This is a genomic window from Bacteriovorax sp. PP10 (genome assembly GCF_035013165.1).
GTDB classification, from domain to species: Bacteria; Bdellovibrionota; Bacteriovoracia; order Bacteriovoracales; family Bacteriovoracaceae; genus Bacteriovorax; species Bacteriovorax antarcticus.
This window is the reverse complement of the sequence record NZ_JAYGJQ010000003.1, coordinates 230,687-346,029: the sequence shown is the minus strand read 5'-3', so window position 1 is coordinate 346,029 and position 115,343 is coordinate 230,687. Positions and strand designations below refer to the sequence as shown.

General features: G+C 38.4%; 114 protein-coding genes and 1 tRNA gene (2 of these 115 running past the window's edge). 65 read left to right on the top strand and 50 right to left on the bottom strand.

From position 1 onward, the window contains the following. Positions 1-164: the end of an acyltransferase domain-containing protein gene (locus SHI21_RS19420; RefSeq protein ID WP_323578806.1), read on the top strand. 760 nt of this gene lie to the left of the window's left edge; only the last 164 of its 924 coding nucleotides appear in the window; its start codon lies beyond the left edge, outside the window; it ends in the stop codon at positions 162-164. On the opposite strand, the gene SHI21_RS19415 is transcribed toward SHI21_RS19420, so the two are convergent. The 4 genes from SHI21_RS19415 to SHI21_RS19400 form a co-directional block, all read right to left on the bottom strand. After that, complete coding sequence (locus SHI21_RS19415) at positions 154-792, bottom strand: methyltransferase family protein (RefSeq protein WP_323578804.1); 639 nt, start codon at positions 790-792, stop codon at positions 154-156. The genes SHI21_RS19420 and SHI21_RS19415 overlap by 11 nt on opposite strands. Beyond that, positions 789-1,868: an enolase C-terminal domain-like protein gene (locus SHI21_RS19410; RefSeq protein WP_323578802.1), complete on the bottom strand. Its 1,080-nt coding sequence runs from the start codon at positions 1,866-1,868 to the stop codon at positions 789-791. Before SHI21_RS19410 ends, SHI21_RS19415 begins: the two co-directional genes overlap by 4 nt. Next, positions 1,865-4,333 carry a GH3 family domain-containing protein gene (locus SHI21_RS19405; RefSeq protein ID WP_323578801.1) on the bottom strand — a complete coding sequence of 823 codons (2,469 nt, stop codon included), beginning with the start codon at positions 4,331-4,333 and terminating at the stop codon, positions 1,865-1,867. Before SHI21_RS19405 ends, SHI21_RS19410 begins: the two co-directional genes overlap by 4 nt. A 98-nt stretch (positions 4,334-4,431) precedes the next feature. Then, positions 4,432-5,337, bottom strand: coding sequence for a LysR family transcriptional regulator (locus SHI21_RS19400; protein ID WP_323578800.1), 906 nt, complete (start codon positions 5,335-5,337; stop codon positions 4,432-4,434). A gap of 151 nt (positions 5,338-5,488) precedes the next feature. Between SHI21_RS19400 and SHI21_RS19395 the strand changes: the two genes are divergently transcribed. The 6 genes from SHI21_RS19395 (at position 5,489) to SHI21_RS19370 (ending at position 10,903) form a co-directional block, all read left to right on the top strand. Further along, positions 5,489-6,499: an alpha/beta hydrolase gene (locus tag SHI21_RS19395; protein ID WP_410198837.1), complete on the top strand. Its 1,011-nt coding sequence runs from the start codon at positions 5,489-5,491 to the stop codon at positions 6,497-6,499. An 11-nt stretch (positions 6,500-6,510) separates the two neighbouring features. Continuing rightward, positions 6,511-7,719, top strand: coding sequence for an MFS transporter (locus SHI21_RS19390; RefSeq protein ID WP_323578797.1), 1,209 nt, complete (start codon positions 6,511-6,513; stop codon positions 7,717-7,719). 71 nt (positions 7,720-7,790) lie between these two features. Beyond that, positions 7,791-8,141, top strand: a complete 351-nt coding sequence (locus SHI21_RS19385) for a cyclophilin-like fold protein (protein ID WP_323578796.1) — start codon at positions 7,791-7,793, stop codon at positions 8,139-8,141. A 30-nt stretch (positions 8,142-8,171) separates the two neighbouring features. Then, positions 8,172-9,029: an MBL fold metallo-hydrolase gene (locus SHI21_RS19380; RefSeq protein ID WP_323578795.1), complete on the top strand. Its 858-nt coding sequence runs from the start codon at positions 8,172-8,174 to the stop codon at positions 9,027-9,029. A gap of 180 nt (positions 9,030-9,209) precedes the next feature. Continuing rightward, a complete protein-coding gene (locus SHI21_RS19375) occupies positions 9,210-10,550 on the top strand; it encodes a hypothetical protein (RefSeq protein WP_323578794.1) in 1,341 nt (446 codons plus the stop codon). Positions 10,551-10,558: 8 nt separating this feature from the next. After that, positions 10,559-10,903, top strand: a complete 345-nt coding sequence (locus SHI21_RS19370) for a hypothetical protein (RefSeq protein WP_323578792.1) — start codon at positions 10,559-10,561, stop codon at positions 10,901-10,903. 102 nt (positions 10,904-11,005) lie between these two features. Here the strand turns inward: SHI21_RS19370 and SHI21_RS19365 are convergent, their stop codons facing one another. After that, on the bottom strand, positions 11,006-11,266 hold the full coding sequence (locus SHI21_RS19365; RefSeq protein ID WP_323578790.1) for a hypothetical protein: 261 nt from the start codon (positions 11,264-11,266) through the stop codon (positions 11,006-11,008). A gap of 105 nt (positions 11,267-11,371) precedes the next feature. Beyond that, positions 11,372-12,214 carry a helix-turn-helix domain-containing protein gene (locus tag SHI21_RS19360; protein ID WP_323578789.1) on the bottom strand — a complete coding sequence of 281 codons (843 nt, stop codon included), beginning with the start codon at positions 12,212-12,214 and terminating at the stop codon, positions 11,372-11,374. A 104-nt stretch (positions 12,215-12,318) separates the two neighbouring features. On the opposite strand from SHI21_RS19360, the gene SHI21_RS19355 reads away from it, so the two are divergent. Together SHI21_RS19355 and SHI21_RS19350 are read left to right on the top strand one after the other, a co-directional pair. Next, positions 12,319-12,708 (top strand): hypothetical protein, encoded by a 390-nt coding sequence (locus SHI21_RS19355; protein ID WP_323578788.1) that lies wholly within the window; start codon positions 12,319-12,321, stop codon positions 12,706-12,708. Positions 12,709-12,894: 186 nt separating this feature from the next. Then, complete coding sequence (locus tag SHI21_RS19350; protein WP_323578786.1) at positions 12,895-13,416, top strand: hypothetical protein; 522 nt, start codon at positions 12,895-12,897, stop codon at positions 13,414-13,416. Positions 13,417-13,466: 50 nt separating this feature from the next. Here SHI21_RS19350 and SHI21_RS19345 read toward each other — a convergent pair whose 3' ends face one another. After that, the gene (locus tag SHI21_RS19345; RefSeq protein WP_323578784.1) at positions 13,467-14,078 is read right to left on the bottom strand and encodes a pirin-like C-terminal cupin domain-containing protein; all 612 of its coding nucleotides are present in this window, start codon (positions 14,076-14,078) and stop codon (positions 13,467-13,469) included. A gap of 354 nt (positions 14,079-14,432) precedes the next feature. Here SHI21_RS19345 and SHI21_RS19340 point away from each other — a divergent pair, with 354 nt between their 5' ends. Beyond that, a complete protein-coding gene (locus tag SHI21_RS19340) occupies positions 14,433-14,687 on the top strand; it encodes a helix-turn-helix transcriptional regulator (RefSeq protein WP_323578783.1) in 255 nt (84 codons plus the stop codon). On the opposite strand, the gene SHI21_RS19335 is transcribed toward SHI21_RS19340, so the two are convergent. Then, entirely contained in the window at positions 14,661-15,467 is an 807-nt protein-coding gene (locus tag SHI21_RS19335) for a pirin family protein (RefSeq protein WP_323578781.1), read from the bottom strand. The genes SHI21_RS19340 and SHI21_RS19335 overlap by 27 nt on opposite strands. Before the next feature lie 187 nt (positions 15,468-15,654). Between SHI21_RS19335 and SHI21_RS19330 the strand changes: the two genes are divergently transcribed. Continuing rightward, on the top strand, positions 15,655-15,897 hold the full coding sequence (locus SHI21_RS19330) for a helix-turn-helix domain-containing protein (protein ID WP_323578780.1): 243 nt from the start codon (positions 15,655-15,657) through the stop codon (positions 15,895-15,897). A gap of 95 nt (positions 15,898-15,992) precedes the next feature. Here the strand turns inward: SHI21_RS19330 and SHI21_RS19325 are convergent, their stop codons facing one another. From SHI21_RS19325 to SHI21_RS19315, 3 genes are all read right to left on the bottom strand, one after another. Next, a complete protein-coding gene (locus SHI21_RS19325) occupies positions 15,993-16,271 on the bottom strand; it encodes a hypothetical protein (protein ID WP_323578779.1) in 279 nt (92 codons plus the stop codon). A gap of 193 nt (positions 16,272-16,464) precedes the next feature. Further along, positions 16,465-16,941, bottom strand: coding sequence for a hypothetical protein (locus SHI21_RS19320; protein WP_323578777.1), 477 nt, complete (start codon positions 16,939-16,941; stop codon positions 16,465-16,467). A gap of 84 nt (positions 16,942-17,025) precedes the next feature. Then, complete coding sequence (locus SHI21_RS19315) at positions 17,026-17,256, bottom strand: hypothetical protein (RefSeq protein WP_323578775.1); 231 nt, start codon at positions 17,254-17,256, stop codon at positions 17,026-17,028. Between the two features lie 285 nt (positions 17,257-17,541). Here SHI21_RS19315 and SHI21_RS19310 point away from each other — a divergent pair, with 285 nt between their 5' ends. Next, positions 17,542-18,390: a substrate-binding periplasmic protein gene (locus tag SHI21_RS19310; RefSeq protein WP_323578773.1), complete on the top strand. Its 849-nt coding sequence runs from the start codon at positions 17,542-17,544 to the stop codon at positions 18,388-18,390. On the opposite strand, the gene SHI21_RS19305 is transcribed toward SHI21_RS19310, so the two are convergent. After that, positions 18,384-19,265: a hypothetical protein gene (locus SHI21_RS19305; protein ID WP_323578772.1), complete on the bottom strand. Its 882-nt coding sequence runs from the start codon at positions 19,263-19,265 to the stop codon at positions 18,384-18,386. The two genes, SHI21_RS19310 and SHI21_RS19305, sit on opposite strands and share 7 nt — an antisense overlap. 243 nt (positions 19,266-19,508) lie before the next feature. On the opposite strand from SHI21_RS19305, the gene SHI21_RS19300 reads away from it, so the two are divergent. After that, positions 19,509-19,802, top strand: a complete 294-nt coding sequence (locus SHI21_RS19300) for a DUF6172 family protein (RefSeq protein ID WP_323578770.1) — start codon at positions 19,509-19,511, stop codon at positions 19,800-19,802. 56 nt (positions 19,803-19,858) lie between these two features. Here the strand turns inward: SHI21_RS19300 and SHI21_RS19295 are convergent, their stop codons facing one another. Together SHI21_RS19295 and SHI21_RS19290 are read right to left on the bottom strand one after the other, a co-directional pair. Then, the gene (locus tag SHI21_RS19295; protein WP_323578768.1) at positions 19,859-20,203 is read right to left on the bottom strand and encodes a hypothetical protein; all 345 of its coding nucleotides are present in this window, start codon (positions 20,201-20,203) and stop codon (positions 19,859-19,861) included. An 8-nt stretch (positions 20,204-20,211) separates the two neighbouring features. Beyond that, complete coding sequence (locus SHI21_RS19290; protein ID WP_323578766.1) at positions 20,212-21,522, bottom strand: hypothetical protein; 1,311 nt, start codon at positions 21,520-21,522, stop codon at positions 20,212-20,214. Between the two features lie 365 nt (positions 21,523-21,887). On the opposite strand from SHI21_RS19290, the gene SHI21_RS19285 reads away from it, so the two are divergent. From SHI21_RS19285 to SHI21_RS19275, 3 genes are all read left to right on the top strand, one after another. Then, positions 21,888-23,183, top strand: a complete 1,296-nt coding sequence (locus tag SHI21_RS19285; protein ID WP_323578764.1) for a sensor histidine kinase — start codon at positions 21,888-21,890, stop codon at positions 23,181-23,183. Positions 23,184-23,385: 202 nt separating this feature from the next. Continuing rightward, positions 23,386-23,787 (top strand): response regulator, encoded by a 402-nt coding sequence (locus SHI21_RS19280; RefSeq protein ID WP_323578762.1) that lies wholly within the window; start codon positions 23,386-23,388, stop codon positions 23,785-23,787. A gap of 367 nt (positions 23,788-24,154) precedes the next feature. Then, positions 24,155-24,811, top strand: a complete 657-nt coding sequence (locus tag SHI21_RS19275; RefSeq protein ID WP_323578761.1) for a hypothetical protein — start codon at positions 24,155-24,157, stop codon at positions 24,809-24,811. 67 nt (positions 24,812-24,878) lie between these two features. Here the strand turns inward: SHI21_RS19275 and SHI21_RS19270 are convergent, their stop codons facing one another. Continuing rightward, the gene (locus SHI21_RS19270; RefSeq protein WP_323578759.1) at positions 24,879-27,461 is read right to left on the bottom strand and encodes an ATP-binding protein; all 2,583 of its coding nucleotides are present in this window, start codon (positions 27,459-27,461) and stop codon (positions 24,879-24,881) included. Positions 27,462-27,525: 64 nt separating this feature from the next. Between SHI21_RS19270 and SHI21_RS19265 the strand changes: the two genes are divergently transcribed. From SHI21_RS19265 to SHI21_RS19225, 9 genes are all read left to right on the top strand, one after another. Next, positions 27,526-29,559, top strand: a complete 2,034-nt coding sequence (locus tag SHI21_RS19265; RefSeq protein WP_323578757.1) for a FecR family protein — start codon at positions 27,526-27,528, stop codon at positions 29,557-29,559. Next, a complete protein-coding gene (locus tag SHI21_RS19260) occupies positions 29,556-30,572 on the top strand; it encodes a hypothetical protein (RefSeq protein WP_323578756.1) in 1,017 nt (338 codons plus the stop codon). The genes SHI21_RS19265 and SHI21_RS19260 overlap by 4 nt, the downstream gene beginning before the upstream one ends. Continuing rightward, a complete protein-coding gene (locus SHI21_RS19255) occupies positions 30,553-31,026 on the top strand; it encodes a hypothetical protein (RefSeq protein ID WP_323578755.1) in 474 nt (157 codons plus the stop codon). The genes SHI21_RS19260 and SHI21_RS19255 overlap by 20 nt, the downstream gene beginning before the upstream one ends. Before the next feature lie 55 nt (positions 31,027-31,081). Further along, positions 31,082-31,495 carry a response regulator gene (locus SHI21_RS19250; protein ID WP_323578753.1) on the top strand — a complete coding sequence of 138 codons (414 nt, stop codon included), beginning with the start codon at positions 31,082-31,084 and terminating at the stop codon, positions 31,493-31,495. A 111-nt stretch (positions 31,496-31,606) separates the two neighbouring features. Beyond that, the gene (locus tag SHI21_RS19245; protein WP_323578751.1) at positions 31,607-31,963 is read left to right on the top strand and encodes a hypothetical protein; all 357 of its coding nucleotides are present in this window, start codon (positions 31,607-31,609) and stop codon (positions 31,961-31,963) included. A gap of 46 nt (positions 31,964-32,009) precedes the next feature. After that, positions 32,010-33,221, top strand: coding sequence for a hypothetical protein (locus SHI21_RS19240; protein WP_323578749.1), 1,212 nt, complete (start codon positions 32,010-32,012; stop codon positions 33,219-33,221). Next, positions 33,199-33,714: a hypothetical protein gene (locus SHI21_RS19235; RefSeq protein ID WP_323578747.1), complete on the top strand. Its 516-nt coding sequence runs from the start codon at positions 33,199-33,201 to the stop codon at positions 33,712-33,714. The genes SHI21_RS19240 and SHI21_RS19235 overlap by 23 nt, the downstream gene beginning before the upstream one ends. 12 nt (positions 33,715-33,726) lie before the next feature. Further along, positions 33,727-36,861, top strand: coding sequence for an efflux RND transporter permease subunit (locus SHI21_RS19230; RefSeq protein ID WP_323578746.1), 3,135 nt, complete (start codon positions 33,727-33,729; stop codon positions 36,859-36,861). 9 nt (positions 36,862-36,870) lie between these two features. After that, positions 36,871-37,368, top strand: coding sequence for a hypothetical protein (locus SHI21_RS19225; protein ID WP_323578745.1), 498 nt, complete (start codon positions 36,871-36,873; stop codon positions 37,366-37,368). Between the two features lie 56 nt (positions 37,369-37,424). Here SHI21_RS19225 and SHI21_RS19220 read toward each other — a convergent pair whose 3' ends face one another. Then, positions 37,425-39,371: a methyl-accepting chemotaxis protein gene (locus SHI21_RS19220; RefSeq protein WP_323578744.1), complete on the bottom strand. Its 1,947-nt coding sequence runs from the start codon at positions 39,369-39,371 to the stop codon at positions 37,425-37,427. A gap of 190 nt (positions 39,372-39,561) precedes the next feature. On the opposite strand from SHI21_RS19220, the gene SHI21_RS19215 reads away from it, so the two are divergent. After that, complete coding sequence (locus tag SHI21_RS19215; protein ID WP_323578743.1) at positions 39,562-40,074, top strand: tRNA (adenine(22)-N(1))-methyltransferase TrmK; 513 nt, start codon at positions 39,562-39,564, stop codon at positions 40,072-40,074. A 46-nt stretch (positions 40,075-40,120) separates the two neighbouring features. Here SHI21_RS19215 and SHI21_RS19210 read toward each other — a convergent pair whose 3' ends face one another. Next, positions 40,121-40,567, bottom strand: a complete 447-nt coding sequence (locus tag SHI21_RS19210) for a DUF4383 domain-containing protein (RefSeq protein ID WP_323578742.1) — start codon at positions 40,565-40,567, stop codon at positions 40,121-40,123. Between the two features lie 224 nt (positions 40,568-40,791). On the opposite strand from SHI21_RS19210, the gene SHI21_RS19205 reads away from it, so the two are divergent. Further along, on the top strand, positions 40,792-42,177 hold the full coding sequence (locus SHI21_RS19205; protein WP_323578740.1) for a sensor histidine kinase: 1,386 nt from the start codon (positions 40,792-40,794) through the stop codon (positions 42,175-42,177). Here SHI21_RS19205 and SHI21_RS19200 read toward each other — a convergent pair. Both SHI21_RS19200 and SHI21_RS19195 read right to left on the bottom strand, forming a co-directional pair. Beyond that, positions 42,156-42,869 (bottom strand): hypothetical protein, encoded by a 714-nt coding sequence (locus SHI21_RS19200; RefSeq protein ID WP_323578739.1) that lies wholly within the window; start codon positions 42,867-42,869, stop codon positions 42,156-42,158. The two genes, SHI21_RS19205 and SHI21_RS19200, sit on opposite strands and share 22 nt — an antisense overlap. A 27-nt stretch (positions 42,870-42,896) precedes the next feature. Beyond that, the gene (locus tag SHI21_RS19195) at positions 42,897-43,565 is read right to left on the bottom strand and encodes an iron-containing redox enzyme family protein (protein WP_323578738.1); all 669 of its coding nucleotides are present in this window, start codon (positions 43,563-43,565) and stop codon (positions 42,897-42,899) included. 182 nt (positions 43,566-43,747) lie between these two features. Between SHI21_RS19195 and SHI21_RS19190 the strand changes: the two genes are divergently transcribed. Continuing rightward, a complete protein-coding gene (locus tag SHI21_RS19190; protein ID WP_323578737.1) occupies positions 43,748-44,179 on the top strand; it encodes an MAPEG family protein in 432 nt (143 codons plus the stop codon). On the opposite strand, the gene SHI21_RS19185 is transcribed toward SHI21_RS19190, so the two are convergent. Both SHI21_RS19185 and SHI21_RS19180 read right to left on the bottom strand, forming a co-directional pair. Beyond that, positions 44,149-45,018, bottom strand: coding sequence for an alpha/beta hydrolase (locus SHI21_RS19185; protein WP_323578736.1), 870 nt, complete (start codon positions 45,016-45,018; stop codon positions 44,149-44,151). The genes SHI21_RS19190 and SHI21_RS19185 overlap by 31 nt on opposite strands. Positions 45,019-45,102: 84 nt before the next feature. After that, complete coding sequence (locus tag SHI21_RS19180) at positions 45,103-46,314, bottom strand: TCR/Tet family MFS transporter (RefSeq protein WP_323578734.1); 1,212 nt, start codon at positions 46,312-46,314, stop codon at positions 45,103-45,105. Between the two features lie 121 nt (positions 46,315-46,435). Here SHI21_RS19180 and SHI21_RS19175 point away from each other — a divergent pair, with 121 nt between their 5' ends. From SHI21_RS19175 to SHI21_RS19140, 8 genes are all read left to right on the top strand, one after another. After that, the gene (locus tag SHI21_RS19175; protein WP_323578732.1) at positions 46,436-47,167 is read left to right on the top strand and encodes an alpha/beta hydrolase; all 732 of its coding nucleotides are present in this window, start codon (positions 46,436-46,438) and stop codon (positions 47,165-47,167) included. A gap of 19 nt (positions 47,168-47,186) precedes the next feature. Continuing rightward, positions 47,187-47,681 carry a lactoylglutathione lyase gene (gene gloA / locus SHI21_RS19170; protein WP_323578729.1) on the top strand — a complete coding sequence of 165 codons (495 nt, stop codon included), beginning with the start codon at positions 47,187-47,189 and terminating at the stop codon, positions 47,679-47,681. Next, positions 47,671-48,132, top strand: a complete 462-nt coding sequence (locus SHI21_RS19165; RefSeq protein ID WP_323578727.1) for a YaiI/YqxD family protein — start codon at positions 47,671-47,673, stop codon at positions 48,130-48,132. Before gloA ends, SHI21_RS19165 begins: the two co-directional genes overlap by 11 nt. Before the next feature lie 154 nt (positions 48,133-48,286). Further along, on the top strand, positions 48,287-49,042 hold the full coding sequence (locus SHI21_RS19160; RefSeq protein WP_323578726.1) for a hypothetical protein: 756 nt from the start codon (positions 48,287-48,289) through the stop codon (positions 49,040-49,042). 93 nt (positions 49,043-49,135) lie between these two features. After that, positions 49,136-49,627 (top strand): HNH endonuclease signature motif containing protein, encoded by a 492-nt coding sequence (locus SHI21_RS19155; RefSeq protein ID WP_323578724.1) that lies wholly within the window; start codon positions 49,136-49,138, stop codon positions 49,625-49,627. A gap of 74 nt (positions 49,628-49,701) precedes the next feature. Further along, positions 49,702-52,230: a PAS domain-containing protein gene (locus tag SHI21_RS19150; RefSeq protein ID WP_323578723.1), complete on the top strand. Its 2,529-nt coding sequence runs from the start codon at positions 49,702-49,704 to the stop codon at positions 52,228-52,230. 44 nt (positions 52,231-52,274) lie between these two features. After that, complete coding sequence (locus SHI21_RS19145) at positions 52,275-53,012, top strand: substrate-binding periplasmic protein (protein WP_323578721.1); 738 nt, start codon at positions 52,275-52,277, stop codon at positions 53,010-53,012. A gap of 111 nt (positions 53,013-53,123) precedes the next feature. Continuing rightward, positions 53,124-53,849, top strand: coding sequence for a substrate-binding periplasmic protein (locus SHI21_RS19140; RefSeq protein WP_323578719.1), 726 nt, complete (start codon positions 53,124-53,126; stop codon positions 53,847-53,849). A 19-nt stretch (positions 53,850-53,868) separates the two neighbouring features. Here SHI21_RS19140 and SHI21_RS19135 read toward each other — a convergent pair whose 3' ends face one another. The 3 genes from SHI21_RS19135 to SHI21_RS19125 all read right to left on the bottom strand — a co-directional run bounded on the left by SHI21_RS19135 (position 53,869) and on the right by SHI21_RS19125 (position 57,208). Next, positions 53,869-55,035, bottom strand: coding sequence for a pyridoxal phosphate-dependent aminotransferase (locus SHI21_RS19135; RefSeq protein WP_323578717.1), 1,167 nt, complete (start codon positions 55,033-55,035; stop codon positions 53,869-53,871). A gap of 158 nt (positions 55,036-55,193) precedes the next feature. Beyond that, positions 55,194-56,000 carry a hypothetical protein gene (locus SHI21_RS19130; RefSeq protein ID WP_323578716.1) on the bottom strand — a complete coding sequence of 269 codons (807 nt, stop codon included), beginning with the start codon at positions 55,998-56,000 and terminating at the stop codon, positions 55,194-55,196. 92 nt (positions 56,001-56,092) lie between these two features. Next, positions 56,093-57,208 (bottom strand): hypothetical protein, encoded by a 1,116-nt coding sequence (locus tag SHI21_RS19125; RefSeq protein WP_323578715.1) that lies wholly within the window; start codon positions 57,206-57,208, stop codon positions 56,093-56,095. A 179-nt stretch (positions 57,209-57,387) separates the two neighbouring features. On the opposite strand from SHI21_RS19125, the gene SHI21_RS19120 reads away from it, so the two are divergent. The 4 genes from SHI21_RS19120 to SHI21_RS19105 are packed head-to-tail and all read left to right on the top strand — an operon-like array spanning position 57,388 to position 60,077. Continuing rightward, on the top strand, positions 57,388-57,999 hold the full coding sequence (locus SHI21_RS19120; protein ID WP_323578714.1) for a MotA/TolQ/ExbB proton channel family protein: 612 nt from the start codon (positions 57,388-57,390) through the stop codon (positions 57,997-57,999). A 33-nt stretch (positions 58,000-58,032) separates the two neighbouring features. Continuing rightward, on the top strand, positions 58,033-58,473 hold the full coding sequence (locus SHI21_RS19115) for an ExbD/TolR family protein (RefSeq protein ID WP_323578713.1): 441 nt from the start codon (positions 58,033-58,035) through the stop codon (positions 58,471-58,473). 13 nt (positions 58,474-58,486) lie between these two features. Then, positions 58,487-59,638 carry an AgmX/PglI C-terminal domain-containing protein gene (locus tag SHI21_RS19110; RefSeq protein WP_323578710.1) on the top strand — a complete coding sequence of 384 codons (1,152 nt, stop codon included), beginning with the start codon at positions 58,487-58,489 and terminating at the stop codon, positions 59,636-59,638. A gap of 43 nt (positions 59,639-59,681) precedes the next feature. Continuing rightward, entirely contained in the window at positions 59,682-60,077 is a 396-nt protein-coding gene (locus tag SHI21_RS19105; protein ID WP_323578709.1) for an AgmX/PglI C-terminal domain-containing protein, read from the top strand. Between the two features lie 5 nt (positions 60,078-60,082). Here the strand turns inward: SHI21_RS19105 and SHI21_RS19100 are convergent, their stop codons facing one another. From SHI21_RS19100 to SHI21_RS19070, 7 genes are all read right to left on the bottom strand, one after another. Next, positions 60,083-60,508, bottom strand: coding sequence for a hypothetical protein (locus SHI21_RS19100; protein ID WP_323578708.1), 426 nt, complete (start codon positions 60,506-60,508; stop codon positions 60,083-60,085). A gap of 80 nt (positions 60,509-60,588) precedes the next feature. Then, entirely contained in the window at positions 60,589-61,041 is a 453-nt protein-coding gene (locus tag SHI21_RS19095) for an EVE domain-containing protein (RefSeq protein WP_323578706.1), read from the bottom strand. A gap of 2 nt (positions 61,042-61,043) precedes the next feature. After that, positions 61,044-61,805, bottom strand: coding sequence for a substrate-binding periplasmic protein (locus SHI21_RS19090; protein ID WP_323578705.1), 762 nt, complete (start codon positions 61,803-61,805; stop codon positions 61,044-61,046). A gap of 2 nt (positions 61,806-61,807) precedes the next feature. Continuing rightward, the gene (locus SHI21_RS19085) at positions 61,808-62,098 is read right to left on the bottom strand and encodes a hypothetical protein (RefSeq protein WP_323578704.1); all 291 of its coding nucleotides are present in this window, start codon (positions 62,096-62,098) and stop codon (positions 61,808-61,810) included. A 119-nt stretch (positions 62,099-62,217) separates the two neighbouring features. Further along, positions 62,218-62,610 carry a hypothetical protein gene (locus tag SHI21_RS19080; protein WP_323578703.1) on the bottom strand — a complete coding sequence of 131 codons (393 nt, stop codon included), beginning with the start codon at positions 62,608-62,610 and terminating at the stop codon, positions 62,218-62,220. Beyond that, a complete protein-coding gene (locus SHI21_RS19075; protein WP_323578701.1) occupies positions 62,607-64,271 on the bottom strand; it encodes a protein-arginine deiminase family protein in 1,665 nt (554 codons plus the stop codon). Before SHI21_RS19075 ends, SHI21_RS19080 begins: the two co-directional genes overlap by 4 nt. 236 nt (positions 64,272-64,507) lie before the next feature. Beyond that, positions 64,508-64,810 carry an HNH endonuclease gene (locus SHI21_RS19070; protein ID WP_323578699.1) on the bottom strand — a complete coding sequence of 101 codons (303 nt, stop codon included), beginning with the start codon at positions 64,808-64,810 and terminating at the stop codon, positions 64,508-64,510. Positions 64,811-65,196: 386 nt separating this feature from the next. Here SHI21_RS19070 and SHI21_RS19065 point away from each other — a divergent pair, with 386 nt between their 5' ends. Further along, a complete protein-coding gene (locus tag SHI21_RS19065) occupies positions 65,197-65,580 on the top strand; it encodes a hypothetical protein (protein ID WP_323578697.1) in 384 nt (127 codons plus the stop codon). A gap of 2 nt (positions 65,581-65,582) precedes the next feature. Further along, positions 65,583-65,885: an XRE family transcriptional regulator gene (locus SHI21_RS19060; protein WP_323578696.1), complete on the top strand. Its 303-nt coding sequence runs from the start codon at positions 65,583-65,585 to the stop codon at positions 65,883-65,885. 48 nt (positions 65,886-65,933) lie between these two features. On the opposite strand, the gene SHI21_RS19055 is transcribed toward SHI21_RS19060, so the two are convergent. From SHI21_RS19055 to SHI21_RS19045, 3 genes are read right to left on the bottom strand one after another with little or no spacing between them, the layout of a single operon-like run. After that, on the bottom strand, positions 65,934-67,133 hold the full coding sequence (locus tag SHI21_RS19055) for a DEAD/DEAH box helicase (RefSeq protein WP_323578695.1): 1,200 nt from the start codon (positions 67,131-67,133) through the stop codon (positions 65,934-65,936). After that, positions 67,130-68,077 (bottom strand): class I SAM-dependent methyltransferase, encoded by a 948-nt coding sequence (locus tag SHI21_RS19050; RefSeq protein WP_323578694.1) that lies wholly within the window; start codon positions 68,075-68,077, stop codon positions 67,130-67,132. The genes SHI21_RS19055 and SHI21_RS19050 overlap by 4 nt, the downstream gene beginning before the upstream one ends. Before the next feature lie 20 nt (positions 68,078-68,097). Beyond that, positions 68,098-69,708 (bottom strand): peptide chain release factor 3, encoded by a 1,611-nt coding sequence (locus SHI21_RS19045; protein ID WP_323578693.1) that lies wholly within the window; start codon positions 69,706-69,708, stop codon positions 68,098-68,100. 177 nt (positions 69,709-69,885) lie between these two features. On the opposite strand from SHI21_RS19045, the gene SHI21_RS19040 reads away from it, so the two are divergent. From SHI21_RS19040 to SHI21_RS19030, 3 genes are all read left to right on the top strand, one after another. Continuing rightward, the gene (locus SHI21_RS19040; protein ID WP_323578692.1) at positions 69,886-71,463 is read left to right on the top strand and encodes a bifunctional metallophosphatase/5'-nucleotidase; all 1,578 of its coding nucleotides are present in this window, start codon (positions 69,886-69,888) and stop codon (positions 71,461-71,463) included. 203 nt (positions 71,464-71,666) lie between these two features. Beyond that, positions 71,667-73,112: a substrate-binding periplasmic protein gene (locus SHI21_RS19035; RefSeq protein WP_323578690.1), complete on the top strand. Its 1,446-nt coding sequence runs from the start codon at positions 71,667-71,669 to the stop codon at positions 73,110-73,112. 87 nt (positions 73,113-73,199) lie between these two features. Further along, on the top strand, positions 73,200-73,973 hold the full coding sequence (locus SHI21_RS19030; RefSeq protein WP_323578689.1) for a nucleoside-specific channel-forming Tsx family protein: 774 nt from the start codon (positions 73,200-73,202) through the stop codon (positions 73,971-73,973). Positions 73,974-74,010: 37 nt separating this feature from the next. Here the strand turns inward: SHI21_RS19030 and gcvPB are convergent, their stop codons facing one another. Further along, entirely contained in the window at positions 74,011-77,061 is a 3,051-nt protein-coding gene (gcvPB, locus tag SHI21_RS19025) for an aminomethyl-transferring glycine dehydrogenase subunit GcvPB (RefSeq protein WP_323578688.1), read from the bottom strand. A 66-nt stretch (positions 77,062-77,127) separates the two neighbouring features. Between gcvPB and SHI21_RS19020 the strand changes: the two genes are divergently transcribed. After that, positions 77,128-77,871: a class I SAM-dependent methyltransferase gene (locus SHI21_RS19020; protein WP_323578687.1), complete on the top strand. Its 744-nt coding sequence runs from the start codon at positions 77,128-77,130 to the stop codon at positions 77,869-77,871. Here SHI21_RS19020 and SHI21_RS19015 read toward each other — a convergent pair. After that, on the bottom strand, positions 77,868-78,272 hold the full coding sequence (locus SHI21_RS19015; protein WP_323578685.1) for a translation initiation factor: 405 nt from the start codon (positions 78,270-78,272) through the stop codon (positions 77,868-77,870). The genes SHI21_RS19020 and SHI21_RS19015 overlap by 4 nt on opposite strands. 69 nt (positions 78,273-78,341) lie before the next feature. Here SHI21_RS19015 and SHI21_RS19010 point away from each other — a divergent pair, with 69 nt between their 5' ends. Together SHI21_RS19010 and asnS are read left to right on the top strand one after the other, a co-directional pair. Further along, positions 78,342-79,337: an adenosine kinase gene (locus SHI21_RS19010; RefSeq protein WP_323578684.1), complete on the top strand. Its 996-nt coding sequence runs from the start codon at positions 78,342-78,344 to the stop codon at positions 79,335-79,337. Between the two features lie 17 nt (positions 79,338-79,354). Beyond that, positions 79,355-80,767, top strand: coding sequence for an asparagine--tRNA ligase (gene asnS, locus SHI21_RS19005; RefSeq protein ID WP_323578682.1), 1,413 nt, complete (start codon positions 79,355-79,357; stop codon positions 80,765-80,767). Between the two features lie 72 nt (positions 80,768-80,839). On the opposite strand, the gene SHI21_RS19000 is transcribed toward asnS, so the two are convergent. From SHI21_RS19000 to SHI21_RS18975, 6 genes are all read right to left on the bottom strand, one after another. After that, positions 80,840-81,241, bottom strand: coding sequence for a hypothetical protein (locus tag SHI21_RS19000; RefSeq protein WP_323578680.1), 402 nt, complete (start codon positions 81,239-81,241; stop codon positions 80,840-80,842). 21 nt (positions 81,242-81,262) lie between these two features. Then, entirely contained in the window at positions 81,263-82,828 is a 1,566-nt protein-coding gene (locus tag SHI21_RS18995) for a PSP1 domain-containing protein (RefSeq protein ID WP_323578679.1), read from the bottom strand. Between the two features lie 92 nt (positions 82,829-82,920). After that, a complete protein-coding gene (locus SHI21_RS18990; RefSeq protein ID WP_323578678.1) occupies positions 82,921-83,598 on the bottom strand; it encodes a hypothetical protein in 678 nt (225 codons plus the stop codon). A gap of 2 nt (positions 83,599-83,600) precedes the next feature. Beyond that, positions 83,601-84,311, bottom strand: a complete 711-nt coding sequence (gene tmk / locus SHI21_RS18985; protein WP_323578677.1) for a dTMP kinase — start codon at positions 84,309-84,311, stop codon at positions 83,601-83,603. Positions 84,312-84,396: 85 nt separating this feature from the next. Next, the gene (locus SHI21_RS18980; RefSeq protein ID WP_323578675.1) at positions 84,397-85,563 is read right to left on the bottom strand and encodes a hypothetical protein; all 1,167 of its coding nucleotides are present in this window, start codon (positions 85,561-85,563) and stop codon (positions 84,397-84,399) included. Between the two features lie 147 nt (positions 85,564-85,710). Beyond that, positions 85,711-86,850, bottom strand: coding sequence for a hypothetical protein (locus tag SHI21_RS18975; protein WP_323578674.1), 1,140 nt, complete (start codon positions 86,848-86,850; stop codon positions 85,711-85,713). 254 nt (positions 86,851-87,104) lie between these two features. Between SHI21_RS18975 and SHI21_RS18970 the strand changes: the two genes are divergently transcribed. From SHI21_RS18970 to SHI21_RS18940, 7 genes are all read left to right on the top strand, one after another. After that, positions 87,105-88,364: a hypothetical protein gene (locus tag SHI21_RS18970; protein ID WP_323578673.1), complete on the top strand. Its 1,260-nt coding sequence runs from the start codon at positions 87,105-87,107 to the stop codon at positions 88,362-88,364. A gap of 15 nt (positions 88,365-88,379) precedes the next feature. Beyond that, the gene (locus tag SHI21_RS18965) at positions 88,380-89,780 is read left to right on the top strand and encodes a hypothetical protein (RefSeq protein ID WP_323578671.1); all 1,401 of its coding nucleotides are present in this window, start codon (positions 88,380-88,382) and stop codon (positions 89,778-89,780) included. After that, positions 89,762-90,022, top strand: coding sequence for a Flp family type IVb pilin (locus SHI21_RS18960; RefSeq protein WP_323578670.1), 261 nt, complete (start codon positions 89,762-89,764; stop codon positions 90,020-90,022). Before SHI21_RS18965 ends, SHI21_RS18960 begins: the two co-directional genes overlap by 19 nt. Positions 90,023-90,169: 147 nt before the next feature. Next, positions 90,170-91,285 carry an outer membrane beta-barrel protein gene (locus SHI21_RS18955; protein ID WP_323578668.1) on the top strand — a complete coding sequence of 372 codons (1,116 nt, stop codon included), beginning with the start codon at positions 90,170-90,172 and terminating at the stop codon, positions 91,283-91,285. A 169-nt stretch (positions 91,286-91,454) separates the two neighbouring features. Further along, a complete protein-coding gene (locus SHI21_RS18950) occupies positions 91,455-92,750 on the top strand; it encodes a thiolase family protein (protein WP_323578667.1) in 1,296 nt (431 codons plus the stop codon). A 27-nt stretch (positions 92,751-92,777) separates the two neighbouring features. Beyond that, positions 92,778-94,910: a 3-hydroxyacyl-CoA dehydrogenase NAD-binding domain-containing protein gene (locus tag SHI21_RS18945; protein ID WP_323578665.1), complete on the top strand. Its 2,133-nt coding sequence runs from the start codon at positions 92,778-92,780 to the stop codon at positions 94,908-94,910. Positions 94,911-94,916: 6 nt separating this feature from the next. Next, entirely contained in the window at positions 94,917-96,092 is a 1,176-nt protein-coding gene (locus SHI21_RS18940; protein WP_323578664.1) for an ABC transporter permease family protein, read from the top strand. Here the strand turns inward: SHI21_RS18940 and SHI21_RS18935 are convergent, their stop codons facing one another. From SHI21_RS18935 to SHI21_RS18925, 3 genes are all read right to left on the bottom strand, one after another. Next, entirely contained in the window at positions 96,093-96,935 is an 843-nt protein-coding gene (locus SHI21_RS18935) for a hypothetical protein (protein ID WP_323578662.1), read from the bottom strand. Between the two features lie 214 nt (positions 96,936-97,149). Beyond that, complete coding sequence (locus SHI21_RS18930) at positions 97,150-98,859, bottom strand: methyl-accepting chemotaxis protein (protein ID WP_323578661.1); 1,710 nt, start codon at positions 98,857-98,859, stop codon at positions 97,150-97,152. A gap of 153 nt (positions 98,860-99,012) precedes the next feature. Next, a complete protein-coding gene (locus SHI21_RS18925; protein ID WP_323578659.1) occupies positions 99,013-101,328 on the bottom strand; it encodes a Tex family protein in 2,316 nt (771 codons plus the stop codon). A 116-nt stretch (positions 101,329-101,444) separates the two neighbouring features. Between SHI21_RS18925 and SHI21_RS18920 the strand changes: the two genes are divergently transcribed. Beyond that, positions 101,445-102,503 (top strand): hypothetical protein, encoded by a 1,059-nt coding sequence (locus tag SHI21_RS18920; RefSeq protein ID WP_323578657.1) that lies wholly within the window; start codon positions 101,445-101,447, stop codon positions 102,501-102,503. Between the two features lie 4 nt (positions 102,504-102,507). Here SHI21_RS18920 and SHI21_RS18915 read toward each other — a convergent pair whose 3' ends face one another. Beyond that, on the bottom strand, positions 102,508-102,792 hold the full coding sequence (locus SHI21_RS18915) for a Kazal-type serine protease inhibitor family protein (protein WP_323578656.1): 285 nt from the start codon (positions 102,790-102,792) through the stop codon (positions 102,508-102,510). 47 nt (positions 102,793-102,839) lie between these two features. Continuing rightward, positions 102,840-102,916 (bottom strand) — tRNA-Met (locus SHI21_RS18910). 88 nt (positions 102,917-103,004) lie between these two features. On the opposite strand from SHI21_RS18910, the gene tilS reads away from it, so the two are divergent. From tilS to SHI21_RS18875, 7 genes are all read left to right on the top strand, one after another. Next, a complete protein-coding gene (tilS, locus tag SHI21_RS18905) occupies positions 103,005-104,294 on the top strand; it encodes a tRNA lysidine(34) synthetase TilS (RefSeq protein WP_323578655.1) in 1,290 nt (429 codons plus the stop codon). A gap of 60 nt (positions 104,295-104,354) precedes the next feature. Further along, entirely contained in the window at positions 104,355-106,241 is a 1,887-nt protein-coding gene (gene ftsH / locus SHI21_RS18900) for an ATP-dependent zinc metalloprotease FtsH (RefSeq protein ID WP_323578653.1), read from the top strand. After that, the gene (locus SHI21_RS18895; protein ID WP_323578652.1) at positions 106,241-107,080 is read left to right on the top strand and encodes a dihydropteroate synthase; all 840 of its coding nucleotides are present in this window, start codon (positions 106,241-106,243) and stop codon (positions 107,078-107,080) included. The genes ftsH and SHI21_RS18895 overlap by 1 nt, the downstream gene beginning before the upstream one ends. A 61-nt stretch (positions 107,081-107,141) precedes the next feature. Continuing rightward, entirely contained in the window at positions 107,142-108,023 is an 882-nt protein-coding gene (locus tag SHI21_RS18890) for a trypsin-like serine peptidase (protein WP_323578651.1), read from the top strand. Between the two features lie 74 nt (positions 108,024-108,097). Then, positions 108,098-108,421 (top strand): hypothetical protein, encoded by a 324-nt coding sequence (locus SHI21_RS18885; protein WP_323578649.1) that lies wholly within the window; start codon positions 108,098-108,100, stop codon positions 108,419-108,421. Next, positions 108,418-109,698, top strand: a complete 1,281-nt coding sequence (locus tag SHI21_RS18880; RefSeq protein WP_323578647.1) for an amidohydrolase family protein — start codon at positions 108,418-108,420, stop codon at positions 109,696-109,698. Before SHI21_RS18885 ends, SHI21_RS18880 begins: the two co-directional genes overlap by 4 nt. Before the next feature lie 110 nt (positions 109,699-109,808). Beyond that, on the top strand, positions 109,809-110,678 hold the full coding sequence (locus tag SHI21_RS18875) for a trypsin-like serine peptidase (protein WP_323578646.1): 870 nt from the start codon (positions 109,809-109,811) through the stop codon (positions 110,676-110,678). Between the two features lie 89 nt (positions 110,679-110,767). Here SHI21_RS18875 and SHI21_RS18870 read toward each other — a convergent pair whose 3' ends face one another. Genes SHI21_RS18870 through SHI21_RS18860 form a run of 3 tightly spaced genes read right to left on the bottom strand, consistent with a single transcriptional unit; the run spans position 110,768 to position 113,124 of the window. Then, positions 110,768-111,823, bottom strand: a complete 1,056-nt coding sequence (locus SHI21_RS18870; protein ID WP_323578644.1) for a hypothetical protein — start codon at positions 111,821-111,823, stop codon at positions 110,768-110,770. Beyond that, complete coding sequence (locus tag SHI21_RS18865) at positions 111,820-112,191, bottom strand: DUF333 domain-containing protein (RefSeq protein ID WP_323578643.1); 372 nt, start codon at positions 112,189-112,191, stop codon at positions 111,820-111,822. Before SHI21_RS18865 ends, SHI21_RS18870 begins: the two co-directional genes overlap by 4 nt. 36 nt (positions 112,192-112,227) lie before the next feature. Then, positions 112,228-113,124, bottom strand: a complete 897-nt coding sequence (locus SHI21_RS18860; protein ID WP_323578642.1) for a 2-hydroxyacid dehydrogenase — start codon at positions 113,122-113,124, stop codon at positions 112,228-112,230. Between the two features lie 160 nt (positions 113,125-113,284). Between SHI21_RS18860 and SHI21_RS18855 the strand changes: the two genes are divergently transcribed. Both SHI21_RS18855 and SHI21_RS18850 read left to right on the top strand, forming a co-directional pair. Further along, positions 113,285-114,703, top strand: coding sequence for a S8 family serine peptidase (locus SHI21_RS18855; RefSeq protein ID WP_323578641.1), 1,419 nt, complete (start codon positions 113,285-113,287; stop codon positions 114,701-114,703). A gap of 178 nt (positions 114,704-114,881) precedes the next feature. After that, positions 114,882-115,343, top strand: partial view of a S8 family serine peptidase gene (locus tag SHI21_RS18850; protein WP_323578639.1) — the start only. The gene runs 936 nt beyond the window's last position; 462 of the gene's 1,398 nt are visible here — the first part of the coding sequence; it begins with the start codon at positions 114,882-114,884; the stop codon falls past the right edge of the window.

Sequence of the window (115,343 nt, the reverse complement as noted above, 5' to 3'; positions counted from 1 at the left end):
GAACGATCCATTTCGAAAAAGCGATTACCACTCTTTATAAAGAGCATGGAGTGACTCGTTTTATCAATATCGGGCCGTGCAAAAGTTTATATACACTACTTAGAGATATTCCTCTCGAGTTTCAAGTAACTGATGCTGAAGACCTATTATCTTCTACCAAATAAATGGAATAAGACGCGCTCTCTTTGAACAGAACGTGCGGTATTTTTCTCCGAGATGTGCCTCTAGCATTTTCTCTTCAAGAGTAATTCGTCTGTAGAAAGCAAACAAAAGTAAAATGACAGCGATGACAGCAGATTTATAAGATCCTAAGAAAAGTGGAATAGCTGTGTATGTTAGAAACGCGCCGGTATAACTAGGGTGGCGCAAAAAGCGGTAAGGTCCATTTTCAATAAGAGTTTGATCGTCCTTTGTCTGAAGATGCATGGTGAAAAATTTGCCTAAGGTGATATAGGCCCAGCTTCTAAACACGACTCCAAAAACAGCAATACTCAAAAAAACGATTGAAGCGGCATCATAATGAAATGCATTTTCTCGGTTTAAGAAAAAAGCTTCGAGTAAGGCCAGCGCTTCAGTGAGATAAACTGTCCAGATAATCTGTAAGACTGTTCCTTTATCCAGGTCGTTATTATTTCCTTTTAGCGGATTATAATCGGCCTGATAATAAGAGGCCACAATCCCAATAAGGAAAATGATAATCACTTTTGATTCTAGCAAAAGATTAATATCGTATAGACTCATGGCCACAATAAAAGGGATACAGGCGATTAGTCCGACTAAAATTTTTTTCATTGTTTCCTCATGCCCCAGCCATATTTATTCAAAAAAGATTCTCTTTTAATAGTAGCGCCCCTTCCTAATTTTAAATTTGGGAAAAACGGATCATAACTTAAAAGGTGAGTGCTAAATCCTCCCTCAAGTGCTTTTAGATTTTTTGGTGCACTTCCTGAGATTAAGAGTGAAGCGCGAGTGAGTAAACTCATCTCTCCGACGTGAGAGCCTAGAATCCATTGGAAGTTATGTTCTTCTAAAGCGGCGATTAGGTTTAGTGTTCGTAAGACTCCGCCTAATTTTGAAATTCTCAAGTTGGGTATAAAGATATCAGGTCTTTCTTTTATTTTTTCTAAAGACGAATAATTTAAAAAACTCTCATCCAGAATGATTTTGATTTTTAGTGTGTCAGCAATGTCTTTCATTTCAGTGAAAGCGTTTGGACTCACAGGTTCTTCAATGGCCCAGATGTAGGGGCGTAATGGTTGTAAGTAATCAATGGCCTCTTTTCCTGTCTTAAAGAGATTATTAGCATCCACACGTATGGCCTTAGAGAAAAGTGTAATAAGCTTCAAAACCTTTAAATCGTCTGTGATCTTTCCACTGAGTTTAATTTTGAAATCAGAAAATCCTAGGAGTTTATAGATTAACAATTTTATCAAAACGCCGAAGTATGAACTTATGCCAACGACTGCGGTGTAGGAAATATCTACTGGAGCGGATTTCACGCCCAATAATACTTCAACTGACTGATCCCTTTCTTGGGCCAGCAAATCAAGCATTGCCATTTCTAATGCACACCAGGCGCTTGGATTTTTATCAATTTCTAAGTTGATTTTTTCTTGTAACGATTTTAATTCGGGGAGTGTGTGAGTATTTTCTATCAGTGGAGTCATTTGTTTAATAAAAGTCTGAGCACTTTCTATTGTTTCTCCGGTGACATAAGAGCGCGGACAAGACTCACCATATCCAATGAGTCCTTCTTGATTTTTTATTTCAACTACGATTGTCTCAGTCGATTCTCTTGTCGCAGAATGATGAGCAAACTTAGCTTTAAAAGGTATCTGAATAGATTGGTGAGTGATTATTCTTTTCATTTTTTACTATGACTCTTAAAAGGGAAATCGACATTAGATAAGTACTGTAAGTACAAAAATTTAAATTGCACTTCACTTTGTCCCTTTTTTATACAATGAGTTCGGTAGAGTTCTGATGTTCCTGGTTCTAGTAGATGAATTTTGATTGGTTGAAGTCTTTGAGTCGAAACTTTACTTGCGTACTCAATATTCACATTCTTTAAATGCTGATCCAGATCCTTTTCTAGTTTTTCGATTGAAAGATTGGAATCGGATTCAAGATAAAGAGTATAGCTTTGATTAACTTGATCAGCTAGGCAGATGAAGAACTTAATCCTCTGTTCCTGAGAGTTTAATTCCTCAAAAAAAGAAACAAGTTGTTTCTCTGAGATTTTCTCTCCGGTAATGTTGGTAATCCCTTTTCCTTTTTGAGAAAAAACGATTGTGGGAGTTTGGTTATAGAATCCCGTCACTTTAATGATGTCATTGATGAAGTAGCGATAGAAACAGCCAATTGTTGTGACAACGATATAATACTCATACCCTAATTTTAATTCATTAAGTCCCAAGGTCTCGCGATTTCCAGATTCGTAATCATTTTTTTCAATAAATTCAAAATAATTATCCAGTAATGTTGGTACTTGTTTATTGGTATCGGAATCGACGGGAAGTGTCCCGTAAAACTCACTACATAAAAATCCTAATTCTGCCAATTGAGTCTTGGGCCCAATAAGGTTTTTTACTCGTGGGATGAGATAAGAACAACTTCCTTGCATCCAAAGAGCAAGGATGTGGAGGTTAGGCCAGACATCAGTGACTTTAAGATCTTTTTGTAAGTTGAGCAATTCAATTGCATGGTCAAACTTGCGTGAGTGCTTTTTTACGATCGGATCATTTCCATCTTGAATCAGTTTTAAAAGCTCTGGGCGTTTAGAGTTGATCACTTCAAATATTTTGAGCAAAGTCGATGGATTCGGAGAAACGTAAAATGTCGTATTGGGAGATAGGAGCGCCAGGGCCGCAAGATAGAAGTACATTTTTTCTGAGTCGTTAAGTGTCGCAATGTCTTTTTGAAAGACATGCTTAGCTTTAATCGATTTATGGGCCAGGGAATAAAGTTTTCCTGACATAGAACCACATGGCCATTTATCGTATAGGATTTCTTCGCACTCATTTCCTACGACTGAAAAAATCTCACCACTAAGATATTTAGAGTCTTTTTTGAATAAAGAATGAGATAAGATCTGTTGTGAGGCGATATACGCTTTCTGGATTTCCATATTGATAGGAATGTATTTGGGTTTTCCCGTAGTACCGCTGGTTTTAGTAAAATAATGAGGGGAAAGAGCGCTTAGGGCCTTCGTCTCACCTTTAAAGATCATTTCAATATAGTGACGGTGTTCTTCGTAATCTCTAATAGGCACATTCTTTTTAAAGTGTTCAACGGTTTTAATATTTTTAAAATCGTGTTCAATCCCAAAGATTGTCTCTTGATTCTTTTGTAAAATTTCAAAGAGGCGGGCGTTTTGAAATGTCTTGGGATCGCTCGTTGCCCTTTGCAGTTCTTTTACTTTTTCTCCGGCCACAGATTCCATAATGTTTTTCAAAATAAGTTGAAAAAACTCGTCTTTGAAATGTGAGATAGGATATTGAGTTTCTTCAATAACACCTATTGGTGTGTTTTTTGAGTTCATGCCGACAATTGGATTTTTTTCGCCAGGAATTCTTTTAAAAGTCTTGAAGAGTAAATCGAATAATACAAAATTATTGGCGTAATTACACTTGCTGGCACTTAAATTTGAGTCGTGATGAAAGCGGTGTGTTTCACCTGAAGCAATTATATAATCCATCCATCCAAGCTTGATGTCCAAATTTGAGTGTTGAACGTAACCAGTGATTGCATAGAAAAGATAATAGTAAGAAAGAATTTCGACACTTAAACCAAGCGACAGAAAAATAAAGATAGTGAAAAAGAACTCTACAAATTTATCAAAAAAATGAAAACGTGAGGTGTTCCACGAATAAAGTTTTTTCTGGAAATGATGAGGAGCATGGATGGGCCATAAAAATTTATATGTATGGCAGAGACGATGCCACCAGTATTGAAAAAATTCACCAGAGATGGCGAGAATAAAAAATTGTGTAATTTTAGAAAAGTGATGGGGCCACAGATCAAGGATGATTCCTTCTTTGAAGCCTAAAAAGTTAAGTATATTAATACCAGCAAAATAAAGAGCAAAAGGAAAGGCAACCTGAACGATGACTGAGTAAAAAAAGACGTCGGTTATCAGGTCTTCTTTCGTTGGAATCCATTCATGGTGGAGTGGAAAGAATTTTTCAGCAGTAAAAATAATAATGGCCGAAAGAGAGACACCAGAATAGAGGGCGAGAAGATGCAAATGTGTAAGTTGGAAGGTCAGCAGATAGGCGAGAGCTGCAGCTATCAGGGTAAGCGGATAAAGTGTGTAGGGAAGAATTCGATTCATTCAGAAGTATCGGTTAATTAAAGAGAAAAGTGTAATTGATGTAGATGCATCACTCTAATATCCGACAAAAAAGCTTCTTACTCCTAAGTGTTCTATTTTTATGATTGATTCTTCATTCCTTTGAAGTGATTAATAAAGGCCCTCAGTTTTGGAGAAACCTGAGATAACTTTGGATAATAAAGATAATAACCTTCACTTGTGACCTGGAAAGAGTTTAATACAATTTCTAATTTACCATCTTGAATATGCTCTTTTACCAAATCAAATGTTGTATACATTAAACCGGCCCCCTCTAAGGCAGCTTTTACAATTAGTAACGAATCATTAAATATTAATGATCCATTTACTCGTACTTCAAACTCTTTTCCCTTATTTTGGAATTCCCATTTATCATAAATGTTTGCTCCATTCCCAAACCTGTGTCGTATACAGTTATGGGTTAATAAATCTTTCGGATGTTTCGGGCGACCAACTTTATCTAAATATTTTGGTGAAGCGACTGTAACAAATCGTATTGGTCCGAAGAGTTTTAAAGCAACCATATCTTTTGCTAAGATATCAGAGTGCCTGACCCCAGCATCAAATCCAGCTTCAAAAATATCTGAGACCTGATCCGCAGAATAAATGTCAATTGTTATATCAGGATATTTTTCTGCAAAACTATTAATGTATGGGAAGAGATATCCTGAGTAAAAAGTTCCAGGCATATTAAGCCTTAAAACCCCCGAAGGTTTTTTTGCAAAACTTTGTGCATCTTCTTGAGCAATTATAATTTGTTCGATTGCAGGCCCGGCCTGATCTAAAAATCTTTTTCCAGCTTCGGTTAAGCTTACTGCTCTGGTTGTTCGAGTGAGAAGAGTAATTCTCATTTTTTTTTCAAGTTGAGTAATCATCTTACTTATTGCAGGAGAAGAAACTCTTAATTCTTCAGCAGCAGCAGTAAAACTTCTTTTTTCTGCAACTAACTTTAAAGCTAATAATCCATCTAATTGATCTTTATCCATTAGTAACCTCAGGTTAATAGTTCATTAACCATAGTGCCATTTATGGAAACAATTATCCAGCGTATTATTGATAAAGATTAGGACGTAGTAATTTTCACAATTTAAGGAGTTCAATATGAGTAAATTAAAAAAGCTTGGCTTAATTGCCGCAATGATAGGAGTTACAACAATGACTAATTCAATAGCTATGGCCCAAGATTTGTCTAATGGAGCTAATAATTTTTATAAGAGTAATGAAGTGACTGTAAAAAAGGTTACATTTAAAAATCAATATAACATGAAAGTTGCAGGTAATCTTTTTATACCAAAAAATTTAAAAGAAAGTTCTAAAAATGCCGCAATTGTTGTTGGGCATCCTATGGGTGCCGTAAAGGAACAAAGTGCAAATCTTTATGCTACTAAAATGGCAGAACAAGGATTTGTTACTCTGTCGATAGATTTATCATTTTGGGGAGAAAGTGAGGGGAAAACTCGCAATGCTGTTTCACCGGATATGTACTCAGAGAGCTTTAATGCAGCTGTAGATTTTTTAGGAACTCAAAAAGTTGTTGATAGTAATCGCATAGGTGTGCTTGGAATTTGCGGCAGCGGAAGTTTTGCTATCAGTGCGGCCAAGATTGATCCACGCATGAAAGCAATTGCTACTGTCAGCATGTATGATATGGGAGCAGCGAACCGAAATGGTCTTAAGCATGGTCTGTCTCTAGAAAAAAGAAAAGAAATCATTAAAGAAGCAGCAGAACAACGCTCAGTTGAATTTAGAGGTGGAGAAACGAAATACACTAGCGGAACAGTACATGAGATTACTGAAAACTCACACCCTATTGAACGTGAGTTTTATGACTTCTATAGAACGAAGAGAGGTGAGTTCACTCCTAAGGGATCATCACCTAAACTAACAACACATCCTACACTTTCAAGTAATACTAAGTTCATGAATTTTTATCCATTCAACGATATTGAAACAATTTCTCCTCGTCCGATGCTGTTCGTAGCAGGTGAGGTTGCTCACTCCAGAGAGTTTAGCGATGAAGCCTACAAATTAGCAGGGGAGCCGAAAGAATTAGTCATTGTTCCTGGTGCAGGTCACGTAGACCTTTATGACAGAGTGAACCTGATTCCATTTGATAAATTAACAAGTTTCTTCAAGAAAAATTTATAATTGAGAATAATATGAAAACTTCATTTGAAAAAAGCGATAAAGCTCATTGGAGTGGTATTTGGGCCCTGACACTTGGAGTGTCTGGGCTTATGATTGCAGAATTTCTTCCTGCAGGAGTCTTGACTCCAATGGCATCCGATCTAGGAATCACGGAAGGGATGGCCGGACAATCTGTAACTGCAACTTCTGTTTTTGCGGTTCTTTCGAGTCTTTCAATTGCCTATCTTACTAGGAAATATAATCGCAAAGATGTTCTTTTATTATTATCGGCACTGCTGATAATTTCAAGCGGTATAGCAGCGCTAACTCCCAACTTACCTTTTTTACTTTTTGGAAGAGTCTTGCTCGGGATTGCGCTTGGTGGATTTTGGTCAATGGCCACGGCCATTGCAATTAGATTAGTCCCTACTGAAAGTGTTCCTAAGGCACTCTCAATTATTTTTGGTGGAGCTTCCTTTTCTGCAGTCTTAGCAGCACCTCTTGGAAGTTACTTGGGAAATATAATCGGATGGAGAAATGTGTTTCTTTTTGCAGCTGCAGTTGGAGTGATAGGATTCATTTGGCTGTTTATAAGTTTGCCTTCTTTAAAACCTAAAGGAGAAGTTAAGCTGAGAACAATTTTAGATGTTTTAAAAATACCAAGTTTCACTCCTGGACTTTTTGCCATAACATTAGCATTTTGTGGTCGATTTGCCTCTATCACATATCTGCGTCCTTTTCTTGAACAGAAAACGGGATTAGAGGGAAATAGTATCTCTGTGGTATTTCTAGCATTTGATTTGTCTTATTTTATAGGAACCCTCTTTGCGACAGGGATGGTGAAAAAAAATCTTCGTTTAACTCTTTTTTTACCATCTATCGTGTTGGCCATTTGTTCTATTGGATTGTTTTTTTCTGGAAAAATTCTTGTTCCAACAGTATTGCTAATTGTAGTGTTAGGAGCGGTATTTGCACCAATACCAGTTTCTTGGTCTACGTGGATTGCGAAGACAGCTCCAGAAAATACTGAGACAGCTGGCGGCCTATATGTAGCTGCAGTTCAGTTTTCTGCTGGGATAGGCGCAATGTTGGGGGGAGCTATTTTTGACGTATCAGGGCCAGCGGGTGTTTTTTCGCTAAGTTCAATAACCTGGATTTTTTCAGCGATCGTCGTTCTTTTATTTATTAAGACACCGAAGTATCAAAATAGAGGTAATGAACAGTTAAGTATTCACGTATGAAAATGATATACTTGTTAGTTTTTGTTTTTATTTTTAGTACAAATTTATTTGCTAGGGAAAAAGGAAGAAATATGAAAATAAGAATTATTATCGGCAACAAAATGACTACAGCTACGATGTATGACAATCCAACAAGTAGAGATTTTATGTCATTAATGCCTTTAACTTTAGAGTTAAGGGATTATGCATCGACTGAGAAAATTAGTGATCTTCCCCAAAAACTTTCGGTAAAAGATGCGCCATCTGGCAGCGAACCGTTAGTCGGAGATATTACTTATTATGCACCTTGGGGAAACCTCGCTTTATTTTATAAAGATTTTAGTTTTTCAAACGGATTAATTAAGCTTGGGAAAATTGATACTGATATGAATATATTTATGAGTAATGGTCCCGTAACTGCAAAATTTGAGCTTCTGGACTAGTAGATGTAGTATTTTGATAAGGAGTTAGAGATGGCCCGCTATGATTTACACAATAAGAACAACTCTCCCGGCCCACTTTTTGTGGATACAACCTGCATTGATTGCGGGACCTGTTTCCATATCGCTCCCGACCTTTTCCATGAACAAAATAACCTCTCTGTGGTCAACCGCCAGCCTGAAGGATTAAGCGAGTGGACTCAAGCAAAAGAGGCCATATTATCTTGCCCAACAACTTCAATTGGTGTGCAACATCCGCCACATGAATTTAAAACTGCTCCTCTTACCCTGCCAAGACACATCACGGACGCAATTTACTTTTGCGGCCACACCTCAGCGGACTCATATGGGGCAACAGCTTATTTGATAAAAACACCAGAGGGAAATATTTTAATAGATTCTCCTCGCTTTAATTCTCATCTCGCTAATGAAATTGAAAAACTTGGAGGTGTGAAATGGATGTTTCTTTCACATCAAGATGATGTGGCCGATCATAAGAAATTTCATGAACATTTCAACTGCATCAGGATCATTCATAAGAAGGATTTACAGGAAGACACGAAAGCATGTGAACTGATTTTGGATGGAGAAGAGAGTTTTGAACTTGGCCCTGAAATTAAAATTATTCCGACTCCCGGCCACACTCGTGGACATATGGTTCTCTATTATAAAAACCAGTTTCTTTTTACTGGAGATCATTTGTTTTATGACTACGAAGCTTCAAAGATCTATGCTTCAAAAAGTGTAAACTGGTATTCATGGTCAGAGCAGGTTCAGTCCATTCACAAGTTGATTAATTTGAATGTCGATTGGATTTTTCCAGGTCATGGTGGATGGTTTCAAGTTGGTAATGATAAATTTAAAAATGATCTTGAACAAATTATTAAATAATACCTAACGTAAACGAGTGCCTTTCTAAATCAAATTCTATAATCCCAATTTAAATTGCCGAGAGTAATATTTTTCTCAAGTGAAAATAATCCATCTGAATATTATATAAATTCTTTTACATGTTAATATTAGGCCAATAGAGAAAAATTTAATCTTAAAGAAAATTTAAGAAGGAATGAAATGAAAAAACTATTTCTAGTGTTGAGTCTCGTTGTTTCCTCAAATGTAATGGCCCAAAATAATCTTTCCGCTGATGTAACTATTGATGATTTGCAATTCCAAAAACCAGATCAAGGCGTGGGAGCAGCGGGAACTCTCATTTTTAAAAGTGCCAAAGTTAATGGCGGTGGGATGGTAGTTAATCTAAGCAATGTAAATAAAATATTTGATTCACAAATATTTTTGCGCCCTACATTCTTAGGATTCACAACTCAGTTTGGAGACTTTGGATTAACTCTTGAAGAAAATAATATTCTGACTTCTGTCCAGACGATGCAAATCCATAATTCAAATCTTATTCTTGATGACAATCAAATGAACCTTTCGGGAGAACTTTTTAGATTTGTGAATACTGATGCAGATATGCAGTTGAAGAATTTTAGACTGTATTGTCAGAATACAGCACTGGAAGCGTTGGAGGATGGAAGTGTGCCACCTTCAAGTATGATCAATAATTGTCTCAATTATCTAACTCTCAATGGAACCAGTACACCTGGAAATATCTATTCTGATCTTGAATATAAAGGTGTCGATTTAAAGACTGGCGATAAAATGAATGTCCAGGCAAAGGTGAAGTCTTTTGATATAAGAAAAATGTCACTGGCAATGAATTTAACAACGCCTAAGTCAGTGAGCAATGATTCTTATACAATCAATGCAGACAATCTTATAATGACTTGTGCGAAAGATTCGGAGCTAACAAGTTTTGATCTTAACAAGATGGCAAAAGACTGTTCGAACCAGTTGAAAGTTTCTCCGCTTAAAGCAAGCATTGCTGATAAAGTAGCTAAGTCAAATTTCAACCTGGATATTAAAGATATCAATGTTAAAGACAAAATAGCTAACTTTACTTTAAACAGTGGGACCTTATCAGATCCAGCATCAACAACATATCTCACTAATATGGCCCTTAGCTGCCGTAAAGAAGTAGATACTAATTTCTTAGAACTTAATCAGGTCCTTAAAGACTGCCTTTCGTATTCACGTATTTCTCTTGCAGAAGTAAAGAGTACAAAACCAGATGGCGGACAGGCGAGTTCAGTAAAAAAAATCGTAGTGAGCTCTAATAGCAATAAAATGGTGATTCAGGCCGACGTCAATATTCTTGGATTTATGAATAGAGTTTCTCTTACTGCTAATGCGACTTTGAATGAAGCTAAAAAACAATTGGTTTTAAATGTAACAGAGACAAAGCTTCCTTTAGGAATGACTTCAGTGAAAATGCTAATGTATTTTCTGAAACAAAATATCATTTCCAAAGGTGTGACTTACGAAAATAACAACATTATTATTTCTTTATAGAGGTCCTTATGAAAAAACTTATTCTCGTTTTGTCTCTTGTTCCCACATTGTCATTTGCCAGCATTTATAGCTGCAGTGGCGCAGGTTATTCAGTTGAGTTAACAGGAAATCCTGTCGAAATGAAAGTGACTGGGAATGGTGTGAATGCGATGGCAAAAGATGTTAGCGTTTCACAAACATTTAATACAGTTGTGGCCGGTAATATTATAAGTCCGGCAGCGACAGTTAAATTAACCATTAGAGATGCCAGCTTTGGTAATCCAGGAGACCGCTTCAACGCCGCTTTTCAGGTTTCATCAGCTGCTGGTGTGAAAAATTATGCAGGGACTGTTTGTATTCGAGGAAATGAATAAGATCATTTTTATAGAAGGTGAGTAGCAGACCAGGATATAACTGACGTTGCTGATGAAAAATAATTAAAATAAAAAAAAAGGCCGCGTAGTGAGCGGCCTTTTTTATTTCTTAACTGCCGCTTTTTTTGCTGGCTTAACATTTTTTGAAGTTTGCTGTTTCTTTTCCATCGTCGGTGCTCCTGGAAGATTATAATAGTTATAACCATTCATAGGTGCTGACTTCGCATTCAAATCCACAGGGCTTTCTGATTTTACTTTGGCCTTTATTTTGGCATTTTTTGCTTGAGCATCTGTGTTGAACTGCGAGCAAGAAGATAAAAGTGATAAAATGAGAAATGAAAATAATAGGTGAGTTGATTTCATAGTGCCTCCCGGGTATGGGAGTATCCTAAAATAAGATGTTTGAGGCGTCTATTTAAGCATAAAACAATTTTTAATTGAGACGCTGCGATAAAGTCTAAACAGTCGTTATCCTATAACTTTCCCACGGTAATAAGTGAGATCTAAAGAGAGCACTTCCGTATTATATGAAACATCCATGTCGTCTGCCGTTCTTATGGTTTGAAACAGCAAATCTAGATGCATAAGAATAATTTCAGCTTGCCTAGGTGAGATACGTTTAAAGAAAGATGAGCGCTTCACTTTTGTTAATCCAAATTGCTCATTTTTTTTCAGGTCATAAGAATTAATCTTTTCATAAAGATTCTTAAGCGCTGTCGTTTCAGCTTTAGGGAATAGAAATTCTGGAAATGATGGAAAGTATAAATCATCTTCTTGATATATGAGTTTACCTTCGACCAGAGCTTCAAGGGCCTTCTCTACTTTATCAAATTTATAATTGGTTAGTTCTTTTTTTGCAATCCCACGTCTTGATAAAGTCAGGATGAGAAATAAGAAGTAATGAGTCTTGGCCGATGCGACGATGGACACTTGTTTTTCAGTAAGCTCCATCTGGTAAGAGCGGATGTGAGTCGTCGGGTTATTGTCTTTTTTGCTGACTTTCTTTTTTGGGACTGGAACTTCTTTGACTTCTTCTTTTGTAGCGCTCAGTAAACGCTTCATTTGCTGAGGAAACAAGGCCTTGCAGTAAGTGGCAACTACAAGATCGCCATCGGCCCCAGGAAGGAGGCTAGCTAGCTGAGAGATCACTTTCTCAGAAGGCATCAATTGATCAGACTCAATTTTCATGTAATAAGAGTAATTAAAACCTAGTTCTAATCTTTTTGAGAGGTCGATATAAAACGAGCGGGCACTTAAAAATCCCAGTTTCTTTCTAACTTGCTGAAGACATTCACCCAAGGTCTCATTCATGTATCTCCTATCGGTAGAATGTGTAAAAACTTGAGAGATGCGTACTGAGGCATTTTTTTATAGAAAGGGGTTATTAAAAAACTGAGTATTTTAGGGGAATAACCATGAAGACAATTTTAATGCTTGTAACTTTTCTCGTAACGACATCTGTATTCGCTAACAGCAACAACCTTACTGATGAATCAGGAGAAGGATGCGTAGAGAAGGCATCAAGAATCTCAAAGCAGTACTTTGATGTGGCCGATACTAAGGAGCAAGTAGGGTTTACTGTTCTAAAAGATGATACAGTTTCAGCTGTCTCTTTTAAGAATACAACTCCAGGCTCATACGACCAGACGTTCATTTCAGTGGTTAAGATTAAAATCGATCGCGATGGAAATGCTTACCGTCCTAAGGACCAAAAGGTTAAAGTCGTATTCAGTGGTGACTTTGATTGCGATAACTTAAAAGTTAAAGAAGTAAGCAGACTTGGTGGCGTAGAAAGAAACGATTAATAAGAATTAAGGCCACCTTCGGGTGGCCTTTTAATGCCCAAAATGTCTGATCTTTTGACATATATTTTTTATATGTCGAATAGTTAGACGGCCATCTTTTTCAATCCCATGAATTTAAACAAAAAAATCTTGGCATCACACCTGCAATTACCCTCTCATATTCAATAAACGAATGATGAGGTATTTATGAAAAAACTTTTATTAGTTCTTCTTGCTCTTCCAACTCTTGCTTCTGCAGAATTCAATGCAATGGCACAAAAACCAAACATCCTTGAATTAAGAAAATATATGCCAGTCTCTGGAAAAATGGAGATGAGATTCGTTCACGATAGTCCACGAGTTGTTATTAAACTTGCTCCTGGATCAAAAGAAGTGAAAGAGCTTTTTGACAAAGTTCTTGAATCAGACTTAAGCAGACTAAATTGTGATGGTGATTACTTCCTTACATATGATGGATTCGGTACTCAGTACATTAATATCCAATCAATTAAAACATGTCTGGATGATGAAGGATCTGTTGTGGTTCACTCAGTAGGGATTGCTCAATTAAATGATAAGCAAATCGCAGATAGTAAGCGAGTTATTGATGAGAACCTTAAACCTGTAGCTATAACAAACCCTGCGGTTAACAATAGCACTCTTCCAAAGCCTGATACTTCTAAGTCGGGAGTGTTCTCACCTAAATTAGGTAAAGCAGTCGCAAAATAAGCATTATAAAAATATGATCTATAAGAGGCCCGGAGAATTCCGGGCCTTTTTTAATTATAACGAATTTTTTCGACAGATTCTAATTCAAATTTACCATATCCAATAATGGGTTCATTGATATTGGGGCCGCTAAGAAATACAACTTTAGTATGTGTGATAGCAGTAATAGAGAGAAAACTGCCTTCGTAGTCTAAGATGCCAAGTTCTGCAGGCCCAAGTTGATTTCCGTCGCTTAAAACGATCTCACCACTAATTACAAATAGCGCGGCATTTTGATTTTTTATAACTTTAAGCTCAACAGTGCGCTTGGGATTTAAGCGCATGTCCCAACACTCTAATGACTCGGCCTCGATGGGCCCTTTTTCTTTGCCGTAGGCCCCAGCGATAATTCTGGCCTTTCCTGCATTTTTTGGAAGCTGAATGAGAGGTACTGGCATTTTTGTCAGATTATTATATTTTAGCGGATCGATGTTATCAGGTAGACATAACCACAATTGAAAAGTTTTAGAGATTTCTTTTGAAACATACTCTCCGTCTTGTAGTACACCACAATCACTCCTCATCCATTCAATATCTTTTTTCGTAAGACCATTTTTATCACGCTTAGAATTGACATCTTCTAAATCTAAGTCGCTGGAATAGACGACAGTTATTATATCCAACTTTTTTATATTGAGTTTTTTAGTATCACTCGTAATACTTATTGGCCCTTTATAATCCATAAGAAGAAAAGGTGAATGTATATCTGAATCACTATGGAATTCGTTTGTTTGAGTAAATAATAATTTCTTTATAAGCGCCTCTGGTTATTGACTGATTTTCATAAACAATAATAACGTTGAGTCCAGTTGATCTTTTTTATTTTGATACTTCGTTAAGCTAATCAATTTAAACCTAGAGCTTTAACTAAACTCATCAGGAATTAAAGATTATTTATATCGTTTTAAACTGTCACTACGCACCCGAACTAAAGCGTACGGGGAGTAATTTCAACGAAGATGCTTTATAATAAATATATGCATGAAACCGATTCAAAATACAGCAGTTTACTTATATGTCTGGCAGAAAATATTAAAGCTGCGAGATTAAGAAACAGATTGAGACAATCTGACATGATTGATTTTGGATTTTCAGAAAGATTTATTCAAAAATTAGAAAGCGGGAACTATTCACCCAATCTCTATACCATGCATAGAATTGCATGTGCCTTGAAAACACCTATTGATGAGTTATTTAAAAAACCTTTACACCTTAACGATGACATCAATTGAAGAGTATTTTTTTAACTTTGATAATATCTCTTCAGGAGACTGCATTTCAAAGGGAGCAAAACCAATCACCGGTTCATTAACAGGCTCTCCACCTAGAAAAAGAATTTTTGTGTGCTCTTTTGTGGTTAAGGAAAATGTATCGCCCTGACGTTCCAGAATGCCTAACTCCGCTTCATTGACTTCATTTCCATCACTCAGAATAATTCCTCCACTAAGAACAAATAAGGCCGCCGTATGCCCTTCAGGCACTTTAAACTCGATGGTATGGCCGGCATTCAAACGCATATCCCATAAGTTCATAGGAGACAGGGTTTCAGTTGGCCCGAGAAGGCCTTGATACTCTCCGGCCAGCACTCGAATCTTTCCTGCATTATCTTGAAGTTGAATTAAAGGGATTTGATCTGCTTTTATTTCTTGTGACCTGGGATGAATCGGGCCTTTGTTAGGAAGGTTAATCCAAAGTTGCACAATTTCCTGTGCATCGAGAGTTAAGGAATTATTGTCTTTATGAATAAGTCCTGAATCTCCAGACATCCATTTAATATCACCTTTTGTTAGCACTTTCATATCGTCTTCAAGGTTACGTTTTTCAATATCGGAAGAATAAACGATGGTGACTAGTTCTAATCCACTTAAAACATGTTCTTCTTTCTGCAGATTCTTTTTTTTCTGCTTCAGATCCATGGGGCCCATATAGTCCATAAGTAAAAAAGGAGAGAAATCTTTAGAGACTTTAGTTGATAGGGTATCGTCAGATTGTATGAATAATAATTTTTTCATGTGTACCTCTTCTATTAAATTGTACAACTGCAGACACGGAATGATCCAATTTTCATAAGGAAAATTGTGTATTAGAGAGAGAAAACTATTGAATAAAATAGCGAATGACTTCGCTTTTTGAAGGTTCTCTCGTGACACGACTTATTTGTATCGGGTTAAAAAGGTTGTAGTAACTCTACAATTATGTATGCGAAACACCGAAAAAAATTATAATAAGCTTCTTGCTCATATGGCAGAGAATATAAAAGAAGCGAGAATGAAGAAAAAGTTAAGACAGTCAGATATGATTGAGTTTGGCTTTTCAGAAAGGTTTGTTCAAAAATTAGAAAGTGGAATCTATTCGCCTAATCTTTACACTATTCATAGAATTGCTGAAGCGTTTGACACTACTGTGGATAAACTCTTTAAGGCAAACGCAGCACTGAAATAAATAATCATTTAGTATGTATCCCTTTCATGTTTGTACGAACTACTTAATTCGCGTCAACGTGTTTTTTTGATTACTCTGATATCTGAAATTTTATTCTAGTTCAATGATTGATAAGAATCTAGAGCTGGCAGGGCAAGGTCTAGGAAAGTAGGTTGCTTTTTTAAAGTCTTCACAAAGTCATGTATAATTCTCTCTTCATCTTTATTCAAAATCATTATTGAGTCGATGCAAATGGCCTTTAAAATCTCAATAGTGTCTGCCGCTGTAGATGTCTTGATAACTTTGAAACCTCTTTCTGAAAGTTTCTCCTCAGCAATTTCTAAAAATTTTTTGTCCTTATCCATTACTAAAACTTTTAAGCGAGTCTTTATCATATACATATTCCTTGTTTAATAAATTCTAGGCGAATTAAATGTGGCGGGTCAACATTTATGAACAATTAAAATTAATTTTGCATTGTTTTCAAGACACTAAGAGCAAAAATAGTTGAGTGTTAATAGGTAGAAAAGCAAAAGAAAAGGCCTGAGAAATCAGACCTTAATGTTTTATGTGAAAATATAATTGAATCTAAAATTGAAAATAATAATTTTGTGAATATCCTCTCGTATCCCATTGTCCATCAAACAAAGGGGCCACTTCAACGTTCATCTTGTCTTGATAACCAGTTCCAATCATGGCCTTGGCCATACATTTAAAACGAGTGTAGTTTTTCTGAAAGTAAGGTCCGCTATTAAACTCATTGCATGAAACATAAGCAAAAACTGTAAGATCGCTTGTAACACCTTTGTTATTAACTCGAGTCCAGAAGTCCACATGAGGAGTGTCACTCGAGTTCTGAAACCATGAATACGTAATAGTGATGCGTGAGTCTTTTGCGTATGAGCAATCCGGGCCAGCTGCGTTGAGTGCTTGGATCGCAAGGTTGTTACCAAAGGCCGTTGTGACTTCCTTAGATGTTGTATGCATCGTCGGGCAACCAGTCGAGTCTGAAGCAAAAGTTGTGAATGATAAGAGAACAGCTAGAGAAGTCATTAGTGTTTTCATAGGCAGGAACATATCTAATTAAGCAAAGAAGTGAAAGTGAAATTATTTGATTGTTAGGTAGACAAACGACGTAATACAAACATGTTATGAGTTAGATTTTATAGTTTTTTCTTTTTGAGCACGCATTATGCGTTCATGATAGTCGAGAATCAATTCTATGATTTCAGTTTTTGATAATTGTGGGTCTTGTTCTTTTAAATTTTTAATTTGGGCCATCAACTCATTAGAAACTAATTTTCCATTCAGATAATCCATGCACTCGGTGACGAGTGATTTAGGTAATTCAATATTTTTATCTGTGCTGGAAATACTCATATTGATCTCCATATCGAAAGTATTCTTATAATTATTATAGCTGATTTCTAAGGATAGGAGGAGCGGGCAAAGTATAACAGATTAAAATGCTCAGAATGTAAGGCGATTGATATGTATGACTTCAAAAAAAGCGCATAGAAATGTGGCAATTTTTTAGCAATTTTCATTGGTAAACTTAAACATTTCGTTTTGCTTGTTTATATCCCCCAGAAATTCCTAAAATTGCAAAAGCTTGAGGTAAGCTTATGGTTCTTTTTTGTAAATAAAGATTGATCATTAAATAACATGAAACAGAAAATCCTAAAAATCGCAAAACCGATGAGGACTTTCAAATTAGCAATGCTTGCGGCGCTCATTTGTTTAACTCTAAGTTTTAACATTTCGGCCAAAGAAAAAATTCGTCTGACGACAGGTGAGTGGGTTCCTTATGTTTCAGAGAATCTGGATAACAAAGGTCTCTTTGCTCAAATTACGGTTGAAGCTTTTGCGACACAGGACATAGAGGTTGAGCTTGGATTTTTCCCATGGCAACGAGTATTCCAGTTGTCTCGAACTGGAGAATGGGATGGAACAATTGCTTATGCAAAAACCAGTGAGAGAGAGCAGTACTATATTTATAGCGAGCCGGTCTATACAGGACAGTATGCTTTATTTCATTTAAAGAATCATCCAATCAAATGGCAAAAATACACTGACCTCCACGACATCAGGATCGCGGCCACTCGTGGATTTGGCGGAATGGGACAAGAATTTCTTGAAGCTGAGGCCAATAAAGTTATTAACGTTGATCGTCTGGCATCAGACGATCAAAGTTTTAACATGCTTTTACTCAACCGTGTTCAGGCCGTAGCAAGTGACGTCGAAGTTGGTTATGTTCTACTTAATAAACTCTTTGGTTCAGAGAAAGCAAGCTTGTTCACTCACAGTACTAGACTTATTCAGCAAGCAAAATACCATTTGGTACTGGCGAAGAATTTAAAAAAGAGTGAAGAGCTGATGAAAAAATTTAATACTGGATTAAATATTCTCAAACAATCGGGAAGATATAATCAAATCATAAGTGAGTTTTATCAGCGAAAAGCTTATAGAGATTCAATTCCCGCCAAAGCGCTGGTGCGCCTTGTTCATCAGTAGCACATCGGACTTATTAGATATTCTTTTTCTGACTGATATTTTTTAACGATCGCTGCACATTTTTCTCTTTCGGCCGGACAAGCTAATTTTTGTCCTGATGATTTTTCAAGTTCAGCAATAACTTTCATGACTCTGTCTTCAACAGATTTGTTAGAGTACTTGCTACAGTTGATAGCTTCATCCCAACCATCATCAACATACTTGCTGAATTTGAATTGTTTTCTTAAATAAAATTTAGAATCTTCACAACCAATATAATTATCACCGTCTTTTTCATTTAATAAATTGTTCCAGAACTCATACCCATTACGGTTGGCCACTAAGTCGCCATATGAGAAGACAGCAGATCTCTCATACCCATAAATACCTTCTTCAAGGGAAATCCCTTTATTAAGCGCATCCTGCATTGGAAGACCTTGTCTGTTAACCATATCGTAATAAGTATGGCCTTCATCAAAGAAGTGACCAAATTTATCCGAGGCCACCAGTGTTCCATTAACATTAAAAAATGTCGCCATTCCAAATTTTCCAAGTTGGACCGGCCAGTTCTCAGAGATTTTTAAATCTTTATAAATTGAATTACTAATTTTTATATAATGGCCTTGAAGGACACTATTGTGTGATGACCAGAATTCGAAAACACCAACCACTGGACGGAGGAATTCGCCTTCCATTGCTTTGATGGCCACTTCAGGGGCACAAGCGTGTTTCTTTTTATTGGCCTTAACAAGGGCCTCGGACATTCGTCTGTTGACTTCATCATTAAGTAGCGGCTCCATGTCTTTATAGTCGGTAAAAAGACGGGCGCTAAAGGCATCTCCTTCTGAGGCATGTGCCAGTACGGGTAAAAGAAGAAGCATCATTAGGTATTTCATAAAGACTCACTCGTTTAAAGTATAATGAGCTATCTATCGCAAATAAGAGGCCAGATCTTATGAATGTGAATCTTATGGGTTAGTTATCCGCCCCTCCCTCTAAAACACTAGAAAAAAGACACCTGTCCAACATTTAGGCAGGGCCTTTAGAGGCCAAATCACTTCTATTTGAAAGCGAGTTCCTTGTGATGAGGTCTTTTTTATGCTAATCATCAAGAAAGCAATACCTAAGGATTATAGACAATGAAAAAAGAGTTCAAACTTACAGACACTAAATTAGCTCCAGCTCGTCAGGTAGACGCTGTAAAGCACGAGATCAATAAATACATCGCCAGAGAAAGAAGAAAGACAGTAGCAGAAGGTTCAGACTTCTGGGACTTCGATTGTAAATTCGGAAAAGATAAAGAAAGCGCTGCCACTATTCACGTTTCTGAGATCAATAAATTGATTGATAAAGAAGTAAGCGAAGAAGCTGCGAGTTTTTATATCGAGATTTTAGCGAAATCAGCTAAGAGAATGCAGAAAGCAAAAGCGTAGTATTCATTTCGAAGTGCCAGACTTGCGTCTGGCATATCTAAATTTTCTTTGAATAATTACTCATTACCTCTAATACAAACAACACCAGAATAATCCTGTACACCAGCTGCTGATGAGACCTGAAGACCAGCATTGAATCTGTCGCCAGGGTTTCCAAAGCTTGCGTCTTTGATTGTTAATTTAACAGTTGCAGCAGGTGCCGCAATATTTCCAGTAACAACTGTATCAAACGTTTGAGAAACGCGAACGTTTTGTGCCATAGAATTGAAGCCGTTACCAGCAACTTTCATTTCAACTGGAGCTCCAGTTAATTCAATAGAAAACCCAGCACCAGAGCAGCTGTAGATGCTTGCAAAAGAAAGTGTAGGGACAAGAGACAGAGCAATTAATAAACTTTTCATAAATACCTCTATAGGGAAATAATAATATTGTTATTTTGGTAAGTCACATCTTTAGAAATTAAATTCTTTTTAAGGAAGTACATTAGTAATTTCACTGATGTAAATCCCAGTGGGAGTTTAGTGTCAGTTACTGTAAGAGTTAACTTCCCCGTCGTATCGTTAAAAGCACCCATAGCGTAGATTGAAACTCTAGAAGTAAATCCGATAATTTTAACGTCGGCCTGGATAAGCATCTTCCCGCCGTCTGAGTTCACAGCGATCTTTTTTATCGAGCTTCCTTTATTGTCATCTGGCTTAGTACTTTTCACTTCACCGATATTGATACGAGTGTAAGTGATACAGTCTTTAATAACCTGGTTTAACTCCAGAAGGTCTGTATCTGTTTCTTTTCTGCAGTTAAGTAACATGTCGCTGATAAAAGTTGTTGAGACAGCATCAGAAAGAGTTCCGCTGTTTAAAGCAAGGTAGACAATTTTCTTTTCTACCGCGATATCTTTTACATCCAGATTGAAGGTCGATTTGGCCACGTTATCAACCAAGCTCGCTTTTAGTGGGGCAATTTTTAAATTGTTTAAACAGTCTTTTGTTAATTTATCAGTATCAAAAGTTGTAAGACTCGGGTCTTTGGCACATTTTAAATTAACTGTATCAGCGCTGATGATGTAAGAGTCATTGCTTACTGATTTTAGATTGGCCATGGTCATTGAAAGATTCGTTTTTCTGATGTCGACAGTTTTAACTTTCGCCAGAAGTGCGGTCTTGTCACCGGTTTTAAGGTTTACACCTTTGTAGTCTAGTGTCGCATAAACGTTTTCAGCAGTGTTGGTACCATTCAACGTTAGATAGTTCAGGCAGCTTGTAACCAGATCTGCATTGACTGAACTTTGACAATAAAGTCTGAACTTTTTCAGCATTACATCTGTATCAGCATTAACGAATTTTAAGTGTTCGCCAGAAAGGTTTAACTGGTTGTCGTCAAGGATGAAGTTTGAGTTTTGAAGTTGCATTGTCTGGATAGACGTCAGCATATTATTTTCTTCAAGTGTAAAACCGTAATTTCCAAACTGAGTTGTAAATCCAAGGAAAGTTGGACGTAAGAAAATTTGTGAATCAAAGAATTTATTAACGTTTGTTAAATTAAGAATAATTCCATTGTTGTTAACATTGGCGCTTTTAAAAATTAGAGTTCCGGCACGTCCCACACCTTTAACTGGTCTTTGGAATTGCAAGTCATCAATCACCATTTCGGCAGAAAGTTTTGTTTCGGCCTTCAACTGAGTTGATAGAATTAAAGTGAGGAATAAAAACAAGTTTTTCATAAGTGATCCATGTGATTTTTGGGGAGAGTAGCAAAAGTTCTATAGAGTGAATTCTGGTGTGTAAAAAATTCACTATCTTTAGCGGGTTTTAAGTGAAAAGTTTGACCAGGTGGGGGGGATAACAACCTTAATCAGTCGGTAAATCTATCATTACCCACTGAGTTTACTTTGTTAATGTTCAAGAGACTTGTGCAGAAATCTTCATAAATAAATTATACGCCGAGCGCAGTGATCTTCATTATCAAGAGGCCTATTCTTAGTAAATAAAATGTCAGGGATTATGCAGAATGGATGGATTCTACCGCAAATTATATATCAACATATTTCTTACGCTTTTCTTTCTGTTAGGATTTATTGTTTTTGCAATGATCTCCTTAAATAAAATTGTAGAAGAACAAAATCAACTCGTTTCCGGACATGCAGAAGAATTGATTCTTGCTCAAAAACTTCACTATGAAATTTCTATGCAATTTGCGGCGATGCCTATTTATGTTTTATCTGGTGATGATGAAATTCTTAATTCATTTGAAAACAATCGCAAAGACTTCACAGCTATTCTGGCAAAATTAAAAAGCATGCTCAATGATCCGCAGGAAGTTAAATTGCTGGATGATATTTTTCTTGCTGAGAAAAATATGCATGAAGAAGGATTAAAAGGAATTGCTATGAGTCGATCTGGCGTCTCTCCTCAGAAAGTTAATCAATACTTTAAAAATCTTAAAACTCTTCATACGGATGTAAGCTTACCTGAGCTCCTGCAAACTCTTGTCAGTACAAAAATGCGTGATTTTGAAGATGCCAAGAAGGAAGATGCTGTACTTTCTCGAAAAATTATCTTCTTTCTCGCCATCGCTTCAATCATCTGTATTGCTTTTGCCGGCATGATCACTGCTCTTTTTGTTAAAGTTGTGAGAGAAAAAAAGAAAGCAGAAGAAAAAGACGCCTTTATTTCAAATGCGAGGAAAGAGATAGTCGATACCGTTTCTCACGACTTAAAAAATCCTCTTTCTTCTATCCGTCTGGGGCTGCAGTATGTAGAAAAAAAGATTGCTAAAAGTCCTTGCCCGGAAGACTATGAAGTTTCTAAAGGGCTGACGATTATTTTTAGGTCAGTCGATAAAATGGAAAAGCTTATCTCTGATTTACTTGATCATACAAAATTAGAGGCCGGAAAATTAGTGCTTGAACCTGTTGAATGTGACCTGGCGAAATTTACGAAAGAAGTTATCGAACAATTCCGACCTATTGCTCAATCAAAAGATATTCAAATTACATCCGATCTTGATGACTGTGGTAAGACAATTGTTTGTGATCAGGGACGAGTCGAGCAGGTGATCTCGAATATTGTAGGGAATGCATTGAAATTCACGCCAAATGGTGGGCAAATTCATATTATGATGAAGTATGAAAGTGAGAACGCCGTTATCTCCATTCATGACACTGGATATGGAATGAGCCATGATCAGCTTGAGCATGTATTTGATCGTTACTGGCAGGTCAAGGATACTGCTAGTCAGGGCACCGGGCTTGGGCTCGCTATCGCGAAAATTGTAGTGGAGACTCATCATGGAAAAATATGGGCAGAAAGTGAACCGGGGAAGGGCTCAACATTTCATTTTTCATTGCCGGCCGAAACGAATAAAACGTCCTATCTGCACTAGTGCCAACTTATAAAGTAACTACTGGGATGCCTGATTTGTTGATGTTTAGTTTGCCTTAATAATCGCCTCTTTTTCTCCTTCTTAAGATGATGAAATCAATATGCTTATCAACGATAAAGTTTTTTCCTTTATAATTTTTAAAACTCCGCTTAGAATGATTTTATAATATAGAACCTTATCAAATTTCTCAGAGGCAACTTATATGGCACTTGGACTCGATAGCAAAATTCTTATTGTTGATGATTTACCTTCAATGCGCTCTGATCTGGTTCGTATTTTGACTGAGCTGGGTTTTCAAAATATGAAACAGTGTGAAGATGGTAAGCAGGCCTGGGATCATCTAAGGGCCGAAGCATTGAACGGCAATTATTATGAAATTATTTTTTCAGATATTAATATGCCAGAAATGGATGGGCTGACTTTGCTTAAACACCTAAGAGGTGTTGAAGGTTATAAAAAAATTCCGATTTTTATTGTGAGCACTGAAAACGAAAAATCGACAATTATTAAAGCGATTATGGGAGGGGCCACTGATTATATTATTAAACCGTATGACCCCTTTATCGTGAAAGAAAAAGTAATGGGAAAACTTAAAAAAGGTTAAAAACTGCCCCACTAGAGTGGGGCTTTGCACATCTATTATTTTCATTAATAATCTTCATTTCTTGAATTTGTTCTTTAATTTTTCCAATTATTTTAGGCATCTGTAATTTTAGAACTTCATTCTTTCTTGCATCCTCATTGGCATGACTAGCGGCTGCCCTAATTTAGAATGCTCATACTATCAAACCATGACCTTTTGTAAAAAGGATGGGCACTATTTTCGAAAAGATGACTCTCGAAGAATTCAAAGATTTAAATGTCAGTGTTGCCAAAGAAAATTCTCGGCATCAACTCACACGCTTGAGTGGAAACAAAAGAAAAGAAGAGTAAATATTGAACTGTTTAATATCCTTGCTTCAGGAGTCTCGATGCGAAGGTCAGCGCTAATTTTGCGCGTCCATCGAACGACGGTCGATAGAAAATTGCGCTATCTTGCTCAAAAATCCAGAGTTATGCATGAAGATCTCTTAAGAAAGATTGGTACAGATAAAACTGTCCACCTCCAGTTTGACGATCTTATAACGACCGAGCATACGAAACTAAAGCCACTATCAATCACAATCGCAGTAGATGCAAAAAGAAGATTCATTCTGGGAACTGCCGTCTCTCAAATTCCAGCATTCGGACATCTTGCGACTCTTTCCAGACGTAAATATGGAAAGAGAAAAAGCACTCATAAAGAACATTTATATAACTTGCTGAATAAAGTTTCACCATTTGTAGATCAAGCTGCAAAGATTGAAAGTGATGAACACAATTTGTATGCTCCAGCTGTTGAGAGATTTTTTCCACACGCAACTTATTTTCAGTACAAAGGTGGTCGAGGTTCAGTCGTCGGACAAGGGGAGCTAAAAAAACTTCGGCGTGATCCTCTTTTTATACTCAATCACACTTGTGCGATGCTTCGAGCAAACATCAATCGACTTATCAGGAAAACGTGGTGCACGACTAAAGACCCAAGACGCCTTGAGGATCATCTCGCAATTTACATTGCTTTTCACAATCATGTTCTATTGAATAAATAATTTTTTTATGAATTGAATACAAGAATGGAAAGAAAAAGCCCCACGGTAGTAGGGCAGTTTAAAAAGGTTAAGCGTCTTGTAAGGGGATAAAAAATAGGAAGCTTGATCCACGCCCTACAGCAGTTTCAATTTCAATTCTTCCACCTAATTTTTCTACAACTTCTTTAATTGCTGACATACCTACACCACGTCCTGAGAGGGCGCTGACTTCATCCCTTGTCGAGAAGAACGGGTCAAAGATGATGTTGATAATTTCATCTTCCGTGTAGTTTGAAATATCGATGTCCGGGTTTTTTTCGCTGTATTTTCTTTTAATGATGTCGCTGTTGATACCCGATCCGTCATCCTGAATATTTAAGCAGAATAAGTTTTCTTTTTCATTTTTTAACATATCAAAGGCCACAATAATTTTTCCGGCAGCGCTTTTGCCAAGCTCTCTTCTGACTGCAGGAGTTTCGATCCCGTGGTCAATACAGTTTCTGAAAAGGTGAATAAGAACGTTGAAGAATTCAAGCAGATGAGTCGGCTCGATTTTTAACTCTGCATTGTGAAATTCAATTCCAGTAAATTCCTTACCTGTTTTTTCTGCAGCTTTAAAGCATACATCTTCATAGGCCTTAAAGTAGTCGATGACCGGCTCTTTTACGACAACTTCATAGAACATATCGCGAAGCTCTTTCGATGAATTTTGATTGATAAGATCTTTTAGACTGTTGATAGCTGAAAGTGGAATTTCTTTGAAGTTCTCTCCACCGTAAAAAGATGTTCCAAGTAATGAATCCAGCTCTTTTTTTACAGTATTAAAGTTTGTTCTGATGGACTCAACTTGTGTCATTAATGATTCATTGTATTCATCAGGGTCCATGCCTGCTTCCTTCGAAGCTGTTACAAGACTTTCGTAACCGCGGGCCTCGACTTGAAGTTTTGAAAGCGAGTACATACCAAAACCACCGTTTAACGTGTGGAAGAGCATCATCGCGAGGTCGAAGTGGATAACGTTTAGATTTCTGTCGTAAACAGTAGAGAACTGATTCAGGATGCTGTCAGCTTCATCGCAGAACGACTTAAAGTGAGTCTTGTTATTTAAAATCTTAATAATCATGGCAACGTATAAGTCGTTTTCTTTCTTCTTTTCTACGGCCTGTATTTCAAGAGTTTTATCAGTACCAACCGTTACGATACTTTTGATTTTTTCTTCTTCATCTTTCATCGGGTAATAGTCGATCTGAACGTATTTAAAATCCGGGTCAGTGTGATCAGTTCCAGAGATTTTTGTTCTTGGCCCTAGGTTAACGGCACTATCGAAAGGGATCATTTCGCTGAAGAGAATTTTTGACCACTGATTGATGTTACTTATTTCATGTTCATCGTGGATGCCCAGGACCTCAGTCAATTGTTTTCTCGGAGGGGCCATACCGAAAATACCCTCACAAGCATTTGTGTAAATGTCATGGCATTCAAGCTCTTCATCAAAGACAAAAAGACCCTGATCTAAGCTGTTGATCATGGCACCAACGAAGTCGTTGGCCGTCTTTAATTCGATGGTCCTTTCTTCTACCTTCACTTCGAGGTTCTTACTGTAATCTTCTAACTGGAAGATCATATCCTGCTTTTGATTCAGGAGGCTTTTGATTTCTTTGTTCATCCAGTTAAAACTGGTTGCTAGTACACTTAGTTCGTCTGACGTCTTAACGATAACTTCCTGATCGAAATCTCCTTCGGCCATTTGTTGAGATTTCGCAGTCAGGACTTCGATCGGGTGGGTGATACTTGATGAAAAGTAAATCCCGCAGGCAATCGCAATACCTAAAAGAACGCAGGCGAATAATACCGTTTTGATAATAAGAAATTTTGTAATCCCGAAGGCCCTATCGCGGTCAATGAAAGAGGCGACAATAAAGCGCGAGTTCCCAGAGACAGCATATGAAAGAAGTTTCGTTTTACCTTCGAAGTTAACTTCTTTTGTCCCTTTAAAAATATTTTTATAATCAATCAGCTTTAGCCATTCAAAAGATTGTTTGGCGTCACTTGAATCAAGAAAAGCAATTTGATTGGAGAAAATATTATCGCTGTCTGCTAGGCGGTTCAGCCCGCGCATGTCTATCAGGGAGAAAAAAACCTTTGGTGAGCTGGCCGTTTTATGTAGGGCCACGATAAGGTCGGTCCCTTTAAAATCGTGAACAAATTTTACTTCGTTGAAGCTTTCACTTTTTATCGATTGCAGACTTTTTGAAAGCAAGATTCTGATTGAATCCAGGTTGGAGCTATCTTTGGTCCATGTTTGCCCACGATAAGCTTCATTTTCAGTGTAATTGTTGATAGGCAATTCAGTAGTGTTTTCGTTGGGTACCTCTGTTGATCCAACTGCGATATAGTCTTTTTCTTCGTTGAGAAAATTTTTGAAGTCAAAGTTTTCAAGGGTTGAGAGGAATGCATACGTTTGAGATTTACTTTTTATCGAATCAATATGCGTTTGTATTTGCTCTACGATATTCTCCGACTTTTTTAGTCCTGATTCGTAGATATAGCTGGTTTTGTCCTCAATGAAGAGATTGTAAGAGTAAAGAAGGTTGAAGGCGGTACACAGGATAAGCAGAATGCTAATCCCCCCTAAAATTTTAAAATTTAGCCCAAACATAATTTTTTTCATTTTTTGATCACAGGTAAAATAGTTTTGTTTGTAAATTGTATAATATTATTTACAATAACTATAGATGCAATTTTTAGAATCATTATTACCTCCTCACTTTACGAGTCGTAACAGAATTATCTTTTTTCTGGCGATTCTCTTTTCTTTTATTTCTTTAATCGCTTTACTAAAAGTCGCGCCCAAAGATGAAACCCAGTCACGAAAAATGCTGGCCACGCTGGTAGAGCAGAATCAGTACGTAACCCGTAAGTTTAGTAATTCTCTGTCATTTATTGAAGTTGATAAAGGTGACAAACTCTTCAATGGAGACCAGATTTTCACTGGAGAAAACTCGACTGCAAAAGTTGTTTTTACTAAGTCGGGTAACATTTTAAATATTCCTCCAAGAGGTCTGGTTAAAATCGAAGAAGGGCAAAGTGGAGAGAATGTAGATATCCAAAAAGGTCTTGCAGAATTCGTTATTCAAAAAGGTCAGTCAATTAATATTGTTCAAGGGACTGAGACCATCACTTTAAAGGCCAACGATTCAGAGCAGGGAACTGGTAAGATCTTTTTTAACGATAAGAAGATTGTTTTACAGGTTGATTCCGGCCAAATCAGTATGAACGATGCGAAAGGAAAGGTTCAAGAGGTGAACAAGAATGAATCGTTCACGCTTGATGGAAATGATATTACAAAAGTTGCGGGTGTTGGTTTAACTTCTCCGGTTTGGGGACAGAAAATTGATATCTGGCAAGGTCTCTCTCTAGAGTGGACAAATAAAGGTGCCGTTGAAGCGGTTCTTGCCCGCGATAGTGGCTTTAAAGATGTTGTCGGAAGAGTGACAGCTCCCAGATCACCTCATAGCTGGACTCTTCCGTTGGAAGAAGGCCGTTATTATTTAATGGTTAAGCCGGCCAATAATAAAGTTAAAGAAGGGACTTCTTTTCCGCTGGAAATGTATTCAGCTCATTCAATCAAAACTTTTTCACCGGCCGATCACTCACAGATCAGTTTAAAGCGTGGCGAAGGAATCAAGCTTTCATGGAATGAAGTACCAGCTCAAAAATATAAAGTGACTATTTACGATCAGGACGGAAAAAGCAAAGTCTTAATGACTGAGACTCCGGAATTAGTGATTGGTGATGTGAAAGGCTCAACAATTGAATGGAGTGTGGCCCCTCAATTGCGTTCAGGTGCTTTTCTGGCAGATTCGGTAACTAATCATATTGGTTTAACTTACGATGGTGAAAATAAGATTATTTCTCCAAAAGCTCAGCAGGGATTTATTTATGGTAAAGAAAAAATAAATCTGGCATGGACTGCTGCTAAAAATGAGCGCATTCACATTAAATTAACGAATACGAATCAAAATCAGATTGTACTTGATAAAGATACACTGGAAAATAAAATCGAATTCAATCCTGAAGCTCCAGGGCTCTACTCTTTTGAAGTTTTATCCAAAGACTATCCGAACGCAGTTCCTGCGAAAATTGATTTTTCGGTAGCAGCGAGAATTGCAGATTGGGAATTGAAAGCACCAGTTGAGCTAGGTTCAATTGATGCTGAAGAAAAAAAGGTTGAATTAAAATTTTCACCAATGACTAAAGACCTTAGTGAAATTGAATTGAGTATCTATAGCGATGAGGCCCTAAAAAACAAGATTACATCGAGTAAGGTTTTATCGGGAACGATCATCTATACTGTCAAAAAATTTGGAACTTTCTGCTTTATCCTAAGGCCGATTAATAAATCATCAGTCTGGCTGCCAAGTGGAACACAATGTATTAACTATAAAGAGATGGCACCTTTTGATGTGATCGCTAATACAAAAAATATCATTTTAAAATATACAAAAGTTAATGGAGTTGGGAGTTATTTAATCAATCTTCCGGTCGTAGAGAGAGCGGCTTCTTATGAAGTCCAGGTTTTTGATGATGCTCAAAAAGTAGTATTTGCAGATAAATCTAAAAGTAATGTCATTACATGGCCATCGAGCAAGACTGGCATTTATTATTACAAATATAGGGTCATAGACAGTAAAGGCCGCATAAGCGATTACTCTGGAGTGAGTAAGCTTATTTTCCCTATATCTCCTCTTACGGAGTGGCGAGAATGAAAAAAATATTTTTTTTAACATTGCTGATGCTCTATTCAGTAATTGGATCTGCTCAAGATGTTAAGCCGACTTATTACAACTTTCTTTATAAAGTAGATGAAGATGATACCTTTGCTTCAATTTTAAGATTGTATGTAAAAGATGATGCCGTTATTAATAAAAAGACACCTCTTGTTCTAAAAAATATTAAGAACAATCCTCAAGTTAAGGACTGGACTAATCTGGTTCCAGGAACGCTGATCTCTGTTTATATTCCTGAAGACATGATGGATATGAGTAAATATCAGAGTAAGCAGGCCATTGTTTACACAAAAAATGAAGAGACAAAAAAAGTCATTATGGCGAAGATCAGTCCACCCAATGGATTTAAAGGTTCTATTTTTTACATGGCCTCTTGGGGCGATTTTTCACAAAGCTCTGAAGGGACGACTGTTAATTACAAGCAAAACTCACTTATCACTTTAGGTCTTCAGGGAAATTACTTTCCAAAAGATAGTCTTTATTCGTTTTCTTCGAGTGTTTATTTTTCAAGCTTTACTGCTGCAGAAACAACACTACCACCAAAGTCAGTAAAACTCCCTGCTGAAATCGGATTTAATTTCTATGGTGACTACCTTTGGAAGAAGCCCCGTATCAGTTGGCAGGCCGGTCTTGACTATGAAAAATTCAGTGCTTTTAACATTGAAGGGATTTATAACGATCAACAAATTTATCTTGATCGAGTTTCTGTTATTTATGCGACTGTAGGTGTTTCTCACGTTTTTTATATTTTAGAAAAGCCATTTTTCATTAAAGCGTCGCTATCAAAAAGCGTAAGCTCGACAACGACCACAGAGTATACAGCATCTACTAAGAAAGAATCCCTGACAGGGACGAAAGCGCTTTTTTACTTAAACTATAAATTCACTGATAAGTTCTTTTTGCATACGATGCTAAAAGTTCACACGATGTCGGGACCTAGTGATTTGAGTTCAACAAGGTTAGGAGTTGGCGTTGGCTACATTTTATTTTAAGAATTCAGCTTTTTTAATATTGTTTGGTTTTTTAACTCTTCAGGTAGGAAGTGCCCAGGAAACTGCTGCTAAGAAGCCTGTAGCGCTTAAAATGGATGCTCAAAAGCGAGCTTACTATATTGATCAGGATGGCGATAAAGTTATCGTACTCGACTATAAAACACGCAGAAGTCTTCAGGCCGTATCCAGCTACAAAAAAGAAGACTTGTCTAAAACTAAAATGTACCCAAAAACATTTTATAAAGAAACAGTACCTGATAAATTTGATGAGCCCAAACCTGAATTCAAGAAGTATACAATTGAAGAGGGAGACACTTGGGAAAGTGTTTCAACTAAAATCTACGACAGGGAAGATCAATGGGCCCAGTTAAAGCTTTGGAATGAAGAGTTGCAAAGAGATCCGAAGTTACCTGCAGGTGCAGAAATAAAATATTTGGATTTGCCTAAAAAATAATTTTTTCTTACATAGAAACAGGGTAGAATTAAGAAAACACGCAAAAAAAGAGCTAATGATGTCAGTAAAGATACCAGCTAAATTTCCGTCGACAATAACATTTCTTCTTATAGAAGATATGGAAAATCTGCGTGTGCAGATGAAGAGTGATTTAAAGCAACTTGGACACACGGGGATTATCTTAGAGGCCGAATGTATTGCTGATGCTATTCAAACAATCCAACATGAAGAAATCGATTTCATTATCTGTGACTGGAACCTTCCAGATGGAACAGGTTTTGATTTACTTAAAAAGTTTCGCAAAATTCCGGCCTATGCACACATCCCATATGTAATGTGTACAACAATGGATGAGATCTCTAATATTCTTAATGCCATTCAAGAAGGGGCCAACGACTATATCGTGAAGCCATGGAAGATTGATGAACTAAATAAAAAAATCATCTCAGTCTGGTCTAATAAGAAATAAGTCATTGTCACATTTCGAACGATACTAACGTATACCCGGTGAAGTCTTAAAAAACAGGTTTGACTCGTCATTTTTATGCCTTTATAGTTATGGCATTGATTTGATAAAATTATGATAAAAATAAAATTTGCGAAATTTATTTTAGTATTTACGCTTGCCCTGGTGAGCATGAGCGCTTGTTATCCAAGTGACTTTGAATGTATGGATAATGGCGAAATCATCGTTAAAGTAAAAAAGGAAGTCAGCACTTCACACCAAGAATCTAGAAGCGAAAGCTCACAGTCTAATTCATCAGATCAAGAGACCCATTACTGTCTTTGTAGCCTTACTTGTCATTCAATGTTTATCAATTTCTCTACATTAAATCCCTTCACGGCCTTTGATTTAAATTTTCCTAAAGAATTCCAATATAAAGCTCAAAATTATCCTGAAATCTCTTATTCGTTAGAAAAACCGCCTACGGTTTAATCCCTCCTTACATTTATTCCCCTCATTTTTAATAAAGGATCCTATTATGTGGAAAACTGCGTTCTGTTTAGGAATGCTGCTTTCTCTTGAGGCCCGTGCCATGTCATGCAATGTGAAAAGCATTGATGATGTGACGGCGATGTTTAAAAACTCACCTCAAGAAAAGCAGTATCAAGAAGTTAATTTATTGCTCATTGAAAGAGCAAAACTCAAAAATGTATTGAGAGCAAGGCCTGAGCTTTCGGCCAGCTTTGATGCTGATAAATCGAAATTTAAGAATAATGAACTCACTGTTGAGTTACTGTTTAATATCGATGAATACCGCAAATACGGCCTTCAGAAAGAGGCCGCTGCTGTTGAAGCGGAACTCAAAATTATTGAGAATAGAAATAGTTCAATTGAAAGGCTGATTGATTCATCTTTAGCGTATTTTAAAGTGGCCCAGAACTCACATTTTAATAAGAAAATTGAAACTCTGTTATCGACGGTCAGGTCTTCTGAAGAGGCCTATAGTAAGCGCTCAATCAGAAGTCGTGATGATGAAATTGTTTTAAATTCGCTGAGACTTCTAAAAGATAACTTAATTTTAAAGAAAACCATGCTTGAAGATCAGATTGCTTCTGATCAGGCGATTCTTGCCAATTTTGAACTGCCAACATGTGATCTTGATTATGGAAACCTAAGTAAAACTCTTAGCGATATTTCGGTTGAAGGTTTTACCAGTATAAATGATTCAAATTCGCTGAAGTTACAAGAGTTGAAATTCAAAGAGCAGTTTGTTTTTAAGAGTGCCGACTTCGAAGCAAAAAACAGACTCTCAAATTTTAAAATCGGCCCAGTTTTCTCCAGAGAAGTTTCTCAAGGTGAAACAGAACATCGCTTTGGTGTAGGTCTTTCAATGGACCTTCCCACATTTGATAATTCAGCAAATGGCCAGTTTAATGAAGCCGTGAAGCTTGCAGGAGTTGGGGAGAGTGTCAGATCAAAAAACGTGGCGATCAATCAGCATAAGTATCTGGTAGAGCGTTTAAAAAAATACGCAGGAATTTTAAAGCAAATCAATTCTACTCAAAAAGTGGAAGGACATATCATGAAGATGAAAAAGTCTTTTGATATGGGAGTCATTTCACCTCTGGTTTATCTCGATTCATATAGAAGTTATGTGGATTATCTTGAGACTTCACAAGAAGCACAGTTAAGAGTTTTTGAAACCTATTTAAAATTAAGAGGGGCCTATGTTGAAAATACTATTTTTTAGTTTGTGCTTATTGAGCTTGGGAGTATTGGCCGAAGGTGATCATGGACATGGTCATGAGAAAGAGAACAAGGGCGAGCATAAAGAAGATCATAAAGAAGAGCATAAAGAAGAACACAAAGAAGAGCATAAAGAAGAGAAGAAAGAGGCCCATGCCGACCACGATGATGAGGAGGAACATGGAAGCGACGGTTTTAAGTTAAGCGAAGTTGCCATTAAAAATTTTGAACTCACTTATGTGGATTATAAAGCACCAGGAGCAAGCATATCTTCAAAGGCCATCTTTAGAAGTTTAAGTGAAGTCAACATCTACCGCTTTCGATCTGGACTTTATAAAAGTATTGATTTCAAAACACTTGAGAAAACTAAAGACACATGGAAGGTGAGTTCTCCTGATCTAGTGAGTGGAGATAAAATCGTCGTCAGTGGTATTGGTTTTTTAAGAATAGCTGAAATCGCGGCCTCAGGTGGTTTAAGTGATTCTCACTCTCATTAATCAGGAATAATTATGTTAAACAAGATAATACATTTTTCAGTTTATAATCGATACACCGTGCTTTTGCTGACACTATTAGTGGCATTAGCAGGATTCTATGCTTTTCAAAAACTGCCTATCGATGCAGTTCCCGACATTACCAATAATCAGGTCCAGGTAAATACCGCAGTTGAAGGACTGGCACCTGAAGAAATTGAGCGAACGATTACTCAGCCGGTTGAAATTTCTCTAAGAGGAATCGCTGATGTTGAGCAAGTAAGATCAATCACTCGGTTTGGTCTTTCTCAAGTGACGATTGTTTTTAAAGACAGTGTTGATATTTATCGCGCCAGACAAGTCGTCTCTGAAAGACTTCAAAGTGTGCAAGGGAATTTACCTAAGGGAATTATTCCTGAAATTGGACCGATCTCATCAGGGCTTGGTGAGATTTTTCAATACGTCATTGATTTTGAAAAACCAGCAACAAATAAAGACGAAAGACTTAGTCAGTTGATGGAACTTAAATCAATCCAGGAATGGATTATTAAACCACGTCTGTTAACGGTTCCTGGAGTGGCAGAAATTAACACCAGTGGTGGATTTGAAAAACAATTTCATATCATGCCAGATATTGCTAAAATGACGTCGTATAATATTCATTTTGACGACATCACAGCAGCGCTGGAAAAAGTAAACCGCAACGTTGGAGGAGGAAGTGTTCAGCAGACAGCAGAACAATTCCTGATTCAGGGGATTGGTTTATTAAAAGATGAAAAGGCGATTTTAAATGTTCCGGTAAAAAAGCTGGAGTCGTTTAAAGTTATCAGGATTAAGGATTTTGCTAAAGTTGCTTTAGGAAGAGAAATCAGAACGGGGAGTGCAACTCTCAATGGAAAAGAAGCAGTTCTTGGAACTGTTATGATGCTCATTGGAGAAAATAGCCGAACTGTCTCTTTAAGAGTTTCAGATAAAATTGCTGAGATTAAAGGTAATCTTCCTCCAGGAGTTAAACTCACAACTGTCTACGACCGTTCAGTTCTGGTTAACGCCACTCTTGGAACAGTTGAGCACAACCTGATGTTTGGTGCTTTTTTAGTTATCATTATTCTTTTTATTTTATTAGGAAATGTGCGAGCTGCAATCATTACGGCCTTCACTATTCCCCTAACATTATTGGCGACTTTTCTCATCATGAAGCCTTTAGGTCTTTCCGGAAATTTAATGAGTTTAGGAGCGCTGGACTTCGGGATCATCGTCGATGGGACGGTTATTGTTCTCGATAACTGTGTCCGCTACATTCACGATCTGAAAAAGAAATATGGAAGGCCATTGACCAGAATGGAAGTGATGAAGGCCGTCTATGAGGCCACGGTCGAAATTCGCCTGGCCGCAGGTTTTGGTGAATTGATTGTCGTTGCTGTTTTTATTCCAGTGTTTGGATTAACAGGCATTGAAGGGAAGATGTTCCTTCCAATGGCGATGACTTTTGCGATTGCTGTGTTCTGTGCACTGGTTTTTTCATTCACCATGGCCCCTGCCCTGGCCTCTTTGATTTTATCGGGAGATGCTGAGGAAAAAGAACCAAAGTTTATGGAGTTTTTAAAAAAGATTTACACTCCAGTGCTTAATTTCTCAATCTACAACCCTAAGAAAATTATTGTTGTCGCTCTTATAAGTATTTCGGTGGGAATTGGATTATTTCTTACGCGTGGATCAGAGTTCTTACCTCAGTTGAGTGAAGGATCTTTTGCATTTCACATGATCAGGCCGGTTAACATCAGTCTTGATCAATCCATCGCTTTTCAGGAAAAGGCCGAAGTTATTATCAAAAAATTTCCTGAAGTCGAAAATGTTTTCTCACGCATTGGAACCAGTGAAGTGGCGACCGATCCTATGGGAGTGAATGTGTCGGATACCTATATCATGCTTCATGATATAAAGACCTGGCCTCTCCACGAAAATAAAAAGCAAACTTACGAAACGTTAGTTCAGCGCTTGATCGTCAAACTTCAAACAGAACTTCCCGGTCAAAATTATCTGGCCTCACAACCTATTCAAATGCGTTTTAACGAACTTTTGGAAGGAACAAGGGCCGATGTGGCCGTGAAGATCTTTGGGCCTGATTTAAAGCTTCTCATGAATTACGCCAAAGAAACGAAAGAGTTGATTGAAGGTGTCCGAGGTGCCGGAGATGTTGAAGAAGATTTGGCCGGAACTTCACCAGTTTTAAAAATCATTCCTAAGGATGAAGTCTTAACCGCACTTGGTGCTTCTTCAGGAGATGTTTTAGATTCTGTCGAGATTGCTTTAGGTGGTCGTGAAGTCGGGATCATCCACGATGGTGCAAAAAAATACCCTATCATCGTAAGACTTAGTGAAAACGAAAGAAGTGACCTGGATATTATCCAAATGCTTCCGGTAGGTATTTCTGAATCTCTAACAGTTCCTATGAATAAAGTGGCAACCAGTGAGTTTGCAGAAACTTATGGAAGTATCACGAGAGAAGAGTCCAATCGTCGCTCTGCTGTTTTAGTTAACCTTAGAGGAAGAGACACGGAGAGTTTTGTTAAAGAAGCGAAGGCCTTAGTCGATGAAAAAATCAAATTACCTCAAGGATACTTTTTTAAATGGGGTGGAAACTTTGAAAACCTAAAAGTTGCAAAGTCTCGTTTATTACTTCTGACTCCGCTGGCCTTACTGCTAGTGCTGATGATGATCTATGCGGCCTTCAAGAATGTTAAAGAAACTCTGCTGGTCTTTTCTTGTGCTCCATTGGCACTGGTTGGTGGTGTCATCGGGTTAATTGCTAACGGTCTTCCGTTCAGTATTTCTGCAGGTGTGGGGTTTATCGCTTTATCAGGGATTGCTGTTTTAAATGGTGTCGTTCTAGTGAATTTTTTTAATCAGCTTCGCTCGGAAGGAGTAACTGGTGTTGAGGTTCTTATTCAAGGAGCGATGGTTAGACTTCGCCCGGTTTTAATGACTGCAATGGTGGCCGTCTTTGGATTTTTACCAATGATGCTCTCAAGTAGTATCGGGGCAGAAGTTCAAAGACCACTGGCAAGTGTTGTTATCGGTGGGATTTTATCTTCAACGCTACTGACTCTGGTTGTTGTTCCTTCGCTGTATGGTGCTTTTATTATGAAATTAAATTTAAAAAATAAATAAGGAGTTTTTATGAAAATGTTATTATTAAGTTTTGTGTTCTTATCTTTTAATGCCAACGCATTTCATGCCGTTACAGAAATTCTTCCCGATGGACAGCTCCTAATCTGCAAAGATTATGGACAAGTTAAAAAAGGAAATATTGTTGAAAATCACGTAAGAGTAGAACCTGGAAGTGAGAGAAATACAGCGACGGTTAAAAAAGATGAATTTACTCTTCCGCCAATTGGAAGCCAGATTGGTTTATACCATAGAGATTTTCACTTTAAACTGAAGTCATCTAATACTTACCATGAGAAAAAATTAGGAAGTGCTGTGATTGTCGATGCACAGACATTAGTCGGAGCAGAAAGAATTACAAGAAATAGCCCGAATACAAAAATTGCAAAGATGATTGAGAAAAAATCAATTATTTCAAAAGAGGATGCTGCAGAAATTGATAGCAACTGTGTTGTAGCGGTTACTGAGCATAATTTAGTTGTAGATGAAAAGGCCGCTGTTGTCTGGTAACTGAATAAAACTCCAAAGTCGTGATAATGATCGCGACTTTGGAGTTTCTTATATAACTATCTTTTTCCGTAAACTTCTTCTTCCAGTTGAAAAATAATCTCAGAAAGGTTGTCGGCCTCTCTAAAAAGCTTTTCTGACTGCTCGGCCGTCTGGTGAACAGTTTTTGTATTGTCTTGAGTGGTTTTATCCAGCATGTTCATGGCATCTGAAATATTTGAAACACCTTTTGACTGCTCTTCAGCTGCCGTTGAAACATCAGACATTGCATGTTTTACGCTCGAAACGTTTTTTACAATCTGGTTTAAAATCTGCTCGCATTTTGCAGCTACACTCACACCATTATCTACTTTATGCTGGCCTTCAGAAATCATGACTTCAACTTTTTCTTTAGTCAGCCTGATCGTATTTTCTACACTCTGAATTGACTGTTGAAGTAGATCATTGATCTCTCTGGAAGAATTTCCACTCATCGCGGCCAGATTACCAATTTCTTCAGCAACAACGGCAAACCCTTTTCCATTTTCACCAGCGCGCGCTGCCTCTACTGAAGCGTTGAACGACAAGAGTTTCGTTTGAAAAACAATATCATTAATGACTTTTGTTTTTTCAGAAATATTATGGATGACATTGATGATGCCTTCAATTTCTTTGTTACTATTTTCAATTTGTGAAACAACATTTTCATTATTCGTACGGATGTCTTCCATTGAGTTTCTCATCTGAAGAACACTATTTTTTCCTTCTTCGGCGATAATGTAACTATCGTTGGCCAGCTCACTTGATGTTCGGGCATTGTCGACACTTTTTGCGACCATGGCACTGATCTCGTCAAGAGTGGTTGCCGTTTCCTGAATGGCCGCGGCCTGTTCTTGAGTGGCACTGGAAACCTGAAAAGAGGCATCTTTAACAGTATTACTTCCATCGCGAGTGACTTCAGCTGATTGCTTTAAGCGGTCTGCCAGAGAAATAATTCGCCCTGTGATTTTGTTAATTAAAATGTAACCAATAACCAGTGCAAAAAGGGCAATCACCAGACCAATAATGGCCTGAAGTACGATTTGTTTGTAAATGGGCCCGGTAATAGCAGCTTTGGGAATATTGATTTCAACGAACCATTCTTCATCAAGCATTTTAATTTTTGAAAGCACACTTAGATTATTGTCTTTTAAAAGAACATCTTCATCTGCTTTTTGTAATCGCTCAATCGTAAATGCATCGTAAGCAGGAATTGTTTCCTGAAAAATATTTTTTAAGAGCCTTGCTTTATCATCTGAGAAAGCAACTATGGTCCCGCGTTTATCAAAGATAAGAATACGAGATCCAGCTGGAAGATTTTTTGTATCTGCGAGTTCCTGAAAAAATGATAAATCGATATCTGATCCGGCCACACCATAAAAAATACCATCAACAATAATAGGTGAGGTTAACGACATCATCAGAATAGTCTGACCATTAACTGGATAAGCGTAAGGAGGGATGACGGTATCTTTAAGCAACTTTTTAGGTTGAAGATAATAATCTCCTGCACCTTCTTTATCATAATCAAGAAGTGGTTCAAGGTTAAATGTTCCGTCAGACTTTCTTGTAATGTAAGGAACAAAGCGCCCTGATTTATCAGACGGGATCTTATCTTTTTCTAAATCATCTCTTCCATCAAAAGCATTGGGTTCCCATCCTGTCCATAGACCAAACATCATGGGAGTAACTTTAAATCTCTCTCTCATGAGTTCAATGACTTCTTCGCGGGTCATATGCATTGGGTTTGATTTTGCTTTAGTCTGGGCCATGAATTTTCCCAGTGAATTAGTGACTTCAAAAGTCTGGGAAATTTTATTGTTGATACTTGCAGAAATATTTTCAGCGTACCTTTTTGATTCAAGTGTCGCTTTTTTAAATAGCTCATCTTTTAAAACATAAGCACTGTAGCCAGTGATAAAAATGGCAACGACAAAGATACTTGTAGCGGCCCATGCCAATAGACGAAAATTGAGAGATTTTTTCATGCACTTTCCTAGTAATTATATTTGTAAATATTATCGAGTGATTGGCGTCTTTCCTTAGGTTTAAAAGAGGTTTACGATCATTTTTGTACATATACTTGGCGATCTCTGACTGTGAACGTCGGGCAATTTGATGACAACTGGACTTAAAATTGATAAACATGAAGTCCAATAACTAAAAAACAGCAAAAGTATGAGACTTCCTAATCCTAAATTAACAGCACGTATGAAGCATTTTATTGATAATGCTCTCAAGGGCCAACCATTATGGGATATCTGCTGTGATCATGGTTACGTAGGAATTAAAGCACTCGAGACTTCACAGTTTTCAGAAGTCCACTTCGTTGATCAAGTCCCGCATATTATGGAGCGACTTGAAACTCTAATAAAACAATACTGGCGGATTAAACCTGAACATAAATACTCACTTCACCTGCTATCAGGCGAAGAGTTAGAGATGGATGTACATGGAACAATGCTGGTTGCTGGTGTTGGAGGCCTGACGATTAAAACCATTGTAAGTGCACTTATTGAAAATAAGAAACTGCATGCCAAACGATTGCTTCTTTCTCCTCACACGGATGAAAAAGTTTTGATTCAATATTTAGATGATGCTGATTTTCAGAAAATTTATGGCGTCACTGAAAAAATTCTTATGCCGGAAGGGAAACGTTTTAGACCACTTTATATTCTTGATTTAAAATAAAGCGAAGACAAAAGTTTTGAAGTTTTGTCTTCGCTGTAAAAAAACATTAAATTTTATGCATTCTGTGAGGTAGATGAAATGTGTCTTCCTTATTGGCAATGTATCCATAGTAACCACCAATCACGGCAAAAATTCCATGAGCGATAATTTCAAATCCAAATAATGGCCAGTAACCAAAAAGCGTATTCGTTTGTGGGAACAATCCTAAGATGGCCAGAGCACCCATCACCCAAAAGACGAGTTTTGAAAACATGATTGAATAGTGCAGAGTATCCTTAGTGGTAAAGTAGGCCATTAGACCACCAATACCAAAAACCACCAATGCCACCTTATTAAAAACGTTCATCGGGAATAAATCGAGAAACATTCCGTAGCTGGCGTTAATGTACAAGGGGGGTAACCCTTCAGTCACATTCATCGCCGGGACAAAGGAAATTAGCCCCATCATCAGCATTATTAAACCACCTATGAGAGCAAAATTTTTAGTTTGCATATATATCTCCTTGTTAATTAGAAAGCGTTCAAACTCTCATTGGTAAATTGCAATCATGGAGCCACTAAAGTTGATAATTCAGGCCAAACAAAAAGCAATTAGCTAGGTGTTTCTAAACGTATTGATTTTATTGAGAAAAAATGAGTTAAGCTATGGAATATATTCTTTTTACGCTTCTCGCCTAAATACTTTAATTTATGCATTTAATGGGGTATGAATATCGTATGCCTAGAGAGTTATTATTTTTATTTGGATTTTTTGCGGCGTTTGTTTTGATTAACTTCGCAACTTATCTGTTTCTTCATTATAAAATGAAGGAAAAAATCTTTCGTGAATTATCCACGTACTGGATTCTCGTGCTCGTTGTTTTTCTTATCGAAGGTGCTTTTCCAGCTGGAAAGTTAGCTCTTAGTTTAGTTTTCATCGTGAATCTTTTTCCAATTTATATCATGGCAAATTTTCTTATGCGCTCGTATGGGCTCAAGTTAAATTTGAGAAAATATACAATTAGTTTTTTTGCAGTCATTGCACTGACTCTCACTAATTATTTTTTGGGAATGCCATTTTTTATTTTATCATTTCCCGTTTGTCTCCTGGCCGCTTTTCCTTTGATGGAGGCCATCTATACAACGTTCGTCATTAAAAAAGGCGAGGCCACATTCGTTCAGCAGTTCATGGCAAGTGTGGTGTTTGGTCTGGGAGTATTTTGCTGCTTCCATTACGCCTTCAATCGACTGACTCCGGGAACGGAAGTCGTGGGATACGGATCGGCCTTTTTAAATTATATTACGGCCTCTATTATCTTGCCGGTATTTGCGATCCAGGAATTGAACAAAGAAAAGACAGAGCGCCTGGAGCATTTAGTAAGAGAGCGAACAGCAGAGCTTCTGGCATCTAAAATTCAAAAAGAAAAATTACTCCGCGTGGTTGTTCACGATATTTCAAATGCCCTTCAGGTTTTAATTTTACAATCGAGCAGACTGTCGCACTCTGAAGATCCAAAAGTGGTGGAAGCTTCAGTTCGTTTATTGAAAAATCTTGATTCCATTAGTGAAATCGCCAGACACGTCAAAGAGATGGAGTATGCTAAAACGGCGGCCATTAAACTTGCACCTGTCACAATAGAAGAGTGTTTTGCTGAGATTAAAGATTTATTCGGCGATCGATTTGAAAATAAAAATGTGAAATTGATTCTGATCAATAAAGTTCCCAACGATGTGGTGATCAATGTCGATAAAGTGACATTTATCCACTCGGTAGCATCAAACATTATTTCTAATGCTCTTAAATTCTCTTACCCTAATTCAGAAGTTGTCGTGACAGCTTATGAAGAAAAAAATCAGGTGCATTTCGATGTACAGGATTATGGAGTGGGGATGAATGATAAGTTCTTATCGAACCTTTTTGAGTTTGAGTCTTCGTTTACCACTCTTGGCACGAATGGCGAACGAGGAACTGGTTTTGGTATGCCGTTAGTTAAAAACTATGCAGAAATTTTTGGTGGCCAGGTAAAAGCATTTTCCGGGCAGCACGTTGATGCCAGCGGTACGCGCATTCTGGTAAGCCTTCCGGCCTTCCCACTGAATGATCAGGCCACAAGTTTCCACTGAGATTTAAATTTCCCATTAAGCCTGTCCCAGACTTTATCAAATTTGGGATGCCACGGATTTTTCTTATAAACAACTCGCACTTCATTCTGAAAGAAAGCAATCATGTCTACGAGTTCGCCTTCGTGATCTTTACATGGAACATTGGTAGCAAGAGGAGTCCCACCGGCCTCAACTGACATTCTTCCCATGCCTTTACTCACTCGCATGGTTCCTGTCATGGCATCAGTTTCACTTTCTAAAAAGCGCTTCATGTTAAATCCGGATAAAATATACTTCCATGGGATGTCTACTTTTCGGTCTCTAAAATTGCGGGCCACTGTGAACTGACTGCAGATTAAAATGTTTTTTCCTCTGGCGATCAGGCCTTCCATGACTTCTTCATTCCAGGGATTGAAATAAGAGTCGAGTGGTGCTGTCTCATCGTCCCAGTTTACTTCTTTAAAAAATGTCGTGGCAAAACATTCACCTTTGTAAAAGAGTGCCAGGATTTCATCTTGTCTGGTGAATTCTGTGGAGCTTAATTTCACATCGGTTTCATACTCACCATGATAGTAGTGGTTCCAGGTATTGTACCAGCACTGAAAAGTTTGCTGGTAAATTCCATGGAGCGCTTTCGGGTTATTTCTTTTAATCCCATTTAGCAAATACACATCAATGTCATCGAAATTGATGATTTCATTTTCACTACTCATAAAATGTCCTCTCAAAAGAATTTTAAATTAAGCGGCCTTTTTCCATTTAGCAAGCTGTACTGAATCGCTGATTTCTTTCATCATTAGATTAAAAGCAAATGATGACTGCTCAAGATTTTCAGTAATAATGGCCAGGGCCTCAGGCGGAAGAGTCGCCAACATCTTCTGAGCTTCTTCAACGTGATGAGGATCCTCTTCACCGTGAACAATCAAGAAGGTTGCAGTTTTCTTTCCGTAAAGAGCGGTAAGTTTTTTTGATAACGGCGGACAAATATTTTGGGCCAGTACTTCAAGATAAAGAATGTAACCCATAATCGCTAGTGGGTCTTTGTGTTCAATTTTAAAATATTGAGGCTCATAAAAGCAGCGAGTGGCATTGAGTTCTTTAAAATCATTAAGAGTATAACCTAAGGCCTTAAGGTCATTGATTGCTAATTTTTCATGACCTGCTTCTTCACCGAGATGCTTTAAAAATCTTAGGTGTAGATTTTGTTGCTGTTCATAGGATAGACGACCGGCACTTGTCGCAAGCATACGAGTTGAATGGCGTACGTAGTAAAACGTTTGGGCGATATAGTTGGCGTAAAATTCTTTATTGTCCCAAGGCATGTTTTCATAGGAATTGACGATCATACTTACTGACTGATTAAGAGCTGCTTTCAGTTGATCCATCTTTGCGTCTACCATTTTATCCATTTGTTCTTACCCTCGTTGAAAAGATTAAATCATCATAAGGCACTAGTCGGATCCGAATAAAGCTATTCGGGAAAAGAATGTGTTCTCAATAAGATAGATAAAAGCGTTTTTTGTTTGTCTAAATAAATCTGCCTCTATAAATTGGTAGTTGGACTCTACAACCCTTTTAAATAGGTAATTTTATGAACCAAAACCTTATGTACTTCCCATGCCTGGCGATGATGATTTTGACCGTTATCGTGATGATGAGGATGTTTGTTATGCGAGTTCTTGCGGTAAAAAACAAAGACATCAATATAACGTACTTTAAAACCTACAATACTGGAGATGCTCCCAGACTTATGCTTCAGGCAGACCGTCACTTTGTTAATCTTTTTGAAGCGCCTGTTTTGTTTTATATGGTGTGTGCTTTTTCAGTGATTACATTTCACGTGGATTCGAAAATGCTTTGGGCCGCATGGATTTATGTTTTTTTTAGATGCATCCACGCCTTCATTCATGTGACTTCAAATAAAATCACACCACGTATGCTTGCTTACGTAGGAAGTTGGATCGCTCTTTTATATATGGGATTGAGTTTGGGTTATAAACTTTTACAAGCGGCCGTATCGTAAGGCCTGATCTTGTCTTGTTGGTTGTTTACAAAATCTTTGATCAGGTTTCTCACTGTCGGGCCAATGGTTCCAATCTCATTGTCCATTTCATGCATTGAATTTTCACATTGAAAGGCAGTGAGATTATTTTTAGTTATTCTTTCTTTTTTTATCCATTCTTTTAGAACGGGAGTTTTGACATACTTGTCGAGTTTTTCGCCTGCGACTAAGACAAGTGTAGGGATAAAGTTGGGCAAGTGACTTCCTCTAGCAAGGCTCGAATTAAATTTTAAGTTCACGGCAAATACCGGAGTTAAAAAAGGACTCACCGGGCTTGGTGGCCCCATGTGTGGTGGCGTAGGATTCTGTAAAAGAGTTTTTTCGCGGATGATCCCATCACCACCAACGAAAGTGTAAACCGAAATACCTGGTGTAATTAAAACTAATCCTTGAACGAATCTTTCTGCCAGATAATTATTTTGCATCATTCGCACGGCAAGTAGGCCGCCTGTTGACCATCCAGAAACAAAGAGCGGACGGTTGACGTCTTCTCTAGTTTTTTCTTCAATCTCCTGGGCCATATCAGATAGAGATGTAAAAGTTTCGTAGTCAAGATGTGAACAGCGGCTTTCACCGTGAGTCGGGTAATCAAAACTGATCACTCGAATTCCTTGCTCATTCATTAATTTAAAAAGTGGGTCGTGGTTATCAGCACGATCACCGAAGCCGATGAAAAAAAGCATGTCGGCCTTTGTTTTCATTCCTTCTGGCGACTGGATGATAGTTCTTATGTAGCACTCTTGCGAAGTGTTCATTTTGAATACATGTTCAGAAACCTTAGCGTGAAGGCCCGTGCTCATAAGAAAAAAGAATGTGATAGCTAATAATCGCATCCGGAATTTTTAGCATGATTCCGGATGATTTAAAATGATTTAGTGTAGAAATTACCTTGCAATAATCTTACGGCGATTCATAAAGACTAACATAAGACATAAAAAAGAGATGAATGAAGCCGCAACATACGGGGCACCTGGAAGTGCGTAGTGATTTGGTTTTGTGAAGTAGGAAAACAAACCAGTGTATAAAAGTGGCCCGATAATTGAAGTTAAGCTGGCGATAGAAAACAAAGTTCCTTGCAATTCGCCTTGTTCTTCAGAAGGTGTGCCTTTTGAAATCATCGACTGTAATGAAGGCATGACGATGTTGGTGAATAATAAAAGCGATGTCGCCCCATAAATCATCCATGATTTTGTTACCAGAGCATAAAGTAGATAGTTAAAAATCATCAGAACAGATCCGTAGATAACAGATTTTAATTCACCAATTTTTGGAACGACAATTCTTGTTGTTACACCTTGTCCGGTTCCAAACGCTAGACCTACAATCGTCAGAGAAATTCCGATTTCTAAAGTACTCCACCCAAATTTATAGTTGGTATAAAGCGCCCAGATACTTGGATGGGATTGCCCTGCAAGGTTCACTAGAAAAAAGGCCCATACTAAAACAGCAGCAGGCGAGTGAAAAAGAGCAGTGATCACTGACTTGATAGGATTTAATTTTGAGCGGTCAATTTTTAATTTACGTTTTGATGCCGGAAGTGATTCAGGTAAAACGAATAAACCAAAAGCAAAGTTAGTCAGAGATAATCCGGCAGCAATGATGAAAGGCCAGTTGTGACCGAACGATCCCACTAGTCCGCCAAGTGCTGGGCCAATGACAAAACCAATACCAAAAGCAGCACCGATCATTCCGAAGTTTGCTGTACGGTTTTCATCGGTAGAAATATCTGCGATATAAGAAGCAGCAACTGTCATGCTTGCACCGGTTAGTCCGGAAATAATCCTTCCAATAAATAAAATTGTCAGGCTTGGAGCAAAGGCCATTAAAAGGTAATCGAGTCCGCCCCCACATAGTGACATTAAGAGAACCGGTCTTCTTCCAAAACGATCTGAGAGTGAACCTAAAAATGGAGAGGCGATAAATAGCATGAAGGCATAGATTGAAATAAAGTACCCATAATAAGAACTGACGAATGTTTCGTCGGTTCCAAAACGTCTGATGACTTCCGGTAATATAGGAATAACAAGACCTATTCCGATAGCATCTAATAAAATAGTAACAAAGATAAATGTCATTTTTGCCTGAGAGTTTTTCATTACAGTATTATGATCAAATTAATACGAAATTGAAATACAGCACAATGTTAAAAATAGCTTGGACTCGTGGTGATTAGAGGTTTATAGTTTTAAGGACTACGCCTCTTACCGAGCAAAAATCATGAAAATAATAACACTTATTCTCCTAGCGATGGCAACAATGGTACATGCAGAAAACAAACTTCAAACGGACCTTCCTTTAAAATATTTAGTAGCAGAACCTAAAGTGGTTCATAGTGCTGTTCAAAGCAGGCCGCTGGTTATTTTTCTTCACGGTTATGGAAGCAATGAAGAAGATTTATTTGAATTAAAGCAGGAGTTTTCTCCCGACTATACTTATTTATCTGTGCAAGCACCTATGATGCTCGCTCCAGGAAGTTATCAGTGGTACGGGCTTCAGCCTAACGAACAAAGTATGGCCGAAGCGACAGTTAAAAAACATTTAAAAATTTTAGAAGATTTTATTAAGGCCGCAACTGTGAAGTATCATACCGAAGCAGATAAAGTTCTTCTCGTGGGTTTTAGCCAGGGCGGAATGATGACTTATGAGTTAGCTCTTAATAATCCCAAAATGGTAAGAGGGATTGCTTCTCTTAGTGGAAAAATTCTTCCGGCGCTTAAAACACAAATGAAGCCAGGACTTAATCTATCGGGGCTCGCTGTATTTATCGGACATGGAACTGTAGATGACAGAGTTCCTCTTCGTGAGGCCACAGAAGCAAATGCACTTTTAGAAAAAACAACTATCAAACCAACATTTCAGACTTACCCCAAAATGGGGCATTCAATTAATCAGCAGGAATTGAATGATATTAAAAAGTGGATGGAAACAACACTTTCGACCAAACGTTAATGTATTAAAGGAGCTCGTTATGGAAACAACACCTGGTCTTTGCACCAATCCAGATGCCGTCACACAAGGCTATATTTTCAATCATACAATGCTTAGAGTAAGAGACCCGAAAGTTTCGCTTGATTTTTACTCGCGCGTACTGGGAATGAAGCTTTTAAGAAAAGTGGATTTTAATGAATGGAAATTTTCTCTTTATTTCCTGGCCATGCAAAAAGAAGAAACAATCGGGTCTGATGAACAAAAAACAAAATACACTGCAGGGCTTAGTGGTGTTTTAGAATTAACTCATAATCACGGGACAGAAGAAAATCCGGAGACACCTTACCACAACGGCAATACTGAGCCTCGTGGGTTTGGTCATATCTGTTTTAGTGTTCCTGATATTGTCGCTGCCTGCGCTCGTTTTGAGAGTCTAGGTGTGCCTTTTCAAAAACGTTTAGGGGAAGGTGGTATGAAGAATATTGCTTTCATTAAAGACCCGGACAATTACTGGGTAGAAATCATTGAAGCCTAAATTACGAACTCCTTATAAAATCTGGATCGATGCCGACGCTTGTCCGAAGGCCGTGAAGGAAATTCTCTACAAGACTTCAGCTCGTCTGAAAATAGAGCTGAGTCTGGTGGCAAATGCTTATCAGGCCATTCCTCTTTCACCGTTAATTACTTTAACGATTGTGGGGAAGCAACTTGATGAGGCCGATCAGTATATTGTGGATTATGTTTTATCAGGGGAGCTGGTGATCACGGCCGATATTCCACTGGCCGCTAAAGTTGTTGAGAAAGAGGCCTTCGCACTTAATCCTCGTGGAGAGCTTTACACTGAAGAAAATATTGGTGAGATCTTATCCATGAGAGATTTTATGAAAGATCTTAGGGATGGCGGAGCGATTACCGGAGGGCCATCGACGTTTGGACCGAAGGATGTTGAGCACTTCGCGAACGCTCTTAATAAACTCTTTCAGTAGACTTTTGAGACCACTTTCTTTTTTAATTATTACATTTGAATGAAAATTCTTACAAACGCGTCTTTTAAATGGATTAGACGACTGTCTCACTCGCCAGAGCTTAGAGCTTTATCCTAACTTAGATTAATTACATTAAATAAAGTTAGGAAGTCTTATGAACAGCAAGTTTATTCATGCCAAGTATCTCGCCGTGCTTTTATTGGGAATCGTTTTCCTGATAGTTGCCGCTGTCGATGCGTTTTCTGCAACGGAAATCAATATTGGAAGTGGAGACGTTTATACTGTGACGACGTCTAAGGTTATTGATGGGAAAACTATTAATGCAAAATTTAATATTGTTAAAACTCTTCGTTCAAAAAATTATAATTTAAATAACTGCACTTTCACTATGGACCTGACTGCGACATCGGAGAGCTACGCAGCTCACTGTATGGAAGCGATCGTTAAACTTTTTATCGTGACTAAAAAAGAATCAGCGACAAATGAGAGTATTGAACGAGTGATTAATCTAGACCTGGATTTTTCTCCTATTGCAGATCTTAATGCCATTAAGTATGGCCTTGAGGATTTAAGTTTTTCGGACGGAGTGGCCACCTTTGAAACGGCCGATCTCACGCAGGCCTCAAACTTCGTTTTAAATGTAAAACTAAGTGCCAGCAGAAAGCTGTTTAAAGACAAAATCCTGTTAAACGATCAGCTCGAGGCAAGTGACTACACGATTGAAAAGCTTCCGAGTGGAAAGGCCAGAGTTTCAATAGATCTTAAGCGCCTGAGTGACGAAATAGAGGATGCAAAAGGGCCTACCTTAAAGATTGAGCTTAAAACTCTAAAGGCCGTGGACGTCAAAGACGCCATCAATACGCCCAACCTTACCAACGCACTATCAGCTAGTTTGATCATTAATGACTGAATTTTGTTGATTGGGCCTGGCCTGGTTGATGTAAAAATTTCAAGAGCATGAAAGATCTGTGAAAGATTCTGAAAACTGCTTTATAAAGTCTACATGAAAAAAACATTACAAATTTCTTTTGTTCTCTCATTATTAGCTGCTTTCTCTTTCGAGGTTAGCGCCAGTGCGTCCTTCCCAATGGGACCGCAATTGTCGATTACTCCGGGAAAACTTTGTGATCGTCCAAACGAGTACAGGTACCCAGAGAAGATCGCTTATTGTGAACGCGATGTAAGTTATGAAACCAAAGAAGCACTAATCAATGAATATGATCAAAAGTTTGGTTACGCCATTACAAGCCTACCAAGAGCAGATTTTAAAATTGATCACTTCATTCCACTTTGTGCTGGTGGATCTAACGACATCACAAATCTATGGCCTCAGCATAAAACAGTTTACGCGATCACTGATCCACTAGAGCCATTAGTTTGTGCGAAAATGCAGGCCGGCCGCTTAAAGCAGGCCGATGCTGTTAAGTTGATCGTTCAAGGTAAAACTGATTTATCTCGTACGAAAGCGGTTATCCAGTACGTAAACAGTCTATAAAAATATAAGTAGATATTTGCGTCGTATTTGTTAACATTTCATCTAAAAGTTATTAATTGATTTTTGGATAATGAATGCCACAATTCGGCGCGGAATATTTTAAACTTTCCCCAGAAATGCTTTGCGTGATTAATCTACGCGGAGAGTTTCACGATCTTAATCCATCGTGGGAAAAAACTCTTGGCTGGCCGATTCACGAACTGCGCTTCACTTCTTTTTTTACTCTTGTTCATCCCGACGATTTAGATATTTTTATTGCAGAGTTTTCCAAACTTACTAAGTTTGATGGATATGTGACGAGTGGTTTTGAATGCCGCTTTCGTCATAAGGAAACCGGATACCGTTGGCTGCAGTGGAGTGCTTCTCCGATAAAAGAAGAAAATCAAATCTTCTGTATTGTAAGAGATATTACCATCTCTAAACGTGAGTCATTAATTCTGATGGAAACTCAGGAAGTCTCTCGCGTCGGTAGTTGGGAGATAGACCTCGCGACCAATGAGTTATTCTGGTCTAAGATGACTCATCAAATTCATGAAACAGATTATGAAACTTATCAACCAATGCTGGATGATGGGTTGAAATTTTTTTCAGAAGATACTCACAAAAAAATGGAAAAGTTTGTTGAGAAGCTTTTACAGTTTGGTGAAAGTTACGATCTGGAACTTCCTTTCATTACGGCCAAAGGAAAAAAGTCCTGGGTTCGTTGTGTGGCCAGAGCGGCCATGCGTGACGGAGTTGTTCTTCGTGTTTTTGGAACGATTGAAGACGTCAGTCAGAGATTGCGTGAGAAGAGTCGTTACGAAACAATTATTGAAAGTGGAAATTACGGAACATGGGATTGGGATCTTGATTCCAATACCGTAGTTTTTAATGATCGCTTTTGTTCGATGATAGGTCTTGATGTGAATGCAGTAAAACATGAACTGGCCACATGGGATTTTTACACTCACCCTGCAGATAAAATTCAAACATACATAGACATTCAAGAGCATCTTGATGGTAAAACTCCTTACTACAGAAACGTTCACAGAATGAAACATGTGGACGGGCATTGGGTTTGGATTTTAGATCAAGGACGTGTTGTTGAATACCGTGAAGGAAAACCAGTAAGGTTTTCCGGGACACACACTGACATCACTTATTTAAAAGAGCTTGAAGAAGAAAGAGTCAGGCTTAATGACCGCTTCAAATTAGTTTTAGAGGCCACTAAGTTTGGTGTATGGGATTGGGAAATCACAACGAATAAACTGGTTTGGGATGACCAGATGTTCGAAATTTTTGGAGTGAAGCGCACTGAGTTCTCCAATAATTATCATGACTGGATTAATTCTATTATTCCTGAAGATCTGGAGAAGGCCACCAGTGCACTTCAAGCTTCAGTGGAAAATGAGAGTATTGATTTTGATACAGACTTTAGGATCAGGCACGTTGATGGAGGCATCCGCTACATCGGGGCCAAAGGTTATGTTCAAAGAGACAGCGGTGGCAAACCAATTCGCGTGACAGGTATCAACTGGGATATTACGAATAAAGTTGAACAAGATAAACTTTTTGCGACCATCATTAATAACATTCCTATTATGATGATTTTTTTCAAGCGCGCTGGAAAAATTGAATGGGTGAACCCACAGTGTAGTGAAAATCTGGGGTGGACTCTGGATGACCTAGAGACTCTCACAGATCTTTCTACAAAATGTTTTGCGACACCAGAGGAACAAGAAAGTGCTTATCGATTTTTAAGTGAGTCTCGCGCTGGATGGCATGAATTTGATATTGTAAAAAAGAATGGTGGTGTCGCCCATACTGTCTGGACCAACGTAAAATTAGGTAATGGAAACATTATCAGTATCGGTCAGGATATCGGTGAGAAAAGAAGACAGGATGAACTGATTAAAGATCAGCAAGCGCGCATGATCAGCTCAGCCAAGCTTTCTTCATTAGGAGAAATGGCCAGCGGGATTGCCCACGAAATTAATAATCCACTGGCGATTATTAAAGGGAAGGCGTATCACATACTAAAAAAATTAGAGTCAGGCGAAGTGAATGTGGAATTCTTGAGTAAGGAAATTTCCAAGATTGAACAAAATAGCTTACGTATTGTAAAAATCATTAAAGGTCTTAGAACTTTCTCCAGACATGGTGAAGGGGATCCATTTCAGGTTGTGACATTTAAATCATTGCTCGATGATGTTCTGGAGCTTTGTTACGAACGTTTTAAATACCAGGGGGTGCTTTTAAAAACATCAGGTGATCTTGATGCAGAACTGCTTTGCCAGGAAACACAACTGGCCCAGGTCTTATTGAATTTAATCAACAATGCTTATGATGCTGTTTCAAATTTTACTGAACCATGGGTAGAAGTAAAAGTTCAAAAGAGTGAAGAGATAGTGAGAATTTCAGTGACGGATTCAGGGCATGGTATCAGCGCCGAGATTGCAGAAAAAATTATGCAGCCATTTTTTACAACTAAAGAAGTAGGAGTGGGAACAGGACTTGGTTTATCCATTTCTAAAGGGATTGTTGAAATGCATAATGGAAAATTTTATCTTGATCAAAATTGTCCCAATACCAGCTTCATTATCGAGCTTCCTGTCAAAAAGTAATTCTTATGACTTCAAATTCTAAGTCTTTCTGTTAGAATTTTTCAATGAAGAAAATAATTGTCTCTTTATTCCTTTTTTTACTGATGATTGCTGATCTTCATGCTGATCCTTTGCATATTGTCACAAACGACTTTCCCCCTTTTCAAATTATTAACGGCGAAAATGTTTCTGGTTTTACAACTGAGATTGTAAAAGACGTTTTGAAAGGCGCAGGTCTCAAAGGCGAGATTAAAGCTTATCCCTGGCCACGCGCTTATAAAATGGCCACGAAAGAACCGAACATGCTTATTTACTCAATCGTAAGAACTAAAGAGCGCGAGAAAAATTTTAAATGGATTGGTGTGATCGCACCTTACGATGTTTATTTCTGGAAATTAAAAAAAAGAAAAGACATTCACATCAAAAAAGTTGAGGATGCAAAAAAATATCTGAGTGGTGCTATGCTCAATGGCAGTAAAGGTGAGCTTCTCATTAAGCATGGGTTTATTGAAGGCAAAAATCTTGATCTGGGAGACAGCGATCTCGACAATTTCAGAAAGCTTTATGCCGGAAGAGTTGATTTAATATTATATGACTCTATTAGTTTTCGTTATACAGCTATTCAGGAAAAAAAAGATGCAGCTCTGGCAGAAAAGATTTTTAAAGTTGAAGGGATATCCAGTGAATTGTATCTGGCCGCAAGTCATGGGACGCCAGACTCTGTTGTCGCAAAGTTGCGATCTTCACTTGAGGCCTTCAAAAAAACCAATAAATACAAAGAAATAAAATCACACCTGAGATAACCATTAGAGTGTTGTATAAAAGACTAATTTAAACAGGGTCAAAACGCCCCTTCGATTATTTAGGTTTTATTAATCTAAGACTGTGACCAAGTCTGTTAATATTAGATCGTAATGATAAAATACTTATTTTTTCTATTTATTACGTTCAATTTAAACGCCGAAACCCTAAGAGTCGTGACGAGCGATTTCCCACCTTTTCAAATGGCCGAAGGAAATAAAGTTTCCGGTATCACCACAGAAATTGTAGAAGCAGTTATTAATAATGCCGGATTTAAATCTGATATAAAAATATATCCGTGGCCCAGAGCTTATAAAATGGGTCTACGGGAATCGAATGTCTTAATTTATTCCATCGTGAGAACTCCTGAGCGCGATAAACTTTTTAAATGGATCGGATCTATCGCCCCTTATAATGTTTATTTCTGGAAATTAAAAAGTCGCAAGGATATAAAAATTAATTCAATTGAAGATGCCCGACATTATAAGGCCGGGGGCGTGATCGATGATAACAAAGCAGATCAACTTAGAAAATTAGGATTTGTCGTTGGAAAAAACTTAGATCTTGTTTCCAGTGATGAGCTTAATTTAAGAACTCTTTATGCCGGCCGAATTGATATTATGACTTTTGATGATTTGAGCTTTCGTCATAAGGTTCTGGCCGATGGAAAAGATTTCGATAAACTAGAAAAGATAATGAAGCTTGAGGGGAGCTCTCACGAGATGCAGCTGGCGGCGAATATTGATACACCTGATGCCGTTGTAGAGAAGTTACGGAGGTCACTTATTGCTTTCAAAAAAACCAACAAGTATCAGCAGATAAAAAATCGCCTGAGATAACTCAGGCGATTTTTTAATTCTATTTATAATCTTTTAAAAATTTATTCAATTCAACTGCGCCTTCAACGATCATTTTCGTATCACAGCTAAAGGCCAGACGAATAGACTGACGGCTTGATGGCGTGTCACCAAAACAGCTTCCAGGCGCGTTTCCAAGACCAACTGCGGCCAGGTCTTCAGAAAGCTTTTCTACATCAATGCCATCTTTTACACGGCACCACAGATAGAATGCGGCCTTTGGAACATAAGGAGTCAGGATGTCCTGACCTTTTAATGATTCAAGAAATAAATCTCTTCTTTTTAAGTATTCAGCGTTCATTTCTGCATACCATTCAGTTGGTGTTTCTTTTACTGCTTCAATAGCTCCCCATTGAGAGATGCTGTTGATTCCGTTCACAGTACAACGAAGAAGTTTGCCAGCTCTGTCGTTGAATAATTCGTTTTTCGAAGCGAAGTACCCAAGACGCAATCCACTCATCGCGTATGATTTTGAGAATGAGAAAACTGAAACAGCTTTATCATAATCAGGAATTAAAGAGGCGATAGATGTATGTGATCCACCATCAAACAGGATGTGCTCATAAGCTTCATCACTGATTAACCAAAGATTATTTTTTACTGCAAGGTCGGCAATCTTTTTTAATTCTTCTAATGGAATGATGGCACCAGTAGGATTTTGGGGAGAGTTTAAAAAGATCACTTTTGTTTTTGGCGTAATCGCCGCTTCTATATCTTGTGCTCTATAGACATAATTGTGTTCAGGTTTAAGTTCTACACCTATTGTCTTTGCTCCAGCTAGACGAGCGTTTTCCACGGCCTCAGTCCACATTGGATCGGGGACGATTACTTCATCGCCTTCTTCAACAATGCACTGGTAACAGACGTATAGAGCGTGCATGGCCCCGTTTGTGATTGAGATGTGCGCGGCCTTCACAGGAATTTTATTTTGGTTATTTAATTTTTGAGCAAGAGTTTCTCTCAGCTCAGGAATTCCATTGTTTGGAATGTAATGTGTTTTGTTAGCTGATAGCGCTTTTAGAATTCCTGCTTTTACATTCGGATGAATGTCGAAACTTGGGTCTCCAGATTCAAAACGGTAAATTTTTTGACCATCTTTCTGTGCTTTTAAGAGTTTTTCTCTGATAACGACAATTTTTCCAAGTGAGATATTATCCAAGCGACTCATGAAGTTCTCCTCTTTGCGGTGTGTGTGGTGAAGGAAAATGAATTTGGTCGGATTGATTGTGCAATTAAAATGACACTTTTCCAACGACAAAGTAAGAAATATTTTTAAATGCCAAAGACCAACCTTGAAGGTCGGTCTTTGCGCATACTTTTGAAAAATTAATAAATCGAAAAACCACAATTCTTTTTAACGTAAGCATCGAAAGCAACGTTTGAATAAAGCTTCTTATTGAAGAAGACGTTCCCGCCTTTATTGTGATCTGTATACCACAGGTCTTTTCCTAAAACGCTACATGTCTTCTGGCCTTTCTTTTTGATCGTGACATATTTAGCGCTGGCCTCACCTTCAAATCCTACAGGCCATCCAGCAAGAGCACTGGCCTCTACAACTACGCCAGCACCGGCATATTGAACGTCTGGAGAGACGGCAGCACCACTAGCTGTCTGCCTCATTGGACCTTCTATTAAAGCGCCGCTGATGATCTCTTTTGTCTTACCGTTAAAGATAACTTCTTCACGTGTAGGCAAGCTCACGATCACGATGTCTTTATCTGCATCGGATTCATAACGGATGGCCGGCATGATATCTCGCGGAAAAAATGTCATAAGTTTTAAATGGCCATGGCTTTCATTTTCATCCGGTGAATCCCAGATCATTAAACCCATATCTGAGCGAGCGAGGTCTTCAAAATTAAATTCGAAACTGCGACTGACTGAAAAACCAGTATTGGGAACGGCAACGTTGCCACCGTTATTATAAAATTGAAAACTTCTTGGCGTGTAGTAATTATCGCGATCGATATTGTAACACATGTCCCACCTTTCATGATCTCTCGTCCTGCAACCACCAGCAAATAATACAGCTTCATTCGATTCTTTTAGTGGGGCCTGAATAAGAGTCTCATCAAATTCAGCAAATGCAGATGCTGAAATAAGAAGCATAAGCAATGCAATAGGTTTCGTCATAATCACTCCGTCGATTAAAGGACAATAATCTATTGTTTTCTATTTCTTAGAATTAAAACAGAGAATTGGTGCATTTTTTCTATCAATTACTATCAGAACGGTGTGGTCTCTACTAATTTTCTCAACTTAGATTGAGTAGAATACCATTCTTGTGGGGGATTCTTCCAGAAGCTCTCGGCAGAAGGTGCCCAGTCGGATACTTTATTTTCGATGCCACCGATACAAGTTGCTTTTGAATTCATGTCTTGAGCTTTAAAACTTGCTCCAAGAAAACATGCATCTCCATTAACTTCATTTGATTTAATATAATCTACCATCTTACTTACATTCAGATTTCCTGGAGCAGGAGTTTTTGTATACACAACACTGAATGTGCCTTTCTTATATTCATCACGACTTAATTTACTCATAGGTTTTCCGGCATCAAAGATTTCCACATAAAATTTCATGCTTCCACCTTGTTTTGAAATCACTTCAATATCAGTTGCCGGTGCTTCTTTACGACTGGCCATACAGTTATTGTAAAGAACGTAAACTTTCGCATTTTGATAAATACATGTTCTATTTTGTCCTGATCCTGGCATTAGTTCACGTCCGATGAATTTTAATTCACCAGAGTTGATATCTGCTAAGGCATTTTGTGGAGAGTAGGTATCGATATTTTGCGATAGAGGACTGTCATTGCCAGCTACACAAGGAAGCATTTTAGGACTAACAGTTTCACCCAGGAATTCTTTTCCTAAAGCAATGTCGGCCATTCTTGTCGCCTCTTCAAGAGAATGCTCTTCAATATCACGTCGACCTGTCACTTCCATTGTTGTTTCAGCTTGAATTGGCGCTATTGGCGTATTCGTTTTTTCTACAACAGGAATACTTGCAGGTTCAACTTCTTTTTTAGAATCTCGTGATGCCAGTTTTATGGCAGGTGCATTTTTATTATAGTAAACCCAGTAGCTTTCACCGGCCTTGGGCCCGCTAGTCACTTTCATTTTAATACCTGAATTTCCAGTCTCGAAATTTTTTATCTCTTCAACTTCACCGGTTGTCCCTTCTGCAAGCGTTGTTGCAATGTTTTTGGTGTACTTCATAAAGTCAGGACTGGTCCTGGCCGTTAAGAAGGCATCTAGTTCAACTTCATCACCGGTACTGAATCCAACAAGTGATGAAAGGGATAGGGCGAGCAAAATAGTAGGTAATTTATTTTTCATTTTGTCATTATAACGCCCTCTTAAATAATTTCCTAATAGTGACAAAAATGCCGGAGTAAACCAGTTCAATAAAAAAATATGAATCTAAGCTAAAATATTAATTAAATTAGCCGTTAAGGAATTACAATAGAAAGAGTCATATATAAAATACGATACTTACAGCGACAAGGAGTCAGCGAATGGAATTGATGCAATTATTTAAGCAAGGTGGCTTTATCATGTACCCACTACTGGTTTTCTCAGTAGCAGTATGGACAGTTGCCATTCAAAAAATTTGGTTTCTTATTAATTTCAACAAGCAAGCAAAGTTCTTCCATGAAGAAGGAATGAGAATTATTCAGTCAAAACGTTTCAACGAAATGGAATGGCTATATAAGAACTGCCCAGAAATCATTGCAAAGCCTCACTCTGCAGTTTTCGAAGAAGCTTCTTCTTCTGAAGAATGGGACGCTCGTATGAACCGTCGTCTTAACGAAACAACATTAGGTCTTAAGAAAAACATTTGGATACTTGGTACTATCGGATCATCTGCTCCTTTCGTAGGTCTATTCGGTACAGTTTGGGGGATCATGGGGTCATTCAAGCAAATCGGTGCTGCTGGTAAAGCAGGTTTCGCGATCGTATCAGTTTCAATTTCAGAAGCACTTATCGCAACAGCTGCAGGTATCCTTGTAGCGGTAGTAGCGGTTATGTTTTACAACTACATCTTAGTAATGATTTCTGAAGCACTTCAGAAATTTAAAAATGGTCTTGGCGATATGGCCGAATCATTTAATGCTGCTAAGAAATAGTTTTAATTTTTAAAAGTTAAATAGGAGTGCCTTATGGCAATGGGAAGTTCAAATAATAGTTCAGATGGTGAGGAGCAAATCGTATCGGAGATCAATATGACTCCGCTGATCGACATCATGCTCGTGCTTCTGATTATTTTCATGGTTACATCGAGTGCGGCACTTGAATCAGGTCTTGATATAGAGCTGCCAAAAACTTCGATCACTAATGAGAAGAAGCAGGATGAAATTTTAATTATTACTCTTGATAAGGCCGGTAAAGTGGCACTTCAAGGGAAGTATGTAACAGAAGAAAATCTGGCAACAGAAATGATCGCAAAACTTGCTGAGCTAAAAACTGAATCAGTTATCCTAGAAGGTGACACTCAGGCATTTTTAGGAAAAGCAGTAGAGATCATGGACATTGCTAAGAGTGCAGGAGCGAAGAACTTTTCAATCGCTGCTGATGAAGATCCAACAAAAAGAATGAAGTAAATAGGAAATAAAAATGAGTGCAGTTAAGAAACCCATTTATACTCCTGGCGAATCGACAATGGAGCAGAATACAAAGCGTTTTAATAAACGCGCTTTGATTGGAAGCTTCATCATTCACTTGTTTTTCTTTTTAATCAAGCTTCCTCATCTGGAGCTGGAACATACACTTAAGGAAGAACCTAAGTTAGTTCCAATCACGATGACGATGGTGACACCTCCGCCTAAGAAAAACAAAATTGTTCAAAACAAAGTTGTAGCTCCTGAGTCGGAAAAAGTGGTTGTCCCTAAGCCTGAAGAAAAAGTAAAAAATGGTACGGACAGAGTTGTTAAAAATTCTGATCGTGTCGGTGATAAAAACCAGAAGAAAGTTCAAGACGTTCAAAAAGGTGACCCAGCTTCTAAAAAGAAAGAAGCTTATAAGCCAGGAACTGACGTAAGAAAAGCTCCAAGAACTACTGTTGGTTCAGGATCAGCAGCAAGCCAGGTAAAAGCGAAAGACAATAACACTGGTGGATCTGGAGATACGTACCAAGGTCTGGACATGACGAATGTAACAGACTCAATCAGAAAGAACGGTCAAGGGATCAAACGTGCTGCTGCCAAAGGTGCTAAAGACGATGGTGGAGCAGGAATGGGAACTGGCGGCGGTATCGGTAACGGTGTTGGTGGTGGAGGCGGCGACGGCTTTATTACAGGTTCACCAAACGGTACACCTAATGCAGCTAAGGTTGCTACCAACATTGGTAGCTTAACTGGATCAGCAAAAGGAACAATCGATTCTTCTCGAGGATTCGATGGCGTTGCTCAAAAAGGATCGGTTATGGTCGCTGGTGTGCCGGTTGAAAAAATCGCACTATCAAATATCAACCCGGATGAAATTAGAAGAATTCTTCGCGATCATATTCCTCAATTTCGCTACTGTTACCAGTCTGAACTTGATGGAAATAAAAATCCTGAAGGTGTCCAAGGGCGTATGAACTTTAAGTTCAGCGTTGGTGGAGCAGGAAAAGTGACGAAGTCAGAAATTCAATCAGAAGAAATTTCTTCTGATAAAGTTCGCGACTGTATTAAGAACGTTCTACACGGGATTCAATTCCCAAGGCCAACATCAGGTGGAAACTATGATGTATCTCAGCCGATGAACTTCTATCCAAAACGTATGTAAGTAAAGGCCCTCTTCGGAGGGCCTTTTTTTTGAAGGAATTAACATGAAGACTAAGAAGATAATTTCAATTTTTTTTATGGCCGTATTACTAGCAAGCTGCGCGCATGAAAAATACGAAGTCGATCCGATAACAGGCATTAATCCTGGCGATATTAGGGACACTCTAAGAGACAATGTTTCGAAGTTTAGACGCTGTTATGAATCTCAGCTGGATTCAAGTAAAACACCTAGAGAGCTGGAAGCGAATGCTACTTTTAAATTTGTTGTTAATGAAAAAGGAAGCGTAGGTAAATCCGAAGTAAAATCTAGCGATATTCAGTCGGCCCAGGCCTTAATCTGTATGAAAAACATTTTAGAAGGACTCAAATTTCCTGCGGCCATTAATGCGAAATCTTACGAGGTCACACAACCGATGAATTTCTATCCTCCTAGATCATAGTTCACTTATTTACAAGTAAGGCCCGGCACTCCATCGCGATCAATGAAGTTAAAATAAATTTTATAATCGAGATCGTTGATGAAAAGCTGGCCTTCATAGTTTGTGAAATTGTTATTAGTATCAAAGCGCGGGTAAAGTCTTAAGTGAACTCCTTCTGCATCACCTCTTAAATTAATATCTGAATAATAAACTTCAGGAGTGATTCTCACTGATTTATTCTCATAAACTTTAGGTGAACCTACTTGAGTAATTGTGAGAGTTGCTCCCCAATTATATGAACCGATAAAAGGTTTCGCTGGATCGATATTTTTATTAAAAGTTACTAAAATTTTTACATTTGGTTTTTGTGCTGGAATACAAACAACGTTTTGAACTGCAAAAACTTGTGCAGAAAAAAGTAGTGATGCAAGAATGATGAATAGGTTTTTCATATGAGTCTCCAAGAAGAATGCGTGACTTTAGGATAGGTTTTGCCCTAAATCAACATCTTCTTGGAAGCACTTTTAATGGATTAAACTAAGTTCTTAATAATCTTAAATTCCTGCTCAGTGACAGGATTGATAGATAGGCGAGACCCTTTCTGCACTAGCGGCATTTTGTCTAAACCTTTCGTGTTTTTAATTTCTGTAAGCGTTATAACGTGGTCGAATTTCTCTACGAATTCAACTTCTACCATGAACCAGCGTGGAGCTTCTTTCGTCGCTTTAGGGTCGTAATACTCGCTTTTAGAATCGAATTGACTTGGGTCTGGGTGAGAGGTCTTAGAAACCTTTGCAAGGCCCGCTACACCTGGAACTTCACAGCTTGAATGATAGAATAAAACCACATCACCCAGTTTCATATCATCGCGCATGAAATTACGTGCCTGATAATTGCGAACGCCATCCCATCCTGATTTTTTCTTAGTTTTTAGGTTATCGATAGAAAAAACATCGGGCTCACTTTTCATTAGCCAATAATTCATGATCAAGGACTCCAGTCTTTAAGAGAATACTTTTCGATTATCTTACCTAGAGTTCCGTCCTTTCTCAATTCTTCTATGCCATCTGAGAGGATTTTTGCGAATTCTTTTGAGCGGGGATTCTTGGGAGAGAAGCCAATGTAGAGTGGATCGCCTTCGGTGCATCCGGCCTCTTCAAATTGGTCACGTATTTTTTTGTTTTCTGTAAAATAGTTAAAGACAAAAGGATTTTCTACAATTGTATTGATCTTACCTTCTGTGAGGTTATCAATATTTTTCATTAAAGGGTTTTCGCCATGACTTTTAGTAATCTGTTCAGGGAACTCTCTAAAATAGCTTAAAAGCGGCGCTGAGTAAGCATAGGATTCGACAATACCAATCTTGCGGTTCTTTAAACTGGCGATGCTGATAAACTCCCAAGGGTCTTTTGCCTTAACGTAAAAACACTCTTTATTGCTTCCCATACTTTTTGCAGGATAGATAAAATCCGGAGCATCTGGTTTTGTTGTTGCTGCGATTCCTGTGGCCAAACCAAAGCGGACACTCTCAATAGAGTTCGTCCAGTTATCAATTTGAAAAACTACATTATGGCCTTTGCGCTCAAAAATAATCTTGGCGACTTCTATGATGTAGCCTTGCTGTTTGTCTTTAGTATGGGTTGGATTGCAGGTAAAAGGGCACCATTTATCTGACTTGAGCAGAATTGTTTCTGCATGGGCATGTGAAAAAGTTGTGATGATTAAAAATGAAAATAAAATGGTCTTCATGTTTAAAGCAAATTTAGAAGTTTCATATTTCGACTTTTGGCCTCGGCCTCTGTCTCGACATGTTTTTTGGGTTTTTCTTCTTTTTGCTCTTCAGGATTTTCTGAATGCTCTTTCTTTTTTTCTTTGTAACTGTCCTGAGCGTTTTTAGTGCTGTCTTTTAATTCCAGGTCCACATTGTTTTGTTCGCTCGCGGCCACGGCAGACTGGTCAATAGACGTCTTTAAGGCGTCATTGTTAAGACGGCCTTCACTGAGGTAGCTTTTGAAGCCAGGTAGTTTAGAATCGATAATCATAGGTCTATTATAACTAGTTTTTTATTTATAAAAACTTAAGTTAAACATAATAAGGATTACAAACTCTTACACCTTGAATGGGGAGAGTACGGGGCCTTTCTACTGTCAATATTTGGTGGCTAAGTCTTGGGCGTACAAAAAAGTGGCTGCTGATCTGTTAAGAGTTGAAAGTAGCTGGGAGTCTTTCCCGCAGATTGTTTAAAGGAAGAACTTTGAAGAAGGCTTAGTTTGGATTTTAATTTATCAGAATAATAAGTGCATTTTTTTAATTCTAAATTCCATAGCGTTTCGAGATTTACCGCTTTTTTATCTAGATCTATTTTTGTTGGCGGTGTTTCAAAAAAACACAGTCCAAATTTAGCATTTTTATGAATCAAGCTCACACTGGGATTCTTAGCATCTAATAAAGATAATTCGACCTTTATATCCTTATCGATATTACATACATATTCAGTTACATTTTTTGCATAAACTGTATGAGAAAATAATAGCGAAAAAATGATATATTTCATTTTGATCCTTGAGTATTTGGACGGCAGTATGGAAGTGAGTGGCTAGAGCAATGAATATTTCCTTTACCAAGATGAGAGTAATCCCATGTTGAAATAAAGTCGGCCTTCATTTTTTTCTTTTCCATTTCTTCTTTTAAATACTTATTAAAAATCAAATTACCAGTATTGGGGAAAGTCACTGTTTTATTCATGAGAACTGAGTTTGTTGGGTTTGGAAGAAATGAATTAATTGTACCCGGTCTTGGTAACTCAAGTGTTCCATCTGCGCGGACAAATGGTTGTGTTCCGTGAAAAATATTAGGAACTTCAAGCTCATTATAATACTTTGCACATTGAGGAAGACGAGAAAGAATTTTACTTTTTATTTTAGCTTTATCATTTTCGATTGATTCAGCAATTGCATTATTGAGATTCATGAATTGAGGGTCTTCAAGCATCATTTCCTGTATTTCAAAATTAGAAACTTTGTCGATGTTTTGAGCACAAAGAGCATTGAACTTTCCAATGTCATTATCTTGATTATATTGCGGACTAAAGATCGACTTAATGTTAAATTTTGCGTCGGCAGCTTCCGCAATAGAGACACCAAATAAAATTTTGTAAAAGACTGCTTTCACGGCAGGTTTAACTTCATCTGAAGTGGCCTTATTCTTCATAATATTTTCAGCGTATTTACAGATAATCGAATTCCCTGCGAGTCCTTTGAGAGATCTGGAATCTCGGGCCTCACTTGGGTCATAATCTGGGTTTGTGAAATCCATGAAAGGAGTTTTACCATTTTCAGGACTTTTCATAAGCTCTAAAGCTTTTTTAGGACTTGCGGCCATTAATGAGAACTCGCACTCTTTAGGACGGCCATCATTAAATTGTGTAGGAATGATTTTAAATATCTCATCTACGTGCCCAACTTCTAACCATGAAGTTTGAAGCTGAATCACATTGTCTGCGTCTCCACAAAACTGATCAGTAAATTTCTTACCTTGGTTGTCTCCAACTAGACAGAATCCACCGGGAGCTCCCTCAATATTTCCACCCATTTCACCTGAACCAAAAGTCTGGTTTGTTTTTCTGGGATCAGTCATGAGGTCTTCAGGATAATCGCCCATAAGACGAGGGCCTTCTTTAACATTACATTTAAGTCCAGCATCACTCAATGTTTTTCCATTATCTTTGCGAACCCTAGGGTAGGAATCAATTTGTCTGACAACCGGAGCACCGGTTTTTAAATCGACAAATGATTCAAACCAATCCTGCTGCCATGTATAGTTTGGCGCCGGGACAAAAGTCATTTGATCAATAATTCTTTCAATTTTTTTCGAATCAAGTTTCTTGCCCACTAACTCCGCTTTCGTTGAAGCAACCAGTGCACGGAACTCATTAACGTCTGCAACAGATATCAAGATCTGTGGAACGTTTTCATAATCATAATTATCAATAATTTTATAAATGAACTTTCGAGTTACACCCCTGGCCTCTTTTGTTGGAATAAAGGGAGCATTCGAAATTAGAAAAGACTGAGTAGGATAAGTTTCATCTAAAAGTGTGATTCCATTTTGCGGACACAAAGGAGCTTTCTCTATTTGTGGACATTGTAATGCAAAGGCCTGAGGCAATGTCAGTAGTGTTAAAAAAATAGGGGTAAGAATTCGAGTCTTTTTCATAAAAAAATTTTACCACGATAGAGAATTTATTTGTGGCACTTAATTGTGGAAAAAACTTCCCTTTTTATTTAGTAAAATTGTCTGTGTAAAGGGTTAATTAACTCCACAGTCTTTCAATAATTAATTGTTAGTTGTTGATGAAGGGGTCACGACGGCCTACACATCGACGAAGTCAAAAAGTTCGAGCACGCCGAAAAAAAATTCAGTCGCACTCAATCTTGGAATTAGTTTTTAATTTAAGAGGCCGCTTTTTGCGGGAAGAAGTTCCACCATTCACTTGGGTCATCATCTAAAAGACGAAGACACAATTCTGGTGACCATCTAGGTTTTTTAGCAGGCTTCAAAAGATTCAGTCCTGAACTCTTTAAACTCTTCGATCCTTTTTTACCGTTACACGGTTTACAACATGTCACCACGTTTTCCCAGCTAGTAGGTCCCTTTTGTGAAACAGGTATGATGTGATCAAAGGTGAGTTCGTGAGCAGGCAGGTTTATAGAGCAGTACTGGCATTGAAACTTATCGCGAAAAAAGACATTCATTCTGGTAAATTTAACGTTCAAGGTGATCTTGTGCATCTGGAATAACCGGAGCACTTTGGGGAGCTTATACGAGGTGGAAACGGTCCGTATCAGCTTGTCTTCATATTCATCGACGACTTCCGCACGTCCAGTCATAAGAAGAATCATGGCCTTCTGCCAATTTATTATTTTTACCGGAAAATAGTTGCAGTCTAGAAGCAACGTCCTCATATCCCTCAATTATAGCATGAAAAAAGATGGCCCGTGCAAGCGGCAAGATAATTTAATATTTTTTGCCTTAATGGGGACGTATTGACTCTGCTAAGTGTGCAAATACCTGACTAAGCCTTTTAGGAGCTGTCTCATAATTGAAAATAGTTAGGTCTAAGATCTTAAATCTTAACTAGATGCTTAAGAATTTAGTTATTAACCCTTACATTTTTAGAATTATAGATAATTGCGGAATTGCGCAATTCAGGGTAGGGTTAATGGGAAGAAGGCATTATGAAATTGATTCAATTTTCATCAATGGTAGATCTATTTCAGAAGTTGTTATCGATTCACATTATGAAAATAAGCATACTGACTATGTTGATGATAATTTAATTCTAATATTAGTTTCTCAACTTGATGGAGGATATGAACTCCCAGTAGATGTGAAAGATGATTTTAGTTACTTTGTAAAAGTCATAGAAGTGAATAAAAAATACTATCGGCTTATTTGGCTTCTTGAGAATAAGTATAATTATATTGGCATTATTAATGCCTTTAGGGTGAAAAAAGGAAGGTAGTTATGGCATTTCCAGATAAAAAAGAATTATCAAAAATTCGAAAAAAACTTAATAAGGCAAAACCATCATATGCCTTGCCTGAAAACGCAACTAAGGCCGAAGAGTTGAAGTACGCTCTTTGTGAAAAATTCGTTATCTTTATTCTAAAAAACAACATTACCCAGATCGAGCTTGCAAAAAGATTAGATATTGGTCCGGCAAGATTAAATGAGATTGTGAAATATAAAATTAACCTTTTTACAGTTGATAAGTTAATTGATTTTGCGCAGAGACTTGATCCAAATTTACAAATTAAGGTTGCATGATAATTCGTATAGCAGTGTAGCTACCAGAAGTCTGCTGGCACCTTTTAACTAAAACCCGTGCTCTTCAGCATCGTCTTCATCGTCACGATCTAGAGATGTATTATTCTTAATAACTCGAAGATGACGTTTCTCAATACGTAACTGATAATTGAATTCCTTGAACTTTGTAATCTTCAGAGTTTTCCCCTGATCTTCTAAAATTCTTTCAATCTTCTCTTTTTCTTCCGGCATATAGATCGTAATCGCCATCCCACCTTTATCGTGGCGAGCAGTTCTACCAAGTCTATGGATATAAGACTCAGCATTTAGCGGAGGATTCAAATTGATAATATGAGTAACGTGAGGGATATCTAAACCACGAGCGGCGATATCAGTCGCTACCATGATGTTGATAGTTTTTTCTTTTAGTCCATTCAATGCTTTTTTTCTCTGGTGAGTTGTCATGTCACCTTCAAGTACAGCACTCTTATATTTATCTTCTGCTAAAAGAGCATTTAAGCTTCTAGCTTCGTCTTTAGTACGTGTGAAAATCAAACAGGCCTTGATCTTATGGTGCTTTAATAAAAAGCGAATAAAAGGGTATCTAAGCTCGTCAGTGATCGGGCAGAAGGCCTCTGTGACGATTGCTTTTGCTTTATTGGCCTGGAATTCAACCAGAGTGGCCCCTGTTAAGAATTCTTCAGTCAAAAGTTTTACTTCTTCACTCATTGTCGCCGAAAATAAAAGAGTCTGTTTGCGCTCTTTCGTCGCTTCAAGAGCAACACGAAGGTGGGGAAGAAACCCCATATCCATTAACTGATCAGCTTCATCAAGAACTACCGTCTCAATTCCACTTAGATCAATGGTGTTTTTTTCAATATGGTCTTTAAGGCGACCAGGGCAAGCAACAATAAGATGCACGCCATTTTTTAATTCACGTTCTTGTTCAGAGAAACTATTTCCACCATAGATGCTGGTACTGATGATCGTCGTAAAGCGTGCGCATTTTTTTGCGACACCTAGGATCTGCTCAGATAATTCTTTTGTCGGTGTGATGATTAAAACTTTTGTCGGTCTTTTCGGAGCACCGATAAGACTTGCCACTAGAGGCAGTGTAAACGCCAGAGTTTTTCCCGATCCTGTTTCCGAAAGCGCAATTAAGTCTTTCCCTTCCATGATAACCGGAATCGCTTGCTCCTGAATCGGAGTCAAGTTCTGGATTTTCATTTCAGTTAATGCTTTTTGAATCGCTTCTGGAAATTGAATCATTTTTTTGCCTGAGGTGTTTTATGAGTGATCTTAAAACACATATGAACTTTCGTATCTTTGTAGTCTTCTGGAATTGTACGAGGTGTAATGTCCTGAACATTCGCCAGCTCTAGAACTTCAGGAGAGATTTTAAATTTTCTCTTATTATTAGAGAAGTATAAAACACCATTAGGATCAAGCAGGCGAAGGCAGTGCTTAACTAAAAACAACTGATCTTTTTCAACTTCAAAATCCTCTTCCATTCCTTTTGAGTTCGAAAACGTCGGTGGATCTAAAACGATGATGTCAAAGCGTTGAGAAGCTTTCTCTAGATACTCAAGAGCACTATCAACGATGAAGTTATGATTTGCTAGAGGGATATTATTTTGTTCGAAGTTTTTCTTTGCCCAGTTTTGGTATGTCGATGACATATCCACACTTGTGACTTTTGAAGCTCCACCAACTGCGGCCGCTACACTGATTGATCCAGTATAAGAAAAAAGGTTTAAAACTTTTTTGCCTTCTGCTGATTTCGAAACAATTTGTCTTAGTGGTCTGTGGTCTAAAAATAATCCAGTATCAAGGTAGTCGTGAAGGTTTACCAGAAACTCTGACTTGTATTCTTTTACAACGATCAGCTCATTTCTTTCTTCAAGTTTAGTATACTGAGTGTCGCCAACTTGTCTCTTGCGTGACTTGATGATGACTTTTTCTTCAGGGATATTTAAAACATACTTAACAGCACTGATAATGAAGTTGAAATGATCAAACTTCTCAGCATCGATTTCTTCATCGCGCTTTTCATAAATAATCGCGTTGTCTTTATAAACATCAACGATGAAAGGGAATTCAGGAATATCTTTATTGTATAAACGGAAGGCCTCAAAGCCTTCGCGTTTTGCCCACTTCGCTCTGTGCTTGTAGTTTTTTTCTAGTCTATTCTGGATCGTTTTTAAGTCAGACATTTTTCTTCTTTGGTTGGAGATTAGCGGTAATCAGAGTTTTTAAAGAACTGAACTTTTGGATTTTTTTCCATCACAAGTTTTAAGTCCCACTCAGATCTTACAGAGAAACATAAACGTTTCTTGTGATCGTAAGCGATGTTTGAACTGTTGAATGAAACAAAGTTTCCTTCGTCCTTATCATTTTCAAATTTAAGCCATCTGATACCAACGAAGTTGTATCCTTCGTAAGCGGCGTTAACATTGTATTCGTCTTCTAAACGGTATTTAACAACTTCGAACTGTAGGGCACCAACGGCACCTAAAATCTTTTCTCCAGTCGAGTGTCTAGTGAAGAGCTGAACAGTTCCTTCTTCAGATAACTGCTGAAGTCCTTTTTCAAGCTGCTTTCCTTTCATCGGGTCTTTTAAAATAACCTTATTGAAAATTTCCGGAGCAAAGTTGGGAATTCCAGTGAACATGTACTTTGAGCCTTCAGTGAAAGTGTCACCAATCTGGAATTTTCCGTTGTCGTGAAGACCGATAATGTCTCCCGGGAATGCTTCTTCAGTGATCTCTCTATCCTGTGCCTGGAACATCAGGGGAGTGGCTATCTTCATTTTTTTATCAGAGCGAACGTGATAAATATTTTGGTTGCGGTTAAATTTTCCTGAGCACACACGCAAAAAGGCGATACGGTCGCGGTGTTTTTTATCCATGTTAGCTTGGATTTTGAAAATGAATCCTGTGAACTCAGTTGTTGTTTCCGGGTCTACAGTTGTCACTTTTGAATCTGATTCAAATGGAGCTAATTTTACTTCGCGAGGTTTTGGGCCTGGTGAAGATGAAGAAATCATATCCAGAGTTTCTTTAACTCCGAAGTTGTTCAGTGCCGAACCAAAAAATACCGGAGACTGGATTCCGTGAAGGAACTCTTCTTTACTGAAATCTCCAATAAGAGTTCCAACTAATTCTAGTTCGTCTTTTAGAGTTGCCAGTAATGGCGCTCCAACGAAAGCTAAAACTTCCGGAGCATCTAAATCTTGAGCGTCGATGATAATTGGATTGAAAGGGTCTTTGGCGTTTTTAAAACTCATGATTTGTTTTGTTCTTAAATCATAAACACCTTTGAAATCTACACCTGAACCAATAGGCCATGTCATTGGCACACATTGAATGTTCAGAATTTTTTCTACGTTTTCAATTAACTCAAACGGGTCCATCGCTTCACGGTCATACTTGTTCATGAACGTTACGATTGGCGTATCTCTCATACGACAAACTTCCATAAGTTTAATCGTCTGTGCCTCAACCCCTTTTGCAGAGTCGATCATCATCAGAACTGATTCAACAGCAGTAAGTGTTCTATATGTATCTTCCGAGAAATCCTTGTGACCTGGAGTATCTAGTAAGTGCATCGCACGTTCGTTGTATGGAAAACTCATAACAGAAGATGAAATCGAAATCCCACGTTCCTTTTCAATTTCCATCCAGTCAGACTTTGCATAATTCCCGTCTTTCGCTTTTACCTTTCCGGTTTCACGAATAACTTGTCCGAACCAAAGTAATTTTTCAGTCATCGTCGTCTTCCCGGCATCCGGGTGAGAGATAATAGCAAATGTGCAGCGCGGCGCTGTGTTCAAAGATGAAAGCATGAGAGACCCCAATTTACGTTGTAATTATCCAATACTTACACCAGTTTTGCCCTATACGTCAGCATAATTTTCCGAATCATTTTCGTCGGGAAATAATAGTTCGCAGAAAACTTAAACAAGTCCCTATAAATCCGATCAATAGGCATACAGGCCAATTAATCAGGAATAGGTGGTTACATGAATTCGAAATATCTAGGGGTGCTATTTGCAGTTTCACTGATGGTTTCTACTGCACAAGCAAGGCTTGTTCAGATCCTACACACCAATGATACCCACTCATTTATGGATGGCGGAACCCACCAGACCAATACAGGTGGTTCAGCAAGACTGAAGAGTTTAATCGATTATTACAAAGCTGAAGCTGATAAAGATGGTGTGAAAAATCTGGTACTCGATGCTGGAGATTTTCTTGAAGGTAATATCTATTATATGGCCGACAGAGGGATGAAGAGTTTTGAAGTTCACAACAATGTCGGTTATGACGTTGTGACACTTGGGAACCATGACTACCTGATGGGTGCCGAAGAATTAGATAAGATGCTGGGAAAAATTAATTTAAATTTCAGCCTACTTGCGGCCAATGTTGAAGTGGGCCCGCAGTTTCCAAATATCAGAGAAAAAATTAAGCCTTATAAAGAAATTGAAATCGATGGGATTAAGATTGCTCTTTTGGGTTTAACGACCAATGAAATCTGGTATAGCTGGAGTTTAGATAATAGCAAAATCACGAATCCATACGAAGCTGCTAAAGATTATGAAAAAGTTCTTAAAAAAAGAAACAACGATTTCATTATCGCTCTTACACATATGGGTGTGAGTAAAGATAAAAAGCTTGCGAAAAAAACGTCTTACATCGACTTGATTGTTGGTGGTCACTCGCATACAAAGCTGACAAAGGCCGTAATGGTCAAAAATAAAAACGATAGAGACGTTCCTATTGTTCAGGCGGGAATGCACACTGAATACCTGGGACGATTGATTGTTGATTTAGAAAAAGGAAAACCGTTAAAAGTGGTTTCTTACGAACTTGTTCCAGTAAAAAATGAAAATCAAGATGATCACATTAAGACATTAGTTGATGAGGCCAATACTGATTTAGATAATATCTATGGGGCCGACTGGTTAAAAGAAGAAATTGGTCAAAGTGATTTAAAAAGTGACGACCCGGAAGGGACAAAAAAATGGGCCTTCTTTATTTCAGATGCCATGAAAGATAAGGTTGAAGCGGATATTTCTATCCATGCTCCTCCAATGAACGGAGAGAATTTTCCCGTGGGAGCGATTACAAGAAGAACAATTTTAAACTCGATCCCAAGAGTTTTTGACCTGGATGATACTTATGGGTGGTCTATTTATAAGGCCTCTATTAAAGGAATCTGGCTTAAAACTTTATTTGAAACACTGGCAAGTTTTGGTGAACCACTGGCCTACTCAGGTGTGGAAATTCAGTACATCAAAACTCCGTTTGGATTAAAAGTTGGAAAGGCGACAATTAATGGGCAAAGTATTAGTCCATTTAAAAATTATACTGTTGCTTTCACAGAAGGGATCATTAAAGGGGCCCTGGGGATCAGCTCTAAAACATCTATTATTCTAAAAAATCCAACAAAGTCTCCTTTTAAAATCTGGCAGACTCTAGAAGAGAAAGTGGCCTACGCAGGCAACTTGAAATCAGGCACTACTAAAGAATCCAATAAGACCTATTTTGATCCGACTGATGAGTCAGTCGATTCAGACGATATACAAGCTCCATAATTATAGAGGCCTGCGAAAGCGGGCCTTTATTTATTCCATTTCACTTAATCAATTTAAGAAAATCATAATTCTTAAAAGGATTTTGAGAACTAGTTAGGGATGTAAAGCGGTTCATGCATCATTGCCGCAATTATCATTCTCCATTGAACCATAATTTAAATTAAAAAAGATCATTTTTAAGCATTTCAGTTTATAGTTATCCTGTGAAAAAGCTCTTACTCTTCTTTATTTTTCTATTGGTAATTAGTTCTGGGTTTAAATCAGATGCTCATGCAGATCCTGTTAAGTTTGGACTCGATTCAAGTCACTCACTGCCTTTATTATATCAATTCGAAAATCAAAATATGGGAATCGCCACTGGTGGTTTGATGTATGAAATGTCTGTGGCCATAGGCGAAGAGCTTCATGACGATTATTCAATTACAACATTTCCAGGCCCACGTTTAGCTTTTGAAGTCTTAAATGGAAATATCGATCTTACTTGCAACAACAGTCCGAAGTGGAGCGGTGGTTTGAGTGACGAGGCCCAATGGAGTAAAACCATTTATACCAATTCAGTTATCCTGGTTGGGAAAAAAGAAATTCCTTTCGATCGTGCAGATCATCTGATGAATACTAAAATTGGGACTGTTGAAAATTATCTTTATGGGGATCTGGAAGATAAATTTAAAAGCAAAATTCTTCAAAGAGTTGATGCTGTTACCGTGGTCGCGAATTTAAATAAGCTGTTAGATAATAAGCTCGATTACATTGTGATGAGCGAAGTCGAGTATAATTTTTATAAAGAGACTTATCCCGTGTTGCAGAGAAGTTCCTTTGCCGTGGATAAAACGGATATTCAATGTGCACTTTCTAGAAAATCTTCTTTAACCTTGAAAAAATTAAATGAGACTATTGATCGACTTGCTAAAAAACAGGTCTTTCAGCAAATTTATAAACGCTATATTAATCCTAAGACAAATTTTAAGCCGATTGTGTACGGCCTTAACGATACGAATTCACCTCCATTTTTAATTTATGATAACAATACCGAGTATCCAACGATTCAAGGCGGGTTGTTTTTTGATATTGGATTAGAGATGGGGAGGAAACTTAAGCGTCCGGTTAAATTTCTGCTTTCACCGAGGAAGCGCTTAGATTCGGGACTTGCAGATGGAAAAATTGAACTTGTTTGTTATAACACTGAAGCCTGGGCCGGAGAGTTTGCAAAGGATTACTACTGGAGCATTCCCATTTTTAAGCAGAGCAATTACGTCGTCAGCAATAGCAAATATAAAGGGAATGCTGACTTAAAAACGATCAAAGATCTCAAAGGAAAAACAGTCGGCACGACTCTTGGTTTTGTTTACCCAAACTTGACACCTTATTTCAAAGACGGAAGCCTTATTCGTGAAGACGTCTTGTCGGGGACGGCCAATCTTTCAAAACTCAATGCCGCTCGGATCCCTTTTATTCTTCTGAATAATTTAGAGTACAACTACTACAAGAAAAAATACCCTGATCTTCAAAGGGCGCCATTTGAAATTGACCCGCTTGAGGTTAAGTGTGCTATTTCGAAAAAATCAAATTTGAAACTTAAGGAACTGAACGCTGCCATTCGAGATTTAAAAAAATCAGGTCGAATGCAAGAGATCTTTTTACCTCACTAATAAGACTGATATTTAACATTCACAAGAGAGCTGCCAATGTTTAGGAATTTTTTATCCTTACTTGTTTTGATTCTTTGTTTTACCTTTATGACTAAAGGCCATACTGCAGACTTTACGGATGGAGACATTCATAAAAACGACTATAAATGGTATCAGTTCAATATTCTTCAAAGTGTGGATAATAAACTCCCTTTCGGAAATAAGCACGACACTTTTTTTGAATTGGAGTTTGGCGGACGCTCTGGTCTTTTTGAAGTGTACGGATTTTTAGATGTGCTAGATATGCTGGATTCAAAAGACAGCAGTCTCCATCAGAAGGATAATCTCTTTTTTAAATTTTCTCCCAAACTTTCACTCGATGCTCTTACCGGTCACGATCTTTCTGTCGGCCCGGTTAAAGAATGGTTTATTGCTACATTGTTCAATGTTGGAGATCGCGCTTTATTTGATGAATATATTGGCCTAGGAGCAGACCTTGAAGTTCCTTGGTTTGGAAAAGTCGTGACGAAGTTAATGGCCCGTCATGTTCGAGAGAATTTCGGAGCGGCCAACGAAGGTAAGTTTGATGGATATCTATTCAATACGGCCTGGTTTAAACCTTTTTATACTTTTAGCAATAAGAGTTTTGTCACATATCAAGGATTCTTAGATTACACTTTTGCGGCCAATAGGATTGATGATGATAAAGATCACTCGAGTAGTTCAATCGCCTGGTATAACGGATTGTACTGGCACTCAGAGCGCTATTCTGCTGGTTACGGGTTGAAGTACTACAATGATATGGGACTTTTAAGAGATGGTGGTATTGCTGGGAATACAACGGGACTCGGGCACTATTTTGTTGTGACTTATAAATTTTAAATAAAAAAAAGGCCCGCTTTAAAGCGGGCCTGATTTATTAAGCGTGGTGATTTTCAACAGCTTTTAAATGCGCTTTTTGAATGTCTTTACTTACGACTGCAATATCCATCTTCGACAATACGACTGGATCAATAACATTTTGGTAAAGGTGAGGAAGTTTTGTCAGATTTTCCATAAAGTTTAAGTTCTTATTCGCATCAACTTCATCCACTTTTCTAATTGGAGTGAAGTGAGGTGCAGTTGTTAGAACATAGGGTGTTTCATTGATAAGCACGTTGATTGCTTGAACAACTTCTACAAAACGATCCAGCTCAGCTTTGCTGTATGTTTCAGTTGGCTCGATCATTAGTCCGTATTGTTCAGGGAAAGCTACCGTTGGAGCGTGAAGACCGAAGTCTAAGAAAAGCTTTCCAATTTTTGCCATCGTCTGAGCTTTTGGAGTTCCACCAGCAGCGATTCTATCAAAAGTTTCTTTCGAAATTGTTAAAATGAATTCGTGCATACGAGTTTCATTTTCACAGTTTTCTGGAAGTGAAGGATAAACTGGTTTTAGTTTTTCGTATAAGTACCTAGCTGCAAGAACGGCCACACCAGACATATCACGAACACCGTTTCCACCAAGAGCTTTGATGTAAGTGTAAGCGCGGACTTTGTGAGCAAAGTTTCCTACGTGACGGTGGAAAGATCCAATTGATTTAGGAGCTTTTACAACATCAAATTTATCGCCAACTTTTACAACTTGAATCCCTGGAAGGTAATCAACTAAGCGGTGAGATACAGCAACGATTCCGTCTCCTGGTCCACCACCACCATGTGGGATAGTCCAAGTTTTGTGAAGGTTGTTGTGAACAGCATCGACACCCATTTTATTCAGGTCGATCCATCCAGCAATCGCGTTCATGTTTGCGCCGTCCATGTAAACAAGTCCACCAGCACCGTGGATTAGATCGGCCATTTCTTTAAATGACTTTTCAAATAATCCAGATGTGTTTGGGTTTGTGACCATAACACCAGCAATACGTTTATTGTATTTTGTGATTTCAGCTTTTAGTTGTTCAAGGTTGATGTGACCAGTAGTGTCTGCTTCAATGATCACGATTCCGTATTGAACTCCATCAACTGTCTTTGTTTCAAATCCGGCCATCGTAGCTGTCGCTGGATTTGTTCCGTGAGCAGATCTTGGAATTAAAACGATGTTTCTCGTTTCTGCTTCACCATTATTTCTATGGTACCCCTGGAATAATTTTAGACCAACAAGTTCTCCTTGAGCTCCAGCAACCGGTTGAGTTGTCACAGCAGGAAGACCTGTAATTGATTTAAACATTTCCTGAATCCCGTAAAGGATTTCAAGACACCCTTGAGCGTCTTCGATTGGAGCTTGAGGGTGAACATCAGTAAACCCTTTTAGAGAAGCTGCCCAGTCGTTGATGTATGGGTTGTATTTCATTGTACATGATCCAAGCGGGTAGATGTTGTCATCCGGGCTTACGTTTAGATCAGCAAGATTTTTGTAGAATGCTTTGATTTCTTCCATTTCAAGATTCGGTAAACCAACCGGAGTTGATCTCATGAAGTTTTCTGGAATTTCCGGAAGGAATTCATCGTTTTCTTCTGCTTCGAAATTTGCAGCGAAGAAGTTTTCTAGTTTTTCTAAATCTTCATCAGTGTGAACATCAAAGAAAGATAATAGAAGAAGGTGTCTTCCATCGTTGTGAAGTCTTTTTGAGACATCAACACCTAATTGCATATTAGCTGCAGAGGCAAGAGCTTGCAGTTTTTTTACACTCATTGGAAGTTCTAAAACGAATTCATTGTAAAATGGAGTTGAAGGGAAAGCTAAGTTTACACCTTTAAATTGAGTTAAAACTTGTGCCATTTGTTGAGCGTAATCACGTCCAATTAAAGCAGCATCACTCATACCTTGTTCACCACGAGCTAAGATCGCAGCTCCAGCAGCACTTGCTACAAACGATTGGTTTGAACAAATGTTCGAAGTCGCTTTCTCGCGACGGATGTGTTGCTCTCTCGTAGAAAGAACCATACAAAGTGCTTCTTTGCCGTTCGTATCTTTAGCACGGCCTACAAATCTTCCAGCAGTTTGTCTGATGTCCAACTTATTTGAGTCGTTGTATCTGATCCCGAAGATCCCCAGTCCAGGTCCACCAAAATTTGGCGCTAGAGCTAAATGCTGACCTTCACCAACGATCATATTACATCCTTGCTTCTGAGTTCCAAATTCCGCAGGAGGAGTTAGGGCGTCAGTTGCTAGTAACATTGGATCGAAGATAGCGATTGATTGAACTTGAAGTTGAGAACACAGGTCTGTGAACGAGTGAACGTCTTCAAGGTTTCCGAAGTTGTTAACTTGAGGGAAAACGATACATGCTAGGTCTGATCCAAGATCAGAGGCCATCTTGTGAGCGATATCAACATTTGTAATCCCAGTTTCTTTATCAGTTGGGATTGTAATAATGTTAAGGCCTGTTTCTTTTGCATGAGTTTTTAAAACTTCAATGTCACCTGGAAATAATGATTCACAAACTAAAGCAGTCTTAGAATTTTTAACAATTCTTGTTGCTGTTTGGATGGCCTCATAAAGAGCAGTTGATCTTTCGTAGAAAGAAGCATTGATTGCTTCAAATCCTGTAAGCATTGAAAGAGTCGAAGAGTAGATCCAAAGAGTTTGAAGAGTCCCTTGTGATCTCTCAGGTTGGTATGGAGTGTACGCTGTTGTTAAACCACGTAGGTCACATACGTAAGGCACGATGTCTGAAACTTTATAGTTTTTTAATCCATCACCGATGAAACAAGTTTTCAAATTGTTTTTAGCAGCGATGCCTTCCATGTGAGCGATCAGGTCGTTGTATGAAAGTTCTTCACAAACGAATGGTGCTTTATCAAATTTCACATTGTCGCCAATGTGTGAGAATAAATCTTTTAACTCAGTTGCGTTTAGTGCTTTTAGCATTTGCGACTGCTCTTCTTTTGTTGAAGAGATATAATACTTAGTTAATTCTCTCGGAAGAGATTTTGGATCGTACGGAAGCTTCTTAAAATTCGTGTCTGCATTCGTTGAAGACGTAGTCATCGGTTATTCCCCTAGTGGATTTTGGTCCTTTTAAAACGTAAAAATATGTGCCTATAATAGCCAATAATGAATGAGTTAATAAAGATAAAAATAAGCGATGTGAATGATTCTGCTTGGCCGGCCTTTATACAAGAAGCCGTAGCTGATAAAAATCATTTTAATCTGGTCGTTGAATCAGAGCGTAAGTTGTGTGACAACTGCGATTATTTGTATTTCTCAGAGGAGAAACTCAACTTTCATTCCAGTGAATTAGGTATTATGTGTTTTGATTTCGAAGATATTTACAGCTATCACCAACGACAAAACTACGCACTTTCCAAAGAACCATTAGCAAAAGCTTTAGGTATTAAAGGAATAGCAGAGAAGCGCACTATTTGGGATGCGACATGTGGAACGGGTAAAGACAGTTTATTGATCCAATATTTTGGAGCAAAACTTACAAGCTTTGAACGCAATCCGGCCGTTTACTTACTTTTAAAAGACGCCTTGCGAAGATACCCCATGGATTTTAATTTAGTTTTTGCCGATGCTTCAAAACTTCCGGCCCCAGAAATTCGTCCCGAAGTGATTTACTACGATCCAATGTACCCAGCTAAAAAGAAATCGGCCTTGGCCCGCAAAGAAATGCGAATCTTCAAAGAGATTGTAGGCGAAGACAATGATTCGAAAGATTTTTTAGAATGGGCCATGAAAACTGCGACTGAAAGAGTCGTGATTAAACGTCCTCTGGAAGCTGAACCCGTCAAAGAAAAACCTACGGCAAGTTATACCGGAAAAAGCACTCGCTATGACATGTACAAGATTTTTTAACCGCCAGATCTCTTCGTTTTAAAACCTAATTTAGCTAAAAAGGCTTCAGTCTTTTCCCTTTGATCACCTTGCAGTTCAATTTGCGGTTTGTTTTCTTTTTTATAAGTCCCGCCCGTTCCACAATGGTTCTTTAGTTTTTTTGCAAGGTCTTCAAAGAAGGCAGGATTGTTAGGGAAGTCATGAATAACTGTCACTAATTTTCCACCGCGTTGGTTTTTTTCAAGCTTGATCTTCAAAGTTACTTTTAAAGGATCAATAGTGACGATGTGGGCCGGTGAATCATCACACTCACATGGGTCTTCGCCACATTTTTTACATAATTTTAAATGTGAACCATCGCTTGAATAAACTAAGCGAGTTTCACTATTTGATTTGGTCTTATCTGGTTTATTTTGTTTCATTTCTTGTCGTTTTTTATTAAACTTATGAGATCTTAAAATTTGATTTATATTAAAAGGAATGAGTGTATTATGGCAAAGAAATTTGACGTTTACGGAATTGGAAATGCTTTAGTTGATATGGAATTTGAGGTTACTGCAGATTTTTTAAATACTGCAGGGATTGAAAAAGGATTAATGACTTTAGTTGATGAAGCAAGACAGACAGAAATTGTTAGTCACTTAGCTGCTTCTAACCATAAACGTTCATGCGGTGGATCTGCTGCCAACACAATGATTGCCATTTCTCAATTCGGTGGAAAAAGTTTTTACTCATGTAAAGTAGCTAGTGATGAAACTGGAGACTTTTACTTTAAAGATTTAATGGATAACGGAGTTGAAACAAACCTTTCAACAAGTTCTCTTGAATCAGGTATTACTGGAAAATGTATCGTTCTTGTCACTCCGGATGCTGACAGAACAATGAATACTTTTCTAGGTATCACTCAGAATTTCTCAACAAAAGAATTAATCGAAGAGCATATCAAGAATTCAAATTACCTTTATATCGAAGGCTACCTTGTTCCTAGTCCATCTGGAAAAGAAGCATGTTTAAAAGCTAAGAAATTGGCCGAAACACATGGTGTAAAGACGGCACTGACTTTCTCAGACGTAAACATGATCACTTACTTTGAAGATGGAATGAAAGAGATCGTAGGAAATGGAGTTGATCTTCTTTTCTGTAACGAAGCAGAAGCTCACGCTTACACTAAATCAAATGATTTAAATGAAGCTGTAGTAGCTCTTAAAAAAATTGCAAAAACTTTCGCTATTACACTTGGACCAAAAGGTGCACTTGTATTTGATGGACAAGAGTTAATCCAAATTGAAACAAAAACTGTGAAACCAGTTGATACAAACGGAGCTGGAGATTTATTCGCCGGAGCAATGCTTTTTGGAATCAACAATGGAATGAGTTTCAAAGAGGCTGCAAAGCTTGGATGTTACGCCTCTTCAACTCTAGTGACTCAATTTGGGCCAAGACTTAGAAAAGAACAAATCGCACAAGTTAAAGCTGAACTAGCTTAATTTATATAAGGATGAATATGACTCGCTTAAGTATTAAGAAAATTATTGCTGAAGACATTATTGATACAGATGCAACCGTTAAGGGATGGATCAGATCAGTACGTAACTCTAAAAAGTTCTCATTTATCGTTTTAAATGATGGTTCATCTCAAAATAATCTTCAAATTATTGTGGATGAAGTTCTTCCAAACTATGCTGAAGTCGCAGCTCTATTATCAGGATCAGCAGTTTCAATCACAGGTCGTCTTGTAAAAGGTGGCGGAAAAATTCCTCAAATTGAAATGCAAGGTAAAGTGGTAGAGATTATTGGTAAAACTGATGAATCATACCCACTACAAAAGAAAGCAACGTCACTTGAATTTCTAAGAGAGCAAGCTCATCTTCGAATCAGAACAAATACTTTTGGAGCTATTATGCGTGTTCGTCACCATATGGCGATGGCGACTCATAAGTTCTTCTCTGATAAAGGATTTTTCTACCTAAACTCACCAATCATTTCTGGTGTAGATGCTGAAGGTGCTGGAGAAATGTTTACCATTTCAACACTTTCTTCAGACATTACAAAAGCTCCAAAAACAAAAGACGGAAAACTTGATTTTTCTCGCGACTACTTTGGAAAGGAAACTTTCCTGGCAGTAACTGGTCAGCTTGAAGGTGAGTGTTACGCCATGGGATTGGGATCAATCTATACATTTGGCCCAACATTCAGATCAGAAAACTCAAACACAACTCGCCACCTTTCAGAATTCTGGATGATCGAGCCGGAAGTTGCTTTTGCTGATTTAGATGAAATCGCAGAACTAGCGACAGACTATATTAAATACCTTATCTCGTACGCATTAGAGCACGCATCAAACGAGCTTGAATTCCTATACAACAGAGAAGATGCAACGGTTGATAAAAACCACATGGAAACATTGAAGCACGTTCGTGATTCAAAATTCATCCGCGTGACTTATACTGAAGCACTAGAAATTTTAGCGAAGGTTGATCCTGCTGTTAAAAAATTCGAGTACCCGACAACATGGGGATCAGAGCTTCAAACAGAGCACGAAAGATACCTGGCAGAAGTTCACTTCAAAATGCCGGTTATCGTAACTGATTACCCGAAAGAGTTTAAAGCTTTCTACATGAAGCTTAACCCAGATGGAAAAACAGTTCGTGCAATGGATATCTTAGTTCCAGGAATCGGGGAGATCATTGGTGGATCTCAACGTGAAGACTCTCTTGAAAAATTAGAAAAGAGAATGGATGAGATGGGGATGGATAAGGAGCCTTTATGGTGGTACCTGGATCTTCGTCGTTACGGATCAGTTCCACATGCTGGATTTGGATTAGGGTTTGAAAGAGCGCTAATGTATGTGACTGGGATGGGGAACATTAGAGATGTGATTCCGTTTCCACGTACGCCGAAGAATTGTGACTTCTAAAATAAAATCAGAAAAAAAAAAGGCCTTCATTTTATGAAGGCCTTTTTTTTTATCTAAAATTTCTTTTTCAAATTATCTACGTAGAGCGTTTCCACTTACGTAAACTCTAACTCCGTAACCTTGATCAAATTGCATCTCAAACAACCCATTGCTGTAGCCTTGGAAGTATGGAGCGTATTCAATCGTGAACGAACATCTTTGTCCTGGGTATAGAGTTCCAAAACAGTTTGTCGTCGCTCTAAAAGAAGGGTCCCCTTGCATTCTTCCCCATTGGTAAGTTAATGGAGTTGAACCAGTATTTGTAATACGGTAGTTAACGAAACTTCTTTGATTAACTCTTACAGTTCCAAAGTAGTAAGAAAATGTATCAGTCGCTTTTTCTTCGCTGATTTCAATTTCTTTCGTTTTAACAGTTTCAGTAGAAAAAGCATGAGCAGAAAAAAGCAGTGAACTTAAAAGAATCAATGTTTTCATAAAGGTCTCCCTAATTAAATTCTATGGCTTCTCACCATTGTTATTATTATTAGATCCAGCTACTGGTGTAGTAGTGTTCTGAGGGCCACCTTCGCGGTTTCTATTACGATTTCTATTTCTGTTACGGTTTCTATTTTTTCCTGTTCCTGGTGCACCCGGAGTTCCCGGTACACGTGGTTCAACACCTTCAGCTCCTTCTGGGCGAGGCCCTTGAGCTTGTTGTTGATTTGGATTTGGTGGACGAGGAGCTCTTGGTTGCTGAGGCCCTTGTTGTCCTTGTGGTCTCGGCTGTTGCGGCTGACGAGGCTGATTGTTTTGTGGTCTGTTGTTATTATTGTGTTGAGGTCTTGGCGCTTGCCCTTCTAATTTCGGAGCAACAATATTTTCCCCAGACGTATCATCAACGAACTCTTCAAATTCAGCATTATTTTGAGCAGCATTCATTTCACTTCCATCAAGATTTTTTTCAATCGTCTTGAAGATGTTACTTTCCATGAAGCTGTCAGCTTTATCTTTTTCTACTTTTGTTAATCCGATAACAGTCGAAGTTTCATTTGTGATGTGTTCGAACGTTTCAGGGAAACGGTATTCAGCACCTAAGTCAGACTCTTTTCCGTTGTACTGATTAACCGCGTACGTTCTCTTGATTCCCGTATCAGTTAACATTTCAAACTGCTCAATCAGGATGTGAAGTTTTAACACTTTTCCAGAGTCGCCGTTTTTAGCTTTAACAAAAGTTCCTTCTCTAGGAAGATTTTTTCTCTTATCTGTGTAAACATCGTCTTCGTATTTGATACAGCATTTAATCTGTCCACATACACCGTTTAGTTTACTTGGGATCAATGCAAGATTTTGGTTTTTTGCCATCTTGATTGAAACGTTTCCGTAATTTTTTAAGAATGATGAACAACATGTTTGAAGTCCACAAGCACCGATGGCCCCAATGGCAGCAGCACGGTCGCGAACAGAAATTTGTCTAAGCTCGATTCTCATTTTCAAATCGTAGACAAGTTCTTTTACCAGGTCTCTGAAGTCAACGCGAGCTGGAGCGTTGAAGTAGAATACGGCCTTCTTTCCAAATTGAGTGAACTCAACGTGAGTAAGAATCATATCTAGTTTGTATTTCTCAATTAAGTGAATACAAATAACTTCCGCTTTCTTTTCAGAGTCACGGAATTCAACTTGAGCTTGAATATCTTCAGCGCTTGCTACTTTCGCGATTGAGCGAATTGGTAACATTGCCTTATTAAAAACGACGTCATAAGGAAAAGAGTTGATATAACCAACACTCATTCCTCTATCACTCATCGCCACAACTTTTTGTCCGTAAGCAAAGCGGCGCTTGCCAACTAAGAAAGGAAAAGAGCGGGCGTTGCCGGGAAAACGCACGCGAATCATAGTGATCATCTCACCATCTTTAAAGCGCGAATTTTCTTTTTCGTTTTGTTCATTATCAAAGTTCTGCTGAGTTTCTTCATCAGATGTTTCTTCAATAATGATATCTAGCGAATCATCGTTTGGTATTTCTTCGATCAGGGTGTCAGCGTCCTCAATTGTGGGACCAGACGTATTTAAATTGGGTTGCATTAAAATATTTCCGTAAAAGGTATCTCAACCTAATATTCTAAGGCATTAGACATGTATGTCACTGCTCATAGCAGTAAGTCATTTCAATTTTTTTATTTAAAAAGAAGACTAAGGCGAGCGAGTTTTGAATTGTTGAAAGCGTCGCTGACTTGATAGTGCTTGAGACTTTCAAGTGTGTCGGAACATTCTTTGAAATTGCCACTTTTAAGGGTCTTAATCAGGGCTTCTTCAATAAACTTCTTTTCTTCCAGGTAATCGTCTTCTGATTTTTTAAGACTTGCGACAAGTTCCTGTGCAGAAGCGTAGGTTGGAAGTGGAGCATCATAATCCACACCAGATAAGTCTTGTGGCAATAAAACCTTAATCGCACGGCTTTCTACCGTCGGCAGAAGGTTTTGGTCCTGTGGAGCAAAGAGGAATAAACAAAAGTTCTCTGGAAGCTCTTCAAAAACTTTTAGCAGCTTATTGGAAACGATAGTCGATAAAAGGTGAGCATCGTTAATGAAAATGAATTTCTTTTTTAATTCAAACGCGCGGTAGTTTAAAAATTTAAAGACAGCGAGAATCCCGGGAGACTCAACTTTGTATTCGTTTTCTTCCGTGCGCTCTACCCATAAAACATCGGGGTGATCTTTTAATTTTGTGATTGAAGATAAAAAATCCTGGGCCCACGCAACTGCGTTGGTGTGTTCAGGGTATTTTGCAAGATAAACTGAGGCCAGGTTACCTTGCGCATATTTTTTAAGTAAATTGTCTTTTAAGTCATCCATCACTACATTTCGTCATTAGTCGTATCATCTGAGCGAGAGTGACTAATAAGATTGTCGACCACTTCAGTAATTCTCATCGTCATCTCATCAAGATTCACTTCAGCGTCTAGTTTTAGAATTCTATTGGGGAATAACTCCGCAACCAGGTCGTAACCTACAACTAATTTTTTGTAGAACTCAACACCCTTAGCTTCGAAATAATCTTTTGGAGCATTTCTCATCTTCTGACGTTTCTCAGAAGTCTCTACACCAATTCTTAAATAGAAAGTCAGGTGTGGAACAAGGTTAAGTGGGAAAGCGTTGTGGATGTTTAAAACTTCCGCAACTCCTAATCCACGAGAGTGGCCTTGATACACAAGTGAGCTGTCGATATAGCGGTCACAGATAATAACAGTGTTGGGAACAGCAAGCTCCTTTAAAACAACTTCAGAAAGAAGCTGAGCACGCGACGCTGCAAACAAGTGAGCTTCAGCAAGAGGAGTGATTTCTGTTTTGGTTTCCAGGATTGCCTGGCGCATTTTTTCACCAAATGGAGTTCCACCTGGTTCTCTTAAAACTAAAACTCGGAAGTTTTTATTTTCTAAATGAGTTTTAAGTCTGATGATTTGAGTCGATTTTCCAGCGCCTTCGATTCCTTCAAAACTTAAAAAGAATGAGCCCGGGAATGCCGGTGATCTAAAAGAGTTAAGTAGGTCTTGGGTGATTTCTTTCATTGTTTGTCCCTTAAAAAAAGTTCAATGAAAGGGTATCAACTTCAAGGCCTTTAGACAATAAACAATGGTGTTTGAGGGGAGTTTCCTAGTTAGAAACTTCTCCCTCGAATAGATTATCATTAGAAGGAATCGGACCTTCACCTTCTGCTGCACTGTTGTCGTAGTTTTCTTTTGAAACCTGCGCTCTAACCGGGTCTAGTTCCATGGCACTTGTATTGTCATAAAAGTAGTTAGGATCTTCCGCTGGTGGAGCGTCATTTCTTGTATTCTGGTATTTGCTGGTGTCCATAAAAGATTTTCTTGCCACCGGCTTAATCGGTTGGAGAACTCGTTGCTCAAATTTCCCTGATCTGGCCGTGTCGTTAACCTGATTAAAATTTCTTTTTTCACCCAATTGTCTGGTTGCACTTGGATTTGTTTGTGGTGGAGTTCTTCCTGAAATTTCTACAGGATTTAACATCTCGGCCTGTTCACCAATCACCGGAGCTTCAGATTTAAAAGGTGAGTTCAACTGGTTTTTAATATGAAAACCAAAATACCCGATCCCTAAAATTGATCCGACTAATAGCCATTTATAAAGTGAACTTGAACTATTTTGTACTGTTGTATCTGCACGATAAGTTTCTACTTTATCTCTCTCAACAGACTTCCCACGTTTTACATTGCTCAAATAAGCAAGGCTTGAAATCGCTTCAGTTTCAGGATTGTTAATATTCACTGAATCATTCGTATTCATCACGGCCTGAGCTGGAACTCCAGGAAGTTGATCTGATTCTTTCAAAACTCTGCGGTCAAAATTTTCAACCTGGAATAATTTCATCCATGTGTGACCTGCATTGGTTGTCACCATATCTGTCAGAAGAATTTCTTTTTCTTCCAGCATCGAGAGAAGTTCGAACTTCTCAAATGGTCCGGTTTTTTGTCCATTTTTTAAAATGAAATACTGTTGATCATTATCCTGAGCAAGGCCTGATAGAGGCACTAGTTGTGGTTTTCTTCTTTGGAAAAAGGGGTGAGAGAACACGGGCGCCCAATCAGTTGAATCAATATTTCTCACTGAGTATTCGCCAGCTTCATCTTCGTTTTCAAAAACGTAAGCTTTTAAATCATAGACAGCAATGAATCCTAAAGATGTGTCTTCTTTATCTTTCATTTCAAAAATATGTTCGCGCTCAACACTTTTAACAATTTCTTCTTCGCTAAAAAGAATGTCTTTTAAGTATGTAACAAGAACAGCTTGATTGTTGGCCATGAATAAGTCCGGTTTATACGCATAGATAAAAATGCGTAGTTAATCTCATTAGATCTATCGGATAAATGGCAGGATTATTTAGAGGGCAAAAAGTGCCAGAAAAGAAAAGAGGTCGGGGTTAACCGACCTCTTTCGTATGATAAGATCTTATAGAGCGTAATCAAAGTAAATAGCGAATTCTGGGTATTTAACTTCGTTTGCAAAGAAGTCCTTCCCATCATGAGCACCAAAAATCTTTGACCCAACTTCGCCCGTAAGGCTTAATTTCGGAGTAAAAGAGTATGTGTGACCAATGTAGTATTCAAACCAATCGTCAACTTTAGTTGCTTCCTGGAAAGCAGCTCCTGAAACATGAAGGTACTTGAATTGGAAGTACGAAGAGTTTTTATCATTATACTGGTACGACACGTAACCAATGTTCATCTCGTGAGAGATATCAAAGTCTTTTGCCGTATCATTCTGCCAAGCAGAGTTCAGGATAAAGTCATCATTGAAGAAGTAAGTAATTTTATCAGTGATTTGGTAAGTGAATGATGGAATTAACTCTAAAGAGTGTTTCCAAGTTTTGTTTGTAATTTTTCCTTTAGCTGGATCGTTAGCTAGGTACTGAGCAAGTAAAGATGTTGAAAGTTTTTCACCAAATTTTTTGCTTAAGCTCGTGTTGATACGATTGTTACCGTAAGAAGTTTGAGCACCATGGTTACGGTCGAAAATACGACGACCAACACCAATATCCATCTTAATGCCATTTTCTTTTTCTGTTAAAACGTTTTCACGAGTTAATAATACTAAAGATCTATAGTGACGGTTGATGAATGATCCTTGTGCTTCAGCATCTGTATATTTAAATTCAGAAGTCGCTAGAAGTTTCCAGTTTGTGAATGGACGATATGTGATCGTTGGATTATGCATGATCTTCAAATCTTGAATATCATGGTCATCTGAGTTTGCACTCGAAACATCTTTTCTCGTGAAGTAATATTCACCGTGGTACGAAGCAGAAAAGTGAGACTTGATGTAACCATAGACACCAGCTTGATCTTCAAGCTTTGCTTTTTCAGCAGCAGCTTTAGCTTCTTCAGCTCTTTTTGCTTCTAGTGCTTTTTCTTCAGCAGCTTTTTTGGCAGCAGCGTCAGCAGCTTTAGCTTCTTCAGCTTTTGGATCCGTTTTAGCTTGTGCTGTTGCGTTAGCTTTTTTCGAATTCACTTTTTTTGTTTGCGCTTGTGCGCTGTGTGCAAGCAATAAACTCATAGTCACTGCTAAACTTAACGTTAGTTTAGAAAACATCACTTCAACTCCTCATTAGATAGTTACTTTCTCGTACCGTTGCGATCGGATTTAATATTCTTTATTATTTCGCTCAAGATTACAATGTTCTTTTAATGAGTTGTCTTAAAAAGTAAGTATGGTAAGAAAAAGTAAGAAATGATTGAGCGATTTAGTCGTACCCGTAAACCATCAACAATATTAAGTGACAAGCTGGCACTGGTTTGAGATTCTGACTGTCAATGTCACGATTATTGTTTGCATCCTTACTAATATTGCTATCAATCATTAGACCTTTCATCTCTATTTTATTAGTGGTGATCAGGCCTCTGGTTCCTTTTATTCAAAAAAGGTTGAACTTCGAACGTAAAAATTTTACGGAAGAGTCCTCTCGACGCCACACATCTTCAGATTATTGTTTTGAGATTTCATCAGAGGGTGAACTTGAACAGGTGAGACCATTACTTCAGGCCGTTTTATCTGCCGGTAAAAAAATTGAAATCCTTTATTCATCTCCTTCTGTCGAAACAAAATGCCAGAAAATTTTTGCGGATTATCCTGAGCTTGTCAGAACATTAAGAATGCCATTGATGTCGAGTTTCTCTGTAGATTTTCTCTACTTCAGAAGCATCTGGTTCTGGGTAAAGTCCCCTGTGGTGGTTTTTTGTCGTTATGATTTTTTCCCTGAACTATTAATGCTAAAATTCTTTGGAAAAAAATTTATTCTTATCTCAGGCGCTTTCAAAAAAATGTCCTGGTATAAAACAGAAAGCTTTAAACTCTTTGATGTCGTGGTTGCAGCGACAGAGCTTGAAAAAGATAAGTTTGTGGAGTTGTTAGGGGATAAAGCGCGAGTTTATAACTGTGACTTCCGCGTTCCAAGGATTACTGAGCGCTACACTCACGCCGAAGAAGTCATTGCTAGAAAGGTCAGTATCACTCCTTATATAGAAAAATTAAAATCTCTTAAACCGGAAGAAAAAATCATCCTGGGAAGTGCCTGGGCCTCTGATTTAGATATTTTAAAAAACGATCAACTGATCCAAAAAGTAAAAAAAGGAGAGTTGCATCTTCTTTTGGCCCCTCATAAACTCGACGACGAGTTTTCATTAACTCTTAAAACGATCTGCAGTGAAATCTTCGGTAATGATCAAGTAGAAGTCGTTAATGATAAAAACCCTTATAAAGGAAGCCCCGTTGTTATTTTACAAATGGGCGGAATCCTCTGCGAGTTATACTCACTCTTTAAAGTGGCCTACGTGGGTGGCGGCTATGAGCGATCTATTCACTCGGTCTTGGAGCCTTATTTCTCCAACAATATCGTAGTGACAGGGCCTACCATTCACCGTTCAACTGAATTCGATTTGGCCTTTGAGATCACTCCTCACGAAATACATGTACTAAAAAGTCCTGAATCCTTTTATACTATTATTGAATCATTAGACTTAACTGCCTTGGATGTGCCTGCCCGCGATCAGTTCAAAAAGCACACGGAAAAGGAGATGAAACTCATCATCAAAGACATCCTGGGATGATGACAAAGGATTTGAATGCAGAATAGGAATTTAGATTTCGCTTTAGTAGGACACAATTTTTTTGCATTCTTGCTTTCAATTGGTCTGTTAAACCGCGGAAAAAAAGTTTTAGTTTTAGATGATAACCGTTTTAACTACGGTGACTTTTTTACCAATTCACTGACGAGTCTCGATGTTGAATTTTTAAAAGCATGGGGAGCTGAAAGCAACCTTGCTCCTTTAGTTAACATCGAAAAATACCTTTCACCTTCGACTGTTTATTTCTTCGTTGGTAAAAAACAAATCGTCTTAGGAGATCTTCCTCACAGAAACTTCCGTGAGCTTTGCCGTAAATTTCCAGGGCTTTTCTTAGAAGGTAACACCAGTAAGGCCGCTTTAACTCACGAAAATGAAATTGTTAATTTCGATAACATCTATAATGATTTCTGCCAGAAGATCAGTGCTCTGCTTTTTAATGAAAAGCGCGCTTCAAAACTCTCAATGCTTTTTGAAAGCTCACTTCCTGAATCATTAAAATCAAACTTTACTCACTTCTTTTCTCACTTTGGTGAAAAAGATAAAATGCGCGAAGAAGATGTCTACGACTTCAATGCCTTGATGTTCATGACCAGAGGCTTTTTCCAGAACCGCTTAAGCATCACCGGAAGTAAGTCAGAGATCATGCACTTATTTTTCTCGCTTATCTCCCCTTACTATAAGCTCGATCACGACAGGCTGATTGCCGACCTTTTGCACGAACACCTGGAGAAAGGCGGAGAGTTCAAAAAGCTCAATCTATCTGACTTAAAATTCCAAAGTGGGCTAGTTAAGTCCTTTGAATTAGAGAGTTTCGATGGTCTTATTAGACCCAATAAGATGGCCTTTATTGGGGGTTATCCCGTAGGTCTTCCCATTAAATTAGGTAAAACCAGTTCTGCTTCTTATAACTGCTTAAACGTGGAATTCACCTTCAAAGAAGGGGTTCCTAAGCTCTTAGATGGTAAAAAATGTGTCTTCACTTCACCGATTAAAATCGGTACTGACCGCCCTTTTTGGGAAGTCTATTTTATTGGTAATAAGGCGGTCTTCAATGTCATTATGGCCAAAAAAGAAGGGACAAAAATTGACTTCATTTATGAGCGTGTAAAGACCATTCTCATTGGGGATTTGAGCTATTTATTCCCTGAATATCAGTTTGAATCACTAGACTGTAAAATGAAATTTACCTTGGATGTTTTCATCGAAGATAAAGACTTCAATGCCCATAAAAGACTAGAAGCTGGACTCAAAAAAAGACTGGTTGATGTACTGGAAGATAGTGCACCTCTCTTAATGTCACGCCTTAAGAACGTTTTATACTTTGGCCCTTATAATGAGGATTCTTTAGGGACTTTCTCATCATTAGTAGAGATCAAAAGATGGCGGGAATCGCTTTGAAGGGGTCTTTTTCAGGCGTTAAAAACAAGAAAGGGCAGACTGCCATTGAGTATGTTTTACTACTTTTAGTGATGGTTTCCATCATTTCATCGCTTTTAGTTTATGTCCGAAACAAGTATTTAGGTGACCCGGAGAAGTGTAACCTAGCTCAAAACCGCAATACAATCCTTTGTAAAATCAATAGTTACGTCAAGCCAACGGGTGGTAACAAGCCCTTCCAATACTTTCCGTTTAAAAAGTAAACACCTCTAAGTAAAAATTTCATGCCGCGCACAATTATAATGTGAATAATTCTCAGTCTGATAATCTCACGTTGATAACAGATTAAGCCATATTAATGATTAAAGGCCACCTCCCCAGGTAACAGGTCTTTCATATTAGGAGAAGTTATGAAATTAAGAGCAGACAACAAAAGATTAACGTTCATGAGTCTATTTCTAGCTACAGCACTAGTTGCTATGTCAGCTCATTCAACTCCGGTTCGTGCACAAGATGACGTTCTTGATGATGCAGAAGACGCTTTAGCAAACTCTGATACTTTAGATATGGATCAAATCGATATCGAAGGAAGACTTTCACCTTCTGAACTAATGAAGAGAAGAAGAGAGAAGTTAGAAGAAAGAAACAAAGTCATGGTTGAAAAGAAAATTGAAGATATTCGTGTAAAACAAGAAATTGCATTAACGAACAAACTTCAAGGTGCTTTTAACAATAGCTTAAATAACCTTAACGAAGATAAAGTTCAAACGGTTCAAGCTGCTCCAGCTCCAGTTGCTCCGGCACCAGTGGCACCAGCTCCAATCATTGAAACAAGAATCGTTGAAGTTCCAGCTGAACCAGTTAAAGTTGAAAAGAACTCAAAAATCATTCCTCAATTAGGAGTGAGTTCAGTAAAAGGTGACAGACTAGACCTTGAAACAGATTTAACAATCGGTCTTCAAGCTGAAACAATGATCACTCCACAAGTTTCAGTGGGGATGGGAATTGGTTACTCGACAATGAAGATGACAGACGTAGCTAACGCTTACTCTGCAAATAACGGTGGATACTATGGTAACCAGTCTCAGTACAACAACATCTATGGTGCTGGTGGTAGAGAGATGTCACTTAAGAAGTTTACAATCGAAGGGAACGCGAAGTATTTCTTCACTGAAGACTCGATGATTAAACCATACATTGGTGGTGGAATTGCTTTCAACCGTTCAACACTAAAGTATGAAAATCAACAAACTTATAACTACGGAAGTTATAACTTTGGTAACGAAGACTACGGTTCTTCATCTGTAGGTGGATCATTGAAGCTTGGTGCTGAAGTAGCTTTCAACGACACTGTTGGTGCAAACATTGAATTCGCGGCAAGTAAAAACATTAGTTCAGGGATTTCAAAATCATCAGAACTAAATACAACTTACAACCCAGACCAAGGGCGTCTAGAAAACGTATCTAAGGAAATTGAAGATGCAACATCAACTTCAATCCAAGCAGGTCTTGTGATTAAGTTCTAATCTCTGAAAGTCACAAAAAAATAACTCATAGCGGGCTTCCTTCTGGAAGCCCGTTTTTTTTACTCCGGTATTAAAATCCCTTATACAATCCTTTCAATAATCATCTTTCAGCTATAGAATTTGACTATATTATTCTTAAAAAATAAGCACGCAAATTTAGGGAGATTTTATGTCAATGAGAGATGTGTATATTGTCGATGGTAAGAGAACACCACAAGCTAAATCAGGATTAGATTTAAAAGATGTACAAGCACCATACCTTGGAGCTTATCTTGTAAAACATTTAATCGACAACACAGACATTCCAACTGATGCAGTTGATGAAGTTATTTTTGGAAACACAGGAACTCCTGCAAAGTATCCAAACGTTGGTCGAGTGATCGCGCTTGAAGCTGGCCTTGATAAAAAAACTTCTGGTTACTCTGTTCACAGAAACTGTGCTTCAGGAATGGAAGCTGTCTCTCAAGCTTATTTAAAAATCGCCTCTGGCCGCTGTGACGTCATTGTTGCTGGTGGTGTTGAATCAATGTCACAAATGCCATTGATCTATAACAAAGAAATGACAGAACTCTTTGCAAAACTTATGAAAGCAAAATCGGTTGGTGAGAAATTATCAGCGATGTCTTCTTTCCGTCCGCACTACTTAACTCCAATCGTTGCTATCGAGCAAGGTCTGACAGATCCTTTCTGTGGATTGAACATGGGACAAACGGCAGAACTTTTAGCTCGTGAATTAAAAATCACAAGACAAATGCAAGATGAGTACGCCAACAACTCTCACGCAAAAGCAGTAGCAGCAACCAAAGAAGGAAGATTCAAAGACGAAATCCTGCCAATCACAATTGGTGGCTCTTTAAATAAACTTTTAACTGATGACGTTGGTCCTCGTGCGAACTCAACTGTTGAAGGTCTTGGTAAGATGAAGCCTTACTTCGATAAAAAATCGGGAACTGTTACAGTTGGTAACAGCTGTCCGATCACTGATGGTGGATCTGCACTATTATTTGTTTCTGAAGAAGCAGTAAAAAAATATAACTTAAAACCAATTGCAAAACTGACTGATTACCACTTCCACGGTTTAGAGCCTGAGAGAATGGGAATGGGACCGTTACTTGCTATGGACGGAGTTATGAAGAGAACAAACATGAAACTTTCAGACTTCGATCTATTTGAATTGAATGAAGCTTTCGCAGCTCAAATTCTAGCTGTTGGTATTGGTCTAAAAGATAAAGAAGTGGCAGCACGTTTTGGTCTTGATCATGCTTGGGGAGAGTTAGACTGGTCTAAGGTAAATGTTAACGGTGGTGGTATCGCTCTTGGACACCCGGTTGGATCAACTGGATCACGTCTGGTTGTGACACTTATTCATGAACTGAGAAGAAGAAAAGGTAAGTTCGGATTAGCATCGCTTTGTATCGGTGGTGGTCAAGGTGGAGCAGTCATTGTTGAGAACCTGGTTCGTTAATTATTTTTTTTACAAGAGAGATATCCGATGGCAAATAATAAGATCAGTTTAGAATATAAAAATGAAATCGCTTACATCGGCTTTGGGTATAACAGCACAAAGTCGATGACGGCACTTGATTTAGAAACAATGCTGGAGCTTCAGGAAATCGTTGAAGAGCTTCACACAAAACAAAGTGGATTAAAGGGAGCGATCTTTTTTACTCACAAAGAAAATTGTTTTCTAGCAGGAGCTGATATCAGCTTAATCGCTTCGATGAAATCAGAATCAGAAGCTGCTGATGGATCTGAGCGCGGGCAAACGATGTTTAACCGCATTGAAGACTTAACCATCCCGACGATTGCATGTGTGGACGGTGTTTGTCTTGGTGGTGGGCTTGAACTTTCACTTTCTTGTAAAGTGATCCTTGCTTCAAATTCTCCAAAGACATCTCTTGGTTTACCGGAAGTAAAACTGGGAATCATTCCAGGTTTCGGTGGAACTTACAGACTTCCAAAAAAGATTGGTCTTCCAAACGCACTTGATATGATTTTAACTGGAAAAACTCTTCGCGCTGATAAAGCAAAAAGAATTGGCCTGGTTGAAGAAGTTTACCCTCGCGAAAACTTAATCGCGATGGCGCCAAATTTCTTTAACAGAAGACCGAAATCAAAATCAATACAAGAATCGATGAAAGAGCTGGCAACAGAAAACTTCGTGACAAGAAAAATTATTTTTCAAAAAGTACGTGAGAGCGTTCTTAAGAAGACAAATGGTTTCTACCAGGCACCTCTGAAAATTCTTGATGTCATGGATTCAGGAATGATGAAGGGGAGAACTTCATACCTAGCATCTGAAGCGCAAGCTTTCGGTGAACTAGCTATCAGTGAACAAAGTAAAAACCTTCAGCATATTTATTTCATGTCGGAAGCGGTGAAAAAATACACTGGCCCTAAATCGACTAAGCCTCTTCCGGTTTTAGCTCGTGGTGCTGCTCTTGGAGCAGGAACAATGGGTGGTGGTATCGCTTGGCTTATGGCCGACGCTGGAATGCAACCGATCATGAAAGACTTAACGACAGAAGCACTAAACTTAGGTTTAAAGCAGTCTTCGGCAAACTTTCAGGGTGCACTTAAGAGAAAGAAAATCACGCCTGATGAGTTCGAAAGAAAACAAAGATCAATCACTGCTCAGTTAGACTACAGCGGTTTCAAAAAAATCGACTTAGTTATTGAAGCGGTTGTTGAAAACATGAAAGTTAAAAAATCAGTTTTCGCTGAAACTGAAAAATATGTTCACCGTGATACATTACTAACAAGTAACACATCATCATTATCAGTTCAGGAAATGTCGGAAGCACTTGAGTTCCCGGATCGTTTCGCTGGTCTACACTTTTTTAACCCGGTTCACTTAATGCCACTGGTAGAAATTATCGTTCACGATAAAATCGCACCGGAAACAATTGAAGCACTTCATAAGTGGGTTCTAAGAGTTAAGAAAACTCCGGTTATCGTTAAAGATGGCCCGGGATTTTTAGTTAACAGAATCCTTATGCCTTATTTAAATGAAGCAGGATTCCTGCTTGAAGAAGGTGTGTCGCTTAAAGATCTTGATCAGGCAGCACTGGACTTCGGAATGCCTATGGGCCCTGGACGCCTTCTGGATGAAGTTGGAATTGATGTAGGTCTTAAAGTTGCAAAAATCCTTCATGAAGGATTAGGCGAGCGTGCCGCTTCTTCAAAACTATCTGCTCAAATGGTAGAGAAAGGTTTATTTGGGAAAAAGACTTCTAAAGGTTTTTACCTTTACGATGAAAAAGGTAAGCCAACTGGAGCTAACCCTGAAGTCGAAGAGCTTCTACCAAAAGAAAAAAAGAAAATGAGCGAGTCAGAACTTCAAATGAGAATGTTCTTACCGATGATCAACGAAGCAGCGGCGATTCTTCAAGATGGAATCGTACAAACTGCAGGTGACGTTGACCTGGGTCTTATCTTCGGAATTGGTTTCCCTCCATTTAGAGGTGGATTGCTAAGATACGCGGATAGTGAAGGCCTGGATAAAATCCACAATGCACTTAAAAACTTCGCTGAGTCAGTCAATAAAGACCGTTACACTCCAAGCTCATACTTAAGTGAGCTTGTAGAAACGAAGACAACTTTTTACGAAAAAACAACAAAGTAGTAGATAGTGTTTTTAACTTACCTAAAGTATTTTTTCTTTTACATCATAAAAGCTAAAAACCGCCAACGCCTGCTGATCCTGGCAGTCGTTGGTTTGTTTTTATCTTCATTCGCCTTAATCGTTCTTCAAAGCACGATGGGTGGATTGCAAAATAAATTGATGGAGAGATCGAAGGCCATTTTGGGAAAGGCCGTTCTTTATTACAAAGAAGAGCCGACAGAAGACAATTACAAAAAACTTTTTAAAATCCTCGATGATAAAAAGGTCAAATACTCAAAAGAGTACGAGATCGAACTTTTACTCAGGTTCCAGACTTTCATTACACCGGTGATTGTTCATGGGATTGATCAAACGGGATTTGTTCCCAATTTACTCCGAAATGATTTGCAAACGAATTCCAATGGAAAAAAAGTGGATGCCATCATGCCACTGGAGCTTGCTTATAAATTAGGTGTAGCACCTCCTGAGACTCTGCAAATTATTTCTCCGGCCCATGTTGATGACCTATTAGGTGAAGTGCCTAGAAGCCAGTCGATCAAAATTGAAAGAACGATTTCCAGTGATGTTCCGGAAATCGATCTCTACCATTTGTGGGTAAGACTTCCGCTTATTCAAAATCTGATTCAGTCTCATTTAATCAATCGCGTGAGAATTTATAGCGATATGGATTTTTCTGAATTAAAAAAAATCATTCCTCCTGAAATCCAGCTTAAAACCTGGGAAGATGAAAACGCGACACTAGTGTGGGCCTTAAAGCTTGAAAGCTCTGTCATGATTTTCTTATTTGCAGCGATGAGCTTACTCGTGTCTCTATGTATTTCTTCAGGCCTTTTGATCTTTTTTAATAAGATTAAATCAGACCTGGCGAGCTTCTGGATTTTGGGTGCATCGTTTTCTAGAATCGATCGCGCGACAAAATACTTTCTGCATTTGATGAGCTTTTTATCAATTGGTGGGGGAGTTCTTTTTGGATTGGGCTTCTTATGGCTTTTTGATCACTACGCACCGGAAATTATGCCGGATGTTTTTGTCGATAGAAAAATCCCTATTTTGATTACTGCAAAAGGTCTCTTTATTTCTTTTATTGTGCCTTATGTGATCTCTTCGGTCTTTGTCACGTTTGCTCTGGCGCAGTTTAAACGCGAACATGACCTGTTAGATCATGTCCGCTCTGTCTCTTAATTATCTATCTCTATTAATGACTAAAATTGGATTAGCGACTTCAGGATGTCTTACATTATCGATCCCTGTGATAAGTAAATCATCATAAGTAATTTTCATATTGATCTGTCCTTTAGTGTATTGAGAAGAAGCTGTTCCAAATTTTGAAGCTGTTCTGTTTACTTTGATGGGTGCTTTATCAGCAATAAACCCCAGTGTCTTTGACATTTGAGGATTCAGCACTTCTAGAGGTGAAAGCAATGTATTGTAACCACCAGAACTCCAATTTTTTAACTTAGTAAACTTCTCACTGTCATTGTATGAGAAGTATCCATCAAAATTACAGATCTGTGTGCTGACCTGATAATCGACTCTTTTATTTTTCTCGAAACCTTTTTCAGTTAAGTTTTTTAGTTGAATTAGTTCAAGGCTGATTCTGTAAGCATATTTATCTAAAGTAATTGTTCTCACTTCAGCATCACAGCTCTTGCAAGCTTCAACTTCAATGTATCTTGCTACGTCTGCCTTTAATTCAGCGTATTTCTTCATACCATCATCTGCAAGCACCTGAACATCATACTCATTCCAGCCTTCAACTGCTGAATCATTTTGTTTCTTTAAAGTAGCTGAACAGTCTGCAAGAGATTTTAGTAGTTTTGGATTTTTTGAATCAGATGTTTTTACTCTCAATTCCAGATCGGTAAGTTCAACTTGGGCCTGATCAATAAGAGATTTATTTCCAGCTGCCAGAGTTTGAACTGCTTTAGCAAGGTTTAGACCTTGTTCTAATTTTCCTTCTACAGAAAAGCCTGCAAGTGCTGTTGTTGTAGAGAGAATGGCCATGCAAGTAATGATATTTTTCATTGTTGACTCCAGTTTAAATAGTGAATTTAACCTGGATCTTAGCATTTCCTGGAAATAATAGAGGGCGATAATAAATTTTACATAGTCTTTATAAGGGTGGGAGAGACATTAAAAAAGGCCCGCTTTGAAGCGGGCCTATCGTTCTATTCGGTAGTTATATCGTTAGCTTCGAGATCAGCTTAATTAGGGGCAAAATATGTTTTAGTAGGGCCGTTTATACATCTTCAAAACGTGGATCATCGTAACCTGGTGTCGATGTTCCCGGTTTTGATTTGATCGGCGTGACATCAGCTTTTGTTTCAGGTCTTGCCTGTGGCGCGGGCCTTGGCGCTTGAACCAAAGTTGGTTTTTTGGCCGGCATCGGAAGCACGTTGCTCTTTTTAGGAGCAGGTGTTTCAGCAGATTTTTTCGTTTCAGAAACCAGTACTGGTTTTTTTGTTTCCACTTTTTTTACAGGTGCAGCGACTCCGCTTTGTTCTCCACCAAAGATTTCTTTCTCCAGTTCTACAACGGCATCTTTTAGATCAATAGAATGCTCTGAGAGCTCTTTAGCGCTTTGAGAAGACATAGCAGCTGACTTATTGTTACTTAATGTCGCCTGGTCTAACTGGTTCATAGCAGCGGTAATATTTCGAACACCTTCGGCCTGCTCTTTACTGGCCACAGAAATTTCATTCATCATGTTTTTTACAATCGTGGCATTTGTCACAATGTCTTCAAGGACAGTTCCACAACGTTCGGCAATCTTCATCCCGTCAGAGACTTTTTCAGTCCCGACCTTTGTCAGAGCTTCAACATTGCGGTTGGTTTCCTGGATAACAGAGTTAACTTTTACAATACTGTCGCTTAAGATCGCAGAAATTTCCGTTGAGGCCTTACCCGACATCTGAGCAAGATTTCCCACTTCTTCAGCAACGACCGCAAATCCTTTCCCATGTTCACCGGCCCTTGCAGCTTCAACTGAAGCGTTGAAAGACAAGAGTTTGGTCTGGAAAACGATATCGTTAATGACGGCAGTCTTTTCAGAAATCTCATTGATGATTTTTACAATCCCGCCAATGCGCTCATTACCACGGGCGATCTCTTCCATAATTTCTTTATTAGAGCTTCCAATCGACTCCATTGAGTGGATCATTTCCGTGACAACGGTTTTTCCTTCAGTGGCAATATGAAGTGACTCTTCAGATTTTTTAGTAGAGTTGACGACACTCTCGACAGTCGCTGTGACCTGAGAGGTGATCTCGTCAAGAGTCGCCACTGTTTCCTGAATGGAAGCGGCCTGCTCGTTGGCCGAGCTTGAAACTTCTCTGGAAATATTTTCAACTTCTTTTGAACTCTTGCTTGTTGAATCGGCAAGGCCTCTCAGTTTGTCGGTTGTGGAATTGATGGTTCTAACACTTCTTGAAAGTGAGAACCACATAACAAAAGCAAGCAGTAGCTGTGAGATGACAATTGAGATGGCACCAAAGAGGATGAATTCTTTTTTGATCTCTACAATTTCATTGTGGTTGTACTTAACAAAAACAGATCCAATGACACCAATAGATTGATCACCAAGTTTGGTGATATCTTTTTTAGATTCATAAAGTTTTGTGGTCTCTTCAATGACTTTGGTCTTTTTATTTTTTGCAGAGGCAATTAATTTTTTATCTTTGTCGAAAATATAAACTTCGTTGATGGTATCGTCGTCGACAATGTCATCACTCATTTGTTGAATGCTTTTTATATCGGCCGTGATGAGATAGTCGGCGAGGGTGTGTTGAAGTGAACCCGTCAATGCTTCAACTTCATCATCAATTTGTTTTTCAGAGATGGCCGATGTTTTATTTAAAATAAAAGAAGTCATTGCGATCAAAACAATAAGGGCGGCGATGTTAACCGACGTCATTAGCCTGAACATGAGCGAACGTTTCTTCTGGTTCATACAAATCCTTATGTATAATAATAAATTTCACTATATTAACTATAAGGCTAATCGGATTATTCTAAATAGTTTTAAGGAAGTTTTAAGAGGATTTTTGTCATGAAATCTTCACAGAAATACCCTCTCAAAACGAGAGGGTATTTCTAATGAAAATTATAATTTTAAATTCTTAAGGCCTGCAAATGCATTGTTTTTTAATGCAGGAGCTGGTGCCGGAGCTGCTTGAGGTTTACCTTGGTTCGAACGAGGTCTGTCTCCAGTAGAAGGAGCTGGTCTATTTACTTGAGCGCCTTGCTTCGCTGTAAGTGAAATACGCTTTCTATCGTAGTCGATGTCCAGAACCTGAACTTTAACTTCCTGACCAACTTTAAGTGCGACCATAGCATCTTCAACGAAAGTGTCAGAGATTTGAGAAACGTGTAGCAGACCATTTTCTTTAATACCGATATCAACGAATGCTCCGAACTGAGTGATGTTTGTCACTTGCCCTGGGTACCATTCACCGATTTTTAAATCAGTAATTTTCGTAATATCTTTTCTGTATTCGAAAGACTTGAACTCAGTACGTGGATCTTGAGAAGGAGATTTAAGAGCTTTAACGATATCGTTAAAAGTAAATTCTCCCACTTCCGTTTTAAATCCACTGTCGCGTTCTAATTTTTGAATCATATCTTTATTAGAAATAAGATCACTGATCTCAATTGAATTTTTCTTCGCCCAGTTTCCTAGGACTTCATATCTTTCAGGGTGAATGAAAGTAGCATCTAGTGGCTCAGCTCCGTTATAGATACGAAGAAATCCTGCCGCTTGTTCGAAAACTTTTGGAGAAAATCTTGTCACTTTTAAAATATCTTTTCTGTTTTTGAATCCACCGTTTGTTTCTCTGTGTTTTACAACGTTACCAGCAAGCCCTGGCCCGATACCCGAAACGTAAGCAAGTAATGGAGCAGAAGCAGTATTCAAGTCAACTCCAACGAAGTTAACACAAGATTCAACAACACCTTCTAGAGATTTTTTTAAACGGGCCTGGTTCACATCATGTTGATACTGCCCAACACCGATAGATTTTGGATCAATTTTTACAAGTTCAGCTAGAGGATCCTGGAATCTTCTGGCGATTGAAACTGCTCCTCTTACCGTTACATCTTTATCAGGGAATTCTGAGGCAGCTAATTCACTTGCTGAATAAACAGAAGCTCCTGCTTCAGAAATAAGCGTCGCATTTGTTTTACCATCTTTAACTGCTTTAACGTTCTCTTGAATAAATTGCAGAGTTTCACGTCCAAATGTTCCACTTCCAATTGCGATGTGGTGAACATTGAACTGCTCAATAATAGCAGAAAGAATAGACGCCGATTCTTTAACCTGATTTTTTGGTTCATGTGGATAGATAACACAATCACCAAGAAGTTTACCTGTATTGTCGATGACTACAATTTTACAACCAGTACGTACACCCGGGTCTACACCGATAACTGATTTAGGCCCTAGGTAAGGTTGTAGTAAAAGGTTTTTTAAGTTGATACCAAAGACGTTGATGGCACCTTCATCAGAAATTCTTTTTAGTTCTGATTTAATTTCCAGGTCAAGACTTGGGTAAATGTAGTTAGCGTAAGCTTTTTTAGCAGCAAGTTCTAAATCACTTGCACATCCAAGGTTCGCTTTATCAAAGAATCTTCTCTTTAATAATCCAAGGGCGACTTCTTCAGGGAATACCACTTCAACTTTTAGAGTCTTCGAAGTCATTCCTCTTCTCATTGCTAAGAATCTGTGTCCAGCTTTTGGCTCTTTTAACTCAGAAGCTTTTTGTGAGAACTCGAAGTAGTCTTTATACTTCATCCAGTCCTTATCTTCTTGTTCTGCTTTATCTCTCTTTGTCGATTTAACAAGCGAGTCTGACCAGAAATCCTTACGAAGAATTTCTTTTGTTTCCGGGTCGTGGGCCATCATTTCAATGATGATATCAAGAGCACCAGAGTAGCACTCTTCGAAAGTTGTAAACTTTAATTCTGGTTTGTTGAATTTATCACCGAACTCAGCTTTTAATTGCTCTTTTGTTTTTGGTGTAGAAAGAATGATTTCAGCAAGAGGGTCAAGACCAGCTTCTTTAGCAACCATACCTTTTGATTTCTTTTTCGCTTTATAAGGAGCGTATAAGTCTTCCAGTTGATTAATTGTAGACGCTTGCATGATTTTCTTTTCAAGTTCAGGAGTCATTTGCTCCATCTTCTTAATCTGATCTAAAATATACTCGCGACGTTTTTCTCTTTCTAAATAATTTTCATAAGCTTCATGGATCGCTCTGATTTGAACTTCATCCATATCGCCGGTAACTTCTTTTCTATAGCGGGCAACAAAGGGAACTGTACATTGTTCAGTAACCATCAGGTTTAAAACTGCAAGAACGTTTCTTGCATTGATTTGAGTTTCCTGGGCCGCAAAGATGACAGCATTTTGTTCTAGTGACATTCGTAAATTCTCCATTAAATTCTAAAATTCATCGTTCATAGTGATTGTGTGAGGTAAAACGATAATCATAATAAAAAGTGTTGGCAAATGAATAAGCTTTTTCATATTGTGTATTTATGGAAAAAACATCGAATATTGAAATTTATGACCTAGCTGTCATTGGCAATGGCATAGCAGCACAAAGTTTTTTATGGAATCTTTCCCTGCAGGAAAGTAAAAGTCAGAATTTTTCTATTGCTCACATCTATTCTGAGAAACTTGCTCCAGCTTGCACGCTGAGATCCAGTGCCACTGTTTCACTAAACGGAATTGATGAAGATGTAAGTGCGCTAGGCAATGACATGCGTGAAGCGTTTTTCTTATTTGATGAATTGTTTAAAAAATACCGTCCAATAGGTGTAGAGGAAGTGACTCGAACTGTGGTTTCTACCAATGAAAACGACACGAAAAAACTCACTCGCAGGTATAAAACTCTAAAAAAAGTAAATTCACAAAGATTGAATACTGAGTTCGATGGTACAGAATATAATTCATATATCATCACACCAGAAGTGTTCACAGAATGGCTTAGTTCAAACACTCAAATAAAAAAAGATGAGTTTTTACTGTTCTTAAAAAATCTCGAAAAAAAGGATGATGTGTATCATCTGATTTTAGAAGATGGGCAAATCATTAAAGCTAAAAAAATATTGTTTGCAATGGGAGCTTATTCAAAAATATTTGAAAAAATGCTGGCACCATTTGATGCAGATTCCATTGAAAGTAAAAATACTATTAAGGCCGGAACATATTTTGAAAAAAATATTGATCTGGGGCCAAAGTCTTTTTACCTATCTATAGATGGCCATCAGGTCCTTTATAGAAAGAATGCAAGTGAGAGCAAGCTGATTATCGGAAGTGCGACAACGGTTGGCGCTTATGAGACCCCAGACTATGCGGCCTTAAGTTTAATCTTTAATAAAGTAAAACCGCTTTTAACATTTGATGTAGGTGAGATGCAGAGTTTTAAAACTGTCACAGGACTTCGTCACAAAGGCCCTAAGCGACTTTTAATCTGCAATGCCATTGATGGTGAAGGGAAAACATTATTTCGCATCAACGGTCTTTATAAGAACGGTTATACGATGGGATTCCTTGCATCCAAGAGAATGATCGATTTAATTTTTAACGGGTAGGAAACTACTTCATTTCCGCGCAAGCACCACCAGTGTATTTCACACCAGCACAGTCTGCTTCGCAGGCATTTCCGTAAGTTTTCTTGTTCACACCACAAACTGGCATCCACAGTTTTGCACAAATGCATGATTCCGCTTTACCTTTTACGATCTGAGCTGGTTTTGCATCTGCTTTAGCACTTTCAGTTTCAACTTTATTTTGTTCAATTGAAGGTACTGGTGTTGCTGTAGGAGCGGCACTGCAGCTTGTTAGAATAACGAATAGAGAACATAAAATTAATTTTTTCATGGATTTAGTCTAATGGAATATAGTGGAGGAAGAAAAGAAGTTTTTTATGGTGGCTTGGGGCAGAATCGAACTGCCCACCTATGGGTTATGAATCCATCGCTCTAACCAACTGAGCTACCAAGCCATTAAAAATGTTTGTGCCATCCTAATTTTAAGACGTTAATCTGTCAAGAAGCCTGTTAAAAAAAGATTCATTAGTTTAGACTTAGCGAATGTCTACACCAATTTCAAGTGATCGAAAAAAGAAGCATCATCTATTTGGATTAAATTTCAAAGAACACGTGCGTGCTTTTATCAATTCACATCATCTTATTAACCCTAATAAAACGATGGTCATTTCCGTCTCTGGCGGAGTGGATTCATTGGCGTTAGTCGATGTGATCAGCTCCCTTGGTGTGCACTTTGAACTCTTGCATTTTAACCATGGAACCAGGCCTGAAGAAAATCTTTTAGAAGAAAAAAATATCCGCGACCTGGCCCATGAACTGGGTGTTAAGGTCAATGTTTTTCATTTTGACATCTCGCTCGAGGAAAAAAATTTCGAGAAAAAAGCACGTGAACTCCGAAAAAATATTTATAACCAGTTCATTAAAAATGATTATTGGGTTTATACCGCTCATCATATCGACGATTCCTTTGAATGGAGCTTAATGCAGTCATTTAAGCAATCGGGGATGAGCAATTTAGGCGTTCCGGTTTTTAATAATGGGTTAGTCCGTCCTTTTATGTGTGTCTCAAAAAAACAAATCCTGAGGTACGCAAGGGCGAGACAGCTTCATTGGACAGAAGACCCGAGTAATTTGAATGAAAAGTTTGAAAGAAATTTCATGCGCATTCATTTAACGGCAAAAATCTTAAAGCGCTATCCAAGCACGTTAGCTCATTATGTTTCCAGAAATAATCAATTGGCGCTGATTCAAAACATTCACAGATTAAATTCAGAATCAAAGTCCGTAGTGACTCAGGAAATTTCTGGTGGATATCTGATGGTGGCCGATGATTTCAAACATCATAAAAACGAAATCAAAGAATTAATTTATAAACTCTCTAATGTGGACCGCGGAGAAATTAATAACGAACTCGATAAATTAATTAAGGCACAAACCGAGATTAAAAATAATCCTGCGAGTTTTCCTTTTAAAGGCCCGATGAATTTTTCTGGTGGCGTGCAATTATATTTAATTAAAGATCATCTCTTTATAACCAATAAGAAACAGGCCGAATTTTATCAGGTCCTGGACTTCAAGTTATGCTCTCATTTACAATCACTGACGCAGATTCCTGAGCGAGCATTAATTCTCGCATTTCCGAAACTTTTGATCAGTTTTGGAAAAAAGCTCAGCAAATCTTCGAAATACTCCCATCCACTGCTGCCAGTTACCTGTGAGTGGCTTAGAAATCGCGGAATATCCTACGTATTTACTCCGCTAATGTCGATCAAAGATAGACAAATGTTAGCTAAGAACGCTGTCATACTTGATTCTTCTGTAATGGGTTTATAGAATAGAGAGGCTAAATCCAATTAGGGAATTGGCATATTAAGATAGAAGGAATTTACATAAATGAAACCTCAGCAAAAAACACTCACACTCTGGATTGTTGTTATCCTACTTATGGCCCTGGTTGCAAAACTAGCGACAGTTAGTAAGACTGACGTTAAGACAATCAAGTACCCTGCATTCGTGACAGCTGTTCAAGAAAAGAACGTTGAAGAAGTTATCTTCAAAGGCAAAGACACGATCATGGGTAAGTTCAAGCCTGGGTACGAAAATGGAGCACGATTTACTCTAACGGGTAACACTGGTGATGCTACATTCAATATTCTTCGCGAGAATCAAATCATTCCTCAGTACGAAGAAGAAGAAAAACAAACATTCTTCACATCATTACTCCTTAATTGGGGACCAATGATTTTATTAATCGTTATTTTTTATTTCTTCCTTCGCCAAATTCAAGCTGGTGGCGGTAAAGCGATGAGCTTTGGTAAGTCTCGCGCTCGCATGCTCAACCCGCATGAAAAGAAAATCACTTTCGGTGATGTTTCTGGTGTTCAGGAAGCAAAAGAAGAACTTGAAGAAGTTGTAGACTTCCTAAAAGACCCGAAAAAATACACAGCACTTGGTGGAAAGATTCCTAAAGGGGTTATCCTTGTAGGTCCTCCAGGAACTGGTAAGACTCTTCTTGCAAGAGCTGTTGCCGGTGAAGCTGACGTTCCATTCTTCTCAATCTCTGGATCGGACTTCGTTGAGATGTTCGTAGGGGTTGGGGCGTCTCGTGTACGTGACCTTTTTGAACAAGGTAAAAAACACGCACCATGTATCATCTTCATTGATGAGATCGATGCGGTTGGACGTCACAGAGGTCAAGGTATGGGAGGAGGTCACGATGAACGTGAACAAACTCTTAACCAACTTCTTGTTGAGATGGACGGTTTCGAATCTAATGAAGGTGTAATTTTAATTGCAGCAACAAACAGAATTGACGTACTAGATCCAGCTCTTCTAAGACCAGGTCGTTTCGATAGACGTGTAATGGTTGGTGCTCCTGATGTACGCGGACGTTTAGGGATCCTAAAAGTTCACACTAAGAAGACTCCACTTGAAGACAACATCGATTTAGAAGTGATCGCAAAAGGAACTCCAGGATTTACTGGTGCTGACCTTGCGAACCTTGTAAATGAAGCTGCACTAAACGCTGCCAGACATAATAAGAAGAAATTATCGAATGCTGATTTTGAAGAAGCAAAAGATAAAGTTTTAATGGGACCTGAAAGAAAGTCTCTGGTTATTTCTGATAAAGAAAAACTAATGACTGCTTTCCATGAAGCAGGTCACACACTGGTTGGTATGAACCTACCACACACTGACCCTATTCATAAAGTTTCAATCATGCCGAGAGGTGGTGCACTAGGTGTTACTCAAACTCTTCCAAATGAAGATATGCTTTCACTTACAAATGTCCGCGCTGAAAACTTCATCGCGTTCTTAATGGGTGGACGTTGTGCTGAAGAAATTGTTTACGGACAAATGACTTCAGGTGCGAGTAACGACATTGAAAGAGCAACGAGCTTAGCTCGTTCAATGGTTTGCAAATGGGGTATGTCAGAAAAGATGGGACCGATCAATTATCATAAGTCAGGTGCTTCTGCCTTCACTGGAATGGGAGAAAACGTTGACTACTCTGAGAAAACTGCTCAGGAAATTGATGAAGAAATCAACCGTATCGTAGATAAAAACTACCGTCAGGCAATCAACATTCTTAAATCGAATCGCGATGGTCTTGACCGTCTGGCACATGCTCTAATGGCATGGGAAACGATCGACTTCCAACAAGTAAAAGATGTTATTGCTGGAATTGATATCGGTCTTCCATTAAAGCCAGAAAAGAAGACAGATGAAAAAGACGAGAAGGTTTCACCAGCAAAAGGTTTAGACCCTCTACCGGCATAATGAATTTATCAAAGTTTAAAACATTGGGGGTCATTAACAGGACCCCCAATTCTTTTTCTGATCAAGGCCAGTCCCTCAATCCACAACATTTCGAATCGCAGTTAAAGTCTTTTCTCGAAGACTCAACCGTCATTGTTGATGTGGGTTTTGAGTCAACGGCCCCGATGAATCGTGCAGTCTCATCTGAAGAAGAGTTCTCTCGTTTTGAAAACTTCTTAGAGGCCTCAAAAGATTTTTCTTTTGAAAATAAATTCATCTCTTTTGATACATACAAAGTTCAAAATTTTCTTTTGATGGCCAAAAGTTTTAAAGCACTTCATCCAAAAGCTCACTTTATTTTTAACGATGTCAGTGGCGTTTTAGACGATGAACTTCAATCGGCCCTACTCAAGTTTAAAGACGAAAATTTCTACTACATCTATACATTTGCGCATATTCCTTCCCGCGATCAAGTCTTAGATCATATGAAATTCCTACGTCCAGAAAATGACGTGATCACTGAAGCAAGCTTGGCATTTAAGAAGGCCTACGATTGGTTTAAAAGCTTTCAGATGGAAGATAATCTTATTCTCGATCCAGGGTTTGGTTTCTCTAAAACCTTCGAGCAAAACTGGCAGTTGATTAACCACTGGAGTGAGCTCGAATCAAAGACTAGTCTCGATGTCCCGATGCTCGTTGGGCTTTCAAAAAAGTCATTTCTTAAAAAGGCCCTGGAGACTCACCCTGAGCTGGACCTCGAAGGGCTTCACCAAAAATGCATCCAAGACATCCAAAAGGCATCAAAAAGGAACTTGTTATTTCGGGTTCACGACCCAAAAGTCATGGATTTCTCCCTGTAAAAAATACAACTTGAGAGTTTCTCCTTACCAAAGACCCCAGGCCTTTATAAAAAGGTATCCTATGAAATTCCTTTTAACCTTCACATTTTTAATTGCAGCATTGAGCGCTCACGCCTCGATGGACAAGGTTATTTATGGCGAAGATAACCGCAGAATGATGAGTGAGCTCGATTCAGCAAATGATACACAGGCAATCAAATACTCATCTTCAATCCTGGCCCAGATTCCTAACTGGAGAATGACATCGACGAAAGAGACGATTTCTGTCACAACCCGCGATTTAAAATCCGGCCTTAATATTTGCGACGGAGAGAAGTTTCTAGAGCAGCCTTTAGTTGCATCATGCACGGCCTTTTTGGTTGGCCCTGATTTAATCGTGACAGCAGGACACTGTATTAAAGACAAATACGATTGCAAAAAACAGACATGGATTCTGGATTACGATTCTGCCGGAGACTTTACCGGTCCAAAAGGTACAATTAATTTTCCTAAAGACAAGTCATATACGTGTAAAGATCTGGTGAGCTGGTCAGAAAATAATAATCTGGATTACGCGCTTATCAAACTTGACCGCGAAGTGGTTGGCAGGACTCCATTAAAGGTTCGTAGAGAAGGAAAAGTCGCCAGCAATGAATCCCTGATGGTGATCGGGCATCCGTTAGGAATGCCAAAAATGCTCGCAGATAATATTTTAGTCAGAGACAATTCCTCGACTTTTTTCTTTAAGACAAATGCAGATACGTTCTCAGGAAACTCGGGTTCTCCGGTTTTTGGGGCCGTCTCAGGAATGGTTGAAGGGATTTTAGTCAGAGGCGACGAAGACTTTGAAATGGACATCGATCTGGGATGTCAGCGTATGAGTCGTTGTGGCGATAAAGACTGCCGTGGTGAGAGTGTTCAGCGCTCAACTTATTTACCATTTAAAAACATTCCCAAAATCTAAATTCTTTTCTACCATAATCATATATGGATTATGTTTGCGGCCCAGTCATTCTTTACAGTCAGGATAAAGTCCGCATGATGGATTTTCTATCTGACGTTTTTGAGTTCGACGTTGACCCCGAGCAAGACCTGGTTTTTAGCGGCCCTTTGCAGTTAAAACTGGTCGAGCTTCCAGCTTCACAAAAAGAAAATTTCCAGTCGCTGGGAATTAAATTTGCTTTCAAAACCAAAAATACCGAAGAGCTTGAAGAGATTGTGAACAAGTGCAATTTTTTTATCTACAGAAAAGAAGATAAATCTTTAAGTGAAGTCGTCTGCCCGCAAGAACAAGTTGAGAGTCTTTCCATTAAAGATATTGATGGGAGAATCTGGCAGTTTGATGTCGAGACCATTCAATGAAAACAATTCAGGCCAAGTGTGCAACGTCACAGTTTATTAAAAGACTCGATATTACTTTTGATGAGACGACAGGATTAATCGTTAGTGTTGCAGACGCTGTTAAAAATCAATCTGAAGTTGATTACTATTACAACGATGACTGCTTGTTATTTGCCGGAATGGGCGACATCCATATTCATGCCAGAGAAGATGTCTCTGGAAAAAATACTTATAAAGAAGATTTTCACTCAACATGTTGCGCGGCCTTAAACGGTGGAGTGGTTCATGTTGGAGATATGCCGAACAATCCGATTCCGCCCATTGATGACGTGTCGTATTTAAATAAATTTAAATTGGCAGCGAAAGTTGATGTACCGATTCTAATGTACGCAGGCATCGGGCCATCTACCAGGCCTTTAACTTTCACTGTTCCATATAAGGCCTACATGGGCCCTTCAATTGGAGAGTTATTTTTTAAAGACAATCAAAGTTTAGATGACGTCCTCGTTCATTATAAAAATCAATTCGTGAGTTTTCACTGTGAAGACCCTGAAGTATTAGAAGCACATAAAAGTGAAAAAACTCACGGTGAGCGCCGTCCATTAAAAGCAGAACTCATGGCGACAGATACGGCCTTGCATTTAATTGAAAAATATCAATTGAAAGGAAAGCTTTGTCATTACAGTGCCGGCGAAGGATTAACGTCGATTATCGCTGCTAAAAAAAGAGGTGTGAATGTCACTTGTGAAGTGACTCCACAACATCTTTATTACTCGATGGAGCTCTTAAAAAATAAAAGCGAAACTGAGCAAACATTTTTTCAAATGAATCCACCGATAAGAGGTGAGAGCGATCGCAAAGCATTGATCCAGGCAGTGATAGAAGGTTACATAGACTACCTTGCCACTGATCATGCGCCTCACAGTCAGGAAGAAAAATTAAAAGGCATGAGTGGTCTTCCAGGTCTTGATACCTACGGGCCGTTTGTGACGTGGCTTTTACTTGATCAAAAAATCGATGCAAAAATTATTGCAAAGATTGTGAGTGAAGGTCCGGGGATTTTCTTCAATCAATTTCTTCCTTCACTGAATTCGAAATCAGATCAACTAAAGAAATGGGGTTTAGGATTTGGTTTCTTATCATCCGGATATTCAGCATCATTTTCTATTTTAAATTTAGTGAAACCACTAAAAATAGAGGCCGCTCATTTGAAAACAAAAGCAGCATGGTCGCCATTTTTAGGTGAGACTTTTCCTGGAAGCGTAGAAAATGTCTTTTTATGTGGTAAGAAAATGTAAGACTAATCCGAGCAATATAGTCGGAATGTAAGTTTTTGTAAGTGTAAAGTTTTCATTACTTAGCAGTATATTCTTTGGACGTTAAATACGTACCACAAGGATGTTCTCGAATGAAATTTTTTACACTACTAGCACTAATGCTTGTATCTTCTCAGGTCTTTTCAAAAACTCCAATCACAGTTGTACCAAAAGTTATCTACGGAACTGATGATCGTATGGACGTTTTCGAAAGCAGTGATAATTTAATGAAAGAATTATCTCTATCAACAGCAGCTCAAATTTTAAACCCAGACATTATTGAAAAAGATGGAACATACACTCTTAAGGGTGACACTCTAGAGCAATCTGGAATGTGTAAGTCTGAGCGTTTTTCTGATCAGCCAGCAACTGCAAACTGTTCAGGATTTTTAATTGCTCCGGATAAACTAGTCACTGCTGGTCACTGTGTGACAAGTGTTGCTGATTGTAACAACCACAAATGGTTTTTTGATTTCTCAAACAAAACGGGTGTTGTTAAGTCTTTCTCATTCACAAAAGATCAAGTGTACACATGTACTGCTGTGATCGAACGCAAGAAAGAAACTGGAGCAGGAGCTGACTACGCTGTTGTTCAACTTGACCGCAAAGTTGTTGGCCGCACGCCACTTAAATACAGAACTGAAGGAAAGATTGCTGACGATGCTGTGTTAACAGTTATTGGTCACCCATCAGGACTTCCAGTAAAGATTACTGCAGCAGCTGATATGAGAAACAATAAGGGAGCATCATTTTTCGTAATGAACTCTGATACGTACGGTGGAAACTCTGGGTCAGTAGTTGTTGATTCAAGAACTGGTATCGTTGAAGGAATCCTTGTAAGAGGAGACACTGATTACATGCGCACAAAAGACGGATGTATGGCATCTGTAATCCGCGACCAAGATGGTGGACGTGGTGAAGACGCTACAAGAATCACAATCATCAATGCTCTAAAAAAATAATTAAACAAAACAAAAAGGCCTGCATTAAGCAGGCCTTTTTTGTTTGTGTGTTCGTTCTCTAGTATCGCCTCTACGGATGGGGGCCTATTTTATTTTGAATACTTCATCTCCACATCCGGAATTTCTGCACCAGGTTTATTAATCCAGTTCACATTTTTATAATCGCTAATTGAAAGTGAGCTTTTAACCAGCTCTTCTAAATCAACCCAACCATCATTTGTTTTTTTCTGCCAGCTTTCACCATAGCTATTTTTGACTTTAACCACCGTTTTACATTCAGTTGCTGAACACGATTCTTTGATTCCATAGAGAGCAATAGAGTGGCCTTCGCCGCCTTTGCAGTTTTTTGTGTAGGCACTGTCAGCGCAGATACCAATCTCTAGCGGAATCTTAGAAAGCAGTAGGGATTCAATCTTTTTTTGTAGAGTTTTAGGATTTGCATCCTTAAGGGCCGTTGGAAATGAGTTTACTTCGTATTCTGGAATTTTTGCCGTTTTAGATTCCTGTAAACACTCTTTTGGTAAGACTGCCAGGTAGAGAAACTCTTCGAGACTTCCGGCCGTTTTAAAAGCATCAGCAAGCTCTTCATTAGAAGTGCCAAGATTGCTCAGTGCTTTTCTAATATCGTTGACCATACAAGTGATGCAGTCATTTGGTTTTTTGTTTTTAATACCCTTATACTCATTCCATTTTCCCGTAAGAAAATTCATTCCCTTTTTTTCGCGCACATTCACACTGCCTTCTTGCTGAATAATAGAGGAGAAAGGCATACACTGCTCGCGAGCAACAACGCCACCTTGCTCTTTTAAATGTTTGAGAACTTCAGAGGAGTGACCGCCTTCATCCAAAACATTTTTGTCTTTAGGTCTGAAATAAGAAGTGACATCAAAAGTGGATAGGGCCTCTTCCGGTTTAGAGCAATCCAGACTCATTTCTCTACAACGATAGGTCTCTAGTAAGCTGGTGCTGGTAAAACCATAACAGATACCAATTCCATCCTGAGTCTTTATTGGAGTGCTTTCGAGGATTTCAATTTCACTGCCGGGAGTGTCTTTATAAGATTCACCTAAAACGAGGTAAGGATTTTCTGCCAAAGATGTTTGTGAAAATGTTATGAGGATAAAAAGCGTGATGAATGTTTTCATTTTGCATACCTCTTATAAAGATCCCAGCTATCCACATAAAAATCTTTTTCAAATCGACAGAAATCATACTCATTATTTTTTTCATCTTTAAAGATAGACGAGAACCCGCCTTTTTCATGGCAGTAGATTGAAGCAGGATTGCCTTTCAATTTAGTTTTCTTATGGACGCTAACCTTCTTGCGATTAAACAATGCAAAACATGACTTCTTATTTTTAGAACATGATTCACTGACCTTCATATCATCAACGGTAACGATTTCAATTTTTTGAGATTTACTTCTTTCATACTGATGAGTGAAAACTTCAGCGTGAAGAGTGTGCGTGGTAATAATGAGAATGATAAATGAGGTGATTTTAATTGTTGGCATGCCTGACTTATCGTCCGGACATGCCATCAACTTTATTTATGGGAAAGCAGCGATAATATTATTGGCACACATAACCGACATTTCTGTTCGTGCTTCAAAAGTGGCCGATCCAATATGGGGAAGGATCATAACATTTGGTAGGGAAAACAGGGGATTAGAAGGAGGAAGAGGTTCTGGTGTTGTCACATCGAGACCTGCTGAAAAAATCTTCTTATCTCTAAGAGCTTCATACAAAGCTTCCTGATCAATGACATCACCGCGTGCCGTGTTCACAATAATGGCCGAGGATTTCATTGCTGCAATTTCTTTTCTCCCAATGAAGTGTTTTGTCTCAGGAGTAAGTGGAATATGAAGTGATAAAACATCCAGGTCACTTAAAAATTCAATCAGGTTGTCGCCACGCTTGTAACCTTTAATCTTCATTCCAAAAGCACCTTGTGCCATCTCACCTAAGCGTCCACCAATTCTTCCCATGCCAATGATACCGAGAGTTCTTCCTTTTAGTTGAGGCCCTAAAAATCCTTTCGGTTGAAAGTGAGTCCATTCTCCATTTTCAGCATTCTTCATTGCGGCCTTGAAGTTTCTCGAAGCACAGATCATTAATCCAAATGCTGTTTCAGCAGTGGCCTCAGTTAAGACGTCCGGAGTGTTGCCGATAATAATTCCCAGTTCGGCCGCTGCTTCTTTATCGATGTTGTTGGTCCCGACTGCATAATTTGTAATTATTTTTAAATGACTGTTACTCATTAAGAAGTTTTTGTTTATCGCGTCGGCCATCGTGCACCAAAGTGCGTCGACCTTTTGGGCCGCCTCATGAAGCTCGATTGCTGTCATCGGACGGTCCTTGGCCCAGACTTCAACTTCAAAACCTTTATCTTTTAAAAGGCTTATCCCATCTGGAAGTACGTCCCGAGTCACATATACTTTTTTCATACCTATCCTCTGTTTTTCTTACCGATTCTTACATCTCCATTAACTCTATAAAAATGAGAGCAGTCAACTATTTTGTAGGAATAATGGATGTTTGGTGATAGTTTGCGCAGAATTGTGATCCGATGGTCACTAAGTCTTACATCTGCAATGGAGCATTTTGATGAAAAAATTAATCACTCTGGCAACACTTCTACAGTTGGGAACAGCGAGCGCGTCTGTTGTTGCTATCATGGACTCAGGTACTGATATCAATCATAAAGACCTAGCTCCAAAAGCATGGACAAACAAAAATGAAGTAGTTGGTTCTAAAACAGATCTAGACGGAAGTGGTTTACCTGGTGACGTTCACGGTTGGGATTTTACAACAAATTCTGGAAACGTGTTTGACGGTAAATACAATAACCTTTTAACTCCTGACGTTTTAAAGTTTTACGTTCTTTACGCAAAATACGAAACAAAGACGATTACACAAGCTGAATTCGAATGGCTTAAAGCTACGACTCAAGACAAAGTTCTTATGAACAAAGTTAACTTCGTTGGTGGATACGCTCACGGGACTCACGTTGGTGGAGTTGCTGCTCTTAATAACTCTAAAGCAGAAATCATGTCGCTTAAGATTCTTCCAACTGTTTACCAGGAACTTGCTCCAGCTGCACCAGCAGATAAAGCAAATGGTAAAGAACCAGTTCAACTTGAACTTGATTTCGGTGACGGTAACGTGAACGTTGCTCCGGCAATGTCAGTAGAAGACTTCAAGAAAGCAATCATTGGTGAAGCGACTCAACAAATTCAAAAAATGGTTCCAATGCACGGATACCTAAAATTTCACAAAGTAGATGTTGTTAACCAATCTTTCGGGATCGGATTTACAGCAGCAGTAGATTTTATTTCTGCAGCTTTCATCGAAGAAGTGAAGAGAGAGCCAACACAAAAAGAATTAACTGATCTGGTTGTTGCATACTTCGGAACTCTACTTAAAGTAGGGCCACAAATGTTTGCTGCTGCTCCAGATACATTATTCATCATTGCTGCTGGTAACGATGCTTCTAACAATGACCAATTTCCAGATTACCCATCATCTATTCAAGCTCCAAACAAGATCGTAGTTGCTGCGACTCTTGGATACTCTGAGATTGCTGACTTCTCTAACTTCGGAGCAACGAGAGTAGACGTAGCAGCTCCAGGTGTTGCTATCCAGTCAACTGCTCCAGCTAACAACTATGTTTTCATGAGTGGAACAAGCCAGGCAGCTCCATTTGTTACAAATGCAATTGCTCAAGCTAAAGACATCAACCCTGCTTTATCGGCCAGCGATTTAAAATCAATCATCCTTAAAACTGTAGACGTAAAAGCATGGTTAAAAGGAAAGGTTTCAACTTCAGGTATCGTTAACAAGGCCCGCGTAAACAGAGCAGCTGAACTTTCGAAAACTATGAACGTTGAAGTAGCTATTCAAAAAGCAAAAGCTGAGATTGCAGACGTAGTAGTTCCAAAAACATTTGCTAAGCGTCTTCCGGGAATGGATTTAAAATTCAGACCACTTCGTCCAAGCTTACTTGTTAAATTACCATCACTTTAGATCACAATCGTATATTCGATAGTAAAAAGGCGCTCTGCAAAGAGCGCCTTTTTTTTGCCTAAAATAAATCTGTCATTTCTTAGTAAGAAGTTTTTTGAATAAAAAGACTGGCCCCCTCGTTTTAAACGGGATCATAATGTGGCAGTCTTTTTAAACCACCTGTAACTAGGAGAGTGAGATGATGAAGTCTCAATTTTTAGGTCTTGGATTATTATTAGCAGTAAACGTAGCAAGTGCAGCAAACATCGCTATCGTTGACTCTGGAAACGATTTTGAACATAAGGATCTTAAAGCGAAAGCTTGGATCAACCCAACTGAGATCGCGGGTAATGACCGTGACGAAGATAAAAACGGATACCCTGACGATATCAATGGATGGAACTTTGCTGATAGCAATAACGTTCTTATCGATTACTCATACGCTTGGTCAGATACACCAGACGTGAGAAAGTTTTTCGACATCCAGTTAAAGTCTTTCCTTGGAACTCTGACTGCTGAAGACAGAGCATGGGCAAACGCTAAACTTAAAGAAGAAAAATTCATCAAAGACATCACTGTTTTTGGAAACTACATGCACGGGACTCACGTAACTGGGATCGCTGCAAGAATGTCGAATGAAGCAAAGATGATCGGTGTTAAG

Bases quoted from the DNA above. Each gene is read 5' to 3' on its own strand.
- gcvPB (WP_323578688.1), bottom strand. From the start codon at position 77,061: ATGACTACGTCTTCAACGAATGCAGACACGAATTTTAAGAAGCTTCCG.
- SHI21_RS19270 (WP_323578759.1), bottom strand. From the start codon at position 27,461: ATGAAAAAAATTATGTTTGGGCTAAATTTTAAAATTTTAGGGGGGATT.
- SHI21_RS18980 (WP_323578675.1), bottom strand. From the start codon at position 85,563: ATGGCCAACAATCAAGCTGTTCTTGTTACATACTTAAAAGACATTCTT.
- SHI21_RS19205 (WP_323578740.1), top strand. From the start codon at position 40,792: ATGCCTAGAGAGTTATTATTTTTATTTGGATTTTTTGCGGCGTTTGTT.
- asnS (WP_323578682.1), top strand. From the start codon at position 79,355: ATGACTCGCTTAAGTATTAAGAAAATTATTGCTGAAGACATTATTGAT.
- SHI21_RS19195 (WP_323578738.1), bottom strand. From the start codon at position 43,565: ATGGATAAAATGGTAGACGCAAAGATGGATCAACTGAAAGCAGCTCTT.
- SHI21_RS19030 (WP_323578689.1), top strand. From the start codon at position 73,200: ATGACTAAAGGCCATACTGCAGACTTTACGGATGGAGACATTCATAAA.
- SHI21_RS19275 (WP_323578761.1), top strand. From the start codon at position 24,155: ATGCGAAGGTCAGCGCTAATTTTGCGCGTCCATCGAACGACGGTCGAT.
- SHI21_RS18865 (WP_323578643.1), bottom strand. From the start codon at position 112,191: ATGCCAACAATTAAAATCACCTCATTTATCATTCTCATTATTACCACG.
- tmk (WP_323578677.1), bottom strand. From the start codon at position 84,311: ATGAAAGAAATCACCCAAGACCTACTTAACTCTTTTAGATCACCGGCA.
- SHI21_RS19045 (WP_323578693.1), bottom strand. From the start codon at position 69,708: ATGCTTTCATCTTTGAACACAGCGCCGCGCTGCACATTTGCTATTATC.
- SHI21_RS18855 (WP_323578641.1), top strand. From the start codon at position 113,285: ATGAAAAAATTAATCACTCTGGCAACACTTCTACAGTTGGGAACAGCG.
- SHI21_RS18915 (WP_323578656.1), bottom strand. From the start codon at position 102,792: ATGAAAAAATTAATTTTATGTTCTCTATTCGTTATTCTAACAAGCTGC.
- SHI21_RS19190 (WP_323578737.1), top strand. From the start codon at position 43,748: ATGAACCAAAACCTTATGTACTTCCCATGCCTGGCGATGATGATTTTG.
- SHI21_RS19320 (WP_323578777.1), bottom strand. From the start codon at position 16,941: ATGAAAACACTAATGACTTCTCTAGCTGTTCTCTTATCATTCACAACT.
- SHI21_RS19385 (WP_323578796.1), top strand. From the start codon at position 7,791: ATGAAAATAAGAATTATTATCGGCAACAAAATGACTACAGCTACGATG.
- SHI21_RS18950 (WP_323578667.1), top strand. From the start codon at position 91,455: ATGTCAATGAGAGATGTGTATATTGTCGATGGTAAGAGAACACCACAA.
- SHI21_RS18885 (WP_323578649.1), top strand. From the start codon at position 108,098: ATGATGGATTTTCTATCTGACGTTTTTGAGTTCGACGTTGACCCCGAG.
- SHI21_RS18935 (WP_323578662.1), bottom strand. From the start codon at position 96,935: ATGAAAAATATCATTACTTGCATGGCCATTCTCTCTACAACAACAGCA.
- SHI21_RS18890 (WP_323578651.1), top strand. From the start codon at position 107,142: ATGAAATTCCTTTTAACCTTCACATTTTTAATTGCAGCATTGAGCGCT.
- ftsH (WP_323578653.1), top strand. From the start codon at position 104,355: ATGAAACCTCAGCAAAAAACACTCACACTCTGGATTGTTGTTATCCTA.
- SHI21_RS19360 (WP_323578789.1), bottom strand. From the start codon at position 12,214: ATGAATGAGACCTTGGGTGAATGTCTTCAGCAAGTTAGAAAGAAACTG.
- SHI21_RS19200 (WP_323578739.1), bottom strand. From the start codon at position 42,869: ATGAGTAGTGAAAATGAAATCATCAATTTCGATGACATTGATGTGTAT.
- SHI21_RS19080 (WP_323578703.1), bottom strand. From the start codon at position 62,610: ATGAAATATATCATTTTTTCGCTATTATTTTCTCATACAGTTTATGCA.
- SHI21_RS19245 (WP_323578751.1), top strand. From the start codon at position 31,607: ATGATAAAAATAAAATTTGCGAAATTTATTTTAGTATTTACGCTTGCC.
- SHI21_RS19260 (WP_323578756.1), top strand. From the start codon at position 29,556: ATGAAAAAAATATTTTTTTTAACATTGCTGATGCTCTATTCAGTAATT.
- SHI21_RS19040 (WP_323578692.1), top strand. From the start codon at position 69,886: ATGAATTCGAAATATCTAGGGGTGCTATTTGCAGTTTCACTGATGGTT.
- SHI21_RS19060 (WP_323578696.1), top strand. From the start codon at position 65,583: ATGGCATTTCCAGATAAAAAAGAATTATCAAAAATTCGAAAAAAACTT.
- SHI21_RS19390 (WP_323578797.1), top strand. From the start codon at position 6,511: ATGAAAACTTCATTTGAAAAAAGCGATAAAGCTCATTGGAGTGGTATT.
- SHI21_RS19325 (WP_323578779.1), bottom strand. From the start codon at position 16,271: ATGATAAAGACTCGCTTAAAAGTTTTAGTAATGGATAAGGACAAAAAA.
- SHI21_RS19115 (WP_323578713.1), top strand. From the start codon at position 58,033: ATGGCAATGGGAAGTTCAAATAATAGTTCAGATGGTGAGGAGCAAATC.
- SHI21_RS19375 (WP_323578794.1), top strand. From the start codon at position 9,210: ATGAAAAAACTATTTCTAGTGTTGAGTCTCGTTGTTTCCTCAAATGTA.
- SHI21_RS19075 (WP_323578701.1), bottom strand. From the start codon at position 64,271: ATGAAAAAGACTCGAATTCTTACCCCTATTTTTTTAACACTACTGACA.
- SHI21_RS19300 (WP_323578770.1), top strand. From the start codon at position 19,509: ATGAAAAAAGAGTTCAAACTTACAGACACTAAATTAGCTCCAGCTCGT.
- SHI21_RS19290 (WP_323578766.1), bottom strand. From the start codon at position 21,522: ATGAAAAACTTGTTTTTATTCCTCACTTTAATTCTATCAACTCAGTTG.
- SHI21_RS19265 (WP_323578757.1), top strand. From the start codon at position 27,526: ATGCAATTTTTAGAATCATTATTACCTCCTCACTTTACGAGTCGTAAC.
- SHI21_RS19155 (WP_323578724.1), top strand. From the start codon at position 49,136: ATGAAAAAAACATTACAAATTTCTTTTGTTCTCTCATTATTAGCTGCT.
- SHI21_RS19340 (WP_323578783.1), top strand. From the start codon at position 14,433: ATGCATGAAACCGATTCAAAATACAGCAGTTTACTTATATGTCTGGCA.
- SHI21_RS19310 (WP_323578773.1), top strand. From the start codon at position 17,542: ATGAAACAGAAAATCCTAAAAATCGCAAAACCGATGAGGACTTTCAAA.
- SHI21_RS19090 (WP_323578705.1), bottom strand. From the start codon at position 61,805: ATGAAGACCATTTTATTTTCATTTTTAATCATCACAACTTTTTCACAT.
- SHI21_RS19065 (WP_323578697.1), top strand. From the start codon at position 65,197: ATGCTTAAGAATTTAGTTATTAACCCTTACATTTTTAGAATTATAGAT.
- SHI21_RS19250 (WP_323578753.1), top strand. From the start codon at position 31,082: ATGATGTCAGTAAAGATACCAGCTAAATTTCCGTCGACAATAACATTT.
- SHI21_RS19240 (WP_323578749.1), top strand. From the start codon at position 32,010: ATGTGGAAAACTGCGTTCTGTTTAGGAATGCTGCTTTCTCTTGAGGCC.
- SHI21_RS18870 (WP_323578644.1), bottom strand. From the start codon at position 111,823: ATGAAAACATTCATCACGCTTTTTATCCTCATAACATTTTCACAAACA.
- SHI21_RS18990 (WP_323578678.1), bottom strand. From the start codon at position 83,598: ATGGATGACTTAAAAGACAATTTACTTAAAAAATATGCGCAAGGTAAC.
- SHI21_RS18955 (WP_323578668.1), top strand. From the start codon at position 90,170: ATGAAATTAAGAGCAGACAACAAAAGATTAACGTTCATGAGTCTATTT.
- SHI21_RS19335 (WP_323578781.1), bottom strand. From the start codon at position 15,467: ATGAAAAAATTATTATTCATACAATCTGACGATACCCTATCAACTAAA.
- SHI21_RS19015 (WP_323578685.1), bottom strand. From the start codon at position 78,272: ATGAAACAAAATAAACCAGATAAGACCAAATCAAATAGTGAAACTCGC.
- SHI21_RS19120 (WP_323578714.1), top strand. From the start codon at position 57,388: ATGGAATTGATGCAATTATTTAAGCAAGGTGGCTTTATCATGTACCCA.
- SHI21_RS19235 (WP_323578747.1), top strand. From the start codon at position 33,199: ATGTTGAAAATACTATTTTTTAGTTTGTGCTTATTGAGCTTGGGAGTA.
- SHI21_RS19160 (WP_323578726.1), top strand. From the start codon at position 48,287: ATGAACAGCAAGTTTATTCATGCCAAGTATCTCGCCGTGCTTTTATTG.
- SHI21_RS19395 (WP_410198837.1), top strand. From the start codon at position 5,489: ATGATAGGAGTTACAACAATGACTAATTCAATAGCTATGGCCCAAGAT.
- SHI21_RS19330 (WP_323578780.1), top strand. From the start codon at position 15,655: ATGCGAAACACCGAAAAAAATTATAATAAGCTTCTTGCTCATATGGCA.
- tilS (WP_323578655.1), top strand. From the start codon at position 103,005: ATGTCTACACCAATTTCAAGTGATCGAAAAAAGAAGCATCATCTATTT.
- SHI21_RS19380 (WP_323578795.1), top strand. From the start codon at position 8,172: ATGGCCCGCTATGATTTACACAATAAGAACAACTCTCCCGGCCCACTT.
- SHI21_RS19175 (WP_323578732.1), top strand. From the start codon at position 46,436: ATGAAAATAATAACACTTATTCTCCTAGCGATGGCAACAATGGTACAT.
- SHI21_RS19285 (WP_323578764.1), top strand. From the start codon at position 21,888: ATGATCTCCTTAAATAAAATTGTAGAAGAACAAAATCAACTCGTTTCC.
- SHI21_RS19110 (WP_323578710.1), top strand. From the start codon at position 58,487: ATGAGTGCAGTTAAGAAACCCATTTATACTCCTGGCGAATCGACAATG.
- SHI21_RS19135 (WP_323578717.1), bottom strand. From the start codon at position 55,035: ATGAGTCGCTTGGATAATATCTCACTTGGAAAAATTGTCGTTATCAGA.
- SHI21_RS19130 (WP_323578716.1), bottom strand. From the start codon at position 56,000: ATGACGAAACCTATTGCATTGCTTATGCTTCTTATTTCAGCATCTGCA.
- SHI21_RS19100 (WP_323578708.1), bottom strand. From the start codon at position 60,508: ATGAAAAACCTATTCATCATTCTTGCATCACTACTTTTTTCTGCACAA.
- SHI21_RS19125 (WP_323578715.1), bottom strand. From the start codon at position 57,208: ATGAAAAATAAATTACCTACTATTTTGCTCGCCCTATCCCTTTCATCA.
- SHI21_RS19220 (WP_323578744.1), bottom strand. From the start codon at position 39,371: ATGAAAAAATCTCTCAATTTTCGTCTATTGGCATGGGCCGCTACAAGT.
- SHI21_RS19280 (WP_323578762.1), top strand. From the start codon at position 23,386: ATGGCACTTGGACTCGATAGCAAAATTCTTATTGTTGATGATTTACCT.
- SHI21_RS19410 (WP_323578802.1), bottom strand. From the start codon at position 1,868: ATGAAAAGAATAATCACTCACCAATCTATTCAGATACCTTTTAAAGCT.
- SHI21_RS19230 (WP_323578746.1), top strand. From the start codon at position 33,727: ATGTTAAACAAGATAATACATTTTTCAGTTTATAATCGATACACCGTG.
- SHI21_RS19295 (WP_323578768.1), bottom strand. From the start codon at position 20,203: ATGAAAAGTTTATTAATTGCTCTGTCTCTTGTCCCTACACTTTCTTTT.
- SHI21_RS19405 (WP_323578801.1), bottom strand. From the start codon at position 4,333: ATGAATCGAATTCTTCCCTACACACTTTATCCGCTTACCCTGATAGCT.
- SHI21_RS19355 (WP_323578788.1), top strand. From the start codon at position 12,319: ATGAAGACAATTTTAATGCTTGTAACTTTTCTCGTAACGACATCTGTA.
- SHI21_RS18930 (WP_323578661.1), bottom strand. From the start codon at position 98,859: ATGAACCAGAAGAAACGTTCGCTCATGTTCAGGCTAATGACGTCGGTT.
- SHI21_RS19020 (WP_323578687.1), top strand. From the start codon at position 77,128: ATGAATGAGTTAATAAAGATAAAAATAAGCGATGTGAATGATTCTGCT.
- SHI21_RS19070 (WP_323578699.1), bottom strand. From the start codon at position 64,810: ATGAATGTCTTTTTTCGCGATAAGTTTCAATGCCAGTACTGCTCTATA.
- SHI21_RS19050 (WP_323578694.1), bottom strand. From the start codon at position 68,077: ATGTCTGACTTAAAAACGATCCAGAATAGACTAGAAAAAAACTACAAG.
- SHI21_RS19180 (WP_323578734.1), bottom strand. From the start codon at position 46,314: ATGAAAAACTCTCAGGCAAAAATGACATTTATCTTTGTTACTATTTTA.
- SHI21_RS18920 (WP_323578657.1), top strand. From the start codon at position 101,445: ATGGAAAAAACATCGAATATTGAAATTTATGACCTAGCTGTCATTGGC.
- SHI21_RS18880 (WP_323578647.1), top strand. From the start codon at position 108,418: ATGAAAACAATTCAGGCCAAGTGTGCAACGTCACAGTTTATTAAAAGA.
- SHI21_RS19095 (WP_323578706.1), bottom strand. From the start codon at position 61,041: ATGAATTATTGGCTAATGAAAAGTGAGCCCGATGTTTTTTCTATCGAT.
- SHI21_RS18875 (WP_323578646.1), top strand. From the start codon at position 109,809: ATGAAATTTTTTACACTACTAGCACTAATGCTTGTATCTTCTCAGGTC.
- SHI21_RS19305 (WP_323578772.1), bottom strand. From the start codon at position 19,265: ATGAAATACCTAATGATGCTTCTTCTTTTACCCGTACTGGCACATGCC.
- SHI21_RS19225 (WP_323578745.1), top strand. From the start codon at position 36,871: ATGAAAATGTTATTATTAAGTTTTGTGTTCTTATCTTTTAATGCCAAC.
- SHI21_RS19210 (WP_323578742.1), bottom strand. From the start codon at position 40,567: ATGCAAACTAAAAATTTTGCTCTCATAGGTGGTTTAATAATGCTGATG.
- SHI21_RS19315 (WP_323578775.1), bottom strand. From the start codon at position 17,256: ATGAGTATTTCCAGCACAGATAAAAATATTGAATTACCTAAATCACTC.
- SHI21_RS19370 (WP_323578792.1), top strand. From the start codon at position 10,559: ATGAAAAAACTTATTCTCGTTTTGTCTCTTGTTCCCACATTGTCATTT.
- SHI21_RS19000 (WP_323578680.1), bottom strand. From the start codon at position 81,241: ATGAAAACATTGATTCTTTTAAGTTCACTGCTTTTTTCTGCTCATGCT.
- SHI21_RS19415 (WP_323578804.1), bottom strand. From the start codon at position 792: ATGAAAAAAATTTTAGTCGGACTAATCGCCTGTATCCCTTTTATTGTG.
- SHI21_RS19150 (WP_323578723.1), top strand. From the start codon at position 49,702: ATGCCACAATTCGGCGCGGAATATTTTAAACTTTCCCCAGAAATGCTT.
- SHI21_RS18975 (WP_323578674.1), bottom strand. From the start codon at position 86,850: ATGTTTTCTAAACTAACGTTAAGTTTAGCAGTGACTATGAGTTTATTG.
- SHI21_RS19055 (WP_323578695.1), bottom strand. From the start codon at position 67,133: ATGATTCAATTTCCAGAAGCGATTCAAAAAGCATTAACTGAAATGAAA.
- SHI21_RS19085 (WP_323578704.1), bottom strand. From the start codon at position 62,098: ATGATTATCGATTCTAAACTACCTGGCTTCAAAAGCTACCTCAGTGAA.
- SHI21_RS19145 (WP_323578721.1), top strand. From the start codon at position 52,275: ATGAAGAAAATAATTGTCTCTTTATTCCTTTTTTTACTGATGATTGCT.
- SHI21_RS18925 (WP_323578659.1), bottom strand. From the start codon at position 101,328: ATGTCACTAGAACAAAATGCTGTCATCTTTGCGGCCCAGGAAACTCAA.
- SHI21_RS19400 (WP_323578800.1), bottom strand. From the start codon at position 5,337: ATGGATAAAGATCAATTAGATGGATTATTAGCTTTAAAGTTAGTTGCA.
- SHI21_RS18895 (WP_323578652.1), top strand. From the start codon at position 106,241: ATGAATTTATCAAAGTTTAAAACATTGGGGGTCATTAACAGGACCCCC.
- SHI21_RS19010 (WP_323578684.1), top strand. From the start codon at position 78,342: ATGGCAAAGAAATTTGACGTTTACGGAATTGGAAATGCTTTAGTTGAT.
- SHI21_RS18960 (WP_323578670.1), top strand. From the start codon at position 89,762: ATGGCGGGAATCGCTTTGAAGGGGTCTTTTTCAGGCGTTAAAAACAAG.
- SHI21_RS18860 (WP_323578642.1), bottom strand. From the start codon at position 113,124: ATGAAAAAAGTATATGTGACTCGGGACGTACTTCCAGATGGGATAAGC.
- SHI21_RS18945 (WP_323578665.1), top strand. From the start codon at position 92,778: ATGGCAAATAATAAGATCAGTTTAGAATATAAAAATGAAATCGCTTAC.
- SHI21_RS18965 (WP_323578671.1), top strand. From the start codon at position 88,380: ATGCAGAATAGGAATTTAGATTTCGCTTTAGTAGGACACAATTTTTTT.
- SHI21_RS19105 (WP_323578709.1), top strand. From the start codon at position 59,682: ATGAAGACTAAGAAGATAATTTCAATTTTTTTTATGGCCGTATTACTA.
- SHI21_RS18995 (WP_323578679.1), bottom strand. From the start codon at position 82,828: ATGCAACCCAATTTAAATACGTCTGGTCCCACAATTGAGGACGCTGAC.
- SHI21_RS19350 (WP_323578786.1), top strand. From the start codon at position 12,895: ATGAAAAAACTTTTATTAGTTCTTCTTGCTCTTCCAACTCTTGCTTCT.
- SHI21_RS19185 (WP_323578736.1), bottom strand. From the start codon at position 45,018: ATGAGCACGGGCCTTCACGCTAAGGTTTCTGAACATGTATTCAAAATG.
- SHI21_RS19140 (WP_323578719.1), top strand. From the start codon at position 53,124: ATGATAAAATACTTATTTTTTCTATTTATTACGTTCAATTTAAACGCC.
- SHI21_RS19215 (WP_323578743.1), top strand. From the start codon at position 39,562: ATGAGACTTCCTAATCCTAAATTAACAGCACGTATGAAGCATTTTATT.
- gloA (WP_323578729.1), top strand. From the start codon at position 47,187: ATGGAAACAACACCTGGTCTTTGCACCAATCCAGATGCCGTCACACAA.
- SHI21_RS19365 (WP_323578790.1), bottom strand. From the start codon at position 11,266: ATGAAATCAACTCACCTATTATTTTCATTTCTCATTTTATCACTTTTA.